The following is a 114,164-nucleotide window of genomic DNA, read 5'->3' as shown; positions in this document are numbered from 1 at the left end:
TCATCTCGCGCAGGCGCTGATTCCGATCGCGGGCACGGGCGTGTTCCTCGGCCTGTCGGCGACGACGCTGTCGTTGCTCAAGGCCGAGCATGTGCCGCTCGACTGGGCATCCGACGTGCGTATCGCGATTCTCGTGATTGCGAACACGTGGAGCGCATGGCTCGCGTGGCTCGTCACACGGCGCTACACGGCGCGGGTTTTCCAGCGCGCGCTGTCGATGGTATGGTTCATGGCAGCACTGGCCGTCGTCGATAGCGCGTGGTGGCTGATGTTCTGGTACTGGCCGGCACACTGATCGGCGGCGCGCCGCGTATCTACTACGCGAGGCGCCTGTGAGAACCAAACCCGTATTGACCGACGAAGACGTCCGGAAGATCGCCGCCGCAGCCGAAGCGCATGCGGCGGCGAATCACTGGACCGTCACTATCGCCATCCTCGACGATGGCGGTCATCTCCTGCATCTGCATCGAATGGACGGCGCTGCGCCCAGCACGGTCGACATGGCGACCGCGAAAGGGCGCACGGCGGCGCTCGGGCGCCGAGAGACCAAAGTCTACGAAGACATCATCAAGCAAGGTCGTATCGCGTTTCTGAGCGCGCCGCTCGCTGCGATGGTGGAGGGCGGTGTGCCCATCGTCGTGGAAGGTGAGACGGTCGGCGCGATCGGCGTGTCGGGTGTGAAGTCGGAGCAGGATTCGGCGGTCGCACGCGCGGGCATCGCCGCGCTCGAATTGCGCTGAGCCTGCGACGCACGGACGTGCGCCGCAAAAGACAAAAGCCGCGCAGATGATCGCATCTGCACGGCTTCGTTTCCATCGTTCGTCGAACGTCGCGCGACTCGTTGTGCGCACGTCGTGGTGAGAACCAAAAAAAGCGGCGTGGCTTGCTTCGACGGCTGGCTTGGTGTTTGCACGAAGGGGTCTAGATCTCGCGTGCAAGCCGTCGTGGCTGGCTAGTGCCCAACACCTCTCTGGGAGGTGGTCCCCACAATACCCGGTACTACTGCAATCGTTACTTCGTCAGAATCAGTTTGCCCAAGCGGGTTGCGCGCAATTGATACGTCTCGCCGTTGTGCATGATGCTGACATGGCTGCGGCCCTGAAGCAGCGCATCGCTGCGCAGCACGCGTTCGGACGATTCGGCCGTTTGCACAGCGTTGCCGCTGCTGCCTGGCTGGCGTTCCGCAGGCGCCGTCGTCACGGATCGGGCCGGACGGCTGGTCGTGAGTGCCGCTGCTGCAGGGCGGCGCAGGCTGAGCGTGGAAGAGCGCGTCATGTTTGTCATGCTTGCCGTTAGTGTTCGTCGCTGGGTGTTCGTCGATTCGTTAGATTGATTCTAAATGATAACCATTCCTATTTACAAGGTTTGGAAATCAATCGGATCGGCGTTTCGATAGGCAAGGGGAATTGCGCCGCCGGAGGGCTCGGGCGGCGCGCAGAACTTAATGCAACTGGTCAGGCGTATTGCGCGCGCTGACGTACTGGCGGATCAGGCGAACCGTATCGATATCCGACTCGCGATACGCCGATTTCACGATCTCTTCCGTCTGATGTGCGTCGGGGTCGCCGTTGTCGTCAGCGGAGGGCAGGCTCGTTTTGTACTCGAAGCGCAGAAACAGCTGCAGTTCGTCGGGTTGCTCGATGGTCATCGTCAGCGAGCCGCCGACGTAGTCGGCCGTCGCGCGAATGTCGTAGCGCACGCTTTCCTTCGGCGTGAGCGTGACGTGATCGCGCACCGTCGCGTGACCGTAGTGCAACTCGCGATCCAGCGTGCTTTCCGTACGCGACAGGATCGAGCAGCTGTCCAGACCCATCACGAACAACTGCGGCTGCTCCGCGCGAAGCACGAGGCCTTCCCACAACTGTTCGCGCGTCATCGTTTCGACGAGCGGGTTGAGCGGATCGTTGATCTGAATGAGATGTTCGAAGTTCAAGACGGCAGCTTCCTCTTAAAGCTCAGGGTTCATGCAGACTCAAGCAACAGCCAGGCCCGTGCGGATCGAGATCGGATTGCTCAGGATCTTGTGCACGGGACATGCATTGGCAATTTGCAGGAGTCGTTCCTGCTGTTCGTCCGACAGATTGCCCGTGAGCACGATCTGACGGTCGATTGCCGTGCCGTCGCCTTCTTTCTGCATCGACAGCGTCACGCGCACTTCGTCGAGCGGCCACCCTTTGCGCTGCGCGTACATCTTCAGCGTAATCGACGTGCATGCGCCGAGGCTCGACAGCAGCAGCGAATTCGGCGTCGGGCCACGGTCGCCGCCACCGAGTGATTCGGGTTCGTCGGCGAGCCATGTATGTGCGCCGTCGTCGAACAGCACCTGATAATCCGTCGAGCCGATGTGTGCGGTGACCTTCGTGTCTGCCATGCGCGCTCCTGTGCGGGACGTTGAATTGGAACGGATAATGCCGCGCGGCGCAGGACGCGGCGCGCGGCTCGAATTGCTATTGTGAACGAATTTGCCGCGATTCGCGGCTGAGTGGCCGTCGAGCGAAGGCCCGCGAAACGCGCCGCAGCGCTAGTGCGCGATCTGCCCCATGCGACCGGCCTGATAGTCGATCACCGCCTGACGGATCTCGTCTTCCGTATTCATCACGAACGGGCCATAGCGCACGACGGGCTCGTTCAGCGGCACGCCGCCGAACAGCAGCACGTCGAGCGGCTCGTCGCCGGCGGCGATCGTCACCGTGTCGCCGTCGTTGTCGAACACGATCATCTGCTGCGCCCCGATTTCGAGCCGCTCATCGCTATAAAAGCCTTTGCCCGCCAATCCATAAGCGAACACGCGATAGTCGCGCGGCACAGGATGCACGATCCGCGCGCCCGGCTGCAGCGTGAAATGCTGGTACAGGATCGGCGTGCGCGTTTCGATCGCGGCCTTCACGCCGAGCGCTTCGCCCGCGATCACCTTGACGCGCACCTTGCCGTCGTCGGATGCCGCAACGGGAATGCCCGCCGACGGCATCTCCTGGTAACGCGGCGCGATCATCTTGTCGCGCTTCGGCAGGTTCACCCACAGCTGCAGACCGTGCACGCGGCCGCCCGTCGCGACGAACGACGGATCGGGCATTTCGCTGTGCACGACGCCCGCGCCCGCCGTCATCCACTGCACGTCGCCTGCGCGCAGCGTGCCGGAGTGGCCTGCCGAGTCCTTGTGGCCGAACTGGCCTTCGAGCACATACGTGACCGTTTCGAAACCGCGATGGGGATGATCGGGCGCGCCTTTCGCCTCGCCGGGCGCGTAGTCGATCGGGCCCATTTCGTCGAGCAGCAGAAATGGGTCGAAGTCCATCAGCATGCGGGTCGGAAACGGGCGGTGGACGACGAAACCGCCGCCCTCAATCGTGCGTACGGAAGGATACGTGCGTTCGATCGTGCGGGTCGCGCTCATCAAAATCACCTCGAAAAATGGGGAATAGCGTTATTTCTGAAACATAGGGCTATTATATGGACCGTTTTTGGCCGTAACAGGCCGTCTATCGCAATGGATTGTTCTGCTAGTGAAACGATGACATGAAGATCGATTCGCATAACCTGAACGACCTGATGTATTTTTCGCAGGTCGTCGAACACGGCGGGTTTTCCGCCGCCGAACGCGTGCTCGGGATTTCGAAGTCGCGCCTGTCGCGCCGGCTGACGGAGCTGGAGGCGTCGCTGGGTGTGCGCCTGCTACAGCGCTCGACGCGCAAGCTCGCACTGACGGAAGCGGGGCAACTGTTCTACCAGCACTGTCAGGCGATGCTGTCCGAAGCGCAGGCGGCCGTCAACGTGGTCCAGCAGCTGCGCGCGTCGCCGCGCGGCACGGTGCGCGTGAGCGTGCCCGTGACGATTTCGCAGACCATCATGTCGCAGATCCTGCCGGAATTCATGCATCGTTATCCGGAAGTGCGCGTGGTGATGCGCGTGACGAATCGTGTCGTCGATCTGTTCGAAGATTCGATCGACGTCGCGTTGCGCGTGCGCTCCGAACCGCCCGAAAACGCGAACATCGTCGTGCGGCCGCTGTGGCGCACGCAGCAGATGCTGGTCGGCGCGCCGAGCCTCCTGAGCCAGAATGCGCCGCCGCTGGAGCCGGACGATCTGAAGCGCTTCGAAACGCTCGATACCCCCACGGGCGACGGCCGCCACGTGTACAACCTGATCGCACCCGACGGCACGCGTCACGCGCACGAGCACGAACCGCGCCTCGTGACGGCCGACCTGATGATGGTCACGGAAGCCGCGCTTGCGGGCGTCGGCATCGCCGCGCTGCCGGAGATGATGTACGGCGCCGCGCTGCGCAGCGGGCGCCTGTCGCCCGTCATGCCGGGCTGGACGCTGCCGTCGCCGCAGCTCTATGCAGTGTTCCTGTCGCGGCAGGGCATGGTGCCCGCGGTGCGGACCTTCGTCGACTATCTCGTCGAGATGCTCGATCCCGACACGGGCAAGCATATCCAGCAGGAATGTCCGGAGCGCGAAGCAAAGTTGCGGCTGAAAGCGGCGGTGGCGTGATGCATCGCGTATGAGCGGCGCGGGCAGAAAGGGCTGGTGATATCGTTTTTGACATTTAAGCGCTGCCGGCGATGGATACTTTCAATGGCCGCAGGCTTGAATGCAAAAGCTCACGGGCTTATATTGAAATCCCTTCGCTAAGGAGCGTCCTATGCGAAAAATCACGGCCGCTTTGATAGTGAGCCTGATAGGGCTGAGCGCGTTGTCCGTGTCGACCACGGCATTCGCATGCGGTGATCAGATCCAGAGCAGAAGCGACGGAAAATGATCCCGCCGCCCGAAGGCGCCGAGTGCGCATGAAAAAAGGCCTTCATCCGATGATGAAGGCCTTTTACTTTGAGCCCTGAAAAACAGGGCTTTTCTTCGAATGAAGGCGGCGGCGCGCTCAGTGTGCCTTCGGCGCCGTGACGAATCCGATCTTGGTCAGACCGCCCGCCTGCGCAGCCGACATCACCTCGGCGACCTTCTCGTACGCGACCTTGCGATCCGCGCTCAGATGCAGTTCCGGCTGCGGATTCTGCTGGGCCGCCGCGGCGATTTTCGCCTGCAACGCTTCGTCGGAAATCTTCTGCTCGTCCCACATCACGTTGCCGTCGGCGTCGATCGATACCGTCACCTGCGCGGGTTTCGTGTCTTCCTTCTGGCTGCTCGCATGCGGCAGGTCGATCTTCACCGCATGGCGGATCACGGGGATCGTCACCATGAACACGATCAGGAGAACCAACATGACGTCGACGAGCGGCGTCATGTTGATTTCGTTCATGAGGCCGTCGTCTTCGTCGCCGGCGAAAGGGCTCATTGCCATCGCTATGCCTCGCTATTTAGTTGGCGCGGGTCGCGAGCCGAAGACCGTCTCCGCGTTTCGACGACGACAGGCGGGCGCCCGTGACGAAGAACGCATGGAGACCGTGGGCAAAGCGGTTCAGCTTGCTGACGACGCCCTTGTTGGCGCGCGTCAGCGCGTTGTAGCCAAGCACGGCGGGAATCGCGACGAACAGGCCGAAGGCCGTCATGATCAGCGCTTCGCCGACGGGACCGGCAACCTGATCGATCGACGACTGGCCCGTCGCGCCGATGGTCAGCAGAGCGTGATAGATGCCCCACACCGTGCCGAACAGACCGACGAACGGCGCCGTGCTGCCGATCGACGCGAGAATCGCGAGGCCAGCCTGCATGCGCGCGACGCTTTCGTCCATCGTGTCCTTCAGGCAGCGCGTGACCCAGTCCGACACGTCCATGCGGTCGTGCAGATGCGGCTGCGTCTGATGGTGGTGATCGGCGGCTTCCTGGCCGGACAGCGCGAGCGCGAGGAACGGGTTTTCAGTGGGCGACGACGTGTCGCTGCCGAGCTTCTTCACGCCGTCGGCGAAGTCGTCCGAATGCCAGAAGGCCTTTTCGGCGTTCCTGGTCAGACGGTTCAGGCGCATCACGTTCCAGCTCTTGACGACGATCACGCTCCACGACAGCACCGACATGATCAGCAGCGCCAGCGCGATACCGCGTGTGACGAAATCCCCTTGAGCCCAGACGTGGGCAATACCGTAGTTCTGCATGGCAATTCCTTTTCTTCTTTGAAATCTTTTTCAGCGGATCAGTTGTTCAGGCTGAAGTCGAACGGCTGGACGGCCGGCACACGTGTTGCCTCGCCGTCCACCACATACGGCTTGCACGAACTGGAGCGAATCGCGTCGAGTGCCGCCTGGTCGAGGCGATCGTAGCCGCTGCTCTTTTTCAGTTCGACGTTTTCGATGCGGCCGGATGCCGACAGGATGAACTGGACGACCGCGCGTCCCGTTTCGCCGCGCCGGCGCGACATCGCCGGATAGGCCGGCTCGACGATGCTGCAGCTCAGATGCGATGCGTCCTTCGGCGCGGTGATCGACATCACCGGCTTCGCAGCCGGCGCGGCGGGCGCTGCGGGCGCCGCCGGTGCCGGTGGCGCGGGCGGCGTCGGCGCGGTTTCGGGCGTGCTGATCTCGTGCTGCGACGGCGCCTGAGCGACGGGCAGCGGCGCCGGCGCGGGCTTGGGCGTCGGGTGCGGCTGCACCTTCGGTTTGACCTTCTGCACGGGAACAGGCTTCGGCGGCGGCGGGGCCGATTCGATCGCGACGGGTGCGGCGGCCGGCGCAGGCGGCGGCAGCAGCTCAGCGGTGATCGTGCGCTGCGTCTCGACGGGCAGCGGCGGCATCTCCCGCACCGTGAACGCGATGGCCAGCGCGACGACATGCAGCCCGACGACGATTCCCGTCACCGTGGCGATACGCGGATTGATTCGGGCGGAAGCTTCCGGCGCGAAACCGGATGGAAGAGAGGGCGTGGCCTGCATGGTCAGCGTGGCGGCGCGCCGTCGATGCAGCACGTCATGCGAAACAGCGTCATGTTCGGAATATCAGCAACGAAATACAAACGGTGGTCAGAAAACCGATCAGCAATTCCATCTCGAACTCCTCGAAGAATGGCGTCGCTGGCTGGTGTCGACTGGCTTGCTGACGGCGGAAACAAAAAACTGGGGCGCGCGATACACACGCGCTTTCTGGAGCGCTACGTTGAAACGCGGAGAAGTCCGGGAATCCGGCTTCAGGCTGCCTTGCGTTCGTAGAACGTCAGCGGCACGGCTTGCGTGTGATGCTCGACGCCGCAACGGCTTGCACAGACGCCGCTTTGTGCCATCACGTCCCGAACGGACTCCTCGCACTTGCCGCAGCACATTGCGACGCCCAGTTCGAACTGGAGTTCGTCGAACGTGTCGATGCCTTCGGCAATCGATGCACGGATCTTTCGGTCGGAAACTGACTTGCACACGCAGACGATCATGACAGCTCGCGATAGCTAACGTTAATGCGAATTATTATCATTTTGTTTAGTCGGTTTGGCAAGCGTCACAGGCAAATTTTTGTAACAAAACCAGCCTGTTAGAAGGGTTTCAACCGATGTGAGGACGAGTGCCGTCGCGTCACGGCTTGGTTTTAGCGGCGTTTACGCCTCGTCCGCGCGTGATTCATGCGGATTATGTGCATCAAAACGCCGCATCAAAGCGTTGTCGCGAATGGCCTTGCGGGAGGGCTGACCTCAGGCGGCGTGGGAATCTCGCTCGATCGTGCGGCGCGACGGGATGTGTACGCGCTCGACAGGCGCGTCGATATCGAGCAGCGTCGCGGCGAGCTGTTTCAGATGCGCGCCGTCGCTGGTGGAGCAGAAACGCGGCTGCGGCACGGCATCGCGTTCCGGCGAGCGCAGCCCCTGCTGCTCAAGTACGCGTTCCAGTTGCCGGGCGATCGCGACGCTCGTGTCGATCAGTGTCAGCCGGTCGCCGGCGATGTCGCGGATCGCCGCGTCGAGAAACGGGTAGTGCGTGCAGCCAAGCACAAGCGTATCGGCGCCCGCGTCGAGCATCGGCTGGACGTAGCTGGCGAGCAGCGCGCGCAGTTCGGCCGATTCGATGTCGCAGCGCTCGACGGCTTCCACGAGGCCGTGTCCGGGCTGGCACAGAAAGCGGCAGTCGCTCGCATAACGTTCGAGCAGGCCCTGAAAGCGCGCGCTGCGCAGCGTGACGCGGGTCGCGAGGACGCCCGCCACGCGCGATTTCGACTGCTGTGCCGCGGGCTTCACGCCCGGTTCGACGCCGATCAGTTGAATGGGCAGTTTTTCGCGCACCAGCGCGATCGACTGCGCGGTCGCCGTATTGCACGCCACCACGAGCGCCTTTGCGCCTTGTGCGACGAGCCATTCGCCGATCGCGAGCGTGCGGTCGGCGATGAAATCGTCGTCGCGTTCGCCGTAGGGCGCATAGAGCGAATCCGCGACGTAGACGACGGCTTCGTTCGGCAGGTGCGCGCGAACCGCGCGCAGCACCGACAATCCGCCCAGACCCGAGTCGAAAATGCCGACGGGCGCGCGCGGATCGAGCGAGGCGAGCGGCGGCAACGAATTGGACGAAGTAGGGGCGGGGGACGAAGCGATCATGGTTTCAACGGAAGCCATATAAGAAAATCCGCGCAGCGCCGCAAGGAACGTTGCGCGGATCGGACCGCAGAAGTGTAGCAGGACTCGGGACGCTTCCTGCTGGCGCTTTGTCTTATTCTTCCGGTGAACCCATCGCCGATTGCTGGTAGTTCTGGATGCCGACCTTGTCGATCAGGTCGATCTGCGTTTCGAGCCAGTCGATATGTTCTTCGGTGTCGTCGAGAATCGTCGTGAAGATTTCGCGCGAGATGAAATCGCGCACCGACTCGCAATACGCAATCGCCTCTTTACACGTGTTTTGCGAAATCTGTTCGAGTTTCAGATCGCATTCGAGAATCTCTTTGGTTTCTTCGCCTATCAGCAGCTTGTGAAGATCTTGCAGATTCGGCAGGCCATCGAGCATGAACACGCGCTCGATCAGCATGTCGGCGTGCTTCATTTCGCCGATCGATTCGTCGTACTCATGCTCGCCGAGCTTCTCCAGACCCCAGTGCTTGTACATCCGCGCGTGCAGAAAATACTGGTTGATCGCGGTCAGTTCGTTCTTCAACTGGGCGTTCAGATATTCGATGACTTTTTTATCGCCTTGCATGATCTTTCCTCTTCAAGAGCCGGGTTTTCCAACAACAATAAACGTCTGAAAACGAATTGCCAAGGACGAATATGGTTGTTGAGAATCATTCGCGCAATCAAATTTGTATTTCGCGTGAATAATAAAAAAGCCGGGACTATAACGTCCCGGCTTCGCTAAAACAAAGAAAATCGTCAAGCCGTCGCGACGGGAATCTTACCGATCTTCGCCTGCCATTCCTTCGGTCCCGTCTGATGAACCGAGGTGCCGGTCGAATCGACGGCGACCGTCACGGGCATGTCCTGCACGTCGAATTCGTAGATGGCTTCCATGCCGAGGTCTTCGAACGCGAGCACCTTGGCGCTGCGGATCGCCTTCGACACGAGGTACGCTGCGCCGCCCACGGCCATCAGATACGCCGCCTTGTGCTTCTTGATCGCCTCGATCGCGACGGGGCCGCGCTCGGCCTTGCCGATCATCGAGATCAGGCCCGTTTGCGCGAGCATCGTTTCCGTGAACTTGTCCATGCGCGTGGCCGTCGTCGGGCCTGCCGGGCCGACCGCTTCGTCGCGGACCGGGTCGACCGGGCCGACGTAGTAGATCACGCGGTTCGTGAAGTCGACGGGCAGCTTTTCACCCTTGGCGAGCATGTCGGCGATGCGCTTGTGCGCGGCGTCGCGGCCCGTCAACATCTTGCCCGACAGCAGCAGCGTCTGGCCCGGCGTCCACGATGCGACTTCTTCCGGCGTCAGCGTGTTCAGGTCGATGCGCTTGCTGGTTTCCGTATTCGGTTGCCACGTGACCTTCGGCCATGCGTCGAGCGGCGGCGGCGTGAGTTTCGCGACGCCCGAGCCGTCGAGCGTGAAGTGCGCGTGGCGCGTGGCCGCGCAGTTCGGGATGATCGCGATCGGCTTCGATGCCGCGTGCGTCGGTGCCGCCATGATCTTCACGTCGAGCACGGTCGCGAGACCGCCCAGGCCCTGCGCGCCGATGCCGAGCGCGTTGACCTTCTCGTGCAGTTCCACGCGCAGTTCTTCGATCCAGTCCTGCGGGCCGCGCGCGATGACGTCCTGAATGTCGATCGGGTCCATCAGCGATTCCTTCGCCATGACCATCGCCTTCTCAGCCGTGCCGCCGATGCCGATGCCGAGCATGCCGGGCGGGCACCAGCCCGCGCCCATCGTCGGCACCGTCTTCAGGATCCAGTCGACGATCGAATCCGACGGGTTCAGCATCGCGAACTTCGACTTGTTCTCCGAGCCGCCGCCCTTGGCCGCGACCTGCACGTCGACCTTGTCGCCCGGCACGATCTCGTAGTGGATCACGGCCGGCGTGTTGTCCTTCGTGTTCTTGCGGCCGCCTTCGGGCGGGCTCACGATCGACGCGCGCAGCACGTTGTCCGGGTTCAGGTAGCCGCGGCGCACGCCTTCGTTGATCATGTCCGTGACCGACATCGTCGCGCCGTCCCAGCGCACGTCCATGCCGACCTTCACGAACACCGTGACGATGCCCGTGTCCTGGCAGATCGGGCGCTTGCCTTCCGCGCACATGCGGCTGTTCGTCAGGATCTGCGCGATGGCGTCCTTCGCGGCCGGGCTCTCTTCGAGCTCGTACGCGCGGCCGAGCGCTTCGATGTAATCGAGCGGATGGTAGTAGCTGATGTATTGCAGCGAGTCCGCAATACTCTGGATCAGGTCTTCCTGTTTGATGACGGTCATGGCTAGCTCAGTGGGGCATTGTGGCGTTGTGATGCGACTGCTCGACGACGCAGCCGCTCATGCGCCTTCAGGGGAGTTGGAAATCGTTGTATTGGCACCGGGCGCGGTTGCGCCTCGTACTGCGGGCTCGTGAAAATGTTCCGGGTGCGTGTGCGTGGTCAGCCGGTCGACGAACGCCATCACCAGCGCGGAAACGAGGAACGCGACGTGGATGATCACCTGCCACATCACGGCGTGCTGCGTGTGCTGGTCCGGGTTGATGAAGGTCTTGAGCAGATGGATCGACGAAATGCTGATGAGCGCCATCGACAGCTTCACCTTCAGCACGCCCGCATTCACGTGATCGAGCCATTCGGGCTCGTCGGGATGGCCTTCCACGCCCAGGCGCGAGACAAACGTTTCATAGCCGCCGACGATCACCATGATCAGCAGGTTCGAGATCATCACCACGTCGATCAGGCCGAGCACGACGAGCATGATGTTGGTTTCGTCGAGCGTCATCGAGTGCGATACGAGGTGCCACACTTCCTTGAGGAACAGCACGACGTACACGGCTTGGGCGACGATCAGGCCCAGATACAGTGGGACCTGCAGCCAGCGGCTCATGAAGATCACGGAGGGCAGGAGACGCATGCGGCGTCGCTTGCCAGGCGAAGAGGGGCGCGGAGCGGTCATGGGTGTTCGGCGTAGTGTTGGCGCTTCGTGGTGATGCTGGGTGGTAAGGAAAAATCGAACGAAAAAAGCGGACACGGACGCGCTCGCATCGACGACGGCGGATTGCGCGGAAAGCGAACGGCCGACGATCGACGATCGGGCGGCGCGGACGAAACCGGCCGGCGGAGCGCGCTGGGCGCATTATTGTACAGCGTGATCCGTGACAGCCGTGCCGAGCCGCGCAGGGCGGCACAGACAGGCGCAGCCGGCAAGCTACGAAGCCACGGGCGGCACGCGACGCGCCTTGAGACTGGCGAGTGCGATGCCCGCGACCACGCACGCGAGCGCGACGCCATGCGCGAGCGTCGGGCGCTCGTCGAGGAACACGATCCCGTAGATGGCGGCCGCGACGGGCAGCACTGCGCTGAACACGCCCGCGAGACTGCCGGGCACATGGCGGATGCCCTTCATCCACAGCCAGAACGAGAAGATGCTCGCCGACAGTCCGTACCACAGCACGAGTGTCCAGATGCTGACGGGCACGCTCGCATAGTCGAAGGCGACCAGCGACGACACGCCGAGCGGCAGCATCAGCAGCAGGCCGAACAGATGCGTGTACGCGCAGATGTCGATGGGCGCGAGTGTCTGCGTGAGGCGGCGCGACAGAATGATGTAGAGCGATTCGCAGCAGACGGCGCCGAGCACCATCAGGTTGCCGGCGAACGAGCTTTCGCCGGAAGCACCGATGCCTTGATCTGCATGCGCAAGATTGATCACGACCACACCGACGATCGCGAGGGCGATAGACGCGAGCGCGCGTCCATCGGGTCGTTCCTTGAGGAAGAGCCACGAGAACAGCGCGACGACGGCGGGTATCGTGCTCGTGATCACGCCTGCCGCGACGGCGCTCGTGCGATGCACGCCGTTGAGCATCAGCAGCGTAAACCCGAATGTGCCGAAGAGAGCCTGCAGGAAGAGATTCATCCATTCGCCCTTTTTCACGCGGCGCAGCTTGCCGATACGCAGGAGCGGCCACAGCACGGCCATGGCGATCACGAAGCGCAACAGCGCGAAGAGCGGAACGGGGACGAACGCGACTCGACTTGCCGATACCGACGTTGCTGCCGACGAGCAGCATCGCGGCGATGAGAAACAGGGAGTAGCGGTTCAACTGGAATCCATACGGCTAGTTCAGTTAGCATTGTAAAAGGGCGCTAACGACGGTGCAAAGCAGGACGACTGCACGCACACAAGTCGGACAATCGGGCGCGAGCCTTGCGACATGCTTGCATCGCATGGCACCGCGATTCGTGGGAACCTGGTGTTTTCGCCTATAAAGCAGTCGGCTGGCACGTAAGTACGCGGTAAGTTGCAACGCTTATCGTGGGAAGTGATCGAAGCTGATGAGTGCTCATGCCGTTGCATCGAGCACGAGGGTGGGAGACACGCCGCAGGCAAACACACGCGGTGCCACTAACACGACACGGAGCGACGCGCTGCGCCTCTTGAGGCTTGCATCGCGAGCGCACCGGCAAGGATTGACGTTTCATCTTCACCAAGGGGTAGTCGATGTCTGCGATTGAATCGGTTCTTCAGGAACGCCGCGTGTTTCAGCCTTCAGCCGAAGTGACGGCGCAGGCGACAGTGTCCGGCATGGACGCATACAAGGCGCTCGTCGCCGAGGCGGAGCGCGATTACGAAGGCTTCTGGGGCAGGCTGGCGCGCGAGACGCTCAGCTGGAAAAAGCCTTTCACGAAGGTGCTCGACGAATCGAATGCGCCTTTCTACAAGTGGTACGACGATGGCGAACTGAATGCGTCGTACAACAGCATCGATCGCCATGTCGAAGCCGGTAACGGCGAGCGCGTCGCGATCATCTTCGAAGCCGACGACGGCACCGTCACCAACGTCACGTACAACGACCTGCTGCAACGCGTGTCGCGCTTCGCGAATGCGCTGAAAGCACGCGGCATCAAGAAGGGCGATCGCGTCGTCATCTATATGCCGATGTCGGTCGAAGGCATCGTCGCGATGCAGGCGTGCGCGCGCATCGGCGCGACGCACTCGGTCGTGTTCGGCGGTTTCTCGTCGAAGTCGCTGAACGAACGTCTGGTCGACGTGGGCGCGGTTGCGCTGATCACGTCGGACGAACAGATGCGCGGCGGCAAGGCGCTGCCGCTGAAGAGCATCGCCGATGAAGCGCTCGCGATGGGCGGCTGCGACGCCGTGAAGAACGTGATCGTCTATCGGCGCACGGGCGGCAAGATCGGCTGGGACGACACGCGCGATCTGTGGATGCACGAGATCGCCGCAAAAGAATCGGACCAATGCCCGCCCGAATGGGTCGGCGCCGAGCATCCGCTCTTCATCCTCTACACGTCGGGTTCGACGGGCAAGCCGAAGGGCGTGCAGCACAGCACGGGCGGCTATCTGCTGTGGGCCGCGCAGACGATGAAGTGGACCTTCGACTGGAAGCCGACGGATGTCTTCTGGTGCACGGCCGACATCGGCTGGGTCACGGGTCACAGCTACATCACCTATGGCCCGCTCGCACTCGGCGGCACGCAGGTCGTGTTCGAAGGTGTGCCCACGTATCCGAACGCGGGCCGCTTCTGGGACATGATCCAGAAGCACAAGGTCACTGTGTTCTACACGGCGCCGACGGCGATCCGTTCGCTGATCAAGGCTGCGGAAGCCGACGCGAAGGTGCATCCGAAGAGCTATGACTTGTCCACCTTGCGCATCATCGGCACGGTCGGCGAGCCGATCAATCCGGAAGCGTGGGTGTGGTACTACGAAAACGTCGGCGGCTCGCGCTGCCCGATCGTCGATACGTGGTGGCAGACGGAAACGGGCGGTCACATGATCACGCCGTTGCCGGGCGCGACGCCGCTCGTGCCGGGCTCGTGCACGCTGCCGCTGCCGGGCATCATGGCCGCCATCGTCGATGAAACCGGCCAGGACGTGCCGAACGGGCAGGGCGGCATTCTCGTCGTCAAGCGTCCGTGGCCGTCGATGATCCGTACGATCTGGGGCGACCCCGAGCGTTACAAGAAGAGCTACTTCCCCGAAGAACTGGGCGGCACGCTGTATCTCGCAGGCGACGGCTCGGTGCGCGACAAGGAAACCGGCTACTTCACGATCATGGGCCGTATCGACGACGTGTTGAATGTATCGGGTCACCGTCTCGGCACGATGGAGATCGAGTCGGCGCTGGTCGCGAATCCGCTGGTCGCGGAAGCCGCGGTGGTCGGCCGTCCCGATGACACGACAGGCGAAGCCGTGTGTGCGTTCGTCGTGCTCAAGCGTGCACGTCCCGAAGGCGAAGAGGCCGCGAAGATCGCAGCGGATCTGCGCAACTGGGTCGGCAAGGAAATCGGTCCGATCGCGAAGCCGAAGGACATCCGTTTCGGCGACAACCTGCCGAAGACACGCTCGGGCAAGATCATGCGCCGTCTGCTGCGCTCACTCGCGAAGGGCGAGGAGATCACGCAGGACGTGTCGACGCTCGAGAATCCGGCCATCCTCGATCAACTGGGCGAGTCGCGCTGAGTCTGCGCGTTGCTCGAAGGGTGGAAGAAGCTGGAACGGCGCATTCCGTGTGGATGCGCCGTTTTTTATTGAGCGTCGCGCCGCTTTGCAGCGCGTTTGAGCCGCAAGCAGTTCGTTGCGCGGACAACCCCGATTGCCGATGCCACACGTTTTTGATAAATAGGCGCATGGCCGCGCCACACCACACCTCGCGACACACGATCAATCCCGTACCCGAACCGCCGCCCGTGACGGAGGCGATGGCGCGCGCGCACGCGCGCTACTGGCGCTTCAACGTCGCGTTGATCGCTGCATTGATGCTGATCGGCTTTTTCGTGTCATTCGTCGTGCCGCTGATCGCGCGCAGCCTCGTGCAGGTGCGCTTCGCGGGCTTCAGCCTGCCTTTCTTCATGGGCGCGCAGGGCGCGATCGTCGTGTACCTCGTGTTGATCGTCGTGTATATCGTGCTGATGCAGCGCGCCGACGCGACGCTTCAACGCGTGCTCGAAGCGAGCGCGCAGGACGACTTCGCCGGGCGCGCAGCCGACCGATGAAACTCGCGCACCGGCTGATCCGTTCGTATTCGCTTTATACGCTGGGCTTTTTCGCGTTCATCTACCTGCTCTCGCGCATCGAGGCGGTGAGCGGGCCGGGCATGTGGATCGGCTACGTGTTCCTGTTCGTGCCGATCGCCGTGTATGCGGTGATCGGGTTGCTGTCGCGCACCTCCGATCTCGTCGAATACTACGTGGCGGGGCGGCGCGTGCCGTCCGTGTTCAACGGCATGGCGACGGCGGCGGACTGGCTGTCGGCGGCGTCGTTCATCGGGCTCGCGGGCAGCCTGTATGCGACGGGCTACGACGGTCTCGCCTACACAATGGGCTGGACGGGCGGCTACTGCCTCGTCGCGTTCCTGCTCGCACCCTACGTGCGCAAGCTCGCGCGCTATACGATTCCCGACTTTCTCGGCACGCGCTTTTCGAGCAACGCGGTGCGCGGACTGGCCGCGCTGTCGGCGATTCTGTGTTCGTTCGTCTATCTGGTCGCGCAGATCCAGGGCGTCGGTCTGATCGCGACGCGCTTCATCGGCGTCGACTTTGCGATCGGCATCTTCTGCGGACTCGCGGGCATTCTGGTGTGCTCGTTTCTTGGCGGCATGCGCGCGGTGACGTGGACGCAGGTCGCGCAGTACATCATTCTCATCGTGGCGTTTCTGATTCCTGTGTCGATGATCGCGCACAAGGACGGCCTCGGCTGGGTGCCGCAACTGAGCTATGGACGGCTGATGGAGCGCATCGAGCCGCTCGAGCGCAGCGTGCGCGACGCGCCGTCGGAGCAGGCGGTGCGGGACGACTACCGGATGCGCGCCGCGTTGATGCAGACGCAGATCGACAGCCTGCCGCAATCGTTCATCGACGAGAAGAGCCGTCTGACCGCGCAACTCGACGATCTGCGTCGGCATAACGGGCCGCTGCGCGAGATCGCCGATCTCGAACGGCGCATCGCGCGCTTTCCGCGCGACCCGGCGATGGCGCAGATCGTCTGGGCGCAGCAGCGCGACGAGATGATGCAGCGAGCGGCGGCGCCCGTGCCGATGCACGAGCCGTTTCCTGCCGCGAATGAAGACGAGCGCAAGCTGCATCAGCGCAACTTTCTTTCGTTGCTGCTGTGTCTGTCGCTCGGGACGGCGAGCCTGCCGCATATCCTCACGCGCTACAACACGACGACGTCGGTGGCGTCCGCGCGGCGCTCGGTCGGCTGGACACTGTTTTTCGTCGCGCTGTTCTATCTGACGGTCCCCGTGCTGGCGGTGCTGATCAAGTACGAGGTCCTGTCGAATCTGGTCGGGCATCGCTTTTCGGATCTGCCGCAATGGGTGATGCAATGGCGGCGCGTCGAGCCGTACCTGATCGGTATCGCCGACGTGAACGGCGACGGCATCGTGCGCTGGAGCGAGATACAGATGCAGCCGGACATGGTCGTACTGGCTGCGCCGGAGATCGCGGGGCTGCCGTATGTGATGTCGGGGCTGATCGCGGCGGGTGCGCTGGCGGCGGCGCTATCGACGGCCGATGGTCTGCTGCTGACCATCGCCAACGCGCTCTCGCACGATGTGTACTACCACATGGTCGACCCGGAGGCGTCGAGTCAGAAGCGGGTGACGATCTCGAAGATTCTGCTGCTCGGGGTCGCGCTGCTGGCGTCGTACGTGGCTTCGCTGAACGCGGGGAATATCCTGTTTCTGGTGGGCGCGGCGTTTTCGCTGGCGGCGTCGAGTCTGTTTCCCGTGCTCGTGCTCGGCGTGTTCTGGAAGCGCACGACCCGCCTCGGCGCGGTGGCGGGGATGGTGGCGGGGCTGCTCGTGTGCATCTGGTACATCGTGTCGACGTATCCGTTCTTCACGCAGTTGACTGGCTTCGTCGGGCCGCGCTGGTTCGGCATCGAGCCGATCAGTTCAGGCGTGTTCGGCGTGCCGGCGGGGTTTCTGGTGGCGGTGCTGGTGAGTCTGGTGGACCGGAAGCCGGATGCTTATACGCGGGCGCTGGTGGACTATATCCGGCATCCGTGAGGGTTGGCGGAACGGTGGGCCAGAAGCAGATAACCCCGCGAAATCGATGATTTGGCGGGGTTATCTGGTGAGCATTCCTTGGCGGAGAGAGGGTCCGCCAAAAACGAAGTTTCGATAGCAGACGCGCGAGAGAAAGCACTCGCCATGCGCAAGCTGATTGACGGCGGCGACGACCCTATCGACACGCGCAATCGCGAACAGCAGGCTGCCAGCATTGCCGCCGCCGCGCTCACGTTCGAGAAGGCAGCACGCAAGGTTCACGAAGAACTGAAACCCGGTTGGCGGAACGAGAAGCACGCTGCGCAATGGATTTCGACGCTGGAGACCTACGTGTTTCCCAAGCTCGGCGGCAAACCGCTCGATGTCATTACGCCCGCCGATTGCGCGGACGTGTTGCGCCCGATCTGGCTAGCGAAGGCCGATGCCGCGAGCCGTACCCCCGCCAGCGTATGCACGCTGTCATGCAATGGGCCTGGGCGCATGGCCATATCACGGCGAACCCAGTGAGCGTGGTCGATCACCTGTTGCCGAAGCAGAACGCCAAGAAAGAGCATCAACCAGCCATGCACTGGCGTGAGATTCCGGCCTTCGCGAGGGCGCAGCTTCGCGATATCGAACCCGGCGACAGCACGCGGGCGGCCATGCTCTTTGCGATTCTCACAGCGGCTCGTAGTGGCGAAGTGCGCGGCGCTACGTGGAGCGAATTCGACCTCGACGCCGGTATCTGGACCGTGCCCGGCGAACGCATGAAGGCGAAGGAAACGCACCGCGTACCACTCTCATCAGAAGCGCTCGCGCTCGTCAGGCGGCTGAAGGAACAGAAGCAGAACGAAACATTGGTGTTCCCGTCGCCACGCGGCAAGGTGCTGTCCGATATGACGCTTACCGCGTTACTGCGCCGCGTGAAGGCCGTCAGTGATCCGCTGGGGCGCGTCGCGACGCTGCACGGCTTCAGATCGAGCTTTCGGGATTGGGCCAGCGAAAGCGGCTACGCCCGCGATCTGGCCGAGCGGGCGCTTGCGCATACCGTCGCGAACAAGGTTGAAGCGGCCTATCGCCGTACCGATCTTCTCGAACAGCGCAGCCACGATAATGGAGGCGTGGGGCGGCACATGTTACGCAATCACAATAAGCGCGCATCAATGAAAAAACCCGCCGAATGAAGCGTGGCTTTCATTGTCGCGGTTGCTGCATCATTCCGGCACGTTATCAGGCTCGCAAAGACGCATAGACTTCATGGCGACGGCACGGGCCAACTCATGCCCTCGTTTTCCCACTCGAACTACGACGTTTCGCTATGCAAAGTGCGGTTGCTATAGCGAGTAAGACACCAACCAAAACGCCGCGAGCGGAGAACTTCAACGCTCGGCCGCCACATTCATCTCCACATGGGACGCTGGAGGGTGGAAGCGCGATATACAGAGCGATCAAGCCGCCGCAGACCGCACCGAAGACTAGCAACGCGAGTACGCCCACAACCGATTTCATGGAATATTCCAGAATAAAATCTGTTTAGCTTCCGCGAGATTTGAAAATAGATTCTCGGGGCCAATGCCGACAAGTGAAAGCGGGTTCCACACTCTCGATATGCCAACGCCAAATCGTAGTGTTGTTTCGGTGCTTGGCGTTAGACGCTCACCATTCCACAAATCAATGTGGTCTCCGCTTGGGTCTTTTTCTTTGAGCGAACGCCGCCAGTAGCTACCAAAGAACAAAATTCCAGTTTGCCCGTTGACCTTATCTTGCCAATCTTTCCCGGTAACAACCTGCGGCTTTGGGCATCCAGCGAACGGCTGTAAGTGAAGCCAGTTTGCGACCTCTTTAGCACGAAGCATATGGCTTGGCGGGTGGTCGTGGAACCAGCATTTTTCGCCTTTGAAAGACTTGTTGGTAATTCCGACGGCTGCCAGGCAGGTTCCCATTCGAATTGCACATTCATCCTCAAATGCAGGCTTCCCGGTTGATGGATCAATGCAGGGTTCCGAATGTGGGTACGCGGACCACAACTCAGAGAACGAAACTGCTTTCAAGTGAATTTCTTTTATTGAACCTGGCGTATTGTTCGTCTGTACAACGGTTTTCTTATTGGGCATTGATCCATCCTTCATGGCTTAGGGCGTCGTCGCCCCAATGGATTGTGTAAGTGTCGGCGTTGTCGGTGTAAATGCGGGGTAGCACGCCCGACAAGTCCAGGCGTCCTGACTCAATGCGGCCATTAACTGTTTCTATGTAATAGGGGTAGCCTTTGGATGCGCCGCGACCTATTGCCTTTACTTGTTCGTCGTGGGCGGCAGGTGAAACGTTGCCCGCACTCGTCGTCTTGGCTCCGGTAGCGGCCCTCGCGCTGCCGCCGTCTTCAATCATCCAGTTACGCCCATAACGAGCGATAACCTGGGGCCGTTCGGGACACTTGCACAGAACGTAGTCGCCGCCGACTGCCTGGCGTCGCCCGTCCTCCAGATCAATCATGCGTTGATTGTTATCAACACGAGCACCGCCAATGATGATTCCCGTGCTTTTGCACTTCTCGCAGTAAGCCTTGTCCCCGATGTACGCCATGCTTCTTTGTCGACCGTCGTCGCCATCAATGAAACACGATGTACTCGGCGCATAGACCCGGCTGTTCGGGCCGCTTGTAAGTGGGTCGCCGTCAACGATTGCGTAGTAGATAGCCATTCACACCTCTACTGCTTTTCTGCTTGTCGATTCCCGCAGGTGAAACCTCGCGCGAGCGCGCCTCCTGCGCCCAAGGGTTTGCACGATCCAGCCGGATACACAAACCAAAACCGATCGTCCATAGAGTCGGGGTAGCGCAATATCAGATAAGTCCGAAAATGCTGAGTTGGAAATGCAAAAAAGCCGCCTTTGTGGGGCGTCCTTGCTGCCGTCTTTCCGGCTGTTGTTTTCGCTGCCTGTGCGCCTGTTCCGCCTATCCGGTCAAGGCGGCGCGCGCCTCTGCGAGCACATCCTCGAACAGTCCGAAAATCGCCACTTGTCCGCACAGTTCGAGACCGGCGAACTGTTCCGCGACTTCCTCGAGACTCAATAGGGCTGCCAGCGCGTACAGGCGGTCAATGCGAATAATCGCCGAAACACGCGAGCGGGGAATCAGGATGGGGATGGTCTGGTCTGGTCGGCCATGCTGTCACCTCGGACAAGGTAGGTGCGCGCCGGGGTGGCGCGACATGGCTCTTATTCAAGCGTGCGGCACGCAGAAATGCACCGCAGTTGCGGCGTGCGGTACCGCAATTGCGGTGGCACGCCTGGGGAACGTTTCAGGTGGTGTCAATGCTGCGATTCGCCGCCGCGAACCTCTCTTGCAGCGTACGTTGCGAAATGCCGGGTCTGGACGGGAATGCTTCCAGCAAAGCGGCTATCACAGCCGCCTGACTTTCATATCGCGCTCCCGCTAGGTCTTGCACTTGCGAAGGAGTTAACAGGCGCACCAAACCAGCAATAATGTTGAGATAAGTCGTTTCCGAGCGCTCACCAGGCGGTGCGCTTTTGATCTGCATGCCCATCCGTTCCACGATGCTCTTCAGCGAATCGCGCTCAGCTTCGGTACGGGCCTTCGCTTCTTCGAGTTCGCGGATGCGTGCGTTGGCGCGCACAAGATTCTGGTCCTTCGCGTCATGCGCGGCCTTGAGCGGCTGATAGGTTTCCTGCGTGATGCCCGGATGAATGCCGCGCTCAACTTCGTCGAAAAGGAACGCGGGCCGCTCCCCCGGCGTGATGGAATTCGCCCATTCCTTCAGGTCCAACCCGTACACATGGCGGCGCTCGTAGGCCACATGGTCATGAGACTCCACGCGGCGCCCGTCTTCACGGCAGGACGCTAGCTCGCCCGAATCAATCGCGTTATGAATCGCGCGGATGCGCGGCTCCAGACACTTCAGGTAAGGATGCCGCAATGGTGCACGTGCAAGCGCGTTGCCCTGGCCGACAGGGACTGCGCGCCGCAACTCGTCGGCGACTTCATCAGATGGCACACCGCACCATAACGCTGCCGCAGTCGAAACCGGATATACGGCGTAGCAGGCTTGTACCGTCGCGCAGCTATCGTTTTCTCAAGGTTTCATTTGGCGCTCGCCACGCAAAAACCCTTGTGACAGTCCGCACCGATGAAGCCGGCAGCGTGAATGAGTTAGAGCAGGGCGAAGGTGCGGCAGGACTACCGGGGTTGCCTCGCCTGTAGTCAATGCACATGATTCTAGCGACTTGCGGCCGTCCTGAGTATTCCGCCGAAAGCCGGGATGTGCCGCTGGCGTCGAAGAGGTGCGCGAACAGGGCGGCCTGCTGACAACATCCCGACCCTGAATCGGGCGCGCATTTTTTGCTCGCTGATGGGCTAATTGATGGGCCGAGAAAAGCAAAAACCCCGCAAGTCTTTGAGCTTGCGAGGTTTTTGGCGTTGCAATTCTTTGGCGGAGAGAGGGGGATTCGAACCCCCGATAGGCTATTAACCTATACACGCTTTCCAGGCGTGCGACTTAAACCGCTCATCCATCTCTCCGGCGGGAGGCGCATTATAGCAGGACTTTGGCGGCCGTGCTACCTTGCTTTCGCGTCGGGTGACTTTCCGGCGATGGCGTGTTTGCCGGATGTCTACGTAACCGGCCGACTTCGGCACTCCACGAGCGGGCAGCGAACCAAGGCCGATAAGGCGACACACTACGGAGATATCGCGTCGATACGTCATCCTGACTAAACGTCGACGCGATGACTCACGAGCGCTCGCGTTTCCGAAGCCAACCCGAACGCAAGTTACGGCCAACGAACGTGCCGACCGCAATCGACAAGGGCGTCACACCCCACAGCACGACCGGCCAGAATTCTTTGCCACCCAGCGCACTCATGTCGAGGCACCACCACGCGACGAGTTCCACGCCGACTACCCAGATGAAAATCGTCGTCAATAATCCCTTTGCCATGCGGCTCTTCATGAGTCGGTGCATGGCGTCGGAATGAGATCGAAAGTACTGTCAGCGATCGACGCTTGAACAGTATTGAAACAAATGAAACGCCCGAAGGCGTGATCGCATTGTCGATATCCGCGACGAACGTCGTAATCCGTCCTGCGATCGTTGTTGAGTTCCTGCATGAAAACACGTGCTCCTGGTTGCTGCTGGACTGCAATGACTCGGCCGCTGGCGTCACGACGACGACAGCCAGCGCGATTCTATGGAGAGCACGGATCCATGATGTCAAAAAGCGTCAGCGGCTCACGGCCTGCGGGATCGCGCGCAATCGCGAGACGAGAAAGCATTTAAATCGCCATTACCAAAAACGATTTAACAAATTCCAATCGCATAAAGAAAGGGATTTAAACGATGCCAATATCAGCCTGATTGGTTAATTCACCGATCTTTTGTAGAATCCGCGAATTCAACCGGCGAGCACACCATGAAACGCTATCTGATCCTGAACGGTGACACGACGACGGCGAACGGCACGGTGCAAGCCGTCTCCTCCACGATTCAACTCGAAGGACGCGACGTCGCGCATGAAGGCGACGACGTGACGTGCCCCGCGTGCCATACGACGGGCAAGATCCAGTGCGATGGGCCGCGCGAAGTGATGACGGCACCTGACGGCCGGCATGCGGCGTTGAGCGACGATCTGTGCATCTGCGGATGCAAGCCTCATCCGAAGCTGGTCGCTTCGCAGCAGGTATTTTCAGTAGGCGAATGAGCATGCGGCGTCGCGCCGCCTTTACTCCATCAGCTTCGCGACAATCGGTTCGACCACTTCGCGTTGCCGCTCGGCCTTGAGCCGGTAAAGCGCATCCGTGGGATGCACGCCATCGATCAACAGCGAACGCCAGTCGCGCATCGCGCCGATCGGCGCGTACTGCCGGACCAGTGCCAGCCCGTAGCGTTTCGCCAGTTCATCGACGACCGCCACGTATTGCGGCACGACCGTCTCGTTCAACGCGTAATCGACGGGATTGGGCTCTTCGAGCACGACGATGCGTCCCGCGTCGCGCGACTCCTTGATGAAGCGCGTGAGGCGCTCGCGAAACGCGGCGGGCGGCTCCTTGACGTGATTGTCGGCGTCGTTGAGCGCGAAGTTGACGATCACGATATGCGCGGGCGACGTCGTCACCCATTGCGAGTACGGTTGTCCATAACCGTTGACACCCCGCTCGCGATCGACGAGCGTCGCGCCCGGCACGCCGTTGTTCTGCACGATCACACGCGTGCCGAAGCGCGCCTGCAACGCGGCCTGAAGCAACGCGGGAGGATTATTCGGCGATTGCCAGGACTTCGTGAAGCCGCCCGACGTCTGATAGCCCCACATCGTGGAGTCGCCTTGCGCGTCGATGATGATCGTCCTGTGCAAGCCTGCCATCGCATGTCCCAAAAGATGGGGCGCGGCGTGTGCCGCGCCCGCAATTGCAACCATGCCGAGCAGCACCGCGAACAGCTTGCGTAGCGGGTGCTTGCCGTCGGCGGCGCGGCGCGCAATGTGCGGGAGGTGGAAAGTCATGGATGCCCCGTGTCCACTCAGTTGACGGAACACGCCGCGCACCATCCGCGGCGTTATCTGGCACGACAGATACACGACAGATACCACGTCATAAAACGCAACACGAACTTGATGCACAATCAATGCTGCGTTCGGCACATACGATCTCCACGAGGAGCAGAGATGAGAGTTTCGGATCTGGAAGGCGCAGTACTCGATTACTGGGTTGCACGAGCGGACAATCTGCCGAAGCCGCGCGTCGACGACGGCTTCTGCTGGATCGAAGAGCCCGCCTGCGACGGCGATCCGGCCCGCGCGCTCGAAGCAGCCTTCGCGCCGTCGACGGACTGGGCCCAATGCGGCCCGATCATCGAGCGGGCGAGAATCCATCTCGTGCCGGCCGCGGCGGGCGACCAGGCGTCATGGACGGGCTCCGTTCCGGCCGGCGCCGGCACCATCGAACAGGTCGGCGCCACCGCGCTGATTGCCGCCATGCGTGCGTTCGTCGCGAGTCACTTCGGCGACACCGTCGCCGACGAAGCAGAAGCGCGCTGAACGCAGTCGTTCAAAGCCACCGTTCTACATCACGTCAAAAGCACTCGAAAACCACTTCGACTGTCTGATTGCCTGCGCTACGCACGCCGTTCGTATGAATCTCGACGGTGTGCATCTGCTTTTCCTGCTCGCGGCAATACGCGTTGGCGTGCTTGAGCCCCGCGTTGCGGATGCTATTCCACGATGCGAGGCTCGTGCGTCCGCGACTCGTGACCGAGAGGTAGCCGTTCTGCTTCCTGTCCACACCCGATACCGCAGTGCACGCGGCGAGCACGCCGATTCCGGCAAGCAGAATGCACTTCTTCATATTCCTCCCATAGTTGGGGCATTGTCGCGGGCGCGGGTCACAACAGGCAACTGAAAAAAACGGAAGCAGTATTCAGGTTGACGCGTCCGCTACGCCGCGTACGCCATGACATTACATTACCCTTTCCCATGCGCGCAAAACTTACGGTCACTCGTCGAGCGCCTGCGCCGGCGGAGTAGCATGACAGCGAGCGCATACAACAAGGAGACACGGATGCTTCCCGCTGCCGATACCTACGAAAACCTCGTCGCCGCGTTTGAATGGCGTGTTCCGCCGCACTACAACATCGGTATCGATGCCTGCGACAAGTGGGCCGACGGCAGCGGCCGGCTCGCGCTGATCTGCGAGACGCGTGCAGGGGAGACGGCGCGCTACACCTTCGATGAACTGAAGTCGCTGTCGGACCGATTCGCGCATGCGTTGCGCAAGCGCGGTGTGAAGAAGGGCGATCGCGTCGGTATCTTCCTCGCGCAATCGGTGGAGACCGCAGTTGCGCATCTCGCCGTGTACAAATGCGGCGCGATCGCCGTGCCGCTCTTCGCGCTGTTCGGCCCCGACGCGCTCGAATACCGTCTATCCGACAGCGGCGTCGTCGCGCTCGTTACCGACATGGGCGGTGCGCAGAAGATCGCCTCGGTGCGCACGCGCTTGCCCGAATTGCGCACGATCTTCTGTGTCGACGTCGATCGCGCGGATCACACTTTGCAGGTCGACTCGTTCTGGGCCGCGCTCGACGATGCGCCGGCCGGCTTCGACGCGGAACCGACCTCCGCCGACGATCCCGCCGTCATCATCTACACGTCGGGCACGACAGGCAAGCCGAAGGGCGCGCTGCACGCGCATCGCGTGCTGCTCGGCCATCTGCCCGGCGTGGAGATGCCGCAAGCGTTCTTTCCTGACGACGCGCATCTGATGTGGACGCCCGCCGACTGGGCGTGGATCGGCGGGCTGTTCGACGTGCTGCTGCCGGCCTGGCATCATGGCGTCGCCGTGCTGGCGCGGCGCTTCGAGAAGTTCGACGGCGAGGCCGCGTTCGATCTGATGCAGCGTCACGCCGTCACGCATGCGTTCCTGCCGCCGACGGCGCTGAAGATGATGCGTGCCGTCGAGCATCCTGAGCGCTGGACGCTGTCGCTGCGCGCGGTCGCGAGCGGCGGCGAATCGCTCGGCGCGGAACTGATCGAATGGGGGCGGCGCGCGCTTGGCGTGACTATCAACGAGTTCTATGGGCAGACGGAATGCAACGTCGTCGTGTCGTCGTGCGCGACACTGTTCGAGCCGTGCTTCGGTTCGATCGGCAAGGTCGTGCCGGGCCATCGCGTGGCGATCGTCGACGACACGGGGCATACGGTGCCGCGCGGCGAGCCCGGCAACATCGCGATCCACGCGCCCGACCCGGTGATGTTCCTCGGCTACTGGCGCAACGAGGCCGCCACGCGCGACAAGTTTCGCGGTGACTGGCTGCTGACGGGCGACATGGGGCTGATGGATGCGGACGGCTTCATCCGCTTCGTCGGCCGCGACGACGACGTGATCACGAGCGCCGGCTACCGGATCGGCCCGGCGCCCATCGAAGATTGCCTGCTGCGGCATCCCGCCGTGCGCATGGCGGCCGTGGTCGGCGCACCCGACGCGCAGCGCACCGAGATCGTCACCGCATTCGTCGTGCTCAATCCCGGCTACGACGCGAGCGATTCACTCGTGCAGACGCTGCAACAGCACGTGAAGACGCATCTCGCCGCGCACGAATACCCGCGCGCGATTCACTTCGTCGATGCGTTGCCGATGACGGCGACGGGCAAGGTCATCCGCCGCGAACTACGCGACCGCGTGACGCCTGCGGCGCGCTGAGCGGTTGATCGTCAGGCCCATTCGCGCGGCGCGTCGTCTTCTGCCGCAAGCGTGAGACCCGCGACGGGCAGCGGCAACGCCGTCTTGTAGCGCACCTGCTTGAGCGCGAAGCTCGAACGGATATTCGACACGCCGGGAATCTTCGTGAGCCACTGCACGATGAAGCGTTCGAGCCCCTGCATGTCGGGCACGACGACGCGCAGCAGATAGTCGGCGTCGCCCGTCATCAGATAGCACTCCATCACCTCGGGGCGCTCGCCGACTTCCTGCTCGAAGCGGCGCAGCGCCTCTTCGACCTGCTTTTCGAGGCTCACCTGAATGAACACGTTGATGCGCAGCCCGAGCGCTTCGGCGTCGAGCAGTGTGACCTGCTGGCGGAACAGACCGAGCTTTTCGAGCGCGCGCACGCGGTTGAAGCAGGGCGTCGGCGACAGATTGACGGCGCGCGCCAGTTCCGCGTTGGTGATGCGCGCGTTTTGCTGCAGTTGCTGGAGTATCGCGATGTCGATGCGATCGAGGCGCCGCGCCGCGGCGGCGGATCTGGCTTCGGAAGTCATAGTGTAAACATTCCATGTAAGGCCAATTTATCGGAATAAATACACTATCCGAAAGCGCCAAGGCAAGCAAAAGAGACGCACATTTTGCGGGTGCGTGGGTAAGCTGGTTAGACGTTTCCGAGTCGCTTTTCACCCACGCTTTTCAGCCGGAGTTGCGTCATGACGGACTTATCGAGCGGTGCCCGCCCAGTTCTTGCCCTGACACAGGCTCGCATCGACAGCGATCCGCAGGAGACGGCCGAATGGCTCGCCGCGCTGGATGGCGTCGTCCAGCATGTCGGCGTGGAACGCGCGCAATACCTGTTCGACCGGCTGGCTGCGCATGCGCTGGGCAGCGGTGTCGCGACGGCGCGCGCGAACGTCACGCCATATGCGAACACGATTTCCGTCGATCAGCAGCCGCCTTATCCCGGCGATCTCGACACGGAAGAAAAGCTTGCCGCCGCGTTGCGCTGGAACGCGCTCGCGATGGTGGTGCGGGCGAACCGCGCGTACGGCGAACTGGGCGGCCACATCGCGAGCTATGCATCGGCGGCCGATCTGTTCGAAGTCGGCTTCAATCATTTCTTCCGCGCCGCGAGCAGCACGCAAGACGGCAACGATGAGCACGGCGGCGATCTCGTCTACTTCCAGCCGCATTCGTCGCCGGGCGTGTATGCGCGCGCGTTCCTCGAAGGCTTTCTCGACGAGACGCATCTCGAACACTATCGGCGCGAAATCGCGGGGCCGGGTTTGTGTTCGTATCCGCATCCGTGGCTGATGCCGGACTTCTGGCAGTTCCCGACCGGGTCGATGGGTATCGGTCCCATCAACGCGATCTACCAGGCGCGCTTCATGCGTTATCTGCAGAACCGCAGTTTGCTGAAGACGGAAGGGCGCAAGGTGTGGGGCTTCTTCGGCGACGGCGAGATGGACGAGCCGGAGTCGATCGGCGCGCTGTCGCTCGCGGCGCGCGAAGGGCTCGACAATCTCGTGTTCGTGATCAACTGCAATCTGCAACGGCTCGACGGTCCCGTGCGCAGCAACGGCCGCATCATCGACGAACTCGAAGCGCAGTTCACAGGCGCGGGCTGGAACGTGATCAAGGTGCTGTGGGGCTCGGACTGGGACGCGCTGTTCGCGCGCGACCGCACGGGCGCGTTATTGAGGGCGTTCGCCCATACCGTCGACGGCCAGTTCCAGACCTTCTCGGCCAACGACGGCGGCTACAACCGCGAGCGCTTCTTCGGCCAGAACCCGGAGCTGGCGGCGCTCGCCGCGCATCTGAGCAACGACGATATCGACCGCCTCCGGCGCGGCGGTCACGATGTGCGCAAGCTGCACGCCGCGTATGAACGCGCGTTGAAGCATCGCGGCCAGCCCACGGTGATCCTCGCGAAGACGATGAAGGGCTTCGGCATGGGCGCGATCGGCCAGGGACGCATGACCACGCATCAGCAGAAGAAGCTCGACGTCGAGCAGCTGAAGGCGTTTCGCGACCGCTTCCGTCTGCCGTTGTCGGATGACGATGTCGAGCAGCTCAGGTTCTACAAGCCAGCGGAAAACAGCCCGGAAATGCAGTACCTGCATGCACGCCGGGCTGCCTTGGGAGGCTATCTGCCCAGAAGGCGGAAAGCGGCATCGCAGACACCGACCGTGCCTGCGTTGACTTCCTGGGGGCAATTCGCGCTGGAATCGAACGGCAAGGAGATGTCGACCACGATGGCCATCGTGCGCATGCTCGGCAGCCTGTTGAAGGACGCGTCGCTCGGCCCGCGCGTCGTGCCCGTCGTCGCGGATGAAGCGCGCACGTTCGGCATGGCGAACCTGTTCCGCCAGGTCGGCATCTATTCGCCGCTCGGCCAGCTGTACGAGCCGGAAGATATGGGCTCGATGCTGTACTACCGCGAAGACAAGGGCGGCCAGATACTCGAAGAGGGCATCTCCGAAGCGGGCGCGGTGTCGTCGTGGATCGCGGCGGCGACGTCGTACAGCGTGCACGATCTGCCGATGCTGCCGTTCTACATCTACTACTCGATGTTCGGCTTCCAGCGCATCGGCGACCTGATCTGGGCGGCAGCGGATCAGCGCGCGAGAGGCTTTCTGATCGGTGCGACGGCGGGCAAGACGACGCTCGGCGGCGAAGGGCTCCAGCATCAGGACGGCACGAGCCATCTCGCGGCATCGACGGTGCCGAACTGCCGCGCATACGATCCCGCGTTCGCCTATGAAGTGGCGATGATCGTCGACGAAGGCATGCGCGAGATGATCGAACGTCAGCGCGACGTGTTCTATTACCTGACCGTCACGAACGAGAACTACGCCCAGCCGTCTTTGCCTGCGGCCGTGTCTGTCGACACCGTGCGTGAAGGCGTGCTGAAGGGCATGTATCCGCTCGATGAAGCATCGCTGGATGCGGCGCGGGTCCAACTGCTCGGCGCGGGCGCGATACTCGGCGAAGTGCAGGCAGCCACCCGCATGCTCAAGGATGACTGGCATATCGATGCGTCCGTCTGGAGCGTGACGAGCTTCACCGAACTGCATCGCGACGGCGTTGCGGCGGAGCGTGCAGAGCGTCTCTTCGACGATGCGCAAAACGCGCTGCCTTATGTGACGTCCGCGCTCGCTGCATCGCGCGGCCCGGTGATCGCCGCGACCGACTACGTGCGCGCCGTGCCCGAACTGATCCGTGCGTATGTGCCGCGCCGCTACGTGACGCTCGGCACCGACGGCTTCGGACGCAGCGACACGCGCGCGGCGCTGCGGGCGTTCTTCGAAGTGGATCGGGCGTCGATCGCGATCGCCGCATTGAAGGCGCTCGCCGACGAAGGTGCGATCGAACGCGACATCGTCAGGCAGGCGATCGACCGTTACGGCAAGCGCGACACGGACAGCAGCACGCCTTGGGAGAAGTGACGCGCTTTACGTTGGCGGAGTCTGCGGCACCAGTAGATTGGCGTCGCGCGCGAGCAGCCAGCGGCCGTCGGTTTCCTTGCGCAGAATCGTCATCGTGTTGCCGGCAAGCTGCATCGGCGGCGCGGAGCCGTCCTTCGGCGTGATGCTGATCGCGAGGTGCGAGCGCAAAAAGGCCCAGTCGCCGAGCACCTGAAGTTCAAGGATGTCGCTCTTGCCGTCGATCGCGATGTTCTTCTGGCCTTCGGACGCCGCCATGAACGCGGCTTTGCCGAACGGTTTCTGGCCCGGCACCATGAAAATCACATCGTCGGTCATCAGGCTCAGCACGGTGGCCGTGTCGCCTGCCTTGCTGGCGGCGAGCCAGGTGTCGATCAGCTGGCGGATCGCGCGTTCGTCGTCGGTCATGATGGTGTCCTCGCGGGTCGGGGGGCGATGAGTCGATGCGTCGATTCTAGACGCCTGACCTCGCGCATCATTCGGACCCGACGGTTCCGTTCATCGCGACGTGACGATCACACCGACGCTCGCGCTCACGACGAACAGCGTGCCCGCCAGTTGCAGCGCCGTCATCGGCTGATGCAGCACGACGAAGCCCGCGAGCGCGCCGATCGCCGGTTCGATGCTCATCAGAATGCCGAACGACGAAGCGGGCATGTGGCGCAGCGCAATCATTTCCAGTGCGTACGGCAAAAGCGGCACGAGCACGGCAAGGCCTGCCGTGGCGGCGAACTGCATCGGCGCGATATGCACGCCGTGCTCGGCGAGGCCGAAGGGCGTCGCGACGAGGGCTGCCGCGATCAGCGAGACCGACAGCCCTTCGAGCCCCTTGAAGAGCGCGCCCGTTTTTTTCATCAGCACGATATAGCTGCCCCATCCGCACGCCGCGCCCGCTGCAAGCAACATGCCGGTGGGGTCGCCGATCCAGCCCGCGCGGTCGCGCGCGAGCAGCAGCACACCCGCGACCGCGAGCAGCGGCCACAGCAGCGCGCGCAGACGGCGCACGCCGAGTGTCGCGACGGTCAGCGGGCCAAGAAAGTCGATCGCGACGGCGAGGCCGAGCGGAATGCGTTCGATCGCCGAGAAAAAGCACAACGTCATGCCAGCCATCGCGACACCGAGCACACCCGCGGCAAGCCAGTGCGCACGCGAGTAGCTGCGCAGCTTCGGACGCACGACGATGGCCAGAATGACGGCTGCCCACGCGAGCCGCAGCCACGTCGTGCTGAAGGCGCCGAATGCGTCCATCGTCGGCGCGGACAGCGCGGCGCCGAACTGCACGCAGGACATCGACATCAGGCCGAGCAGCGCGGCAACGCCGACGTGGCGCTTCGGCGCGGCAGGCGACGGCGGGGCGTCGAAGGTGAGGGAATCGGCGAGCGTCGAGTCTTTCATGGGTTTGGGAAGTACCGCACAACGGGACGATGAACGACCATCATATCGGCGAAATAGGGCTTAAGATAAGCTGATATTTCTTATGCCGATATAACGGACGCTGATGATGCGCGACTTCGACAGCAGTCTTCTACGAGCCTTCGTGACGGTCGCCGAAACGGGAGCCGTCAGCGCGGCGGCCGTGCGTCTGGCCCGCACGCAGGCGGCCGTCAGCATGCAACTGCGGCGTCTCGAGGACGACATCGGCCAGCGCCTGCTGGAACGCTCTCCGCGCGGCGTGCGGCTGACGGATGCCGGGCACCGGCTACTGCCCTATGCGCACGCGATCCTCGGTGCCGGGGAGGACGCGCGCCGCGCGCTCGAGACGGGCGAGGTGGCGGGCACGGTGCGGCTCGGCATGCTGGAGGATGTGGCCGTCGGCCGTCTGCCGCGCGCGTTGCGGCGCTTCTCGGCCGCGCATCCGCAGGTCGCGATGGAGATCGTCGTCGATGCGAGCGCAGCGTTATCGCAGCGTCTCGCGGACGGCGCGCTCGACGTGCTGGTCGGCGATCCCGCGATGGTCGACGCGACGCCGCTCGTCACGTGGACGCAGCCGCTCTTCTGGGTCGGCACGCGCGGCTATGTGGCCGATCCCGATGCGCCATTGCCGCTGGTCGCGTTCGGCGGCACATGTCTGTGGCAGCAGCAGGTGATGACGATCCTGCGGCGCGCGGGCATCGCGTGGCGTGTGGTTTGCACGAGCACGAGCCTGCCCGCTGTGCAGTCGGCCGTGGAGGCGGGGCTTGGCGTATCGGTGCTGCTCGACGGCAATATCCGCCATGACACGATGCGCGTGCTCGGCGCCGCCGACGGCTTGCCGGAGCCGCCCGCCGCAGACCTCGGCCTGTTCGTGCGCCATGCAGCGGGCGCGCAGGAAACAGCCGTCGATGCGCTGCAGTGCTTCCTCTGTGAAGAACTCGACCTTGGCTTGATCGACCGTTCGCCGAGAGCGGCGCGCCGATAAGCGGGCGCGTGTGTCGTGCGTGCGTCAACTGCACGCGGGATCGGACGGCCGCATGTCGATCAGCATGCGGACGCGTGATACCCTCGCTCCGACGGGATCGCGCTGAAGCATCCCACCATTCCACAATCGACATGATTGATGCACACTGCATGCGTCAACGCCTGATGTGCGGTGATGTTGCGCATCCAACAAACTTCAACCTTCATTCATGCACGGAGTATCTTTGCCCACGAGTCCCCCGTCGCGTCGGCGGCCCAAGCAGGCGCGCGCCGAATTCGCGCTCGACAGCATTCTGGAGGCGGCCGCCCGCACGCTCGAAGCGCATGGCAAAGCGGGGCTGACGACGCAGCGCGTCGCCGATACGGCGGGCTTCAGTATCGGTGCGATCTATCAGTACTTTCCAAACAAGGAAGGCCTGATCGAGGCGCTGGCACGGCGCGAGCTCGAACGTTTGACGGCGATGATGAAAGAGGCGCTCACGCAGCCCGCGCCGTTTGGCACGGGGCTCAACGCGCGCCGCATCATTCGCGTGGTGGCGGCCTTCGTCGGCGACCGGCCGCGCCTCTACGGCATCCTGCGCGCGGAATGGGCGGAAGCCGCGCCCGACACGCCCGTCGGGCAGGGCATGCGGCGCTACTTCGAGTTGATTTCAGGCACGCTGAATCGCGAGAACCCTGAACTGGGCAAGCGGGTCGGCAGCGACGAAGCGCGCTTCGTGCTGTTTCGCGCGATCTCCGGCGTGCTGCTCGCCACGGCGCAGGAGCGTCCCCATTACTTCGGCACCGACGCCTTCGAAGACGAAATGGTGCGCCTGATTCTCGGCTTCCTGAACTACGACCTGAGCCGGGACATGCCGCGTCTCGCGCGAGAGGGCGACAGTTTTACAAGCGCGTGAAAGTCGGTACCGTTTCCCCGATATGCAACGGCGGGCTTGCGGGCCGTTTTCCCCTGATGTCATATTGAGCGTCCGATGGCAGCGAGCGCTGGCCATCTTCAGCACATATCAATTCGACGCCGTCGCGACGACTGAAGCCGGTCCGCGCGCACGGTGCATTCGGGGAAAGGCATGAACCATCATCAGCTTGAGTCGGATATCGGGCATCTGGAGTACATGCTGGCGCGCATTTCAGGCACGGATCCGCTTCCGCTGTCGTACTGGCGCAAACGCGTCGACGACGTGACGGCCGCCGCGAGCCTTCCCGCGCAAAAGACCCGCGCAAGAAGGCTGGACGAAACGCTGAGCATGCTCGAATCGCGCGCGGGGGCGTGATCGCCGGCAGGCAACTACGACAGCAAACGGACGCGCGGCACAGCGTGCATCCGCTTGCTCGACGATGGTGTCATGCGCGGGTTCAGCGTCTGATCACGCCCATGAGCAGCGTGACGAGAAAGATCACGATAAAGATAAAGAACAGCACCTTCGCTATTTCAGCAGCGCCTGCGGCAATGCCGCCGAATCCGAAGACGGCCGCAATGATGGCGATGATGAAGAAGATGGCAGCGTATCGAAGCATGGAATCCTCCATCGAAGAATGGCTGAACGGACCGGTGCGATGACCGGACCACGGGTGCGGAAACCGCGTCGGCAGACTTAGGCGCCGCCGTCACCGCATGGAGCAACACCCATGCCTGTCGACATGGGCGCGATCCGACATCTGCGACATGAAGAGGATACTCGCCGCCGCTTGTCGTGACAGTTGCGGGACTGCTGCGGGACTGCTGCGACAGCGCCGGAGCGATGGCTTCAGAGCTATAGATGATCGTTCGTCATCAATCGGCGACGACCGATGATGCAGATTCATCACCAACGAATTCATAACCACTCGCGCACGAGCATCGCCAGCACGCTCGCGGCAATCGCGAGCAATACGACGCCTGTCACGCGTTCGATCGACGCGCTATGGCGCGTGAAGCGCGCGACGACTGACGGATGCCCGATGCCCATCGCCACCAGCAGATCCCAGCCGAACACGGCAGCGAACATCCATACGCCGTAGCAGATCTGCGCACCGAAGGGAGCGTCGCGTGCCGCGAGCAACGCGAACAGGCTTGCATAGAAGAGCGCATTCTTCGGATTGAGAATCGCGGAGGCGAAGCCCGTCGCGAAGCGTGCGAGCCAGGCGCTCGCCTGTGGCACAGAAGCTCGATCCTGAACATGCGGCGCGATCGACGTTGCCTTCGCATGCCGCAGCATCAATCCGCCCAGATAGACCAGATACACGCAGCCTGAAGCCTGCACGAGCGCGAACGTTGCGCCATGCCGATGCAGGGCGGCCACGCCGCCGAGCGCGAGTGCGATGAATACGCCGTTCGCGCAGGCAATGCCGAAACACACGGCACCCGTCTTGCGCCATCCACGCAACAGCGCGCTGCGTGCGATCAGAATGAAATCCGGTCCCGGGCTGAGCAGCGCAAGCAGATGCGCGCCCGCGACCATCGCGAACTGCTGAAGAGAAAGACCCATCTCGACTCCTTGTGTGTGCCGGGAGTCTGCTGGACAGGTGTGCGGAGATATTGAAGAAAAGTGCGCGACGTGAGGAAGGGGTGCCGCGCTTATGTGCCCGCGACGCGGCGGTAAGCGCCAGGTGTCATCGCGACGCGCTCCTTGAATGCGCGGTGGAAATGCGCCTGATCCGCGAAGCCGAGGTCGTGTGCGACGGCCGTGAGTGCGCATCCATCGCGTAACAGGCGCCGCGCCGCGTTGATGCGCAGATCCAGTTGATACGCGTGCGGCGCCATGCCTGTCGCGGCGCGAAACGCGCGAATGAACGCATAGCGGCTCATGCCCGCCATCTGCGCGAGCTGCTCGATGGGCAGGCGTTCGCCGTACGCGTCATGCAGCAGATCCGTGATCCGCCTCAGACGATCGGCTGTCATGCGTGGGACAGGCGGCACGTCGCGCGCCTCGCCGAGCCATGAGCGTTCGCTGACGAAAAGAATCAGCGCCGCTTCCTTTTCCGCGCTGTCCGTATTCGAGAACAGCAGCCGGTTGAGTGCGCAGTAACGCAGATACGCATCGCGGTCCCGATTGATCGACGGACGCGCGAGCACGTCGTCGGCATCCGCGCTGCCGCTCTCGCACAGCACCGCGCTCGCCCACGCGACATCGAGATGAAGCATCTGATAGCTCCACTCGCTGTCCCTATCCGGATTGCACGCGTGGACCCGCGCTGCGGGTATCAGCACGAGACTGCCCGGACCGAGGCGCGCGCGATCGTCGCCACAGACGTAGTTGCTGTGGCCACTGTCCACGGCGCCGATGGACAGCGTGTCGTGCGTGTGCGGCACGTAGCACGCACGCGAGCCGAAAGCGAGCCGGCTTTCGACAAACGGCAACTGCGGGTCGCGCCAGTAACGTTGATCGTCCATGGCTCCGATGATCGCATAAACGCGGTGCGACAGGAGTTGCACCGCATCGCAACCGCGAAATCGTTTGCGCGCCTTTCAAATGCTGGCAATTGGACTTTTAAATGGCTGTCGCGTGCATGAAATAGTTGGTAATACGACAACGCCGAGTAAAAAAATAATCGAAATCGAATATCCGTTCGCGATTATCTGGTTAAACGTTTGCGAGCCTTTCTCAGCGTAAATCGATATTTGCGAGGCACGCGGGCAGGCGTTTTCAGCCTCGTGATATTTTTGCGACACCTCTTCCCGTCGGGGCGGAACGCGTTAAAATGCGCGCCGATTCACAGAGATAGCGCTTCATATCCTCTGATCTTTCCAGTCTGCAGATTTTCATCCGTATGCAGTGCATTGCCCGATATTTGACATTTGGACATGCACTGCTGATCGAAGGGATCTAAATCCCAGGAAAACCGGTTTTTAAAGCCGGTCGGTAAAAAAGTAATAACCGAAGAAAAAATCGTATGCGAGCGGGGATTCAAACGATATTCGAAGCGCAATTGGCGCTCGACGGGGTGTTGCAAGGCTTCGGCCACGCAGTGCACAGCACGATGATGGCGCAACCGCGTGCCCTCGTGCGTGCGCTTGCGCACGCTCGCGTGGTTGCACTGGCCGCGGCGGCCGGCTTCGCGATGCATGGCGTCGCGGCGCAGGCTCAGTCGCCCACACGGTTGGCAACGCAGCCGTCCACTCAGTTGCACGCGCAAGCATCGGGCGACGCTCAGGCGCCGCGCGTCAATCTCGCGTTCTTCTATGGTTCGCGTGTGCCCGTCGGCGAATTGCAGGCCTTCGATGCCGTCGTGATCGACCCCGCCGGCGGCTTCGATCCTGCCGCGCATCCGCTGCGTCACACCGTCTGGCTCGCGCGCACGCTCGCCGATGCCGCACAAGCCACGCCCGACGCGTTCGTCGGCGCGCAAATCGAGCCGTTGTGGAAGCGCGGCTATCGCGGCTTCCTGCTCGACACGCCCACAGCGATTGCATCGATCGACGCGATCCGCGCCGCGCATCCCGACGCGCGCCTCGTGATCGGTGGCGACGCTGCGTTGCAGGCCGCGCTGCCGCGCGCGAGCGCACTGTACGCAGTCGTCGGCCCGGCGCTTGTGCGCGACGCGCGGAACGGCAGTGTCGCGGCGAGCGAGCGCGACGCACGTGTCGCCGCTGCGCGCAGCTTCACGCAAACGACGGGCGTACCTGTCGTGTCGATAGAAACCTGTCCCACCGACGACCGCGCCTGCGCGCGCACGACGGCCGCGCAGGTGCTCGCCGCGGGCGTCACGCCGTATGTGTCGAATGCGTCGATGAACGTGGTCGGCATCGGCGCCATTGAAGTGCTGCCGCGCAAGGTGCTGATCGTGCAGGACAGCGAGGTGGACCTGCCGCTCGACGAAACGCCCGGCGTGCGCGATCTGGCGACGCCGCTCAACTATCTGGGCTACGACGTCGAATATGCGAACGTCAACGAGCCGTTGCCCGACGGCATCACGCCCGACCGCTATGCAGGCGTCGTCGCGTGGCTGCAGGGCGACGAGACCGCGAACAGCGGCGCGTGGCGCACGTGGATCGATGCGCGCATGGCCGCGCATGTGCCCGTCGTGTTCATGGGCCAGTTCGGTTTCGACGCGGCGGAAGACGAAGGCCGCGCGCTCGACCTGCAAGCCGTCGCGGGCCCGTTCGCCGACAAGATCGAAGTCGTGTCGCGCGATCCGATGATCGGCTTCGAAGTCGATCCGAAGCTCGGCACGCGCGACCTGACGGGCGTGCAGGCGGGAAGCGCGAGCAAATCGCTGCTGCGCGTGAAGAGCGGCGAAGCGACGCTCGACCAGATCGCGATCACGCCGTGGGGCGGCTTCGCGATGAGCCCGTACACGGTCGTGTCGCTCAACGGCATCGGCCAGGAGCGCTGGGCGATCCAGCCGATCGAGTTCCTGCGTCAGGCGCTGCGTCTGCAGCCGATGCCGTCGCCGAGCGTCACCACGGAAAACGGCCGGCGTCTGTTCATGTCGCATGTGGACGGCGACGGCTTCGCGTCGCGCGCGGAATTCCCGGGCGCAGACTATTCGGGCGAAGCGCTCTATCAGCAGATCTTCACGCGCTACAAGGTGCCGATGACGCTGTCGGTGATCGAAGGCGAAGTGGGGCCGAAGGGCCTGTATCCGCAGATCTCGCCGCGTCTGGAAGAGATCGCGCGCAAGATGTTCGCGCTGCCGTATGTCGCGATCGGCACGCACACGTACTCGCATCCGTTCGAATGGGAGAACGTCGACGCGAAGACGGGCGAGCGCGTGGATCGCGGCGGCGGCGACACGGCGTTCTCGCTGAACATCCCGAACTACACGTTCAACATCGATCGCGAAGTGACGGGCTCGATCGATTACATCGATTCGCGCCTCGCGCCTCCGGGCAAGAAAGTGACGATCCTGCAATGGCCGGGCAACTGCGAGCCGCCCGCGATCGTCGTGCGCAAGACCTATCAGGCCGGTGTCGACAACGTGAACGGCGGCGACACCGTCATCACGAAGAGCGCGAACAGCTGGACCAATATTGCGCCCATCGGCGTAATGAAAGGGCCGGGCGCCTATCAGGTGTATGCGCCGAACCAGGACGAGAACGTCTACACGAACGACTGGCTCGGCCCGTTCTACGGCTTCACGCGCGTGCTCGAAACCTTCGACATGACGGACAAGCCGCTGCGCTTCAAGCCGATCGACATCTACTACCACATGTATAGCGGCACGAAGGTCGCGTCGCTGCGCGCGCTCGACCAGATCTTCGCGACGGTGCTCAAGCAGCCCGTGCTGCCCGTGCACATGACGGACTACGCGCACAAGGTGCTCGACTGGCGTTCGTTCGCCGTCGCGCGCTCGGTGGAGAGCGAAGCAGCCAACGCGAAGTCGAATGATTGGATCGTGCGCGGCAACGGCGAAGTGCGCGAGCTGCACTGGCCGTTGACCACGACGCCCGACCTGCATGCATCGCATGGCGTGACGGGCTACACGCCCGGTCCGGACGGCACCTATATCCACATCGCGGACGGCGCGGCTCGCGTGTCGTTCGACGAACCCGGAACGTTGTCGAAGGCGGGACCGCTGCCGTACATCGCCGAGGCGAACGGTTTCGTGCGCGACTTCAAGCGGGATGCAAACGGTCTGTCGTTCGAATTCGGCGGCTATTACGAGCCTTTCGTGAAGCTCGCGAATGCGCAGACATGCAGCGCGAGCGTCGCGGGCCGCCCGGTGCCGCTGAAACGCGACGGCGCGTACGCACGCTTCGACACGCCTCCCGTCAACGCACTCGAAGTCCATTACCAGCCCGTCGAGATCCGCTGTGAACGATAAAACGAACGACAAACGTCCCCGTATCGTTCCGCCGTGGCTCATCTACACGCTCGCGGGCGTGGTGGTCGCGACGATGTACGGCGTGTCGCCGCGCGGCGGATTGCGCAAGCGCGTCGCGTCCGTCGGTGCGCCGAGCGAGCTGAGCGTCGCGTATCTGGAAGCGTGGTCGAAAGTGCGGCCCGACAACGAAGAGTTTCTGTCGCTGCTCGGCGCGCAGTATCTGTATCTGGGCCGCACCGACGACGCCGAACGCATCGCCCGGCGCATGGAAGCGCTCGGCACAGACGACATGCTGCGCAGCGCGATGATGCTGCATCTGTCGGTGACGGAGCAGCGCACCTTTGCGATTCCCGAAGACGATCCACGGCGCGCGCCCGCGCTCGACGATCTGCGCGCGCGGCTGACGCAGGCTTCGAAGCTGCCGTGGGCGCCGAGGGATCTCGAGTGGCTCGCGCAGCGTTCTGCCGCCGTCGGCACGCCTGATCTCGCGGCGCATCTTTACGCGCGGTTGTCGGCGAACGATCCCGACGGCCGCAACAAGTGGGACACGCAGATTACGCGTTACGCGTTGCAGGTCGGCGACTACCGCGCGGCCGCCGACGCCTGGTTCCGTCAGGAAGCCACGGCGCAGACGCGCGACGAACAGCGCCGCTGTTTCGTCGCGGGCATCCGCACGCTGCAGTCGGGCAATCTGCTGAACGATGCGCTCACGGCCGCCGACGCGCATCTCGGCAAACTCGCCGACGATCCCGCGACGCTCGTCGTGATGCTCAATCTCGCGCGCGCGGCGAACCGCCCGGATGCCGTCGACCGTTACGCGAAGCTGCTGGCGAAGTACGCGCTGGCCGAACCGTCATCGCCGCTGGGCGAGCACGTGCGCCAAGTGGCGCAAGCGGCGTATGCCTATATGGATGGCCCCGTCGCGTATCGCCATCACGATGCGCTCGCCCGTCTGCGCGACGCGATGCGTGTGTCCGCCGAGCAGGAGCAGGGCAGTGTGCGCGTGATCCGGGTTGCAGCCGCAACGGCAGCACCACAAGCCGCAAGCAGTGCCTCAGGCGTGGACGACGCAACGCGAGCCGCGATCCGCTCGGACCCGAGCGTCGCTAATGTCGTGTTCCAGGCCTTCGTCGAATCGGGCGATCTGCCGAGCGCGCAGAAGGTTGCCGCGCAGCAGGTGCAGCGCGATCCGCGCGCCGTCGATTGGGTCAAGCGTCTTGCGCAGGTCGCGGAATGGAATCGCGACCCGTCGCTCGCGCTGAAGTCGTGGCTCGACTATGCGCAACTGTCGAACGATCCGGTCGGCTGGCAGAACGTGCTGCGCATCGCGCCGATGCTCGACGACGACGAAGCGTATCTGACGGCGCTCGTGCACGAGGCGCGCGCCACGCCGAACGATCTGAAGCTGATCGATAACGTGACGGCCACCTACGAACGTCTGGGCCGTCCCGACGACGGCCTCGCGTTCCTGCGCTCGATGCCGCGCGCGCAGAACGCCGACGCGCTCGACCAGCGCATCGGTCAACTGGCCGAACGCGCGGGCCATGACGACCAGGCGCTTGCGACGTATCGCGCGGTGCAGGCGCGTCATCCCGACGATGCGAACGCGGCGCTGCGCACGGCGAGCGTGCTGTACCGTCAGGGCGACTATCGCGCGTCGCTTGCCGCGCTGAAGACTGCGCGTGCTGGTGCGAAAGACACCGACGAAGACTTCTGGCGCAACTACGCGGAACTCGCGCGCCTGCTGCAACTGGACGACGACGCGAACGAAGCGTACCGGCATCTGATCGCGAGCGGCGCGGCGACGCCCGAAGACCTCGGCGACATGACGTACTTCTACGATCCGTATCCAATCGATGCGGGCCGCGTCGCCGAGTTGCGCTATCGCCGCGATCACACGGTGCGCGCATTGCAGGACGCGATCTTCTATTACACCGATGCGCAGGCGATGGACCGCATCGCGACGCTGCTCGCGAGCCTCACGCCTGACGAACGCAAGGCAGCGGAAGCGTCGCCCGCGCTGCTCGGCGTGCGCGCCGAATACTATCGCCTCATCAACGAGCCGCAGATGGCGCTGGCCGATCTGAAGCGTGCCGTCGATCTGCCAGGCGCGAGTTCCGATCTGCGCGCCGCGTATCTGTGGACGCTCGTCGACTACGGCAGTGACGGCGATCTGCGCGAAGCGTTGAAGCGCTGGCGCGGCAGTGCCGATCAGAGTTCGGCATTGTGGGAGCCGTATGCCGCCGCCGAAATGCGCCTGAACCGGCCCGTTGCCGCGCTTGAATACTTGCGTCGCCAGTCGGCGATGATGTCGCGCGATCCGCTGTGGCTGCTCACGTACGCCGACGCGCAGGAGCAGGCGGGCCACGACGGCCTCGCGTGGTCGATCCGCAAGAAGGTGTGGCTGCAGATGCAGCAGGACGAAGCGCGGCTCGTGAAGCTGCATGGCGCGCAGCGCGCGGCGATGCGCGGCCGCACCGCGCAGGATGCCGAAACGCTCGACGACCTGCGCGGCCGGCGTGTGACGCTGTCCGCCGAATACGCGACGGGCGATGCATCGGCGGCGCTGCTCGACAGTCTGATGTCGGCGAAGCCGGCGTCGACGGACAACGCGATTGCGCGCCGCACGATGATCGGCACGGCAAAGGGCCTGCCCGGCGGCGCGCCGATGGATGGCGCCGCATTGCCCGAGAATGCGCGCGTGCGCGGCGCCGTCGCGAAGGAAGTGGCGGTGGCGTGGGCGCTGTCGAAGGAAAGCAATCCGCTCGCGAAGCGCTGGCTCGCGCAGCAGTACGCGGAGCGCCTGTCGCGTCCCGCCGATGCGCGGCTCACGATCGCGCTTGCCGAAAACGATATACCCGAGATGGAGCGTCTGCTCGCGCAGGAGCGCTCGCGCCTGCCCGTCAACGACCGCATCGATGCGACGATCGCAGTCGACCGGCCCGACCGCGCGCAGCAACTGGCCTTCGATGCGCTCGACGGCGCGCCGGAAGACACCGACCTGCATACGCGCGTGACGGAAACCACGCTCGACTGGCCGCAGTACATCGGCGCCGACGTGACCAACCATATCGAGCATCCGCTCGATTATGTCGAGACGACGCTCGCGGCGAGCCGCAAGGTGGCCGAGCGTTATCTCGTCGGCGTAACGGCCGTGCAGCACTTCCAGCATTCGACCGACATCACGCAGCTGACCAACGTGCCGTCCGTCGACCGCTGGCTCAATATCTACGGCGAGCGCCGCACGCGCGACACGTCGTTCATGATCACGGGCGGCCGCCGCGTCGGTTCGGCTGCGTTCTACACGCTCGATCTCGCCGCCGACTGGGGGCGCAGCTCGCCGCTGACGCTCGGCGTGCGCGCCGGCCGCAACCAGGTCGCCGACGAAAACCAGACGCTGCTGGTCGGCGGCATGAAGGACAACGTGATCGGCGACTTCACGTATCGCGCGACGGAACGCATCACCTTCACGGGCAGCGTCGAGGCCGACCGCTTCTATAGCCAGGCGCGCCATTACCTCGGCAGCGGCGTGCTGTCGACGGGCGAAGTGAGTTACCGCATCCGCACGAACTATCCGGACTACACGCTGCGCGCGTTGATCACGCACGGCGGCTACGGAGCAAGCGGCAGCGCCGACGCGCTGATGACGAACCTGCTGCCGACCGCGTTGCAGCCCGCGTCGCCGCAAGACTTCATGCCCGACACGTACACGCAGTACGGCTTCTTCTTCAGCTTCGGCGACGAACTGCTCGAGCAGTACACGCATGCCTGGCGTCCGTTCCTCGACGTCGGCATCGTGCACGACTCGATCCAGGGCTGGGGGCCGGACGTGAGTCTCGGCATCGCGGGCACCGTGTTCGGCGGCGATCACGCAGCCGTGTTTCTGCAGCATCAGCGCGTGTCGAAGATCGGCACGCCCGTCACGATACTGGGTGCGCGCTATCGATGGTTCTACTGAAGCCGTGCCGGCTAACCGTATCGGCAATCTGAGCGAATAACGACATTTCTGAGGAGTGGTTCGATGAGCAACATCAACGGGTGGTCTCGTTTGATCAAGTGGGTGGCGGCCGCGGCCGCATCGGCGCTGGTGCTGGGCGCATGCGGAACGGTCCGCCAGGCGGGGTCGCCTTCGCTCGAATCGAAGGACGCCGTCGCCGTGGTGACGATGGCGAACTTCACTGAAACGCCGGCGGCAGGCAGCAGCGCGGCCGCGATCGCGGCGAATGCATTGCGCGCGAACGGCTTCGCCGATGTGCGCCTCGCGCCCGTCGATGCATCCGCGAATGCGATGTTCGACACCGCGCAGCGCGATATCGGAGAGAAGAAGCTCGCGTGGGCGCGCGAACAGCGCGTGAAGTACGTGCTGACGGGCGCCGTCGAAGAGTGGCGCTACAAGGTCGGCGTGGACGGCGAGCCCGTCGCGGGCGTGACCTTCGAACTGATCGACGTGGCGTCGGGTCAGGTCGTGTGGAGCGCGACGGGCTCGAAGAGCGGCTGGACGCGTTCGAGCCTCTCAAGCGTCGCATCGTCGCTGATCGGCAGCCTGCTGTCGCCGCTGCGCACGCGCGGCTGATGTACGAGCGAACAAGCATGAGCGTTGCCCATGAACGCGACGCTCATGCTGCACGCTGCAATACCCCAGCAATTCGACACGTGATGAGGAGTCGGCTGTGAATACCGTCACCGCGCAAAGCGCCGCCAGTGCGGCGAAGCCGCGTCAATCGAACCCGTTCGGCAATCTGAGCGCGTGGCGGCGCCTCGTCGCGCCCGCGGTGTCGCGGCCGTTTTCCATCGTGGAGACGATCGTGTTCATCGGCGTGGTCTTCGCGGTGTGCTACGGGCTCGATCGCGACGATCCGTTCCTGATGCATGCGGGCTTTCCGTGGCTGTGGTTCGCGCCGCTCGTCGTCGCGCTGCGCTACGGCACGCTGCTCGGCCTGCTCGGCTGCGCGATGCTGATCGGCGCGTATCAGGTCTTGACGCAGGTGCTGCACCAGGGCGGCGCGGCTGCGTGGCCGACGCTGTTCTTCACGGGCGGCGTGCTGCAGACCATCGTCGCAGGTCACTTCGGCGATACGTGGGGCAGCCGCGCGCAGCGTGCGAACGCGATCAACGACTACCTGAACGACCGGCTCGTCGCGATCACGAACAGCCACTATCTGATGCGCCTGTCGCATGAGCGGCTCGAAAAGGATCTGCTGACGAAGCCGACCACGCTGCGCGACTCGATCACCGAACTGCGCCGTATCTCCGTCGCGCATGGTCTCGACACGAAACCGCATCGTTCGGGCGACATGCCTGGCACGCGCGAGCTGCTCGAATTCGTCGCGCAGGCCTGCCAGATCGAAGTGGCGGCGCTGTATCCCGTGCATGACGACAAGGTGGGGCGCGACGCGCTCGCGCATGTCGGCGACACATTCGATTTCGATCCGCGCGACGACCTGGTTCAGCGCGCGCTCGAAACGCGTGCGGTCGCGCATCTGAAAAGCGAAGACCGTCCCGTGGCGAACACGCGTCTGCTCGTCTGCGCGCCGCTCATCTCCGCCGACGGCCGGATGCTGGCGATGCTCGCGATCCGTCGCATGCCGTTCCTGTCGCTTAACTTCGACAACCTGCAGTTGCTGCTCGTGCTGCTCGGCTACTACGCGGACGGTGTCGAGCATTCGCAGCAGGTGCGCGACATCCTCAAGGCCGTGCCCGATTGCCCGTACGAATTCGCGCTCGACGTGAGCCGTCTCACGCGCCTCGAACGCTCGGCGGGCATCACGTCGTCGCTGGTCGCGCTCGTGTTCCCGCACGACGATGCCGGCGATTCGTTCTTCGAGCACGTGATGCGCCGCCGCCGGTCGCTCGATCTGATGTGGCCGGTGAAAGCGGCGGGGCAGTCGGTGCTGCTGAATCTGATGCCCGCAACGGACGCAACGGGCGTCGACGGCTATCTCGCGCGGATCGAATCGAGCCTGCGCTCGCAGTTCAATCTCGATCTCGAAGGCGCGCGCATCGGCGTGCATACGCTGCATCTGGGCAGCGACGAGCCGGGTCCGGCGTTGAAGCGTCTTCTCATGCGTAGTGGTCTCGATGGATAAGACCCAGGCAAACCGTCCGGCGGGCGGCGTCATCGGTTGCGTGCTGTCGGTGTTCGCGGCGCTCGGCATCCTCATCGTCGCGTGCGTGCAGGGCGTCGGCATCGTGTATTTCGCGCAGGTGCCGACGGGATACGATCCGCTCTTGCCCGTGATCGTGCTCGATGTCGTCTGTGGCGCGTTGCAGGCGCTGCTGTTCCGCCAGTTGCTGCCGCTGCGGTATCGCGAGCCGCGCGCGTGGAGCCTGCTGCTGCTCGGCCTCGCGTGCACCTTCGTGCCGCTGTTCGGCGGGCTGGTCGTGCTCGCGAGCTGCATCTGGGCGGCGCTCAGTCCCGCGTCGCATCCCGACGACGAAATGGGCGACGTGCCCGCGCCCGAGTTCGTCACGTATCTGATGTCGCGTGTCTCGCATGGTGGCGGTGCGCGTCTGCAGGCGCGTCTGATCAACACGAAGGTCGCCGCGTCGGACCGGCTGTCGGCGCTCGTCGCGATCCAGAGCATGCCGACGCGCACCACGGGCACGCTGCTGCGCGATCTGCTTGCGGATCCGGTGGAAGACGTGCGCCTGATCGCGTACGGCACGCTGGACCAGGCGGAAAACGACGTGATGCAGCGCATCTTCCATACGGCGAAGACGCTGGAGTCGGCGCAGTCGGACGAGGATCGCCACGCGCTCAACCGGAAACTCGCCGAGCTCTATTTCGAACTGATCTATCAGAACCTCGTGCAGGGCGCCGTGTACCGGCACACGCTCGAGCAGGCGGACCGTTATGCGGGCGCCGCGCTGGAGATCGATGACAGCGATGCCGCGCTGTGGATGATCCGCGGCCGCCTCGCGCTCATCAACGGCCACGCCGACGAGGCCGCGCGCTACATGGACCGCGCGCAATCGCTCGGCTTCCCGCGCGAACGTCTCGTGCCGTGGCTCGCCGAAGTCGAATATCTGCGCGGCGATTACGCACGCGTCTCCGAACTGCTCGCGTCGCTCGGCAATGCCGCGACGCTGCCGATGCTCAAACCCGTTGCGCGTTACTGGTCAACATGAAACCGTCACTGATGCGCCGCGCTGCGGACGCCGATGTCTGCCTGCTGCTCGAAGGCACGTTCCCGTTCGTGCGCGGCGGCGTGTCGAGCTGGGTCAACGAAATGCTCCGCTCGTATCCGGACCTGCGCTTTGCGATTGCGTTCATCGGCAGCCGCGAAGAGGACTACAAGGGCGCGGCTTATGCGCTGCCCGACAACGTCGTGCATTTCGAAGCGCACTATCTGTATGAAGCGGGCGCCGCCGACGACCAGGCCGCGCGTGAAATCCCCGGCGATGCCGACGCGTTCGCGAAGTCGGCTGCACTGCACGAGGCCTGGCGCAACAAGGGCGGGGTGGAGCCGGGCGCGATGATGGCCGGGATGGTGCAACTGATCGGCGACAAGGCGCCGCTGAGCGAGGAGCAGTTCCTGACGAGCCGCGCGGCGTGGGATTTCATCGTCGATCAATATCACCGCTACTGCACGGACCCGTCGTTCACCGATTACTTCTGGACCGTGCGCATCATGCACCAGCCGCTGTGGCAGCTCGCGCGCGTCGCGGAGCAGTTGCCGCCGGCGAAGGTGTACCACACGGTGTCGACGGGCTATGCCGGCTTTCTCGGCGCGTTGCTGCACTACCGGACAGGCCGGCCTTTGCTCGTGTCGGAGCATGGCATCTATACGAAAGAGCGCAAGATCGACCTGCTGCAAAGCCAGTGGATTCGCGATAACCGCGGTGCGTTCGAACGCGACATTTCGAAGATCAGCTACTTCCGCGAACTGTGGGTGCGCTTTTTCGAAGCGCTCGGCAAGCTCGCGTATGACGCCGCCGACGATATCGTGGCGCTGTATGAAGCGAACCGTCAGCGGCAGATCGCGGACGGCGCGCAAGCGGAGCGCACGCGCAACATTCCGAACGGCGTCGATGTCGACGGACTCGCGCCGCTCATCGAACAGCGTGTGTCACGGCCGCGCAATGTGGTCGCGCTGATCGGCCGCGTCGTGCCCATCAAGGACATCAAGACTTTCATTCGCGCACTCTTCATTGCGTCGCGCGCGATGCCCGATATCGAAGGATGGATCGTCGGTCCCGAGGAAGAAGATCCCGCGTATGCGCAGGAATGCCGCGCGCTCGCCGAAAGCCTGGGTCTAGCGAAGAACGTCAAGTTCCTCGGTTTCCAGCGCATCCACGACATCCTTCCGAAGGTCGATGTGATCGCGCTGACGTCGATCAGCGAGGCCTTGCCGCTCGTCGTGCTGGAAGGCTTCGCGGCAGGCATTCCGTCGATCACGACGGACGTGGGTTCGTGCCGGCAACTGATCGAAGGCTACGGCGACGAGGACCGCGCGCTGGGTGCGGCGGGCAGCGTCGTGCCGATCGCGAACCCGGCTGCGTTCGCGCAGGCGGTGCTCGATCTGCTCGGCGACGAGCCGCGCTGGCTGGCCGCACAGAAGGCGGGTATCGAGCGTGTGCGGCGTTTCTATACGAAGGCGCAGATGACGGATCAATATCGCGTGCTGTATCAGCGTCTGATGGCGGCGGCGCCCCGCGTCAAGGCGGCCGGAAGCACGCAAGGCGGCTGTCCGATGCATGCGGGCAGGTCGGCAGCGCCACAGACGGAAGAGGTGCGCTGATGGCCGGCATTGGTTTCGAACTTCGCAAGATACTCAAGCACCAGACGCTGCTCGGCGTCGCGCGTGCCTATGCCTATGCAGGCCTGATCAGTTCGGGTCCGCTGATCCTGTCGATCTTCGGCATTCTGGTCATCGGCGTGATGAGCCTCGCGTTCGTGATACCCAAGTACGCGATCGTGCAGTTCCAGGTGTCGGTCACGTATCTGATCGCGTGCAGTCTGATACTGACGGGGCCGCTGCAATTGTCGTTTACGCGCTTCATCTCGGACCGACTGTTCGAGAAGCGGGACGACCTGGTGCTGTCGAACTACAACGGCGTCGTGCTGATTTCGACGGCGGCCTCCGGCGTGCTCGGCATGCTTGCGGTCGGCTTCGGTTTTCGCGGCGAGCCGCTCGTCTACCGGCTGCTGATGGTGGCGGGCTTCGTCGTCGTCAGCAATATCTGGATCGCGGTGATCTTTCTGTCGAGCGTGAAGCAGTACCGGCAGATTCTCTACGTGTTCGCGCTCGGCTACGGCTGCACCGTCGCCTTTGCGCTGATGCTCAACACGCATGGGCTGCCGGGCCTGCTCGGCGGCTTCGTCGCGGGGCACGTGGTGCTGCTCGCGGGTTTGTCGGGGCTCATCTATCGCAACTATCGCAGCCCGCGCTTCATCTCGTTCGAGGTGATCCAGAAGCGCTTCGCGTATCCGAGTCTCGCGATGGTGGGCCTCCTGTTCAACCTCGGCGTGTGGATCGACAAGTTCATGTTCTGGTATGCGCCGGGCACGGGCTCGAAGGTGATCGGGCCGCTCAATGCGTCGGTGATCTACGACATTCCCGTGTTCATCGCGTATGTGTGCGTGATGCCCGGCATGGCGACATTCCTCGTGCGCATCGAAGCGGATTTCGTCGAATACTACGACCGCTTTTACGACGCCGTGCGCAGCGGCGCGACGCTGCGCCATATCAACGACATGCGCGACATGATGGTCGGCAGCGTGCGTGCGGGCCTCTATGAGATCGTGAAGATTCAGGCGGCCGTGCTGCTGCTGATTCTCGCGTTCGGCCGTCTGGTGCTCGATGCGCTCGGCATTTCGTCGCTGTATATGCCGCTGATGATCGTCGATGTGATCTCCGCGAGTCTGCAAGTGCTGCTTCTAGGGCTGCTGAATGTGTTCTTCTATCTCGATGCACGGCGCACGGTGCTGCGGCTGTGTATTGCATTCGTGCTGTTGAACGGTATTCTGACGGGTATTACGCTGCTGATGCAGCCGGACTTCTACGGCTATGGCTTCGCGCTGACGCTGCTGATTCTCGTCGTCGCCGCGGTGCAGCTGCTCGATCGCAAGTTCGGCAAGCTCGAATACGAAACCTACATGCTGCGCAACTAGGCGCTACGTGTCCGATCATGACAGCCAGTTCTCTCGCCCGCCTGGGTGTTTCGTGGATCGTCGTCGCATGCGCGGCCGTGGCGATCCTGTTGCTGTCGGTGGCGTGGGTGCGGCCCGCGCTGGCTGCGTGCAAGCGGGTGTCGTCGACGGGCATCGGGGCCGTCGCGTTCTTCTACGGCGCGAACGTGCAGGCGGAGCGCTTCGAACCGTTCGATACCGTGGTGATCGAGCCCGACAGCGGTTTCGATCCGCGCACGCATACGGCGCATTGTCCGAACTGGTATGCGTATGTGAGCGTCGGCGAAGTGACGAAACAGCGCGCGTATTACGCAAAGATGCCGAAGACATGGTTCGCGGGCAGCAATGCGGCGTGGTCGTCGACGGTCGTCGATCAAACGGCGCCGGGCTGGCCCGCGTTCCTCGTCGACGAGATCGTCAAGCCGCTGTGGGAGCGCGGCTATCGCGGCTTTTTCCTCGATACGCTGGATTCATACCAGCTCGTCGCGAAGACGGACGTCGAGCGGGCGCAGCAGCAGGCGGGCATCGTCGCCGTGCTGCATGCGCTGAAGGCGCGTTATCCGCAGGCGCAACTGATACTGAATCGCGGCTTCGACATCCTGCCGCAGGTCCACGATCAGGTCGCGGCCGTCGCGTTCGAATCGCTGTTCGGCCGCTGGGACCAGACGAATCAGCGCTACGACGACGTACCCGAGAACGATCGCGAATGGCTGCTCGCTCAGGCGCGGCAGATTCATGAACGCTACCGTCTGCCCGTTATTTCGATCGATTATTGTCCGCCCGACGACGATGCGTGCCGTCGCGAGATCGTTCAGAAGATCGAGGCGCTCGGCCTCGTGCCGTATGTGACGGATGGCGGATTGCAGACGATCGGCGTGGGCGGCACGGTGCTCGCCGACACCGCGCCGCTGAAGAAGGTGAAGTTCAGGCGCTGAACATCAGCGCAGCTGCGTGACGGCCAGCAGCAACACCATGCTGCCGATCGCGCCATCCAGCACGCGCCATGCGGTGGCGCGCTTGAAGAGCGGTGCAAGCGCCCGCGCGCCATATCCCAACGCCACGAACCAGACCGCGCTCACGGCCATCGCGCCGACTGCGAATGCGGCGCGCGACCCTTGCGCTTCGCGCGCTCCCGCCGTTCCGATCAGCAGAAACGTATCCAGATAGACGTGCGGATTGAGCCACGTGAACGCGAGCGTCATCAGCACGATGGGCATTGCGCGCTGCGCGGGCGGCGCGGTGTCGCCGTTCGCATCGGTGTCGAGTACGGCATGGCCGGGGCGCAACGCGCGACGCAGCGCACTGATGCCGAACCACGCGAGATAGGCGAGCCCCACGTACAGCAGCGCGTGAATGAAGGTCGGATAGCGCTCGACGAGCACCGACGCGCCACCGACGCCCGCGCCGATCAGCAGGAAGTCCGACAGCGTGCACAGCAGCACGATCTTGCCGATATGCGAGCGCATGATGCCTTGACGGAGTACGAACGCGTTTTGCGCGCCGATCGTGACGATCAATGAGGCGCACAACGCGGCGCCGTGCGAAAAAGCCAGCCAGTTCATGATGGTTTGGAGAGAAGAATGAATCGGATGGCGAGAGTGTGCCGTGATGGTTAGAATAAGAGAAGCTAATTTCCGTAACGCCGATTAAGGAACGCTAATGCTCGACTATGCTTTGCTGGATGCGCTCGCGGCTGTCGTGCGTCACGGCTCGTTCGACCGCGCAGCCGCGGCGCTGAACGTGACGCCTTCCGCCGTGTCGCAACGGGTGAAGCTGCTTGAAGAACGCGTCGGCAGCGTGCTTGTCAAGCGCGGGCAGCCTTGTACTGCGACCCGTTCGGGCGCGTTGCTGTGCCGGCATACGGAACGGGTGCAATTGCTGGAGGCCGAACTCAACGGGCGCATGCCCGAACTGCCCGGCGCGCTGCTCGAACCGTGGCCGACCTTGCGCGTGGCCGTGAACGACGACAGCGTCGGCACGTGGTTCATCGATGCCGTCGCGGACTTCTGCGCGGAGCGAGGCATGCTGCTCGATCTCGTCATCGACGATCAGGACCATACCGCGCAGCGGATTCGCGATGGCAGCGTGCAGGGCGCAGTGACGACGCAATCGGAGCCGGTGCAGGGATGCCGCTCGACGCGTCTTGGACGGATGCGCTATCTCGCCGTCTGCACGCCCACATTCTACGAGCGCTATTTCAGCGAAGGCATCAGCCGCGACACGCTGCGCCGCGCGCCGTGTGTCGATTTCAATCCGAAAGATCAGCTGCAAACGCGCTTCGTGCGCAAGATTACGCGCGCCGAGGTCGATGCGCCGACGCACTGGATTCCGCATGTGTCGGGTTTTTTGCGCGCGTGTTCGACGGGGCTGGGATGGGGCATGTGCCCCGAGCGGATGATCGCCGCGCAGCTCGAAAGCGGCGAACTGATCGACATGGCGCCGGGCAAGCATCTCGATGTCGATCTGTACTGGCAGAGCTGGCGGCTGTCGATTGGCTGGCTCGATGACTTCGGCGCCGCGCTGCGCACGCGGTCGGCCGAGTTTCTCGACTGACCGCGTGCGTTGGTCTTCTTTACGTCATGCGTGTGTCAATGCAGCCGGATCACAGGGTGCACGCGGCGACGCAGCCAATGGCTCGCGGTATCGAGCGCCATGCGTGCGAAACCGCTGACCGTCATCACGTGCCGGCGATAGATCAGCCGGTACACGACGGTGGCGAGCCAGCCATCGACGAACACGGGGCGCTCGCGCAGGCCGCTCAGGCTGCCGATCGTGCCGACGTCGCCAAAGCCGACCAGCGTGCCCGCGTCGCGATACGTGAACTCGGGCAGCGCTTCCCCGCCGACACGGCACTTCAGCGCACGCGCCAGGAACATCGCCTGCTGATGCGCAACCTGTGCGCGCGGCGCGAGAAAACCATCCGCGTGCGAAGGGCAGGCAGCGCAATCGCCTAAGGCGAACACGTTTTCATCTGTGGTGGTTTGCAGCGTGCGGCTCACCAGCACCTGTGCGTTGCGGTTCACGTCGATGCCGTCGAGCACGCGCAACACGGGCGGCCCCGCGATGCCCGCCGTCCAGATCGCGATATCGCTCGGCAATGGCTGGCCGTCGTGCGTACACACGGCGTCGGCGCGCACTTCCGTCACACGCGTATTCGTGAGCACGTCGACGCCGAGACCGCCCAGGATCCGCTGCGCACGCGCGGAAACGCGCTGCGACAGCGCAGGCAACACGCGATCCGTGCCTTCGATCAGGCGAATGCAGAAATCACGCTCCGGGTCGAGTGCAAAGAGGCTGTAGCGATGCATCAAACGGATGCTGTCGCGCAATGCCGCCGCGAGTTCGACGCCCGTCGCGCCCGCACCGATGATATTGATCGACACCGGCTGCACCTGCTGCGCGCCGCTCACGCGCCGCAGGTGGTTCGCTCGCGTGCAGGCATCGAGCAGCTTGCGCCGGAACGATTCCGCATGCGTGACGGTTTCGAGCGGCAGCGCATGATCTGCCGCGCCCTTCACGCCGAAGTAGTTCGTCACGCTGCCGAGCGCGAGTACGAGCGTGTCGAACTCGACGTGGCGCGCGGGCAGCACTTCACGGCCGTCTTCGTCGCGTGTGGCGCTGATCGTGATGCGATGCTGCGCGCGATCGAGCGATTGCAGTGCCCCCTGTTCGAACGCGAAGCCATGACGGCGCGCCTGCACCGCGTATTGCAGCTGATGCGTGGCGGGATCGATCTGGCCAGAGGCGGCTTCGTGCAACAGCGGCTTCCAGAAGTGTGTAGGCGAGCGGTCCACCAGCACGATTTGCGCGTGCCCGCTCTTGCCGAGCGATTCGCCGAGACGCGTGGCGAGTCCCAGTCCACCCACGCCGCCGCCAACGACGACGATTCGGTGCGGCGCAGTGCGTGTGCTGCTTGCTGTTTGTCGATCGATCGTGGTCATGATGCGTACTCTCCTGAACGTTTTTCAATGCGATTCATGCGTGAACATCATCAGTGAGGTCGAGTATAGAATCGGGGGAAACCGCAGCACAATTTAATGTTTGTACCGAACATATAGGTTTTCACTTATGTTGAAAGCAGCGACATTTCGGCAATTGAAGGCGCTCCATACGGTGGCGAAGCTGGGCAGCGTATCGGGCGCGGCGGAGGAATTGCGTCTGACGCAGCCTGCTGTGTCACTGCAGATCCGTTTGCTCGAAGAAGCGGCTGGTGCGCCGCTTCTGCAACGTGTGGGCCGCGGCGTGCAACTGACGGCGGCGGGCGAAATCCTCGCACGTTATGCGCTCGAAATTCTCGATCTGTGGAATGGCGCCGCCGACGATCTCGCTGCCTTGCACGGCGAGCAGGGCGGCACGCTGCGCATCGGTGCGATCACGACGGCCGAGTATCTGATCCCGCCGTTTCTCGTGCGCTTTACGGAGGCGCGTCCGCAGGTGAAGGTGCAGTTCAAGGTGGGCAATCGCGCGGACATCATCCGTATGCTGGCGACGCATGAAATCGATCTCGCCGTGATGGGCAGTCCGCCGCGTGAGCTGCGCACGGTCGCGACGGTGTTCGCGAAGCATCCGATGGCATTCGTCGCGTCGCCTTCGCATGCGCTGATGAAAAAGAAGCGGCTCTCGTTCGGCGATCTGCAGTCGGCGAACCTGTTCGTGCGCGAGCGAGGCTCGGGCACCCGGTCGACCGTCGAGAACCTGTTCAAGCAGGCGGGCCACAAGATCCACATCGGCTCCGAGTTGTCGAGCAACGAGGCGATCAAGCAGCTGGTCGAAGCGGGGCTGGGCATATCGTTCCTGTCGCTGCATGCGTGCACGCTGGAGTTTCAGGCGGGACTGCTCGCGTTGCTGCCGCTACCGGACAACCCGATCGAGCGCGACTGGTACGTGATGCATGTGTCGGACAAGCGTCTGCCGCAGGTTGCGAGTTTGTTCCGCGACTTTCTGATCGAACAAGGCATGAAAGGCAGCGTGCCGATTCCGATGCCGTCCGTCGCGGCCGCGAAGAAGCGTCGCCATGTATGAAATCTGCCGATTTTTTTCGACGTTTGTCTCTTTCAGCCCCTCGCCGATGACTTTCCGAGGTCTGTCAATCCGCTCGCAAATCCTTACCGGGCGAGGATTGCGGCTTACATCGACTGATATCGAAGTAAAGGTTGCGCCGACGATATTTGTGGCTGAATTGTTTCTCTTTACAGTGGCGTCCAGACATTGGTTAAAAAAGCGGACGCCCGAAGCCTGTGGCGAGCCGCGTGATTTCCCTGGCCGTCAGAGGAGTCGGAGACATGAGCAGCCGTAACGAGAGCAACAACAGCAGTATCACGACCGTCGAGACCTTCGGTTTCGAGCGTATCCCCGACGCGTCCCGCTATGCGCGGCCCATCGATCTTTTCCGCCTGCTGTTCGGCGGCTGCAATACATTTTCGACTTCCGTGCTCGGCAGCTTTCCCGTGCTGCTCGGTCTGTCCTTCTGGGCAGGCGTTGCGTCGATCTTGATCGGCGTGCTGGTCGGCTCGTGCATTCTTGCGCCGATGAGTCTGTTCGGCATGCGCAACGGTACGAACGACCCCGTGTCGTCGGGTGCGCACTTCGGCATTCATGGTCGGATCGTCGGCTCGTTTCTCGCGCTGCTGACTTCCGTTGCGTTCTTCTCGCTTGCCGTGTGGAGTTCGGGCGATGCGCTCGTGGGCGGTGCGAACCATCTGCTCGGTCTTCCCGTGAACGGCTTCACGCTGAGCGTCGCTTACGGCATCTTTGCGGTGCTCGTGCTGACCGTGTGCATCTACGGCTTTCGCTTCATGCTGTGGGTCAACAAGATTGCGGTGTGGACAGCGAGCCTGCTGTTCATCGCGGGCATCTTCGCATTCGCGGGGCCGTTCGACAGTCATTACGCGGGCAAGGTGGCGCTGGGCACGATGGGTTTCTGGCCGGCCTTCGTCAGTGCGGTGCTGGTCGCATTGAGCAATCCCGTTTCGTTCGCGTCGACGATGGGCGACTGGGCGCGCTACATTCCGCAGAACACACCGAAGCACCGGACCATGCTCGCCGTGATGATCGCGCAGATCGCGACCTTCGTGCCGTTCTTCTTCGGCCTTGCGACGGCGACGATCATCGCGCAGAAGGCGCCCGATTACATCGCGTCGAACAACTACGTCGGCGGGCTGCTGGCGATCTCGCCGAACTGGTTCTTCCTGCCTGTGTGCCTGATTGCGATCATCGGCGGTATGTCGACGGGAACGACGGCGCTGTATGGCACGGGTCTCGACATGTCGAGCATGTTCCCGAAGCTGCTCAACCGCGTGCGTGCGACGCTGCTGATCGGCAGTGCGGCGATTGGCTTCATCTTTCTCGGGCGCTTCGTGTTCAATCTGGTCGAAAGCGTGTCGACGTTCTCGGTGCTGATCAACACGTGCAGCTGCCCGTGGATGGTGATCATGATCATCGGTTACGTGACGCGCCGTGGCTTCTATCTGTCCGACGACCTGCAGGTGTTCAATCGCTGCGGACGCGGCGGCCATTACTGGTTCACGCACGGCTGGAACTGGCGCGCGATGGGCGCATGGATTCCGAGCGCGCTGACGGGCCTGTGCTTCGTCAATCTGCCGGACCAGTTCGTCGGACCGCTCGGCCAGCTCGCGGGCGGCCTCGACATCAGCATGCCCGTCTCGCTGACGCTGGCTTGCACGCTGTACGTGATGCTGCTGCAATGCTTTCCGGAGCCGGATGGCGTGTATGGTCCGCAAGGCCGACGATGGCTGCGCGGCAGCCACAAGGCTACGCATGTGCAGATCCGGCAGGTGGAGCCGCGTCATGCACAAGGCAACAGAATGTCGGCGCCGCGCGAAGAAATATTCGACACGCAGGACGCAGCGTAATACAACAGAGCATGCCCTTGAGGCATCGTGATCAAAGCATTGAATTGAGCAGGTGAGAAGATGAGCGAGTCGGTCAAACGCGCATTCGAAGGTGTCAAGCTGTTCCCGTTCTGGCTGGACAATCCGGCGGCGCCCGCCGTCGAACGCGAACTGATCGGACCGACCACGGCCGGTCTGGTGATCGTCGGCGGCGGCTTTACGGGTTTGTGGGCTGCGATCCAGGCGAAGGAGAACGATCCCGATCTTGACGTCGTGCTGATCGAAGCGGGCAAGATCGCGTATGGCGCATCGGGCCGTCCGGGCGGGATCATTTCGACGTCGGTGATGCACGGTTTGCCGAACGCGACGCGGGTGTTCCCGAAAGATCTCGATGTGCTCGAGCGGCTTGGCCAGGAGAACCTCGACGGCTTCAAGGAATCGCTCGTGCGTTATGGCATCGAAGCGGATGTCGAGTGGAACGGCGAGATGACGGTGGCCGTCGAAGAGAAGCATGTGCCGCATTTGCAGACCGATTTCGAACTGCATGTATCGCACGGTCACGACGTGGTGTTGCTCGATAGCCAGAAAGCGCGTGAGCAGTTGAATTCGCCGTTGTTCGCGGGCGCGATGTGGTCGCGCAATCGCAGCGGCACGATTCATCCTGCGAAGCTTGCGTGGGGCCTCAAGGCGGCCGCTTTGAAGCTTGGCGTGCGGTTGCATGAGCATTCGCCGCTGACGCGTCTCGAAGATCACGGCAACAAGATGATCGTGTACACGCAGGCGGGGCGGATCGAAACCCCGCGCGTGCTGCTTGGCACGGGCACGGCGAATGTCGGCGTGTCGGACATCAACCGGCGTGTGATGCAGGTGCGCGATCACATCATCGCGACGAGTCCGCTGACGGATGAGCAGATGGCACGTATTGGCTGGAAGAATCGCCAGGGCGTGTATGACACGCGGACGCAGCTCAATTATTTTCGCTTGACGAAGGACAATCGGATCATCTTTGGCGGACGTGTCAGCTATCACTTTGGCGGGGATAACAATCCTGCGCAGGATCGTGATGAGCGTACTTACTACAAGCTTGCCGAGGCGTTTTATCGGACGTTCCCGCAACTGGACGATGTGAAGTTCACGCATGCGTGGGGTGGGCCGATCGACTATTGCTCGCGGGGCGCTGTGTTTGCGCGTAAGTATCACGGCGGGAAGACCGTTTTTGTTGCGGGGTATACCGGGTTTGGCGTTGCCGGGAGTCGGTTCGGCGCGCGGATGGGGCTCGAGATGCTATGGAATCGCGATACGTTGATCACTTCGCTCGATATCTCGCGGAAGGGGCCTTCTTATATTCCGCCTGAGCCTGTGCGGTGGATCGCCGCCAAGATCACTTTTAATGCGTTTGATGGGGCGGATGATCGGGGTGGGTGGAGGAGGTGGTGGATTAATTCCATCAAGGCGCTTGGGTTTCCTATGTAGGTTCTTGCCTGCGACGCAGTCGCCGTTCTTGCCTTCTCGGCGGGGGCTGCGCCTTTTGGGTTTGGCTCTGCGCTTTCGCTTGCATTCGCGATTTCACGTCGGTGTTCAGGCGTTGCCCCTGTGTTGCCTTCTCGGCGGGGGCTGCGCTTTTTGCGTTTGGCTCTGCGCTTTCGCTGGCATCCGCGATTTCACGTTGGTGTTCATGCGTTGCCCCTGTGCGGGGCGGCACCTACTTTTCTTTGCAGCGGCAAAGAAAAGTAGGCAAAAGAAAGCCGCTCACACCGCTAGCTCTTGTGCTTGCCTGCGGGCCCCCAGCGGGTCTCGCACTCCGCACGGCAACACATTGGTTTGTGCTCGTTGCCAACGCGTTGAGCAGTCGCATCACCCGCTTCGTTCGCGCGTAGAGCAGCCAGCGGCAGCGAATGGTTTGCGCCGCCCAGGTGGCAAACGGTGTGTAGGCCGTCGCGATGGAAGTGCATCACTCCGGACTGAAAAGCGGGATCGGTGTCGTAAGAGCGACAACGCGTACGGTGCGACAACCTACACACAGTTTGCCACCTGGGCGGCGGTGGACGTCTGGTAGTGCGGTACGTGATGCGGGAGTGTGAAGTGGGTGAGGCGTCAGTTAGCACGATGGCAATGGGCGGAAGATAGTGCGATGCCGTGTGGAGTGCGGGACCCGTAGGGGGCCCGCAGGCAAAAACAAGGATTGGCGGGGTTAGCGGCTTTCTTTTGCCTACTTTTCTTTGCCGCTGCAAAGAAAAGTAGGTGCCGCCCCGCACAGGGGCAACGCCTGAACACCGACATGAATTCGCGGATGCCAGCAATCGCGGACGCCAGCGAAAAGCAAACAGCAAACAGCAAACAGCAAAAACCGAAACAGAAACAGAAACAGAAACAGAAAACCGCGCAAAAAACCGCGCGGTTTTTAAGGAAGAGCAATGAACGAAGCTCAACCACAATACACAATGCTGTACTTCTTGGTAGCAACAGGCATATGCCAAGTACCGGAAAAGCCCTTGTGCAAGATGAAAGCATCCCCAGCGCGGTAGCGCTCGCTGCGACCATCGTCGCCAGTGATGACGACTTCACCTTCGATCAGAACGCAGACTTCATGAATCGGCAGATCGGAAAGCTTCAACGTGCCGGCATCGCACTGCCACACACCCGCAGTCAGTACATTGTCTGCATCGGAAAACGCAGTCAAAGCATGCGGCGCTTTAGCGCCATCGAGAATCACATCAGCAGGATCATGCAACGCAGGTTGCAAACCGGTAGCGCCAGGACCTTTAGCATCGATGCGGGTAAAAGTAGCATTGCTCATAAAACATACTCTCCAAAAAAATAGGAACATCAATGATGAACCGCGAGTCTGAGCCAAAGCCGCCCGGCAATGAATTTCGATTTGAAGACATGTAGTTTGAGTGCAGTCGATGTAACGCCAACGCATCGACTGTTGCCAGCCGACACCATTTGAGGAAACATCATGCAGCACGCCACGCAGTTCTATATCGACGGCAAATGGATCGACCCGATCGAGCCAAAAACGCTCGACGTAATCGATCCGTCGACAGCCCAGCCGTTCGCGCAAATTTCGCTCGGCAGCGCAGTCGATGTCGATCGCGCCGTCGCCGCTGCAAAGACCGCATTCGCCTCGTATTCGGAAACCACGGTGCAGCAGCGCATCGATCTGCTGCAATCGATCCTCGAGGTCTATCGCAAGCGCTACGACGACATGGTCGATGCCATCAGCCGCGAAATGGGTGCGCCGAAGCAGTTCGCACACGACGCTCAGGCGTGGACGGGTACGGCCCATCTGGAGACGATGATTCGCACGTTGCAGACGTTCGAGTTCGAGCAGATGAAGGGCAGCATTCTGATCCGCAAGGAGGCCGTGGGCGTGTGCGGTCTGATCACGCCGTGGAATTGGCCCGCTTTGCAGATCACGACCAAGGTCGCGCCCGCGCTCGCAGCGGGTTGCACGATGGTGCTCAAGCCGTCGGAACTCGCGCCGATGAGCGCGATGCTGTACGCCGAGATCCTTCACGAAGCAGGCGTGCCAGCAGGCGTGTTCAATCTCGTCAACGGCGAAGGGCAAGTGGTGGGCGATGCGATGTCGCGTCACAAGGACATCGACATGATGTCGTTCACGGGTTCGACGCGCGCGGGCGTGCAGGTCGCCAAGGCCGCCGCCGATACCGTGAAACGCGTGCATCAGGAACTGGGCGGCAAGTCGGCGAACCTGATCCTCGAAGACGCCGATCTGCGCGATGCCGTCACGCGCGGCGCACGCGCATGCTTCGACAACAGCGGTCAATCGTGCGATGCACCCACGCGCATGTTCGTGCCGCGCGCACGGATGGACGAAGCGCTCGGCTACGCGAAAGAAGTGGCCGCCGCACTCGTCGTCGGTCCCGCCGCTGCGCCGTCGAGCGATCTCGGTCCCGTCATCAGCCAGCAGCAGTTCGACAAGATCCAGTCGATGATCGAAGCCGGTGTGCGCGAAGGGGCCGTACTCGCAGCAGGCGGTCCGGGGCGTCCCGAAGGTCTCGGCGAAGGCTACTATGTGCGGCCGACCGTATTCGGCCACGTGACGCGCGACATGACCGTCGCGCGCGAAGAAATCTTCGGACCCGTGCTGTCGATCCTCGGCTACGACACGGAAGACGAAGCCGTCGCGATGGCCAACGACAGCATCTATGGTCTCGCGGGCTACGTGCAGTCGGCCTCGCTCGAACGCGCACGTGCCGTTGCGAGGCGCTTGCGTACGGGCACGATCTATCTGAACTACGCGGAGTACACGCCTGAAGCGCCGTTCGGCGGCTATCGTCAATCGGGCAACGGCCGCGAGTACGGCGAGTTCGGTCTCGAAGATTTTCTCGAGATCAAGGGTGTGGTCGGCTACGCGAAATAAGCCCTAAAACAAGGCCTAAAACAGCAGTTCGATCGAATGAAACAAACGGCGGCGGTCCGCGTCCTGCGACCGCGCGCCTTCATCGATCACTTCACGCAGACATTCGATAAAGCACGCGCCCGCAGGACTGACGGGCACGCCGCGCCGCGACGTGATGCTGACCGTCGTCTCGTCCACCACTTCGCGCAGCGGCAACGCGCGCAAATTCTCCTTCGCGATGTTCACCTCGACGAGCGGCCACGGAAAGATGCTGAGGAAGTCCGTCTGCTGAAGCAGGCCCAGCACGATCGCGAACGAATGCGCGAGATGGATCGTGTGCGGCACTCTCATGCCGCGCTTGCGGAACAGGTTGTCGGCCATCGACTCGCGGCTTGCCGGGTCCCAGTTCAACACCCATTGCGCATCCTGCAGTTCGTGCAGCGTGCGGCATTCGGCAAGCGGATGCCCGCGCCGCGCGACGACGGCCGAGTGCGTCGAGAAGAGCGGCACGTTATGAAACTCGGATTGCGGCGATGCGGGCGGCGGCCGGCCAATCGAAAAATCGAGGCTGCCGTCGCGCAGTCGCGGTTGCACGACGGCCAGTAATCCTTCGAAGAATTCCAACTGCACGTCGGGCATTTTCTGCTTGAAGCGATTGACCGTCTCGGGCAGAAACGTCAGTGCGAGCCACGGCGTCACGCCCACTGAGAGCTTGCCCGCCGCGGCGCCGCGCATCGCTTCGAGTTCGGCTTCGGCGCGCGCCAGTTGCCCCAGCACGAGCCGCGCATGCACGACGAGCGCGCGGCCATATTCGGTGAACGCGACGCCCGTCGTGCCGCGTATCACGAGCGGCGTGCGCAGGTCCGCTTCGAGTTCGCGCACGGACTTGGTCACGGCGGCGGGCGAGAGCCCCAGCTGGCGCGCGGCGGCACGGATGCTGCCCGTCTCCGCGATCGCGGCGAGCGTGCTGAGTTGGTGCAGTTTCATGTCGGGCAAATGAAGGGTGGCATCGCGGGTGGCAACTGCTGGTTGTCACCGTAACCGTTTCCCGTCTGCCCGTCAAAAAAACGGTTGGCTATGCTGGGCTCACAGACATCCAAGGAGACAGCAGCGTGAACACGATGGTCATCCCTGCCGGCATCGCCGATCTCGAAGACGAAATGATTGTGTTGCGCCGCCGCATACATGCGCATCCTGAACTTGCGTACGAAGAGCACGTGACAGGAGATCTGGTCGCGGAAAAGCTCGCCGAGTGGGGCTACACGGTGACGCGCGGGCTGGGCAAGACGGGTGTCGTCGGGCAACTGAAAGTGGGCAACGGCACGCGCAAGCTGGGTCTGCGCGCCGATATGGACGCGCTGCCGATTCACGAGCAGACGGGCCTGCCGTACGCGAGCCAGTTGCCCGGCAAGATGCACGCATGCGGACACGACGGCCACACGGCGATGCTGCTCGCGGCGGCGAAGCATCTCGCGCAGGAACGTTCGTTCGACGGCACATTGAACCTCATTTTCCAGCCGGCGGAAGAGGGCCTCGCGGGCGCGAAGAAAATGATCGAAGACGGCCTGTTCGAGCGCTTCCCGTGCGACGCCGTCTTCGCAATGCACAACATGCCCGGCTTCCCGACGGGCAAGTTCGGCTTTCTGCCGGGATCGTTCATGGCGTCGTCGGATACCGTGGTCATCAAGGTGATCGGGCGCGGCGGCCACGGCGCGGTGCCGCACAAGGCCGTTGATTCCGTCGTCGTCTGCGCGCAGATCGTGCTCGCATTGCAGACCATCGTGTCGCGCAACGTCGGGCCGCTCGACATGGCGATCATCACGGTCGGTGCGATTCATGCGGGCGAAGCGCCCAATGTGATTCCCGAGACGGCGGAAATGCGTCTTTCGGTGCGCGCGCTGAAGTCCGAGGTGCGCAACTATCTGGAGACGCGTATTCAGGAAGTGGTACATGCACAAGCGGCCGTGTATGGCGCGCGCGCCGAGATCGACTATCAGCGTCGTTACCCCGTACTCGTCAACGATACGCAGATGACGGCGTTGGCGACACAGGTCGCGCGCGACTGGGTCGGTGACGATGGACTGATCGAAAACATGCAGCCGTTGACGGGCAGCGAAGACTTCGCGTTCATGCTCGAACGATGCGCGGGTGCGTATCTGATCATCGGCAACGGAGACGGCGAGGGCGGCTGCATGGTGCACAACCCCGGCTACGATTTCAACGACGATTGCCTTGCGACCGGCGCCGCCTACTGGGTGCGTCTCACGCAGGCGTTTCTCGTCTGACGCGTTCGGGAGACGGACATGACGACCACAGCCGCATCGACATCCACACCGGACGACGGCGTATCGACGGGCGCCGCGCAGCCGCAGCGCGCGAGCCACGCGAAAGCGATTGCCGCGATCACACTCGGCAACGGCCTCGAGTTCTTCGACTTCACGATCTACAGTTTCTTCGCGACGATCATCGGCAAGCTGTACTTCCCTGTGGAAGGGCAGCTTGCGCAACTGATGCTTGCGGTCGGCACGTTTGGCGTCGGCTTCATCATGCGGCCTGTGGGCGGCGTGGTGCTCGGCGCGTATGCGGACCGCGCGGGGCGCAAGGCGGCGATGAGCCTCACACTGTGGCTGATGACGCTCGGCTCGGCGATCATCGCGTTCGCGCCGACGTATGCGTCGATCGGGCTCGCTGCGCCCGCGCTGGTGATACTCGCGCGGCTGATTCAGGGCTTTGCGCTGGGCGGCGAGATTGGTGCATCGACATCGCTGCTGATGGAGTACGGCAGTGACCGGACGCGTGGCTTCTACGGCAGCTGGCAGTTCGTGAGCCAGGGATTGAACACGGTGGTTGGCTCGCTGCTGGGCGTTGCGCTGGCCGCGATGCTGTCGACGCATGCGCTCGAAAGCTGGGGTTGGCGCGTGCCGTTCGTGATCGGCATGGCGATGGGTCCGATCGGTGTGTATATACGGCGACATCTGGACGAAACGCTGCCGCTGCCGGCGTCGTCGGGTGACGAGCCCGTGCTCGAAGCGGCCGCGGTTGCGAAGCCGGTGCGCGAGATTTTCGGCACGCACATGGGTTCGATTGCGAAGGGAGTGGTAACGACGATCGGCGGGACGGCGGCGAATTACATCGTGCTGTTTTATCTGTCGACGTATGCGATCAGGATTTTGCATATGCCGATGTCGCTGGCGTTGTGGGCGTCGTGGACGGCGGCGTTCGTCACGGTGATCTGTTCTCCGTTTGCGGGCTCGTTGTCGGACAGGTATGGGCGCAAGCGCGTGTTGTGGATCTCGCGGGTGCTTCTGATTTTTGCGGTGTATCCCGCGTTTATGATTATCAATGCCATGCCGACTGTGCCTGTATTGCTTGGCGTTGTCGCCGTGCTTGGCGTGCTCGTGGCGTTCACCGCTGTGCCTAATATCGTCATGCTGCCGGAGATGTTTCCTCGCGAGATTCGTGCTACCGGGATGTCGATTGTTTATTGCCTCGGGGTGTCGATCTTTGGTGGGTTCGCGCAGTTTTTTGCTACCTGGCTCATTCAGCTTTCTGGGAATTCGCTTGCGCCGGCCTGGTATCTGATTGGATGTGGTGGTGTTTCGTTGCTGGCGCTGCCTTTTGTACGCGAGACTGCTGGGCGGGCTATTGATTAGGGTTTTTGTTTGTCTGCGACGCAGTCGCCATTCTTGCCTTCTCGGCGCGGGCTTCGCCTTTTGAGTTTCGCTCTGCACGTTCGCTGGCGTCCGCGTTTTGCTTCTGGTTTGCTGGCGTTGCCCCTGTGCGGGGCGGCACCTACTTTTCTTTGCAGCGGCAAAGAAAAGTAGGCAAAAGAAAGCCGCTCACACCGCTAGCTCTTGTGCTTGCCTGCGGGCCCCCAACGGGTCCCGCACTTCAAACGGCAACGCACCTTTTTCCGCCTGTTGCCAGCGCCTTGAACAGGCGCATCACCCACTTCAATTACCCGCAGGCAGCCAGCGGCAGCGACTCGTCTGCGCCGCCCAGGTGGCAAACGGTGTGTAGGTTGTTGCACCGTACACGTTCGCGCTCCTACGACACCGATCCCGCTTTTCCGTCCGGAGTGGTGCACTTCCGGCGCGATGGCCTACACACCGTTTGCCACCTGGGCGGCGGTGGGCGTCTGGTAACGCAGTTCGTGACGCGGGAGCGTGAAGCGGGTGATGCGCGACTTAGCACGCTGGCAACGGGCATGAAGTAGCGCGACGCCGTGTGGAGGACGAGACCGGTTGGGGGCCCGCAGGCAATCACACGGGCTGGCGGTGTGAGCCCGCTTTCTTTGCTTACTTTCTTTGCGGCGGCAAAGAAAGTAAGTGCCGCCCCGCACAGGGGCAACGCCAGCAAACCAGAGACAAACCGCGGATGCCAGCGAAAGCGAAAATGCAGAACCCAATCCAAACGGCGAAGCCCGCGCCGAGAAGGCCAGAATGGCGACTGCGTCGCAGACAAACACAACCCAAACTCACTTAGCCCGCTTCAAAGCCTCGGGTGCAGGCTCCTCCTGCAACCTGCTCCCGGCATCTCGGGTTTCGGGCATAGCAGCCCATACGAGCAACACAGCGAGCGCCCCCGCACCGGCGAGTCCAAAAAAGCTAACCGCACTGCCGAAGCGATCGGCGATAAACCCCGCCACGGCGGTGGACAAAGTGGCACCAATCCCTGCAGCCAAACCAAAAAGCCCGATGGTCAGGTTATAGCGCCCCTTACCGCCGGCAACGTCAGCGGCGATTAACGGCAACATCACACCGAACACGGCAGCGCTGAGCCCATCGAGCATCTGCACGGGCACCAGCAGATAAGGGCTGCTCACACCCGCAAACAACAACGCGCGCACCGGCAGCGCAGAAAATCCGAGCAGCAGGATCGGCCGACGTCCCCAGCGCTCAGCCGTGCGCCCGACCCACGGCGACAGCATCGCGACAATCGCCTGAGGCACGATGATGCAAGCAGCAATCACGAGCTGCACGTTGTCCCCCATGCCCGCCGTCACTTCGCCCGCCGCGAGATTCAGCATCGCCGCGTTCGACAGGTGGAACAGCACCACGCACGCCGCGAAAATCAGCATGCGCTTGTCGCGCAGCAGTTCGAAGATCGATTCCTTCTCTTCGGCTTCGTCATGCTCCTTCTTCGAAGGCTCACGGGCAGGCGCGGGGGAATGCTCGGGCATCGTGATCATCGACAGCGCGATCAGCGCAGGCGCCGCCAGCGCCGCCGTCAGCCAGAACACCGCGCGCGCCGAGAAGTATTCGCCGAACAGGCCCATCAAACCCGCCGCGACGGCGCTGCCGATCGACGCCCAGCGCGCGTTGCGTCCCAACCGGTCGCCGAGATCCTGGCGTCCCACCAGCGCGAACGAAATGGCCGCCATCGCCGGCACGAGCATGCAGCTCGCGAAGCCGTGGAAAACCTCGGCGGCCATCACGGGCAGCACCGTCGGGCTCGCCGCGAGCAGCACGGCACTGAGAATGATCGCGATGATCGCCCAGGCGGCGGCTCCCTTCTTGTTGCGCAAAGCATCGACGGCGGCGCCGCCGGGCACCTGGCTCACCATCGCGCTGATCGTGCCGACGGAGAGGGCGAGTCCGATCTCGCCCTGCGTCCACTTGTGCGTCGCGAGGTAGGAAGCAATGAACGGCCCGAATCCCGTCTGCACGTTGGCGACGAAAAAGTTGAGCCAGTCGAGGGCGCGGAGACTGCGTGCGTTGACCATTGGACGGCTCGTCATCGTGAAGTGCGTGCGGTTGAAGCCGCCGCAGTGGACGACGAAGAGCCTGTTGCAGCGGCGGACGCGGCAACGGGTGCGGGAGGCGGTGCGGGCGAAACCGCGCGAACCGGCTTGTCCGGTTCGTAGGACGGCGACGCCTTGATCTGCGCGTCGTTCAGATCCATCAGCGGGCGCAGCGTCTTGTCCTTCGTGACGAAGCGCAGCGCCGACCAGTTCGCGGCGATCGTCCGGCGATCGGCGCTGATGATGCCGCTCACGTCGAGCACGACGGCCTGCGGCTGCGCGTTCGCATCGATCAGCACGTCGATCACGCGCCCCACCTTGCCGCCGTTAGGACGCTCGACATCCGCGTCCATCAGTTCCAGCTGTCCAGGAGGCACCGCGGGCGCGGCCGTGACGCCGCCGGCGAGCGGCGACGCAAGCGACGCCGACGGCTTGGGCCGGTTCGTCGCCGCGAGCTGGTTCGGCGGCGTCGTGATCGTGATGGGCGCGCCTTTCGCGCCCGGCGTGAAGCGGAACGCGGTCCACGGGAAACCGACCTTGCGATCGCCGATGCCGAGAAAGCCCTGCAGATTGACGATCATCTGACGCGGCGTGCCGCTCGCATCCGCCGTCATGTCGACGGCGCGGCCGAGCACCTTGCCGTCGGACTTCTGCACTTCGCTGTCGAGCAGGCCGTGCATCGTGCTGCGATCGAGCGTGCGCATCACGATGATGGGCGCAGGAGCAGGCGGAGGAGGCGGCGGTGCGGGCGCGGCGACGGGCGGCGGCGGCTCCGGCTTGTGCGGGCGCACGACGGGCGGACGCGGCTTCTTCGGTTCCTTCGGTTCAGGCGCCTCGGCGGGCTCCGGTTCGGAGGCGGGCTCGAGGGCGGGAACGACCAGCGGCGTCACGGTCGCTTCGGTAATGGGCGCAGGCGGCTGCTCGGTCGGTCCGAACAGGCTGCAGCCCGACATCATGGCGGCAAGGGCCGCAAAAACGGCCAATAGCAAAAGACGGAAGGCTGGACGTAGGAAACCGCCATTCATCAAGTGGGACTCCGTGGCCAGGGCGGCGGGCCGATGCAGATGCTGCTGTCGCAAGGAACGATCCAGTGATTCCTGCAGGCATCGAAAGCCTCGCCGGGAATGCGTTAAAGGCTAGGTTTGCCCGAGAGTTTAACCCGTGACGCTGTCAGGGCCTTGTTTTGTCTGCATTGACGGGCCGTGAGCGGCGTGCGTCCGCGCGGCAAAAGCGGGCGCGACAAAGTGCTTTCGAAGGTCTTGATGCATGCCGCAAAACCGTAGGTGTTAACACCCGGGTCGGCGCCCATCGTTCCCGTGCATCAAACGATATAAGCATTGCGACATGCGCGGCATGTTTTTATTGCGATGGGAGATATATTTCGATTCGCCTAACCTTCGCTTCAGCATAAAAAGAACGGCGCGAAAGTGTGTCGTGGACTGGTGAAAACGGAACGCGATGTCATTCGATCGTCCGACGACGGATTACCCGCCGTAACGAGGACGATGCGCACCCGCGCGCCACACGGAAAGCGCAACAACATATCGACTACTCAACGAGACGAACCTGATGACGGCGAGCCCTGCATGGGCAGCCGTTTCAGCACGCTGATAAAGGAGGCACTCATCATGATGGAACCCCAGGCCCAGAGCATCGCGGAAGCCGGGAGCGAGGCGTTCGACGACGCACGCGACGGGCAATCGGCCTTCATCGACCGCTTTTTCGGCATCACCGCGCGCGGCAGCACGGGACGCCAGGAAATCATCGCGGGCATCACGACCTTCCTCGCGATGGTCTATTCCGTGTTCGTCGTGCCGGGCATGTTCGGCAAGGCGGGCTTCGACACCAGCGCGGTGTTCGTCGCCGTGTGCCTGACGACGGCATTCGGCTCGCTGCTGATGGGCATCTGGGCGCGTCTGCCCATTGCGATCGGCTGCGCGATTTCGCTGACGGCCTTCACCGCGTTCGGCCTTGTGCTCGGCAAGGGCTTGCAGCCGAACGTCGCGCTCGGCGCGGTGTTCCTGATGGGACTCGTGTTCACCGCGATCTCGGTGACGGGCGTGCGTTCGTGGATCCTGCGCAATCTGCCTGCGGGCGTCGCGCATGGCACGGGCATCGGCATCGGGCTCTTTCTGCTGCTGATCGCGGCGAACGATGTGGGCCTCGTCGTGAAGAATCCAGGACCGGGGCTGCCCGTCTCGCTCGGCCATATCACGTCGCTGCCTGTACTGATGTCGGTGGGCGGACTGGCGGCGATCTTCGGTCTCGTCCGTCGCCGTGTGCCGGGTTCGATCCTGATCGTGATCGTCGCGATTTCCGCGCTCGCGTTGCTGCTCGATCCCGCTGTTGCGTTTCATGGCGTGTTTGCGCTGCCGTCGCTGAGCGCGCCGGGCCATGCGTCGCTGATCGGCGCGATGGACATCAAGGGCGCGCTGTCGCTCGCCGTGCTGCCGAGCGTGCTGGCCCTCGTGATGACGGCCGTGTTCGACGCGACGGGCACGATCCGCGCCGTCGCGGGACAAGCGGGGCAACTCGACGAAAACGGCCGCATCATCAACGGCGGCCGCGCGCTGACGGCCGATTCGCTCAGCTCGATCTTCTCGGGCTTCATGGGCGGTGCGCCGGCAGCGGCGTATATCGAATCGACCGTCGGCGTCGCAGCGGGCGCGAAGACGGGCCTGGCAGCCGCTGTCGTCGGTCTGCTGTTCCTCGTCGTGATGTTCTTCTCGCCGCTCGCCGCGCTCGTGCCTTCGTATGCGACGGCGCCCGCGCTGATGTACGTCGGCCTGCTGATGCTGTCGAGCGTGAGCAAGCTGCACATGGACGACATGGTCGACTCGATGTCCGGCCTCGTGTGCGCGGTGTTCATCGTGCTGACCGCGAACATCGTGACAGGCATCATGCTCGGCTTCTGCACGCTCGTGATCGGCCGTGTCGTGAGCGGCGAATGGCGCAAGCTGAATGTCGGGACAGTCGCCATCGCCGTCGTGCTGGCTGTGTTCTATCTTGGCGGCTGGGCGATCTGATCTTGCCGATGTCTGCGACATGCAACGAGAATCAAAAGTAGAAAGCAGTCGCAGACAACCCGCCGTACGCTCCATTTCTTGACAACGCGGCGTCGCGTCATACACTTAACCTCATGGTTAAGTTTCAGGATGCCGCGCTCGACCGCACCTTCGCCGCGCTCGCCGACCCGACGCGGCGTGCGCTTTTGGCGCGTCTGTCGGCTCGCCAGGATCTGTCCGTGTCCGAACTGGCCGAGCCGTTCCCGATGTCCTTGCCGGCTGTCATGAAGCATCTCGACGTGCTAGCGGATGCCGGCCTCATCGTGCGGGCCAAGACGGGCCGCACGGTCACATGCCGTCTGTCGGCCGCGCCAATGGCGGATGCGATGGCGTGGCTGCAGCACTATCAGCAGTTCTGGGCCGAAGCGCTCGATCAACTGGCCGCCTATGTGGAGGAAAGCTCGTGTCCGCCCGCCCCAGTCTCACGCTCCAGCGACACATCGAAGCGTCCCCGGAAAAAGTCTTCAGCGCGTGGACGGACCCGCAGCAAATCGTGAAGTGGCTGCATCCCGGCGGCTGCGACGTGCTGCTCTGGGAGATGGAGTTGAAGGTGGGCGGGCGCTTTCACATGATCATGCGCGCGCCCGACGGCGAAGAGCACGAAGTGAGCGGGGTGTTCCGCGAAGTCGCGCTCGACGAAAAACTCGTCTACACGTGGGCGTTCCGCTCGACGCCGGAACGTGAGTCTCTCGTCACGTTTTCGCTGAAAGCCGATGGCGATGGCACATGGCTGACGCTCACGCACGAACAGTTCTTCGACGAAGCGGCGTGCGACTCGCATCGCGCCGGATGGACGGACACGCTGGACGGACTCGAACGCTATTTCTCGTGAAGGCCGCGTTTGCCCGCAACGGGCGGACGGGCCACGCAACAGGAGGAGCTGATGGAAGAGCACACGATCGTTTCACGCGAAGCATGGCTGGCCGCGCAACGCGCGCATCTCGCGGAAGAAAAGGCCTTTACGCGCGCACGCGATGCGCTCGTGAAGAAACGCCTCGCGCTGCCGTGGATGAAGATCGACAAGAACTACACGTTCGACACAGGCGAAGGCAAAAAGACGCTCGACGATCTGTTCGCCGGACGCAGCCAGCTGATCGTCTATCACTTCATGCTCGGTCCCGACTGGGAGGAGGGCTGCCCAGGCTGTTCGTTCCTGTCCGATCACATCGACGGCGCGCTCGTGCATCTTGCGCACCGCGACGTGACGTATGTGGCCGTGTCGCGCGCGCCGCTCGAGAAGATCGACGCCTATCGCAAACGCATGGGCTGGCAATTCCCATGGGTTTCGTCGTTCGGCAGCGACTTCAACTACGACTTCAACGTGTCGTTCACGCCGGAGCAGCAAGCCACGGGCACGGTCGACTACAACTACGACAAGCAGGACTTCGCGATGGACGAGCTGCCCGGCATGAGCGTGTTCTACCGGAACGGCCAGGGCGAGATCTTCCGCACGTTCTCGGCGTACGCGCGCGGCGGCGAACCGCTGATCGGCACGTATACGCTGCTCGATTGCGTGCCCAAGGGCCGCGATGAAGACGAGAAAAAGATGATGGGCTGGCTGCGCCGTCACGACAGCTATGAGGATGGCGCGACGGGCACGACCCCGGCGGCGGGCAAGCAGGGCGCGGGTGCCTGCTGTCACGAAGCGGCGCAGAAGTGACGCTGCAATGAAGCGCGTCGTTCGGACCCGCGTTTACAGCGACATTTCGAACGCGGGCCGGAGAAACACTTCGATGCCCATCACGACGAGACCCATCGCGCCCGACGCGAGCGTCAGCGTGCCGTACTCGTCATAGCGCGAGTCATACAGGCACGCGACCACGAAGAGGATCGCGAGCAGGTTGGTCAGCCAGTCGAAATTGAGTGCAAGCAACATTGAATGATCCGGGCTCGAGCCGAGAGATCGAGTTCGTCATGAACGTCATGAACCTGATCGAACATCGCCGATTCTAGCGATGCGAGCTTACGGATAAGCAACAGTCGAGCTTACAACGTGCGCCGGCCAACCTACGCGCGCGATGTCGTGTGTTTTACGCGTCCTTCATCATGTCGTGCTCGATCCACTCGATCACCGACGTGCGCACCGGCTGCCAGCCGAGCAGCGTGCGTGCACGCGTGCCGCGCACGCGGCTGTTCGAGCCGAGTCCATACGACGCCATTTCATAGCCCCATTCGCCGATGGCCTGATCGAGCGGCCAGTCCTGCGCCGGGCCGAGATGCATCGCCTGCGCGATCGCATCCGTCATCTCGCGAAACGACGCCTCGCCGCTTTCGACGAAATAGAACGTGCCTGCAGGGCTCTTTTCGAGCGCGAGACGGTACAGCTCGACTACGTCGTCGATGAACACGTTCGACCAGATGTTGCCGCCGCTGCCCACGTGCCGCACGATGCCGCTCTTTTGCGCCTGGCGCACGAGGCGCGGCAGTTGCACGCTCGCGCTGCCTTTGACGGCGCCGTGCCCGTAGATCAGCGTATTGCACAGCACCGACGAACGGATGCCGCGCTTCGCGGCGTCGAGCACGAGATTGTCGATCGCGACGCGGGGCGCTTTATCGGCCGTCGGTTCGGGCAGTGCGTCTTCCGTGTAGATCTTCGCTTCGCCGCGCTCGCCGCCCGACGCATCGCCGACGATGCTCGAACCGCTGGTATGCAGGAACGGCTTGTTCGAGCCGGCAAGCGCGTCGATCAGCGCTTCGACGGCACCGCGGTGATCGCTGCTCGCCGCGTTGATGACTGCGTCGGCGGCCCGTGCCTGCGCGACGAGCAGATCGCGGTCGTCGAGCGTGCCGACGACGGGCTCGATGCCGAGGCGCGTCAGTTCGTCCACGTGTTCAGCGTTGCGGATCAGGCCCGTCACGCGATGACCCGCGCGCACGAGGCCCGCTGCAATCGATCCGCCGATAAAGCCGCTCGCGCCGGTGATGAAAATGTTCAAGACGTTCTCCTTCGCTAGAGAAAAATTCGATGACGTCAGTATGGCGGCGAGGGAGTCTTGCAAAAAGCGCGTCAGTCTCAAATCAATCTTGATCTGAAATCAAGAATCGACGCACGTTCCGGGCACGACGGATAGACGCGGCCGGCGGCGGTGCCGGATTTTGTCCGCTTGCCAATCCGGAAATTGGACGTGTATATACAAGTTATCGGCGGGCACTGACGCGGACTCGTCAGCGTCGAGCTTGTGAAGGCAGCTCGGCGCATACGCAGAAAACTGCGAGAACCATGCCAGCCAGCGGATTCCGTCTAATGGAAACCCCTTACGCCAATCTGCAAAATTTGAGTTGTATATACAAGCTGGCGCCGCTACACTTTCTCGAAATTGTATAGACAGGAACTCACATCATGATGCTTACACCCGGCTCCCTGACTCTGTCCCAACTGCGCCAGATCGCTCGCGAACAGGTCACTCTTGAACTCGATCCCGCGAGCTTCGCCGCCATCGATGCCTGCGCTCAAGCCGTCGCGGACATCGCCGCGAAGGGCGAGCCGGCGTACGGCATCAACACGGGCTTCGGCCGTCTCGCGAGCACACATATTCCGCATGACCAGCTCGAACTGCTGCAGCGCAATCTGGTGCTCTCGCATGCCGTCGGCGTGGGCGAGCCGATGTCGCCGCCCGTCGTGCGCCTGCTGATGGCGCTCAAGCTGTCGAGCCTCGGCCGCGGCCACTCGGGCATCCGTCGCGAAGTGATGGATGCGCTCATCAAGCTGTTCAACGCCGACGTGCTGCCCGTGATCCCGGTGAAGGGCTCGGTCGGCGCATCGGGCGACCTCGCGCCGCTCGCGCATATGTCGGCCGTGCTGCTCGGCGTCGGCGAAGTGTTCGCGAAGGGCGAGCGCGTCGCGGCGACGGAAGGTCTGCGCCTCGTCGGCCTCAAGCCGCTGACGCTGCAAGCGAAGGAAGGCCTCGCGCTGCTCAACGGCACGCAGGCATCGGCGGCGCTCGCGCTGTACAACATGTTCGCGATCGAAGACCTGTACCGCGTCGGCGTCGTCGCGGGCGCGCTGTCCGTCGACGCAGCCGCCGGTTCCGTGAAGCCGTTCGATGCACGCATCCATGCGCTGCGCGGTCATCAAGGCCAGATGGATGCAGCGCAGTCGTATCGCACGCTGCTCGACGGTTCGGCGATCAACCTGTCGCATCGCGATTGCGGCAAGGTGCAAGACCCGTACAGCCTGCGCTGCCAGCCGCAGGTGATGGGCGCGTGTCTCGACCAGATGCGTGCCGCCGCGCAAGTGCTGCTCGTCGAAGCGAACGCCGTGTCGGACAACCCGCTGATCTTCCCGGACACGGGCGAAGTGCTGTCGGGCGGCAACTTCCACGCCGAGCCGGTTGCGTTCGCCGCCGACAACCTCGCGCTCGCCGCTGCGGAAATCGGCGCGCTTGCCGAGCGCCGCATCGCGCTCCTGATCGACGCGACGCTGTCGGGCCTGCCGCCGTTCCTCGTCAAGGATGGCGGCGTGAACTCGGGCTTCATGATCGCCCACGTCACGGCGGCCGCGCTCGCATCGGAGAACAAGACGCTGGCTCACCCGGCCTCCGTCGATTCGCTGCCCACGTCGGCGAACCAGGAAGACCACGTGTCGATGGCGACGTTCGCCGCACGCAAGCTCGCCGACATCGCTGACAACACCGCGAACATCCTGTCGATCGAACTGCTGGCTGCCGCGCAAGGCGTCGATCTGCGCGCGCCGCACAAGACCAGCCCGGCGCTGCAGAAGGTGATGGACACGGTGCGCGCACACGTGGCGCACTACGAGCTCGACCATTACTTCGCGCCCGATATCGCCGCCATCACGAAGCTCGTGCAGGACGGCACGATCGCGAAGCACAGCCCGTTCTCGTTCATTTCCGAGCAACGCTAACTTCACCTGCTCAACGGCAGCGCGACAGAGATGCCCAGCATGAACGCACCGGCCTATCAGGGAATCAAGGACTTCATCCTCGCCCGCATTCACGCGGGCGAATGGAGCGAAGGCCATCAGGTTCCATCGGAAAACGAGCTTGCACGCGAATTCAACGTCGCGCGCATGACGGTCAACCGCGCATTGCGCGAGCTGACGGCCGAGCAGGTGCTGACGCGCGTTCAGGGCTCGGGCACCTTCGTCGCGCGGCCGAAGTATGAATCGACGCTGGTCGCGATCCGCAGCATTTCGGATGAAATCGTCGCGCGCGGTCATCGCTATCACGCGAACGTGCTGCACGTGGGCGCCGCGATCGTCGACGAAGAACTCGCTGCCGAAATGCAGCTGAGCGCGGGCAGTCCGATCTTTCATTCGCGCGTGCTGCACTTCGAGAACGACGAGCCCGTTCAGCTCGAAGAGCGCTGGGTGAATCCTGCCGTTGCGCCCGAATATGCGTTGCAGGACTTCACGAACACGACGCCTAACCAGTATCTCGTACGCGTCGCGCCGCTGCAGCGCGTCGAGTACCGCATCGAAGCATCCGCGCCGGACGCCGACAACCGCCGGCTTCTGACGATGGACGACGCCGAACCTTGCCTCGTGCTGCATCGGCGCACGTGGTCGCAAGGAGTGGTCGCTTCGGTGGCCAATCTCTGGCACCCCGGCAACCGTTACCGGTTCACCGGCCACTTCTGATTCCGTTTTCGTTTCCGTTCAATCTTCGACTCATCACCGAGTTATCTGCGATTCCGAGGGCATCATGAACAACCCGAAGCACATCGACCCGCGTCTCGACCCGTCCCGCACGATCCGCGCACCGCGCGGCAGCGAGAAAACCTGCAAGACCTGGATCGCGGAAGCCGCGTACCGGATGATCCAGAACAACCTGGATCCGGAAGTGGCCGAGCATCCGCATGCGCTCGTCGTGTATGGCGGCATCGGCCGTGCCGCGCGCAACTGGGATTGCTACGACCAGATCCTCGCGTCGCTGAAGAACCTCGAAGAGAACGAGACGCTGCTGATTCAATCGGGCAAGCCCGTCGGCGTGTTCCGCACGCATGCCGATGCGCCGCGCGTGCTGCTCGCGAACTCGAACCTCGTGCCGCACTGGGCGAACTGGGATCACTTCCACGAACTCGACCGCAAGGGCCTGATGATGTACGGCCAGATGACGGCGGGCAGCTGGATCTATATCGGCAGCCAGGGCATCGTGCAGGGCACGTATGAAACGTTCTTCTCGGTGGCGAACCAGCACTTCAATGGAGACCCGAAGGGCCGCTGGATCCTGACGGGCGGTCTCGGCGGCATGGGCGGCGCGCAGCCGCTCGCGGCGACGATGGCGGGCTTCTCGATGATCGCCGTCGAATGCGACGAGACGCGCATCGACTTCCGTCTGAAGACGCGCTACGTCGACAAGAAGGCGAAGACGCTCGACGAAGCGCTCGCGATGATCGACGAAGCGAAGAAGACGGGCAATCCTGTTTCCATCGGCCTGCTCGGCAATGCAGCCGACGTGTTCGCGGAACTGGTGACGCGCAACATCACGCCGGACTGCGTGACGGACCAGACGAGCGCGCATGACCCGATTCACGGTTATCTGCCACAAGGCTGGAAGATCGAAGACTGGCGCGAGCGTCAGAAGACGGACCCGCAAAGCATCGTGACGCCCGCGAAGCAGTCGATGGCCAAGCAGGTTCAGGCGATGCTCACGCTGCAGGAACGCGGCGCGGCGACGCTCGACTACGGCAACAACATCCGTCAGATGGCGCTGGAAATGGGCGTGCAGAACGCGTTCGATTTCCCCGGCTTCGTGCCCGCGTACATCCGCCCGCTGTTCTGCGAAGGCAAGGGCCCGTTCCGCTGGGTCGCGCTGTCGGGCGATCCGGAAGACATCTACAAGACGGACGCGAAGGTCAAGGAACTGATCCCCGACGATCCGCACCTGCACAACTGGCTCGACATGGCGCGTGAACGCATTGCGTTCCAGGGCCTGCCGGCGCGTATCTGCTGGGTCGGCGTGAAGGATCGCTATCGCCTCGGCCAGGCATTCAACGAGATGGTCAAGAAGGGCGAACTGAAGGCGCCGATCGTGATCGGCCGCGACCACCTGGACACGGGTTCGGTGGCAAGCCCGAACCGCGAGACGGAATCGATGAAGGACGGCTCGGATGCCGTCAGCGACTGGCCGCTGCTCAACGCACTGCTGAATACGGCAGGCGGCGCATCGTGGGTGTCGCTGCATCATGGCGGCGGCGTCGGCATGGGCTTCTCGCAGCACTCGGGCGTCGTGATCGTCGCCGACGGTACGGATGCCGCGCATGAGCGCCTCGGCCGCGTGCTCTTCAACGATCCCGCAACGGGCGTAATGCGTCACGCGGATGCCGGCTACGAACTCGCGCAACAGACGGCGCGCGAAGCCGGTCTCAAGCTGCCGATGCTGGGCCGCTGAGCATGACGACGAGCGTGACAACTACGACGGTCACGCGCGGCGCGGAACTCGTGGCGTCGCCGTGGAAGAACGGCGGCGGCGTCACGCGCGAAGTCGCCGCGTTTCCCGAGGGTGCGGCGCTCGATGCATTCGTGTGGCGCGTGAGCGTCGCCGACGTCGCGCAAGCCGGGCCGTTCTCGCGTTTCGCGGGCATCGACCGGACGCTCGTGCTGTTGTCGGGCGCGGGCATGCTGCTCGACGAAGCGGGCGGTGTGACGCATGCGCTGCGCGAGCCTCTGGCAATCGCGCGGTTCGAAGGCGAGACGGCCATCGATGCACGTCTCGTCGACGGCGCGGCGCGCGACTTCAATCTGATGGTGCGGCGTGGCGCGGCAACGGGCGACGTCGACGTGTGGCGCGATACGCATAGCACGCGACTCGATGCCGACGTCGTGCTGCTGTTCTGCGCGCAAGGCGAACTGCGCGTCACGACAGGCGAGGGCGTCTCTGCGACGACAACGGTGCTCGCGACGAACGACACCTTGCGCATCGACCACGCCCACGCGCTGTCATGCGAAGTCGAAGGCTCGGGCGCGTTGCTTGCCGTCAGCCTCCGCTACATGGAACCACCGCGAGCCTGAACGCTTGCATTCAACGCTTGTACACAACTCAGACAGCCCTGCCATGAAGCAAACCGTCTGGCACCAACTCAAGCTCTGTCCGCAGGGCGACCCCAACCAAACGATCGACGACGCTGCGATCGCCGTCGAGAACGGCCGCATCGCGTGGCTCGGTGCGGCGCGCGAACTGCCCGCGCAGTATGCCGCGTGGCCGCGCGAAGACTTGGGCGGCGCGTGGGTGACGCCGGGTCTCGTCGATTGCCACACGCATCTGGTGTACGGCGGCCAGCGCGCCGACGAATTCGCGCAGCGTCTCGCGGGTGTCAGCTACGAAGAGATCGCGAAGCAGGGCGGCGGCATTGTATCGACGGTACGCGCGACGCGTGCCGCCGACGAAGCGTCGCTGTTCGCGCAATCGGCTGCGCGCCTCGAAGCGATGCTCGCCGAAGGCGTCACTGCAATCGAAATCAAATCCGGCTACGGGCTCGATCTGCCAGGCGAGCGCAAGATGCTGCGCGTCGCACGGCAACTCGGCGAGCGCTACCCTGTGACGGTGTACACGACGTTTCTCGGCGCGCATGCGCTACCGCCGGAATTCGCGGGCCGCGCCGACGATTACATCGATGAAGTCTGCGAGCGCATGCTGCCCGCGCTCGCCGATGAAGGACTCGTCGATGCCGTCGATGTGTTCTGCGAGCGCATCGGCTTTTCGCTCGAACAGAGCGAGCGCGTGTTCAACGCGGCCGCGCGTCGCGGGCTGCCCGTCAAGATGCATGCGGAGCAGCTGTCGAACGCAGGCGGTACGGCGCTTGCCGCGCGCTATGGCGCGTTGTCGGCGGACCATCTGGAGTTTCTCGACGAAGCGGGCGTCGCCGCGATGAAGGAAGCGGGCACGGTCGCCGTGCTGCTGCCGGGCGCGTACTACTTCATCCGCGAAACGCAGTTGCCGCCCATCGAACTGCTGCGCCGCTACGGCGTGCCCATTGCGATTTCGACGGACAGCAATCCGGGCACATCGCCCGCGACTTCGCTGCCGCTGATGATGAACATGGCGACGACGCTGTTCCGCATGACGGTGCCCGAAGTGCTGCAAGGCGTGACGCGCCACGCGGCGCAGGCGCTCGGCAAGGCGGATGCGCATGGCACGCTCGCCGTGGGCCGCGCCGCCGACTTCGCGGTGTGGTCGGTGCAGTCGCTTGCGGAACTCGCGTACTGGATCGGACGGCCGCTGTGCGAACGCGTCGTGCGCGGCGGCGAAACCGTCCATCTGCGTCGCGCGCGATGAGCAGGACTCGAACGGAATCGAACATGACTGAAGCCACTCAATCGCTTTTTGCCGATCACGCGTACCTGCCCGAAGGCTGGCGGCGCAATGTGCTGCTGCAATGGGACGCGCAGGGCGCGCTCATCGCCGTCACGCCCGACACGCAGGCGCCCGCGGGCGTTGAAAAAGCGCGTGGTCCCGTTTTGCCCGGCATGCCGAATCTGCATTCGCACGCATTCCAGCGCGCGATGGCGGGCCTCACCGAATATCGCGCGAACGCCGTCGACAGCTTCTGGTCCTGGCGCGAGCTGATGTACCGCTTCGCGGCGCGCATCACGCCGGAAGCGCTCGCATCGATCGCGCAATGGCTGTACATCGAAATGCTGAAAGCGGGCTATACGTCCGTCTGCGAATTCCATTACGTGCATCACATGCAGGACGGCCAGCGCTATGCGAACGACGCCGAACTCGCGCAGCGCGTGGTCGATGCAGCGGGCGCGAGCGGCATCGGCATCACGATGCTGCCCGTGCTGTACCAATACGCGGGCTTCGGCTCGCAGCCGCCGCGCGACGATCAGCGCCGCTTCATCAACACGCCCGACAGTCTGCTCGCGCTGCTCGACACGCTGCGTCGCGCGCGCCCCGAACATGGCGCGTTGCGTTATGGCGTCGCGCCGCATTCGTTGCGCGCGGTATCGAACGATTCGCTGCGCGCGTTGCTGAATGGACTCGATGCGATGTCGCCCGGCGCGCCCGTGCACATCCATATCGCCGAACAGACGGCGGAAGTGGATGCGTGCATCGAAACGGAAGGCGCCCGGCCCGTGCAGTGGCTGCTCGATCGCTTCGATGTCGATGCGCGCTGGTGCCTCGTGCACGCGACGCATGTCGACGCCGATGAAACCGCCAGGCTCGCGAAGAGCGGCGCCATCGCCGGCCTGTGTCTGACGACGGAAGCGAATCTCGGCGACGGCATTTTTCCCGCGCACGACTATCTGGAGCAGAAGGGACGCATCGGCGTCGGCAGCGACAGCCATATCGGCGTCGACTGGCGTGCGGAACTGCGGCTGCTCGAATACGGTCAACGTCTGTCGAGGCGACAGCGCAACGTGCTCGCGTCGGCGGACATGCCGCGCGTGGCGGACCGTCTCTATGCGGCGTCGCTGGAAGGCGGCGCGCTCGCGACGGGCCGCGCCGTCGGCGCATTGAAGACGGGCGCGCGCGCCGATTTCATGGTGCTCGATGCGAACCATCCGAACATCGCGGAACAGGCGAGCGACGCGTGGCTGTCGGGCGCGGTGTTCTGCGAACATGGCGAAACGCCCGTGCGCGACGTGTATGCAGGCGGTGCGAAAGTCGTCGACAATCGCCGGCATCGCGACGAAGAACAGGCGTACGCGAACTATCGCGCGGCGCTCGCCGGGCTGCTGAAGTGAAGCGCAAGCCTTGCGCTGCCGCACTACGACTCAACTCTGAGAAGCACTGACGACATGACTGCCACCGACACCTTGCCCGTCTTCTCGCTGCATCGGGGAAGCTTGCCGTTCCTGATCTCGATCCCGCATCTGGGCACGCGCATTCCAGCCGATATCGCCGCACAGATGACGGACGCCGCTGCGCGCACCGACGATTGCGACTGGCATCTCGATCGCCTGTACGCGTTCGCGAAGCGCATGGGCGCGTCGATTCTCGCGCCCACTTACGCGCGTTACGTGATCGACCTGAACCGTCCGCCCGATGGCGCGAACCTCTATCCGGGGCAGGACACGACGGGCCTGTTGCCCGTCGACACCTTCGACAAGGAGCCGCTGTATCGCGACGGCCGCTTGCCCGACGACGCCGAAGTCGCACGGCGTCGCGACGCGTACTGGAAGCCGTATCACGAAGCGTTGCAGGGCGAACTCGCCAGGCTGACAGCACAGCACGGCAAGGTGCTGCTGTGGGAAGCGCATTCGATCCGCTCGCATGTGCCGCGCTTTTTCGATGGACGCTTGCCCGATTTCAACTTCGGCACGTCGAACGGCGCGAGTGCGGTAGCAGGGCTCGCGGAAGCATTGGCGAAAGTCGTCGAAGAACACGGCGGTTATACGGCCGTCGCGAATGGGCGCTTCAAGGGCGGCTACATCACGCGCCACTATGGCCAGCCTGAGAAGAACGTGCATGCGGTGCAGCTGGAGCTGTCGCAGATCACCTACATGCAGGAACAGATGCCCTATGCGTACGACGACGCGCTCGCCGCGAAAATCGAGCCGCTGCTCGCAAAGCTCGTGAAGACGGCGCTCGATCGCGTCGCGGCTGCCTGAGTACGTCCGGGCACTGCTGCACGAAGCAAAAGCGCGCGTCCCCGCGCGCATCGATCTCCCGGGCGTCCGTCCGGACGCGCCGCTCATTCCTCTTTATCGGCCATAACCGAAAATCCACATGCGCTTGCGACGCATGTGGAACGCTGCGCGCCAACCGGGGTCAATTCATCAGTGAAGTGCACACGCGCTGCGACGTGCGCGTGTGTTGTCTTTGTGCCGCATACGCCGTGCGAATCTGGTTGCGCGCCGCGTGGCGATGCGTCTATCTTTGTCGGACGCGGCGCACGGGCATGCGCCTTGCGGCGCGTGCGGCCGGATCGACACAGGCAAACAGGCGCCAGCAGCAAGAGACTGATGAAGGAAGACCCAGCAATGGAATATTCCGACGAATCCCTGCTTCCTATCTGGCGAGCCAATCTCGCCCTGTTGACACGCGAAGTCGGCGCGGCGACGCGTCTCGCGCGGATGATGACCTTCTCCGCGTCGTACCTCAAGCTGATGCTCGCAGGCCAGCGCGACTTCAGCGAAGAATTCGTGCGCGGCGTCGAAGCGGTGACGGGCCTGCCGGGCGGCTGGATGAATGCGCCGCACGAAGCGTCCGAGGTCCCGGACAACGCGCGCGACGCCATCGACAACGAAACGCCTCTCGCGCGTTTTCGCGGCACTGCGCATCCCGTCCGCAAGAAATCGGTGCTGCGGCCGCCGGAGCCGATCTTCGGCCAGCAGCCGCAGCGGCGTCCTGAAGACGAGGTCGTCGAAGCCGAATTGCACCGGCGTCAGGCCTATTTTCGCAAGGTGCGCGATCTCGCCGTGCAGGAAGTGCGGCGCTTCGAGCGTTCGCTGACACATCCGCCCGTCGAGTTTTCAGCGGTGCGCGCGAAAGTCGAGGACGTGCTGTCGGCCGCAGAAACTGACGACCCCGTCCTCGCCGATCTCGCCGGCCGTCTCGAACAGATCGACAAACATCGCAGCATGCTGTTGCGTCATACCGAACGGCTGCATGCGTTGCTCGTGCAACTGGGCGAAGAGGGGTGAACGCTGTTGCGATGATCAGTCGCGCAGTTCGCTGAGAATCTGCTCGGCCAGATAGTCGCAAGGCGGCCGGTTCGAGCGTGCGCTGCGCGCGAGGATGATCTCCAGTTCCGGCAGCTTTGGCAGGCCATGCTGACGTCCCAGCGTGACGAAGCGCTCGGGCACCGCGCAGCGCGCAAGGGGCGCGACTGCGAGGCCTGCCTCGACCATGCTCAACAGCCCCATCAGACTCGGACTTTCATACGACGTGCGATACGCGATCTTCGCGCGCTCCAGCGTTTGAATCGCGTTGGCACGCGCGACGCTGCCGTCGCCGAACAGTGCGATGGGCAGCGGGCGCTCCTTCCATACTTCGCGCCCCGCGGCGGCGGTGCCCGCCCACACCATCGGTTCGAGCCGGATGAATTCGCCCGCGAGACCCTTCACGCGCGTCACGCACGCGAGGTCGATCTTGTTGTCCTTCAGGAGCGGTGCGAGCGCGTTGCTCGGCAGGCTGACCACCTGGATCTCGACCTTCGGATAGGTCGCCGAGAAGTTGCGCAGCACCGTTGGCAGCAGTGAGGACGCATAGTCGTCCGGCACGCCGATCGCCACGCGGCCCGTCACTTCCGGATGCACGACCGACGCCCACGCTTCGTCGCGCAGCGCGAGCATGCGGCGCGCGTAGCTGAGCAGCACCTGGCCGTCCTGCGTGAGCGTCACGCTGCGCGGCCCACGCACGAACAGCGGCTTGCCGATGGCGGTTTCGAGCGAGCGGATCTGCATGCTCAGCGCCGATTGCGAACGATGCACGAGCGTCGCGCCGCGCACGAAACTGCCCGTATCGGCGATAGCGACGAACATGGCGAGCACATCGAGATCGAGAGCTTTCATCCGCTTGCATCCCCTTGAACAACTATCAGAATTATTGATCGAAATGTTCAATATAACGCGTTTGTCTGAACTCAGGGGCGGCGGCATACTGGTTTCACACACTGCATGTCAAACGGGGACATCATGACCACGCCGACCACTTACGACGAATTCAAACAGCTTGCGATGCGGCTCGACATGTCGCGCGGCAAGCCGTCGCCCGAACAACTGGATCTGTCGCGCGCGTTGCTCGACGAAGCGGGCACGGCCGGCTTCCTGTCGCGCGACGGTATCGACTGCCGGAACTACGGTCATCTGCTGGGCTTGCCCGAGGCACGCGAGCTCGGCGCGCAACTGCTCGACGTCGATGCGGCGCAGGTGGTCGCGGCAGGCAATTCGAGCCTCGAACTGATGCACGATGCGCTCGCATTCGCGATGCTTCACGGCGTGCCCGACCACGCTCCCTGGAGCAAACAGGGCGAGGTCGCGTTCCTGTGTCCCGTGCCGGGTTACGACCGGCACTTCGCGATCTGCGAGGCGCTCGGCATCCGCATGATTCCCGTGCCGACGAATCAGGACGGCCCCGACATGGACGTGGTCGAAGCGCATGTGAAGACCGATGCGTCCATCAAGGGCATCTGGTGCATGCCGCTCTACAGCAACCCGAGCGGCGCGATCTGGTCGACGGAAACGATCGAACGGCTGGCCTCGCTGCCCGCCGCCGCGAGCGATTTCCGGCTCTTCTGGGACGATGCGTATCGCTTCCACCATCTGACGGACACGGCGCACACGACACCCAACGTTGTCGAACTGTGCGAACGGGCAGGGCATGCGGATCGCGCGCTCGTGTTCGCGTCGCTGTCGAAGGTCACGGTGGCGGGCGGCGGCATCGCGTTTCTGGCGTCGTCGCCGCGCAATATCGGCTGGTGGCAGAAGCAGATGAGCGTGCGGACCATCGGCCCCGACAAGCTGAACCAGCTGCGTCATGTGCGTTATCTGCGCGACCGCGACGGGCTCGAGCGTTTGATGGCGAAGCATCGCGCGCTGCTGCGGCCGAAGTTCGACGCGGTGATCTCCACCTTCGAAAGCTTGCTCGGCGATCTGCCCGATGTCTCGTGGAACCGTCCTGAAGGCGGCTATTTCATCAGCCTGTATGTGCCGAAGGGCCATGCGAAACGCACGGTCGCGCTCGCGGCCGAGGCGGGGCTCGTGCTGACGCCGGCGGGCGCCGCGTATCCGTACGGACGCGATGAAGAAGACCGGCATCTGCGCATCGCGCCGACGTTCCCTTCGCTCGATGAAGTGACGCTCGCGGCGCGCGGCATCGCGCTTGCGGTGCGCCGCGCGCTCGAAGAAACGGCGCGTTGAGGATGCAGTAGCGTCGGCATCGGCGCGCAAGCGCCGTGTCGTTCGCGTGCCATCGTCGAGAAAATGGCGTGCGCAACAAACGGTAATACCGTAGCCCACAGCGGCGCTCGCCACCTGCGGCGGATTTGCGGTAAAAGAAAAGGATGACCGACCGCGCCCGCATCATTCCGCTGATCGTTGCCTGTCCGCTGTTCCTGCAAAACCTCGATACGTCGATCATGGCGACCGCGCTGCCTTCCATCGCGCGCTCGCTCGGCGTCGAGGCACTGCATCTGAATCTCGCGATCACCTCCTATCTGCTCAGTCTCGCCGTGTTCCTGCCGGCGAGCGGCTGGCTTGCCGATCGCTTCGGTGCGCGCCGCGTGTTCTGCTCGGCGATCGGTCTGTTTTCTTTGGCTTCGGCGTTATGCGGAATCGCGACTTCGCTGCCGCAGCTCGTCGTGTTTCGCGTGCTGCAGGGGATGGGCGGCGCGATGATGGTGCCCGTCGGCCGGTTGATCCTGCTGCGCAGCGTGCCGCCCGCGCGCATGGTGGCGGCGATGGTGTGGTTCACGGTGCCGGGCGCGGTGGGGCGGCTTGCGGGGCCGCTGCTCGGCGGAGTCGTGGTGACGTTCACGTCGTGGCGCTGGATCTTCCTGTTGAACGTGCCGTTCGGCGTGATCGGCGTGCTGTGCGCGCTTTCGTTCATCGAAGACACGCATGAAGCGCTCGACGAGCGCTTCGATCTGCCCGGCTTCATCCTGCTGTCGACAGGGCTCGTCGGTCTCGTCGGTGGGCTGGACACGGCAGGGCGCGGGCTCGTGCCGCAATGGGTGACCTTCGCGTTCACGGGCACGGGCGCGCTGTCGATGCTGCTGTACTGGCTGTATAGCCGCCGTCACGCCGATGCCATCATCGATCCCTTGCTGCTGCGCTACAAGGCATACCGGACGGCCGTGCTCGGCGGGATGCCGCTGCGCATCGGCATCGGCGCGTCGCCGTTCCTGATGCCGTTGATGCTGCAGCTCGGCTTCGGTCTGTCTCCGCTCACGTCGGGATCGCTGAGTGTCGCGACGGCGGTGGGCTCGCTCGCCGTGCGCGGCGTGATGAGCACGGCGATCCGGCGCATCGGCTTTCGCACGCTGCTGATCGTCGCGACCTGCGCGACGGGCTGCTTCTACGCGTGCTATGGGTTGTTCAGGCCCAGCACGCCTCATCTGCTGATCTTTTGCGTGCTGCTGGTGGGCGGCCTGTTCAATTCGCTCGCGATGGTCACGCTCAACACGCTCGGCTATTCCGACATGCCCAAGCCGAAGATGAGCCGCGCAACGGCGCTGTCCGGCATGGCGCAGCAGTTGTCGGTGAGTCTCGGCGTGGCGTTCGGCGCGTCGCTGCTCGCGCTGACGGCGCATCTGCACGGCGGCAGCGCCGCGCATCTCACCGCGCGCGATTTCTCGCCGGCGTTCTTCGTGGTCGGCGCGGCCGTGCTGTGCTCGCTGTTCTTCTTCGTGAAGCTGTCGAAGGACGAAGGCGCGGAGTTGCGGCAGCACTGATCCATCTGCACGGCGGCTCGCAAGGGCGCTAGCCGCGCCTGCGCCGCGCGACGAACTCGCCTTCCAGATTCCATGTGACGCCGTCCGGCGCGAGCGCGACGCCTGTCCAGCGGAACGCGTCGTCGGCGATCTCGGTGAAGTTCCAGCGGATCGGCGTACCGTTTGCGTGCGTGCCGATCTGCACGATATCGCGCCCGATTCTCCGTCCGACCAGTTCGTCGCGCTGTCCGTTCGCGGGGTTGATATAGGTGACGCGCCACGCTTCGATGGCGGCATCCCAGACGCGCAGCGTCGTGCCGTACATGTCGAAGCCGGGCTCGCGCGGCGCGCCGCGCTCCGCGAGACGCGGCATGATCCACACGTCCTGCACGGCGCGGCCTTCGAGCGCCCAGCCGAAGTGAATTTCGCCCGTCAGATGCCGCTCGCGGACGTCGACGCGATAGTGCAGCACGTCCATGTCCCAACTGCCGACGAGCCAGCCGTACAGGTCATGCGCTGCGTCGATGTCTGCCGCGCGCCCAGGCGCGCCGAGTGCTGCATGAAACCCGCGGGCGAGACCTTGATCCAATGCATTCATTGAACGTTGCTCCCTCTGCCGAAGTCGATTGAAAGGGGCGGCGACGCATCGCGCCGCGCCTGCCGCCGTTGTGATAAAACCAGCATACGGACCCCACGAGGTGACATCTTGGGAAAAATTGCCGTCGATCTCGAAGCCGCGCTGGCACGCCGCGACACGCTCGGCGTGCCCGGCGACACGCGGATGCGCACGCTGGCGGCGGGCGACGGCTGGTCGGTGACGGATGTGCTGTGCACCTTCGGCCCGCGCGACCGGCCGTTCGAGGAACGGCATGCAGGCGTGTGCATCGCAATGGTGGTGGCGGGGGCGTTCGGCTACCGGTCCGCAGCCGGGCGCGAACTGCTCACACCCGGCTCGCTGCTGCTCGGCAACGCGGGCGAATGCTTCGAATGTGGCCATCGGCATGCACCCGGCGACCGCTGCGTGTCGTTTCACTATCAGCCTGAGTATTTCGAGCGGTTAGCAGCGGACATGGGCCTGTCTCGTACCGACGCATCGTTTCGGCACGCCCGCATGCCGCCGCTGCGGGTGTTTTCCTCATTGATCGCGCGGGCTTGCAGCGGGGCGACGCATAGCGCGCCTGTTGCATGGGACGAACTCGCCGTCGACCTTGCCGATCTCACTCTGCGTTCGACGCAAGCCGATGCGAAACGCTGTGCAAGTGCGACGAGTGCGACGAGCGCGAGCGCCTGGTCGCGCGTCACGCAGGCCGTGCGCCTGATTGACGAAACGCCCGATGCGCCGCATCCCCTTGCGAGTCTCGCGCGACTGTGCGGCCTGTCCGATTTCTACTTTCTGCGCAGCTTCGAACGGGTCACGGGCGTGACGCCGCATCAATATGTGCTGCGCGCGCGCCTGCGTCATGCGGCGTTGCGGCTCGTCGACGAGGACGCGAAGATCGTCGATATCGCGTTCGATAGCGGCTTCAACGACGTATCCAATTTCAATCACGCGTTTCGCGCCGAATTCGGCATGAGCCCGCGCGCATGGCGTACGCAGCGCGGCGCGCGGCGCTGCGAGGCGCGCAAGGCATGAGCCGCCACGTTCGCCGCCTGCGCGCAGCGGCTGTGCTGCCGCTGCTGGTTTGCGCCTGCGGCGCGGCGGCGGTGCACGCGCAGGAACGCGTCGCATCCGACGACGTGCCGCCGTCGACGATCGAGCGCGATGTGCATCTGTTCGTCGTGCAGAAGGACGGCTCGATCGAGGAGCACGACGACACGATCCTGCGCGCGAACACGACGAGCGGCGTCGACGATATCGCGCAGCGCTACGTGTGGTTCAACAAGGACATCGAGCAGGTGCAGCTGCTCGCGGCCGAGACGATCGATCGCGACGGCGTCGCGCATCCTGTCGGGCCCGATGGCATCCGCGACGTTCAGGAGCCGCGTTCGGCGGGCGCGCCGACCTTCCAGGACGGGGTGCTGCGCACGGTGATCTTTCCGGGTGTCGAGCCGGGTTCACGCGTGCATCTCGCGTTTCGCAAGACACGCTCGGTGCCGCTGCAAGGCGGCACGTTCGCGTATTTCGTCGAACCGACGCGCGGCCCTGTCGACATGCAGCAATTGATCTTCGATCTGCCCGCCGACGTGCCGCTCTACGCCGATGCGCGCGGCTATGTCGCGTTGCCGCCCGTCACGGAGAACGGCCGCACGCGCTACACGTTCGAGTACCGGCATGGACCGTATGCGCCCATCGAAGCGGGCGCCGTCGGCTACGCGACCTGGGGTGACCGGCTGATGGTGTCGACGACGCGCTATTTCGCGTCGTTTGCGGAGCGCTACCGGACGGCGGCGCAGGACCCGACGTGGCACGATCCGGCGGTTGCGCAACTCGCGCAGGCGCTCACGGCGCACACCGGCGATCCGCGTGAGAAGGCTCAGCTCCTGTACGACTGGGTGCGTTTGAACATCCGCTATGTTGCGCTTTTTCTCGGCGAGACGGCGGCCGTGCCGCACAAGGTCAGCGATATCCTGCGCAACCGTTATGGCGATTGCAAGGATCATGTCGCGCTGTATGGTGCGATGCTCGCGGCAGTCGGTATCGACAGTCAGGCGGTGCTGCTCAATCTCGGGCCTGTCTATGCGCTGCCCGATGTGCCGGGGTACGGCGCGAGCGCGATCAATCACGCGATCACGTGGATTCCTTCGCTGAAGTTATACGCGGATACGACGGCGGGCGGTGTCGGCTTCGGTTATTTGCCGCCGGGCGCGATGGACCGGCCCGTGCTGCTGGTCGACGACGGCGAGCTCGCGCGCACGCCCGCGACGCAGGAACGCGGCCGCAATGCGCGGCTGGCGATCGACATCGACCGGACGGGGACGGCTGCTTTCACGTATCGGGTCGAGGATGTGGGCGTGCCGGCGGAACTCGAGCGCAACGTGTTTCGTCGCGCGACGCGGCAGCGTTGGCAGCAGATTGCTGCCGACCGTTTGCGGCAGACGGGGTTGCACGGCATTGCGCGGATGCAGCCGGGAGAGTTGACGGCGACTTCAGGGCCGTTTGCCGTTGCGATGCAGGGGACGCTGGAGCACTTTACGTGGCCTGACGGCACGACGGCATTGCCTGCGTTGACCAGCCTTTCGGGGGGCATTGCGACGCAGGTGCAGGCCTGGCTCGCCGAGCCGGAGAGGACGCAGCCGTGGGTCTGCATTGGTGGGGATTTTGATGAGACCGCTTTGATTACGCTTCCCGATACGGTGCGGGTCACCGACTTGCCTGTCGACAGTGAGGTACGGGATCGGTTTTTCGACTATCAGTCTCACTATGTTTTTGATCCTGCTACGCGGGTCGTGCAGATTACCCGGCGGCTTCGCGCGGTGTTTGGGCGGCAGGTGTGCAGCCCCGATGAGTTCGCTCAGGCGCGAAGTTCTCTAGTGAGGATTGAACGCGATGCGTTGGCGCAAATTGTGGTTCGCGGTGTTGTGCGGTAGGTTTTTTGTTGTCTGCGACGCAGTCGCTGTTCTGGTTTTTTTTGCTGGCGAGCGCCTTTGTTCGCTGGCATTCGCGATTTCATGTCGGTGTTCAGGCGTTGCCCCTGTGCGGGGCGGCACTTACTTTCTTTGCCGCCGCAAAGAAAGTAAGCAAAGAAAGCGGGCTAACCCCGCCAGTGCTAGTTGTTGCCTGCGGGCCCCCGACGGCTCCCGCACTCCAGGCGGCAGCACATAGCTTTGCGCCCGTTGCCAGCGCCTCGAACAGGCGCATCACCCACTCCAGCCACCCGTAGCGCAGCCCACGGCAGCGACCCGTCCGCGCCGCCCAGGTGGCAAACTATGTGTAGGTTGTTGCACCGTACGCGTTCGCGCTCCTACGACACCGATCCCGCTTTTCAGTCCGGAGTGGTGCACGTCCATCGCGACGGCCTACACACAGTTTGCCACCTGGGCGGCAGTCGATTTCTGGTAACGCAGGTTGTGACGCGGGGGCGTGAAGTGGGTGAGGCGAATCCAGGTGCGCTGGCAACGAGCGAGGATTAGCTCGATGCCGCATGAGGCGTAAGAACTGTTGGGGGCCCGCAGGCAACAACTAGGATTGGCGGTGTTAGCCCGCTTTCTTTGCTTACTTTCTTTGCGGCGGCAAAGAAAGTAAGTGCCGCCCCGCACAGGGGCAACGCCTGAACACCGACATGAAATCGCGGATGCCATCGGCAACAGAACCGGATGCCATCGGCAACAGAACCGGATGCCATCGGCAACAGAACCGGATGCCATCGGCAACAGAACCGGATGCCATCGGCAACAGAACCGGATGCCATCGGCAACAGAACCGGATGCCATCGGCAACAAAACCGGATGCCATCGGCAACAAAACCGAACGCCATCGGCAACACCAAAAGCCGTGCGCAGCACAAAAAAGACCTTAAATCTCCCCCTGCATCCGCAGCAATTCCTCCCGCAATCGCAGCAGCGGCTCCTTGACATCATCTTCGGCCCACGTATCGAGGTCATCGATAGCCCGCTGACACCCATCGAGCACGACATCAACATCAACAGGCACCCCATTGGCGATCGCAAACTGAATCGTCTCAGCAAACTGCTGACACTCTTCCTCGCCATACGAAATATCGAGGTTATCGCCAATCACGACGGCGATATTGCTACGCGCCTTGTCATCAGGCGTCACCATCTCGATGATGCCCCGCGCCACAGCGGGCGAATAATACAGCGCGATATCGAGCCATTGCGCAGCGTCGAAGTCCGCTTCGCCGAACTGCGCTTCGAAGAATTCGATCGCTTCCTGCTCATGCGCCTCGTCTGCGTCGACGCTGATGCATAACTCTTCAAACTGCTCTTCACGTTCGCTGCGGATTGTGCCGTCCATCAGTGCCTCTTTTGCCAGTGTTGCCAGTGCCAATAAAAATGCCGCGCAAGGTTCGCGCGGCAGGCATTATAGGACGTCGGGCTGACAGGCGACGCCGTGCGCTCTACGCCGACTCCACCACCCACGCATCGAACCAGTCGCGCGGCCGCGCAATGTCGTCCTGTGCCGCGACGATCTCGAGTTCATACCGCCCCGCGTCCCACGTCGCGCGCACCACGGCATTGACAGCAGCAAGCGTATGCTCGAACGCGCTGCGCACGGAGTCGCCGAGCAGCGTGCGGGCGACGAACACAGCACTCGTCATGTCGCCGACACCCACCGGCTGACGCGCGAACGGATACAGCGGACGCTGCCCCATCCACGCTTCGCGCGACGTCACGACCAGCATGTTGAAGCGGTCCGCGAGACTGTTGCGATCGAGCAGATGCTTGACGAGCACCATCTTCGGACCGCGTTTCATCAGTTCGCGGCACGCGGCGACGGCTTCCTCGACCGTCTCGATCTCGCGTCCGACCATCCGCTGCAACTCGCTGTGATTCGGGCACATCACGTCGGACACTTCAGGCATCGTCCTGACGAGAAACTCCTGAATGCCCGGCTCGACGCGGCAGCCCGTCGCCGTGCCCATCACCGGGTCGCAGATATAAAGCGCGTGCGGATTCGCCGCCTTCACGGCGCGCACGATTTCGATCACGGCCTGCGCCTGCTCGGGCGTGCCGAGATAGCCCGAGAGCACGGCATCGCAACGCGGCAGCATGCCGATCGCGCCGATGCCCTCGACGAGCGCCAGCATCTGCGACGCGTCGATCGCGCTGCCTTCCCAATGGCCGTATTGCGTATGGTTCGAAAACTGCACCGTGTTGAGCGGCCACACGTTGACGCCAAGGCGCCGCATCGGGAACTCCGAGGCGCCGTTGCCTGCGTGCCCGAATACGACGTGCGACTGGATGCTCAGAACGTTTTTCATGTTGAACCGATACGGCGCGAGGAGCGCGCCGGTAGAAAGAAGGCTGAACGGATGGGCGATCAGGTGCTCGTTGCCGATCGATGCTTCTGCCGTCGGCGTGGCCCTTCATGCACCGCTTTGGCGCGAGGCGCAGCGCGCGCCCGGCATACACGTCACAGCCGGTTCATCACAAGATACATGAGATTTCGCGCTGCGGAATCGATCGGGCCCCGTCGTGTTGCGCCGAACCATCAAAGCGCGCGCCGATGATGCGCAGGATCAAGGGCGCTTGCATGCTCACACCAGCTCGCGATAGAGCGCGAGATAGCGCTCGGCCGACGCGCCCCAGCCGAAGTCCTGGCGCATTGCGCGGCGCTGCGCCGCTTTCCAGTCGGTGCGCCGCGCGTACAGCGCGAAGGCGCGGCGGATCGCGGCCGTCAGCGCTTCGGGCTCGAAGCGCTCGAATATGAAGCCCGTCGCGAGATCGTCGGCGATGTTTTCGAGCGACGCATCGACGACCGTGTCGGCCAGGCCGCCGACGCGATGCACGAGCGGCAGCGCGCCGTACGCAAGCGCATAGAGCTGCGTCAGGCCGCACGGCTCGAAACGCGACGGCACCGCGATCACGTCGCTGCCCGCGATGATCTGATGCGCGAGCGTTTCGTCGAAGCCGAGTTCGACGGCGACGCTCTCGGGATGCGCCTGCGCGACGCGCTGCAAGCCGTTTTCGAGCGCAGGGTCGCCCGTGCCGAACACGACCAGTTGTCCGCCGCGCTTGATGATGTCGGGCAACGCGGCCAGCAGCAGATCGAGGCCTTTCTGTTCCGTCAGCCGGCTCACGACGCCGAACAGCAGCGCGTCGCCCTTCGGCGCGAGATGGAAGCGCTCCTGCAGCGCCGTCTTGCACGCACGCTTGCCGGCGAGGCGCGTGTCGGTGTAGCGCGCCGCGATCAGCGGGTCGACCGACGGCTGCCATACCGTGTAGTCGACGCCGTTCAGGATGCCCGACAGATCGTGCGAACGCTGGCTCAGCAGCCCATCGAGCCCGCCGCCCTGCGCAAGCGTCTGGATTTCGCGCGCATACGTTGGGCTCACCGTCGTGATGCGGTCGCTGTAGAAGAGTCCTGCCTTCAGGAACGACATCTGTCCGTAGAACTCGACGCCGCTCATGTGGAAGAAATCCGCAGGCAGGCCCAGCTGGCCGAACTGATGCGCGGGAAAGATGCCTTGGTAGGCCAGGTTATGGACCGTGAAAATGGCGCGCGCAGGCGGCTTGCCGTGCTCGCGCGCGGCCGCTTTCAGATAGGCGGGCGCGAGGCCCGCATGCCAGTCGTGTGCATGGACGATCTGGGGCGCCCAGGCCGGGTCGAGATGGAGCGCGAGTTGCGCCGCGACCCAGCCGAGCATCGCGAAGCGTTGCGCGTTGTCGCCGTATGGCACGTGCTCGGCGTCGAGATACGGATTGCCGTTGCGGTCATAGAGCGTTTCCGCGCGGATCACGTAGACGATCAGGCCGTTGGCGGGCAGCGTGCCGCGCTCCAGCGTCACGTTCGATGCGCCGAATCGCTCGCCGATTCGCGCCACGGGTTGCAGGTCCGACAGCCCGGCGACCACGGCGGGGAAGCCGGGCAGCAGCACGCGGACATCGGCGCCCAGTTCGATCAGCGCGGGCGGCAGCGCGCCCACGACATCGGCGAGACCGCCCGTTTTCAGAAGGGGATACAGCTCGCTTGCGACATGCAGCGCGCGGATCGTCATGGGCCTGAATCCTGTCGGTGAACGTTCGGTTGGGGGTTGCCGTGCGGCGTGTCGCCGGTGAGATCCATGCATAAAAGCGCACGGACCATGCAGGAGGCGCGCAACCCGTCTCGCGCGCCCGGCGTCTGCTGTGCCGGCTGCGAGTTGTCTGCGCTTTCCGGACGACGGCCGGCGCTAGCGCGCCGTCTGCCGCTTGAGCGCTTCCGCCGTCACCAGCACGACGCCGCTGTCCGTCCGGTAGAAGCGCTCGCCGTCGCGCACCGGGTCTTCGCCGATCACGGTGCCGTCCGGAATGTGGCAGCCGCGGTCGATCACGACCTTGCGCAACCGGCAACTCGCGCCGATCGACACCTGCGGCAACAAGACTGCCTCAGCGATGTTACAGAACGAATTCACGACCACATTCGACGACAGCACCGAGCGCGAAATCTGCGAGCCGGAAATCACACAGCCGCCGCACACGATCATGTTCGTGCCCGAGCCTTGCAGCCCGTTCAGGTCGCGCACGAACTTGGCGGGCGGCAACTGCTCCTGATGCGTCCAGATGGGCCAGTTGCGGTCGTAAAGGTCGAGTGCGGGGATCGTCGACGCAAGATCGAGATTCGCGGCCCAGTACGCGTCGATCGTGCCGACGTCACGCCAGTAAGGCTCGACGCTCGGGTCCGACGACACGCACGACATGCTGAACGGATGCGCGATCGCATGACCCGACGTGACCACACGCGGAATGATGTCCTTGCCGAAGTCGTGGTCCGTCGCGACGCTGGTGATGTTGTCTTCGAGCATCGAGTACAGGTAGTCGGCATTGAACACGTAGATGCCCATGCTCGCGAGTGCGATGTCAGGGCGGCCGGGCATCGCGGGCGGATCGGCGGGTTTTTCGACGAAGCCCGTCACGCGCCGGTCCTCGTCGACGTGCATCACGCCGAACGCGACGGCCTCCATGCGCGGCACCTCGATGCAGCCGACCGTGCAGTCGGCCTTCGACTCGACGTGGTCCATCACCATCCGCGTGTAATCCATCTTGTAGATGTGGTCGCCCGCCAGCACGACGACGTATTTCGGGCGGATCGAGCGGATGATGTCGAGGTTCTGGAACACCGCGTCGGCCGTGCCGCGATACCAGTGCGCGCCTTCGACGCGCTGCTGCGCCGGCCACAGATCGATGAACTCGTTGAACTCGCCGCGCAGGAAGCCCCAGCCGCGCTGCACGTGCCGCAGCAACGAGTGAGCCTTGTACTGCGTGACCACGGCGATGCGCCGGATGCCCGAATTCAGGCAGTTCGACAGTGCGAAATCGATGATCCGGTACTTGCCGCCGAAGTGCACGGCGGGCTTCACGCGCTTGTTCGTGAGGGGGCCGAGGCGCGTGCCGCGTCCGCCCGCGAGGACGATGGCGAGCGTGGTGTGTTGCAGATCGTTGAGGCTTGCCGGCGTATCCATGTGCGTCTCCGTGTTATGGGTGAGCCCTGGTGGAAGCTTTTTCTTTGCCCCGGCGTTCTGATTGTTGTGTGACGCTGTTCGTTGTTCTTGTTTGTGTGTGCGACGGCCTGCTTTCTTTCGGGCTGGAAATGTCGATGCACGTCGGATGCCAGCCAGCGATTAGTCTGGACCATGCGCATGCGGCGCGCAACATGCCGCGTTCGGCACGCCACATTCGGCGTGCCGCTGGCTTGGACACCTATGCGCGGCAGGTAAGAACGGCTGTCCCGCCGCGCGTCAGGCGATGCTTGCGGGCAAATTGTTCCTGACCGGCTGCGCGTCCGTCGCATGTGGCGAATTGAAACGGATGTTTGGCGGGCGAATCAAGGGGTTTGCGTCGAAGCCATTGCAGACGGCGCTGCAAAGCGGCGGTAACGCGGGCATCATGACGGGCCCGTCTGCATTCATCGACAGCCATCCCATCGTCTATGACTTTCCGTTCACCTTTCGTTGCCGCTTCCCTGATCGCATGCGTCGCCGCGCTGAGCCTCGGTGCCTGTGCGACCCAGCCTGCCACGGGCTCGTCCGCCACGTCGGCCGCTCCAGCCGATAACGGTCCGGCCTACGGTCCCGAACTGCAGGGTTTCGACTATCCGGCGCCCGTGCATCAGTTCGAATTCACCTCGCAAGGCGAGGCGCTCCATATGGCTTACATGGATATTGCGCCAGCGCATCCGAACGGCCGCACGGTCGTGTTGCTGCACGGCAAGAATTTTTGCGGCGCGACGTGGGAAGGCTCGATCGAGCGGCTGTCGGCGGCGGGGTATCGCGTGATCGCGCCGGATCAGATCGGATTTTGCAAGTCGAGCAAGCCGCAGCGCTACCAGTTCAGCTTCCAGCAACTGGCGCGCAATACGCATGCGCTGCTCGAATCGATCGGCGTGAAGAACGCGACCATCGTCGGCCATTCGACGGGCGGCATGCTCGCCATCCGCTACGCGCTGATGTACCCCAGCGAGACGCAGCAACTGGTGCTCGTCAATCCCATCGGACTCGAGGACTGGAAGGCGAAGGGCGTGCCGTCGCTGTCCGTCGACCAGTGGTACGGGCGCGAACTGAAGACGACGGCGGACGGCATCCGCCGCTACGAGCAGGCGACCTACTATTCGGGGCAGTGGCGCAGCGACTTCGAGCCGTGGGTGCAGATGCTCGCGGGGATGTATCGCGGGCCGGGCAAGAAGGAAGTCGCGTGGGACTCGGCGCTGCTGTACGACATGATCTATACGCAGCCGGTTGTTTATGAACTGGGGCAGGTGAGCGTGCCGACGCTGCTGTTGATCGGACAGAAGGACACGACCGCAATCGGCAAGGACGCGGCACCACCCGAGGTGCGCGCGAAGCTCGGCCATTACCCGGAGCTTGGCCGCGCGGCCGCGAAGGCGATTCCGCACGCGACGCTCGTCGAGTTTCCCGAACTTGGCCACGCGCCGCAGATGCAGGATCCTGCCGCGTTCCACAAGGCGCTGCTCGACGGACTGGCCGCCATTCCCGCGAATCGTTGATGGCAGGTGAGACAAGCGAAGGCTAACGTTGCCTTCGCTTGCAGCGTGCCCGTTAAACCAGTTCGTCCCGCACCTGCGCGCCGATTTCGAACGAACGCAGCCGCGCCGCGTGGTCGTAGATCTGCGCGGTCAGCATCAGTTCGCTGGCGCCCGTCTGCTCGATGATCGAGCGCAGGCCGTCGCGAACCGTGTCGCGATCGCCGATCACCGAGCATGCGAGCGAATGCCGCACGCTGCTCATTTCCATGTCCGATGCCGCGACCTGATCGACGGGCGGCTGCAACTGGCCCGGCGTGCCGCGCCGCAGGTTGATGAACTGCTGCTGCAGCGACGTGAAGAGGCGCTGCGCTTCGGCGTCGGTGTCGGCGGCGAACAGGTTCACGCCGACCATCGCGTACGGTTTGTCGAGTGTTTCCGATGGACGGAACTGCGTACGGTACACGTGCAGCGCCTGCATCATGTAGTCGGGCGCGAAGTGCGACGCGAACGCGAACGGCAGACCGAGCGCCGCCGCCAGCTGCGCGCTGAACAGGCTCGAACCGAGCAGCCACAGCGGCACCTTCAGACCTGCGCCCGGCACGGCGCGCACGCGCTGGCCAGGCACCGGCTCGCCGAAATAGCGCTGCAACTCGACGACGTCGTCGGGGAACGAATCGGCGCTGCCGTGCAGATCGCGGCGCAGCGCGCGGGCCGTGGTCTGGTCGGTGCCCGGCGCACGGCCGAGGCCGAGATCGATACGGCCCGGATACAGCGACGCGAGCGTGCCGAACTGCTCGGCGATCACGAGCGGCGCGTGATTCGGCAGCATCACGCCGCCCGAGCCGACGCGGATCGTTTTCGTGCCGCCCGCGACGTGCCCGATCACCACCGACGTCGCGGCGCTCGCGATGCCCGTCATGTTGTGATGCTCGGCGAGCCAGAAGCGCTTGTAGCCCCATTGCTCCGCGTGCTGCGCGAGATCGAGCGAGTTGCGGAACGCGTCGGCCGCAGTCGCGCCGGCCGTGATGGGAGAAAGATCGAGGACCGAAAAAGGAATCATGGCAAAAGATGTGCGGCCAACCATCGCCGTTTGCAAGGGCGACGCGCGGACCGTCTGGCGTGCGAAAAACCGGATTGTGCCAAAGGCCTCCCGTTCCTGCTGGCGGCCTGATCATGTCCCTGACGCCAGCAGGGTCGGTGGCGGCGAGATGCCGTTACCGCCTGGACGTCGATGCAGAAAAGCCCTGAAAACAGGGGCGAAATCCGTCGTGTCGTACATCGACCGCGTCCCGAGCGTGTGCCGTCGCACGGACGTTCGCGCGCGCGGGCGTTACTGTGCAAGCGTCGCCGCCCACGCTGCGGATCTGCGCGACGCAATCCGCCTGACGAGGCGGCGGCCTCCACGGACCTCGACGCCGGTCGGTCCGTCACGTCACGCGTAGGTCGGCTACGCAGTGCACACCCGGACGAACCGGGCCGACCGGGTCAGCCGGGCACACACGCGCAGCCCGTTGCGTGCGCGCGACTGATCCGGCGGCATCGGCGTCGACCTTCGCATGCGGGTGCACGCGTGTCCGGCGTGCGGCCCGATTCGTCAGCGCATTCGGTGTAAACGCGCTCTCGCGCAATTGGCGGGCTGACGCTAGATTGTCAGCACTTGCAGGATAGTCGAGGGGCCAGCGGCTGCCATCGTCGTGGCGGTCGTCCATAGTGGTGAAAATTGCGTCGGCCAGAGGCACGCGTGGCTTCTGGCCGAAACGCTAACCGTTGTGTCGGCATGCGCCCGCATGCCTGTCCGGTGCAGTAGCGTTCCCATGCATGGCTTGTCCTTCCGCTGCGACCATCATGCTTCGCAAGCGATCCCATCTTTCGTGTCCGCGACATTGCCCGCGAAACCTCGCGTAGCAATTCTTTAACTTTCCACACACATCTGCACGGCGTTCGAACGCGAACGGGCCGCCTCACGGGTTATGCTCTGTGATGTTCATACGTTTGTGTCCCGCATGTCATCGAAGATGATTACCCGCACCTCGTTGCGCAACATGATGCTTTCCGTGGCCGTGGTGGGCGCGATGTCCGCGCTCGCCGGCTGCGACGACCAGCAGAGCGAGCAAGCCGTGCAAAAGCTCAAGGAATTTTTCAACGCCGTCAAACCGGATGCGCTGCTGCTGAAGGGCCTGACGCCGGGCGTCACGACGGAAGCGCAAATCCGCGACCAGATGGGCAAGCCCGAAACGGAGCGCACGTTCACCGACGGCTCGAAGCGGTTCGAATACCCGCGCGGCCCGCAGGGCCTCAACACGTACATGGTCGACATCGGTCCCGACGGCATCTTGCAGTCGATCACGCAGGTGCTGACGGCCGCGAACTTCGCGAAGATCCGCCCCGGCATGACGGAAGACGAGGTACGGCGTCTGCTTGGTAAACCCGGTGAGGTGGCCGTCTATCCGCTCAAGCCCGAGACGGTGTGGAGCTGGAAGTGGCGCGAGGGCGGCGTCACGCAAGAGGGTTTCTTCAATGTGCATTTCGACGTCAATCACGTCGTCTACACGACCTCTCGCTCGGATGTGATTCGCGGGCATTGAGCGCGCGCGGCCGGACAGGCGAGGGCGCAAAGCCCGCAAAACGCCCGCAAAACAAAAGTCCGCCGCGCGGGTCCAATCAGAAAACGCCTGCAAACAAGGGAGAAAACAACAATGGCCATTCGTCGGCGCTACAAGCGCATTGGCCTCGTGCTCGGCGGAGGCGCCGCGCGCGGGTGGGCGCACATCGGCGCGATTCGCGCACTGCACGAGGCGGGCATCAAGCCGGATATCGTCGCGGGGACGTCGATCGGCGCGCTGGTCGGTGCCGTGTATGCGAACGGCGATCTCGACTGGCTCGAAGAGTGGGTGACGCGGCTCACGTGGCAATCGGTCGTGCGTCTGCTCGACCTGCGTTTATCGGGCGGCCTGCTCGGCGGCAAGAAAGTCATTCAGGTGTTTGCGAACCGCTTCAACGGCTGTGCGATCGGCGAATTGCAGATGCCGTTCGCGGCCGTCGCGACGGAGCTCGATTCCGGCCGAGAAACCTGGCTGCAGGACGGCGGCGTGGTGGATGCCGTGCGCGCGTCGATTGCGATTCCGGGTCTTTTCACGCCGGTGCTGCGCGAAGGCGTGTGGCTTGTCGACGGCGGGCTGTCCAACCCCGTGCCGGTGTCGGCCGCGCGCGGCATGCGGGCCGACTGCGTGATCGCCGTCGATCTGAACAACGACATTCTCAATGGCCGCGATTTCGGCGGCGCGGTGGTCGACCTGCCGCCGTTGCCGACGGAAGAACTCGTCGAAGCCGAAACATCCGGGCCGCTCACGCTCGATCCCGATGCGCCGCCGCCCGTGCTCGCGACGCCGGAGCCGCCCATGCTGCTGCGGCGCAACGGCAAGCCCTTTCCGGGGTGGCTGCAGCCTTCGTCGGAAGAGTATTCGCGCGATGTGCGCGTGCCGCCCGCGCCGAGCGCGCGCGTGCCGTCGATGCTCACGTCGATCGCGCAAAGCATCGACATCATGCAGGTGCGGATTACGCGCAGCCGCCTCGCGGGCGAGCCCGCCGACATCCTGATCCAGCCGCGCCTGGGCGGCATGGGCATCTTCGATTTTCACCGCGCGGAGCCTGCCATCGCGGAAGGGCGCGCGGCCGTCGAGGCGATGCTGCCCGCCATCCGCGCGTGCCTCGGCACCGACTGACTCACGCAATCGGGTACAGCCCGATCCGCGCTCAGATGTCGCCGCGCTTCGCCGCGATGATGCGGCACACGCGCTTGCCGGAACTCGCGCTCGTGGTGTCGTCGGCGAACAGGATCAGGCAATCGGTGAGGGCATCCGTGACCAGCGCCGGCTCGAACGCCGAATAGAGCCGGCCGTCCGGCTGGCGCGCGTCGGCGCTCTCCGTCACGCGCCACGACAGATACAGCATGCCGTTCGGCCGCAGGATACGCAGCAGGTTGTCGATTGCGTCCGTGATCGCGTCGACGGGAAGATGCATCAGCACGGTTTCGCAGACCACGTTGTCGAACTGCTCGTCGATCTCGGCCAGCGACGGCAGCGTCGCCGTGCGGAACGCAATCTGCGGATAAAGCCGGCGCGCTTCATCGAGCAATCCCGCCGACGCATCGAATCCCGTCACGCGATACCCATGCTCCGCCAGCCACGCGGCGTCGCGCCCATTGCCGCAGCCGATATCGGCCGTCTTGCCCGTCGGCAAGAGATGGGCTTTCCACAGCGCATACATGTCGTCGGGCGGCGGCTGATCGAGCCATTCGTGCGAATAACGGGCGGCGTCGCGCGTGTAGGCGTCGAGCGTTGCGGAGTCGGGGTGAAGTGGCATGCGGCGATCCTGTGCGCAGAAGCGTCGTGTGGCGGAGGGGAACAGCAAGTCTAACGCGTGCGCGATGCGACGGCTGTTGCGGGGCGTGGCCTGGCAGCATCGAGCCCGTGTGTCTTTCAGGGAAAGCCCCAATCGGCGCGGGTTTGCGCGCGTGCAGGCGGCTTCGCGCGTCTATCGAAAAAGCGACCCGAAACTTGCGAATTCGCGGCAGGCGCGGCGCGTGTGCCATGCGCTTACAAACGGATAGCGCCCGGCACTGCGGGCATTCAACGCACGCCGCGCCGCGCCGGTGTGGATGTTGCGGCGCACAATGCGCGGCTGCCCCTGTTTGAGCAAATCATTTTCGCTTGCGAGTATCCGCGCCATGCCGCTGCGGGTGCGGCATTCCGATCAACCTTCGCGTTTCGCTTCGACACAGGAGACACACGTGTTCCTCTATGGCTTTGGCCCGGTGCTCCTCGACGGTACGATCAAGACGGTCGAGCTGTCGGTTCTTTCGCTGGCGACTTCCGTCGTGCTCGGTCTGATCGGTGCGGCGGCGAAGCTGTCGTTCAACCGGCCGCTGCGCGCAATCGCAACGGGCTATACGACGCTGATCCGTTCCGTGCCCGATCTCGTGCTGATGCTGCTGCTGTTCTACAGCATCCAGATCGCGGTCAACAACCTGACCGACGCGCTCGATTTGCCGCAGTTCGACATCGACCCGTTCATCGCGGGCGTGCTGACGCTCGGCTTCATCTACGGCGCGTACTTCACCGAGACCTTTCGCGGCGCGTTTCTCGCCGTGCCGCGCGGCCAGCTGGAAGCGGGCGCGGCATACGGCATGAGCGGCGCGCGGGTGTTCACGCGCATCCTGTTTCCGCAGATGATGCGCTTCGCGCTGCCCGGCATCGGCAACAACTGGCAGGTGCTGGTGAAGGCGACGGCGCTGGTGTCGATCATCGGTCTCGCCGATGTCGTCAAGGCCGCGCAGGACGCGGGCAAGAGCACGTTCAACATGTTCTTCTTCATTCTCGTCGCCGCGCTGATTTATCTGGCCATCACGACCGTGTCGAATCTCGTGCTGATCTGGCTGGAGAAGCGCTATTCGATCGGCGTGCGGCACGCCGAACTCTAACTCGCGCAACGTGCAGGAGACGACGTTCATGATCGACATTCTCAACCAGTTCTGGCGCGCCTTTCTCTACTGGGACGGCCAGCGCATCTCGGGGCTCGCGGTGACGCTGTGGCTGCTGGTCGCTTCGATCGGCATCGGCTTCGTGGCCTCGATACCGCTCGCCGTGGCGCGCGTGTCGAAGAAGCGCTGGCTGTCGACGCCGGTGCGCCTCTACACCTACGTGTTTCGCGGCACGCCGCTCTACGTGCAGCTGCTGCTGATCTACACGGGCATGTACAGCCTTGAATTCGTGCGCTCGCATGCGCTGCTCGATGCGTTCTTCCGCAGCGGCTTTCACTGCGCGATTCTCGCGTTCGCATTGAACACCTGCGCGTACACGACGGAGATCTTCGCGGGCGCGATTCGCGCGACGTCGCATGGCGAAGTCGAAGCCGCGCGCGCTTACGGGATGAGCTGGTTCACGATGTATCGGCGGATTGTGATACCGTCCGCGCTGCGTCGCGCGCTGCCGTTGTACAGTAACGAAGTGATCCTGATGCTGCACGCGACCACTGTCGCCTTCACGGCCACCGTGCCCGACGTGCTGAAGGTCGCGCGTGACGCGAACTCGGCAACCTATCGCTCGTTCGAGGCATTCGGTCTCGCGGCGCTGATCTACCTTGCTGTATCGTTCGGGCTGGTTGCGTTGTTCCGGCGCGCCGAGCGCCACTGGCTCGCGTATCTGGCCGTGCGCCGTCATTGATTGCGCTGCGTGCCGCGGCGCAATGCAACATGGGGCGGCGGCACGACTTCACTTCAGCATCCGTTTCACCCGTCTTCACTCTGGGAGAGCATCTTGCTCCACACGACTCAAACGGAAGCCTGCAAGCTCGCCGTGCAGGACATCCACAAGCGCTATGGCGACAACGAAGTGCTGAAGGGCGTCTCGCTGAATGCCAACAAGGGCGACGTGATCAGCATCATCGGTGCGAGCGGGTCGGGTAAGAGTACCTTCCTGCGCTGCATCAACTTTCTCGAGCGGCCGAACGCCGGGCAGATCGTGGTCGACGGCGAAGCGGTGCGCACGAAAACCGATCGTCACGGCAATTTCGAGGTCGCGGATCACAAGCAGTTGCAGCGCATCCGCACGAAGCTCGCGATGGTGTTCCAGCACTTCAACCTGTGGGCGCACATGAACGTGCTGGAGAACGTGGTCGAGGCGCCGATCCATGTGCTTGGCGTGCCGCGCAAGGAAGCGGAAGACCGAGCGCGCGAGTATCTGGAGAAAGTGGGCCTTGCGCCGCGCCTGGAGAAGCAGTATCCGTCGCATCTGTCGGGCGGGCAGCAGCAGCGTGTGGCGATTGCGCGCGCGCTGGCGATGAACCCGGACGTGATGCTGTTCGACGAACCCACTTCCGCGCTCGACCCCGAGCTGGTCGGCGAAGTGCTGAAGGTGATGCAGAAGCTCGCTGAAGAAGGCCGCACGATGATCGTCGTGACGCATGAGATGGGCTTTGCGCGTAACGTGTCGAACCATGTGATGTTCCTGCATCAGGGGCGCACGGAAGAAGAGGGCGTGCCGTCGGAAGTGCTGGTGACGCCGAAGAGCGAGCGCCTGAAGCAGTTCCTGTCCGGCAGCCTCAAGTAATCGGGTATCCCGACCGTTCCTTCATCTATCGCAATGCCTCGCCCGTCGTCCAGTCCGGCCCGCACAACCCAGGTCGCGATCGTCGCGTTGCCGCCCGTGTCGATGTCGGGCGTGGGGCCGATCGTCGACGCGCTGAATCTCGCCAATGAAATCGACGGGCGGGCGTTGTACCGCTGGCAGGTCTGTTCGTGGGACGGTCGCCCGGTGCCGCTCGCGGGCGGTGCGCTGTGGCCCGCCGATGCCGCGTTCGGCGATGCGATTGCATGTGACTGGCTGATCATCGTCAGCGAGCGCTTTCAGCAGTTCGCGGACTACCGGTTGTTTCTGGCGAGCCTGTCGCGTGTCGGGCAGCGCACGCCGCTCGTGACGGGCATTCATCATGGCGTGTGGTGGCTCGCGATGGCGGGGCAGCTATCCGGCTATCGCGTGAGTGTGAACTGGGAGACCTATCAGCAGTTCACCGAGCAATTCGAGCGCTGCATCGTGACGCAGCAGATCTTCGAGATCGATCGCGACCGGGCGACCTGTGCGGGCGGTCAGGCGACCGTCGATTTCATGCTGGCGATGATAGGCCGCGAGCACGGCCCTGAACTTGCGGAGCGTATCGCGGATACGATGGGTGTCGGCACGCTGCGATCCGGCGAAGAACGGCAGCGCATACCGTTTGTGACCGCGCCTGGCGAGCGGCATCCACGGTTGAATGATGCGTTGCTGTTGATGGAGGCGAATATCGAGGATCCGCTGACGTCGGATGAGATCGCCGGATTGGTCGGCGTTTCGCGCCGGCAGCTTGAGCGGCTGTTTCGGCAGTATCTTGGCTCGATGCCTTCCAAGTACTATCTCGGGTTGCGGCTTGCGAAGGCTCGCACGCAGTTGCAGCGGACCAGCAAGTCGGTTGTGCAGATCAGTCTTGCATGTGGGTTCTCATCTGCTGCGCATTTTTCCAATGCTTATCGGGAGAGGTTCGGCGTGACGCCGCGTGAGGAGCGTAGGAACTGGATCGAGAAGCAGCACGGAAGTGGCGTTGCACGGGGTGGGGTTGATGAGCCTCGGCCCGCGGCTCTGATCGAGCGGCCTGAGGTTTGAGGCTGTTTGTCTGCGACGTAGTCGCCATTCTGGTTTTTCGGTTTTTTCTTCGCTGGCATCCGCGATTTCACGTCGGTGGTCATGCGTTGCCCCTGTGCGGGGCGGCACCTACTTTTCTTTGCAGCGGCAAAGAAAAGTAGGCAAAAGAAAGCCGCTCACACCGCCAGCTTTTGTACTTGCCTGCGGGCCCCCAACCGGTCCCGCACTCCACACGGCAACACTTTGTTTTGCGCCCGTTGCCAGCGCCTTGACCAGGCGCATCACCCACTCCACTCACCCGCAGAGCAGCCAGCGCCAGCGACTCGTTTGCGCCGCCCAGGTGGCAAACTGTGTGTAGCTTGTCGCGCCGTATGCGTTGGCGATCCTACGACACCGATCCGCTGTTCAGTCCGGAGTGGTGCATCTACGTCGAGACGGCCTACACACCGTTTGCCACCTGGGCGGCCATGGACTTCTGGTAGCGCAATTCGTGACGCGGGAGTATGAAGCGGGTGATGCGTGCGGTTAGCACGCTGGCAACGGCGCAAACAAGCGCGTTGCCGCTTGGAGCGTAAGAACTGTTGGGGGCCCGCAGGCAGGAACAAGGGCTGGCGGTGTGAGCCCGCTTTCTTTGCTTACTTTCTTTGCGGCGGCAAAGAAAGTAAGTGCCGCCCCGCACAGGGGCAACGCCAGCAAACCAGAGACACAACGCGGATGCCAGCGAAGGCAAAAGCAAAAGCAAAAGCAAAAGCAAAAGCGAAAGGGCAGAACCGAAACCAAACGGCGAAGCCCGCGCCGAGAAGGCCAGAATGGCGACTGCGTCGCAGACATAAAAAAAGAACCCGTCGCTTCCACGCAAGAACATCCCCCCACCGTCGCCTAAACTACGGATCATTACTCTGAACGAGCCTCGAGGATCCACCATGAACGACCAGAATGTGACCCGCCAGACTTTCGACGAAGTCATGGTCCCTGTCTTCTCGCCGGCGTCCTTCGTGCCGGACCGCGGGCAAGGCTCCCGCGTATGGGACACGCAAGGCAAGGACTACGTCGACTTCGCGGGCGGTATCGCCGTCACGGCCCTCGGTCACGCGCATCCCGAACTGATGCAGGTTCTGCACGATCAGGGCGCAAAACTCTGGCATATCGGTAACGGTTACACGAATGAACCGGTGCTGCGTCTCGCAAAGCGTCTCGAAGAACTCACCTTCGCCGACCGCGCGTTCTTCGCGAACTCGGGCGCCGAAGCCAACGAAGCCGCGCTGAAGCTCGCGCGCCGCGTCGCGTTCGACCGCCACGGCGCCGACAAGGATGAAATCATATCGTTCACGCAGTCGTTTCACGGCCGCACGTTCTTCACGGTGAGCGTCGGCGGCCAGCCGAAGTACTCCGAAGGCTTCGGCCCCGTGCCCGCAGGCATCAAGCACCTGCCGTACAACGACATCGCGGCCGCGCGCGCCGCCATCGGCCCGAAGACCTGCGCCGTGATCGTCGAGCCGGTGCAGGGCGAAGGCGGCGTGATCCCCGCCGATCCCGCGTTCCTGAAGGCGCTGCGCGAAGCCTGCGACCAGCACGGCGCACTGCTGATTTTCGACGAAGTGCAAACGGGCGTCGGCCGCACGGGCTTCTTCTACGCGTATCAGGACACGGGCGTGACGCCCGACATCCTCACAACGGCCAAGGCGCTCGGCAACGGCTTCCCGATCGGCGCGATGCTGACGACCAACGAACTCGCCGCGCACTTCAAGGTCGGCGTGCACGGCACCACCTATGGCGGCAATCCGCTGGCGACGGCCATCGCGCTGAAGGTAGTCGATCTCGTCAGCGACCCGAAGGTGCTCGAAGGCGTGCGCACGCGCAGCGAACAGCTGAAAGCAAAGCTCGCGAAGATCAACGAACGCTTCGGCATCTTCAAGGACGTGCGCGGCAAAGGCCTCCTGATCGGCGCCGAACTCACGGATGCCTACAAGGGCCGCGCGAAGGACTTCGTGACGGCGGCCGGCAAGCATGGCGTGATCATGCTGATGGCGGGCCCGGACGTGCTGCGCTTCGCGCCGTCGCTGATCATTCCCGCCGACGACATGAACGACGGCCTCGCGCGCTTCGAGAAGGCGGTCGAGGAAGTCGTCGGCGCGGTGGCACTCGCCAAGTAACACGTCCCTCTCCACACACGAGACCACGATGCTCTTCGTCCGCCCAGGCCGTCTGGCCGATCTCGACGCGTTGCAACAGATGGCGCGCAACGCGCAGCCCGTGCTGCACTCGCTGCCGCACGACCGGCGCGCGCTGGAGGCGCGCGTCGCGTTGTCGGAAGACTCGTTTCGCGCGGAAGTCGATTTTCCGGGCGAGGAGTTCTATCTCTTCGTGCTGGAAGACAGCGAGACGGGCAAGCTGCACGGCACGGCGAGCATCGTCGCGGCAGCCGGCTACTCCGAACCGTTCTACGTGTTCCGCAACGATGCGCTGATTCACGCATCGCGCGAACTGCACGTGAACCGCAAGATTCACGCGCTGACGATGTCGCATGAACTGACGGGCAAAAGCCGTCTCGCGGGCTTCTACATCGACCCCGAGATGCGTGGCGATGCCGCCGCGCATCTGATGTCGCGCGCGCGCATGATGTACGTCGCCGCGAACCGCCAGCGCTTCACCGCCGAAGTGTTCTCCCTGCTGCTCGGCGTGACGGACGACGCGGGCGTGTCGCCGTTCTGGGAAGCCGTGGGCCGCAAGTTCTTCGGCCGCAATTTCGCCGATATCGAAGTGCAGTCGGGCGGCCGTAGCAGCACCTTCATCGCCGAAGTGATGCCGAGCTATCCGATCTACGTGCCGCTTCTGCCGGAAGCCGCGCAGCGCGTGCTCGGCGAGCCGGACGAAAAGGCGCTGCTCGCGTACGACATCCATATGGAAGAGGGCTTCGAGACGGACCGCTACGTCGATATTTTCGATGCGGGCCCCGTGCTCACCGCGCAAGTCGATCGCAGCGCGTGCGTGAAGCGCAACGAATCGCGCGCGGTGCATGAAGCGTCGGCGCAACGCGGCGCGACGTATCTGATCGCGAGCAACAAGCCGGGCGAGTTCCGCTGCGTGCTGGCCGATCTGCCCGCTCAGACGGAAGAGGGCGCGCCGCTGCCGGCCGCCGCGCGCCATGCACTCGACGTGCGCGACGGGGACACGGTGCGCTGCGTGCCGCTGCATCAGCAGGATCAGAAACAGACTACGGGAGAAGCACAATGATCGTCGTTCGCGTCGTGCAGACGGGCGATGTGGACGCGCTCGTCGCGCTCGCTCAGGAGACGGGTCCCGGTCTCACGACCTTCAAGCCGGACCGCGATGCGCTCGCGGCGCGCATTGCGCGCGCGCGTCGCACGATCGAGGGCAAGGCCGCGCCGCACGAGAAGGGCTACTTCTTCGTGATGGAAGATTCGCAGACGAAGGACATCGCGGGCGTGTGCGGGATCGAAACGGCTGTCGGACTCGAGCAGCCTTTCTACAACTATCGCGTGAGCACGGTGGTGCATGCGTCGCAGGATCTCGGCATCTGGACGCGCATGCGCGCGCTCAACATCTCGCACGATCTGACGGGCTACGCGGAAGTCTGCTCGCTGTTCCTGAGCCCGCGTTATCGCGCGCATGGCGTAGGCGGCCTGTTGTCGCGTTCGCGCTTCATGTTCATCGCGCAGTTCCGCGAGCGCTTTCCGCAACGCATCTGCGCGGAACTGCGCGGCCATTTCGACGCGGACGGCACGTCGCCGTTCTGGCGCGCGGTCGGCTCGCACTTCTATCAGATCGACTTCAACGCCGCCGATTACCTCAGCTCGCATGGCCGCAAGTCGTTCCTCGCGGAACTGATGCCGCGCTTTCCCGTGTATGTCGAGCTGCTGCCCGACGAAGCGCAGCATGCGATCGCGCTCACGCACAGCGACACGCTGCCTGCCCGCAAGATGCTCGAAGCGGAAGGGCTGCGTTACGAGAATCACGTCGATATCTTCGACGCGGGTCCCGTGCTCGAATGCCATATCGCCGACTTGCGCACGGTACGCGAGAGCGCCGTCGCGCCGGTCGAAATCGCCGCCGTCGAAGCGCAGGAGAATGGGCCGCGTTCGCTGGTGTCGAATACGTCGCTCGACGACTTCCGCACGGGTGTCGCGGCAGGCGTGGTCGAGAACGGCGTGTTCCGTCTGACGGCGGACGAGGCGGCGGCATTGAACGTGAAGGCAGGCGAGCTGGTGCGCGTGCTGCCGTTGAAACAGAAATAAGGACGAACACATGAGCGAGCTTTTCATCGACGGCGAATGGATCGCCGGCACAGGACACGCATTCGCATCGCGCAACCCCGGCACGGGCGCGACGGTGTGGGAAGGCAATAGCGCATCGGCGGAAGACGTCGATCGCGCCGTGACGAGCGCGCGCCGTGCGTTCGCGATGTGGTCGGCCGTGAGTCTCGACGAACGCGTCGCCGTCGTGCGCCGTTTCGCTGCGTTGATCAACGAGCGCAAGGAATCGATCGCCGAGGCGATCGGCCGCGAGACGGGCAAGCCGTTGTGGGAAGCGCGCACGGAAGTCGCGTCGATGGCGGCGAAGGTCGACATCTCCGTTCAGTCGTACAACGAACGCACGGGCGAGCGGCGCACCGCGATGGCGGACGGCACGGCTGTGCTGCGTCATCGTCCGCATGGCGTGGTCGCCGTGTTCGGTCCGTACAACTTTCCGGGGCATTTGCCGAACGGGCACATCGTGCCCGCGCTGATCGCAGGCAACACGGTCGTGTTCAAGCCGTCGGAACTGGCGCCGGGCGTCGCGCGTGCGACCGTCCAGGTGTGGCGCGATGCAGGCTTGCCTGCGGGCGTGCTGAATCTCGTGCAAGGCGAAAAGGACACGGGCGTGGCGCTCGCGAATCACCGTCAGATCGACGGGCTGTTCTTCACGGGCAGCTCCGACACGGGCACGCTGCTGCACAAGCAGTTCGGCGGCCGTCCCGAGATCGTGCTCGCGCTGGAGATGGGCGGCAACAATCCGCTCGTGATCGCGCCCGTCGCGGACCTCGACGCGGCCGTGCATCACACGATTCAATCCGCGTTCCTGTCGGCGGGGCAGCGCTGCACCTGCGCGCGCCGCATCTTCGTACCGAAGGATGCATTCGGCGACCAGTTCCTCGCGCGCTTCGTCGAAGTGAGTTCGCAGATTGCCGTCGGCGAGTACAACGCCAATCCGCAGCCGTACATGGGCGCAGTGATTTCGGCGCGTGCGGCGGCGCGTCTCGTCGACGCGCAGGAGCGCCTGATCGCGGACGGCGCGAAGCCGCTGCTGAAGATGGCGCAGCGCGATCCGAAGCTCGGCTTCGTGACGCCCGCGATTCTCGACGTCACGAACGTGCAGAACCTGCCTGACGAGGAGCACTTCGGACCGCTCGCGCAGATCGTCCGTTATGGCTCGTTCGACGAAGCGATCTCGGGCGCGAACGATACCGAGTTCGGTCTGTCCGCGGGCCTGCTCGCCGACGACGAGATGCTGTGGACGCATTTCCAGCGCACGATCCGCGCCGGCATCGTGAACTGGAACCGGCCGACCAATGGCGCGTCGTCGGCGGCGCCGTTCGGCGGCACGGGCCGCTCGGGCAACAACCGGCCGAGCGCGTACTACGCAGCCGATTACTGCGCGTACCCGATGGCCTCCGTCGAAAGCGCGCAACTGCAGATGCCCGCGAGCGTGTCGCCGGGTCTTCATTTCTAAGGATCGACGATGCAAGCCACTGAAGCTAATTTCGACGGACTCGTCGGACCGACCCACAACTACGCGGGGCTGTCGTTCGGTAACGTCGCGTCGCAGAACAACGACAAGTCCATCGCGAACCCGAAGATGGCTGCGAAGCAGGGTCTGCGCAAGATGAAGCAGCTCGCGGACCTCGGTTTCAAACAGGGCGTGCTGCCGCCGCAGGAGCGTCCGTCGATGCGCCTGTTGCGCGAACTCGGCTTTGCCGGTGACGAAGCGGGCGTGATCGAGCGCGTGGCGAAGAATGCGCCCGAACTGCTTGCGGCGGCGAGTTCCGCGTCGGCGATGTGGACGGCGAATGCGGCGACGGTGAGCCCGTCGGCGGATACGCAGGACGGCCGCGTGCACTTCACGCCCGCGAACCTGACGAGCAAGCTGCATCGCGCGATCGAGCACGAGTCGACGCGACGCACGCTGCGCGCGATGTTCGCGGACCCGTCGCGCTTCGTCGTGCATGAGGCGCTGCCCGGCACGCCTGCGCTCGGCGACGAAGGCGCGGCGAATCACACGCGCTTTTGCGCGGAATATGGCGCGAAGGGCGTCGAGTTCTTCGTATATGGCCGCAGCGAATATCGTCGCGGGCCGGAGCCGAAGCGTTTCCCGGCGCGTCAGACATTCGAGGCGAGCCGCGCCGTCGCGCATCGTCATGGCCTTGCCGACGACGCGACCGTGTACGCGCAGCAGACGCCGGAAGTGATCGACGCGGGCGTGTTTCATAACGACGTGATCGCCGTCGGCAATGCGCGCACGCTGTTCTGCCATCAGCTTGCGTTCGTCGATCAGAAGGCCGTGTATGACGAACTGCGCGCGAAGCTGGCGAAGCTCAATGGCGAGTTCAGCGTGATCGAAGTGCCCGACGCGCAGGTGAGCGTTGCCGATGCCGTGTCGTCGTATCTGTTCAACAGCCAGTTGCTCCTGACTGGGGATAACAGGCAGGTGCTGGTCGTGCCGCAGGAGTGTCGTGAGAATCCGCGTGTGGCGGCTTACCTCGATGAACTCGCTGCAAGCAAGGCGCCTATCGACGACGTGCTGGTCTTCGATCTGCGCGAGAGCATGAAGAACGGCGGCGGCCCTGCATGCCTGCGTCTGCGTGTCGTGCTGAACGAGGCGGAGCGTGCCGCGGTGGCGCCGGGCGTGTGGATCGACGACACGCTCTTCACGCGGCTGGACGGGTGGATCGAGACGCACTATCGCGATCGCCTGGCGCCTGCCGATCTCGCCGACCCGAAGTTGCTGAACGAGTCGCGCACGGCGCTCGATGAACTGACGCAGATTCTTGGCCTGGGTTCGCTGTATGACTTCCAGCGTTAAGCCGTCGATGCTGGACGATTTTCTTGCGTTCACGCTGGCCGGTCATCGGCCTGCCGACGATGCGCGCGAGGGCGTGTGCGCGAACGGCGTGCGATGGACGTGGATCGACGATGGCGTGTTGCAGTTCGAGCCCGCCGCATCGGCACAGGGCGACGTACGCAGTGTGCTGGCATCGGCGGGTATTCATGGCGACGAGACTGCGCCGATCGAACTGCTGTCGTTTCTCGTGCGCGATATCGGCAGTGGGCGCGCCGCGCTGGTTTGCCGATTGCTCGTGATACTCGGCAATGTGCACGCGATGCGCGAGTCGTGTCGCTATATCGATGATGATCTGAACCGGCTATTCAGTGGGCGCCATGTCCAGGTGCCGGACAGTCACGAGGCGCCGCGTGCGGAGGCGCTCGAACGTATCGCGTTGCGGTTCTTTGCTGGCGCATCGGATGCGCCGGGTGCGCGTTGGCATGTCGACATGCATACGGCGATACGCGCTTCCGTGTTCGAGCAGTTTGCGTTGCTGCCGCATACGGGTGCGCCGTTGTCGCGCGCGATGTTCGAGTGGTTGCGGGATGCGCGGATCGCGGCGGTGTTGTTGCACACGACGAAGGGCAACACGTATTCGCATTTCACTGCGTCCGAGTGTGGTGCAGAAGCGTGCACGCTGGAACTTGGGAAGGTGCGGGCGTTTGGTCAGAACGACCTGGCTCGTTTTGCTTTTGCCGATTCTGCGTTACGGCAGATGCTCGCCGATGAGCCGGGTGATGGTTCTCTGGCTCTGCCGCGAGTGTTTACCGTGATCGATCAGATCACCAAGCAGAGTGATTCGTTCGAGCTCCTGTTTGCTAATGACGTTGCCAATTTCACCGCGTTTGAGCGCGATACGGTTCTCGCGCGGGATGGTGAGTATCGGTATGTCGTGCGACATGACGAAGAGCGCATCGTGTTTCCTAATGCCGGTGTTAAGCCCGGCTTGCGGGCTGGGTTGCTGGTGGTTGAGACTACTGGTGAGGTTCATGCCGGGTTGAAGTAGGTTCTTGTCTGCGACGCAGTCGCCATTCTGGTTTTTTTGCTGGCTGGCGGTCTTTCTTTCGCTGGCGTCCGCGATTTCATGTCGGTGTTCATGCGTTGCCCCTGTGCGGGGCGGCACTTACTTTCTTTGCCGCCGCAAAGAAAGTAAGCAAAGAAAGCGGGCTCACACCGCCAGCCCGTGTTCTTGCCTGCGGGCCCCCAACAGTTCTTACGCTTCAGGCGGCAACGCACTTGTTTTCGCGCGTTGCCAACTCGCTAAGGCACGCATCACCCACTCCACACTCCCGCGTCACAAACTGCGTTACCAGACGTCGACCGCCGCCCAGGTGGCAAACTGTGTGTAGGCCGTCGCAATGGAAGTGCACCACTCCGGACTAAAAAGCGGGATCGGTGTCGTAGGATCGCGAACACGTACGGTGCGACAAGCTACACACAGTTTGCCACCTGGGCGGCGCAGACGAGTCGCTGGCGCTGGCTGCTCTGCGGGTGAGTGGAGTGGGTGATGCGCCTGTTCGAGGCGCTGGCAACGGGCGCAAAACGATGTGTTGCCGTGTGGAGTGCGGGACCCGTTGGGGGCCCGCAGGCAAGAACAAGGGCTAGCGGGGTGAGCCCGCTTTCTTTGCTTACTTTCTTTGCGGCGGCAAAGAAAGTAAGTGCCGCCCCGCACAGGGGCAACGCCTGAACACCGACATGAAATCGCGGACGCCAGCGAATCGCGGACGCCAGCGAATCCCAGACGCCAGCGAATCACGGACGCCAGCGCAGAAGCAAAAAACCAAACCGGCAACGCCCGCGCCACGAAGGCTTGCACGCCACCGACAAGAATTTGCAACTTCCCCACCGCGGTGAAAACCGAAAAACCAGAAACCGCACACCGCTCCGCGAGAGAAACAACAACCCGCGCCACGTAGCGCAAACCGAAGACCCTGTAAAATCCCCGCCTCGCGGAACGCCTGGTGCGCCGCACCAATCCTGGCGAGGTCGTTTGAATCGCCAATCCAGCGCTGCAATGATCATCCGCACGCCCAAGGCGGGGCATACCGCCGCCTGCACTTCCTGAGGAAAGCAACAAATGAAATTGAGTTGGCATAAAACGGCTGCGCTCGCCGCATTCATCGCCGTGACGGCAACGGCACAAGCATCGGCCGCCGAAATCAAGGAAATCCGCTTCGGCGTCGAAGCGTCCTACGCTCCGTTCGAATCGAAGTCGCCCGCCGGCGACCTGCAAGGCTTCGATATCGATATCGGCAACGCCGTCTGCGCCAAGCTCAAGACGAAGTGCGTGTGGGTCGAGAATTCGTTCGACGGCCTTATCCCCGCGCTCCAGGCCCGCAAGTTCAGCGCGATCAACTCGGATATGTCGATCACCGACCAGCGTCGCGCCGTCATCGACTTCACCGATCCCATCTACGTGATCCCCAACCAGATGATCGCGAAGAAAGGCAGCGGCCTGCAGCCGACGCCCGCTTCGCTCAAGGGTAAACACGTCGGCGTGCTGCAAGGCACGATCCAGGAAACCTACGCGAAGGCGAAGTGGGCGCCCGCCGGCGTCGACGTGATTCCCTATCAGACGCAGGATCAGGTCTACGCGGACCT

The 114,164-nt window shown here is 63.6% G+C and carries 104 protein-coding genes, 1 tRNA gene and 1 pseudogene (2 of these 106 cut by a window edge); 63 read left to right on the top strand and 43 right to left on the bottom strand.

The window, feature by feature from the left end:
• Both G3N95_RS17320 and G3N95_RS17315 read left to right on the top strand, forming a co-directional pair.
• Window positions 1-295, top strand: partial view of a 4Fe-4S binding protein gene (locus G3N95_RS17320; protein WP_205971308.1) — the 3' portion only. It extends 1,115 nt beyond the left edge of the window; 295 of the gene's 1,410 nt are visible here — the last part of the coding sequence; its start codon lies beyond the left edge, outside the window; it ends in the stop codon at window positions 293-295.
• A 37-nt stretch (window positions 296-332) separates the two neighbouring features.
• Window positions 333-740, top strand: a complete 408-nt coding sequence (locus tag G3N95_RS17315) for a heme-binding protein (protein ID WP_205971307.1) — start codon at window positions 333-335, stop codon at window positions 738-740.
• A 271-nt stretch (window positions 741-1,011) separates the two neighbouring features.
• Here G3N95_RS17315 and G3N95_RS17310 read toward each other — a convergent pair whose 3' ends face one another.
• The 4 genes from G3N95_RS17310 to G3N95_RS17295 form a co-directional block, all read right to left on the bottom strand.
• On the bottom strand, window positions 1,012-1,284 hold the full coding sequence (locus G3N95_RS17310; protein WP_205971306.1) for a hemin uptake protein HemP: 273 nt from the start codon (window positions 1,282-1,284) through the stop codon (window positions 1,012-1,014).
• A 157-nt stretch (window positions 1,285-1,441) separates the two neighbouring features.
• Window positions 1,442-1,933: an SRPBCC family protein gene (locus G3N95_RS17305; RefSeq protein WP_205971305.1), complete on the bottom strand. Its 492-nt coding sequence runs from the start codon at window positions 1,931-1,933 to the stop codon at window positions 1,442-1,444.
• A 39-nt stretch (window positions 1,934-1,972) separates the two neighbouring features.
• Entirely contained in the window at window positions 1,973-2,371 is a 399-nt protein-coding gene (locus G3N95_RS17300) for an OsmC family protein (RefSeq protein WP_205971304.1), read from the bottom strand.
• A 150-nt stretch (window positions 2,372-2,521) separates the two neighbouring features.
• Entirely contained in the window at window positions 2,522-3,394 is an 873-nt protein-coding gene (locus G3N95_RS17295) for a pirin family protein (protein WP_205971303.1), read from the bottom strand.
• Between the two features lie 122 nt (window positions 3,395-3,516).
• On the opposite strand from G3N95_RS17295, the gene G3N95_RS17290 reads away from it, so the two are divergent.
• On the top strand, window positions 3,517-4,494 hold the full coding sequence (locus tag G3N95_RS17290; RefSeq protein WP_205971302.1) for a LysR family transcriptional regulator: 978 nt from the start codon (window positions 3,517-3,519) through the stop codon (window positions 4,492-4,494).
• Between the two features lie 385 nt (window positions 4,495-4,879).
• On the opposite strand, the gene G3N95_RS17285 is transcribed toward G3N95_RS17290, so the two are convergent.
• From G3N95_RS17285 to G3N95_RS17245, 9 genes and pseudogenes are all read right to left on the bottom strand, one after another.
• Window positions 4,880-5,299, bottom strand: coding sequence for a biopolymer transporter ExbD (locus tag G3N95_RS17285; protein ID WP_205971301.1), 420 nt, complete (start codon window positions 5,297-5,299; stop codon window positions 4,880-4,882).
• Window positions 5,300-5,315: 16 nt separating this feature from the next.
• A complete protein-coding gene (locus G3N95_RS17280; protein ID WP_205971300.1) occupies window positions 5,316-6,047 on the bottom strand; it encodes a MotA/TolQ/ExbB proton channel family protein in 732 nt (243 codons plus the stop codon).
• Window positions 6,048-6,085: 38 nt separating this feature from the next.
• Entirely contained in the window at window positions 6,086-6,820 is a 735-nt protein-coding gene (locus G3N95_RS17275) for an energy transducer TonB (RefSeq protein WP_205971299.1), read from the bottom strand.
• A gap of 251 nt (window positions 6,821-7,071) precedes the next feature.
• Window positions 7,072-7,308, bottom strand: coding sequence for a (2Fe-2S)-binding protein (locus G3N95_RS17270; RefSeq protein ID WP_205971298.1), 237 nt, complete (start codon window positions 7,306-7,308; stop codon window positions 7,072-7,074).
• A gap of 255 nt (window positions 7,309-7,563) precedes the next feature.
• Window positions 7,564-8,457, bottom strand: a complete 894-nt coding sequence (murI, locus tag G3N95_RS17265) for a glutamate racemase (RefSeq protein WP_205971329.1) — start codon at window positions 8,455-8,457, stop codon at window positions 7,564-7,566.
• Between the two features lie 112 nt (window positions 8,458-8,569).
• Complete coding sequence (bfr, locus tag G3N95_RS17260) at window positions 8,570-9,049, bottom strand: bacterioferritin (RefSeq protein WP_205971297.1); 480 nt, start codon at window positions 9,047-9,049, stop codon at window positions 8,570-8,572.
• A gap of 173 nt (window positions 9,050-9,222) precedes the next feature.
• A complete protein-coding gene (locus G3N95_RS17255; RefSeq protein WP_205971296.1) occupies window positions 9,223-10,746 on the bottom strand; it encodes a fumarate hydratase in 1,524 nt (507 codons plus the stop codon).
• A 57-nt stretch (window positions 10,747-10,803) separates the two neighbouring features.
• Window positions 10,804-11,421 carry a TIGR00645 family protein gene (locus G3N95_RS17250; protein ID WP_205971295.1) on the bottom strand — a complete coding sequence of 206 codons (618 nt, stop codon included), beginning with the start codon at window positions 11,419-11,421 and terminating at the stop codon, window positions 10,804-10,806.
• Between the two features lie 252 nt (window positions 11,422-11,673).
• A pseudogene (locus G3N95_RS17245) lies at window positions 11,674-12,571 on the bottom strand (DMT family transporter).
• Between the two features lie 398 nt (window positions 12,572-12,969).
• Between G3N95_RS17245 and acs the strand changes: the two are divergent.
• The 5 genes from acs (at window position 12,970) to G3N95_RS40580 (ending at window position 18,663) form a co-directional block, all read left to right on the top strand.
• Complete coding sequence (gene acs / locus G3N95_RS17240) at window positions 12,970-14,952, top strand: acetate--CoA ligase (RefSeq protein WP_205971294.1); 1,983 nt, start codon at window positions 12,970-12,972, stop codon at window positions 14,950-14,952.
• Window positions 14,953-15,119: 167 nt separating this feature from the next.
• The gene (locus G3N95_RS17235; protein WP_205971293.1) at window positions 15,120-15,485 is read left to right on the top strand and encodes a sodium/substrate symporter small subunit; all 366 of its coding nucleotides are present in this window, start codon (window positions 15,120-15,122) and stop codon (window positions 15,483-15,485) included.
• Entirely contained in the window at window positions 15,482-17,500 is a 2,019-nt protein-coding gene (locus G3N95_RS17230; protein ID WP_205971292.1) for a sodium:solute symporter family protein, read from the top strand. Before G3N95_RS17235 ends, G3N95_RS17230 begins: the two co-directional genes overlap by 4 nt.
• A 144-nt stretch (window positions 17,501-17,644) precedes the next feature.
• Window positions 17,645-18,007 carry a hypothetical protein gene (locus tag G3N95_RS40585; protein WP_241018623.1) on the top strand — a complete coding sequence of 121 codons (363 nt, stop codon included), beginning with the start codon at window positions 17,645-17,647 and terminating at the stop codon, window positions 18,005-18,007.
• Entirely contained in the window at window positions 18,004-18,663 is a 660-nt protein-coding gene (locus G3N95_RS40580) for a site-specific integrase (protein WP_346778381.1), read from the top strand. The genes G3N95_RS40585 and G3N95_RS40580 overlap by 4 nt, the downstream gene beginning before the upstream one ends.
• Window positions 18,664-18,984: 321 nt before the next feature.
• On the opposite strand, the gene G3N95_RS17220 is transcribed toward G3N95_RS40580, so the two are convergent.
• Both G3N95_RS17220 and G3N95_RS17215 read right to left on the bottom strand, forming a co-directional pair.
• Window positions 18,985-19,593, bottom strand: coding sequence for a T6SS effector amidase Tae4 family protein (locus G3N95_RS17220; protein ID WP_205971291.1), 609 nt, complete (start codon window positions 19,591-19,593; stop codon window positions 18,985-18,987).
• Window positions 19,583-20,176, bottom strand: a complete 594-nt coding sequence (locus tag G3N95_RS17215; protein ID WP_205971290.1) for a PAAR domain-containing protein — start codon at window positions 20,174-20,176, stop codon at window positions 19,583-19,585. Before G3N95_RS17215 ends, G3N95_RS17220 begins: the two co-directional genes overlap by 11 nt.
• Before the next feature lie 172 nt (window positions 20,177-20,348).
• Between G3N95_RS17215 and G3N95_RS17210 the strand changes: the two genes are divergently transcribed.
• On the top strand, window positions 20,349-20,549 hold the full coding sequence (locus G3N95_RS17210; protein ID WP_205971289.1) for a hypothetical protein: 201 nt from the start codon (window positions 20,349-20,351) through the stop codon (window positions 20,547-20,549).
• A 226-nt stretch (window positions 20,550-20,775) separates the two neighbouring features.
• Here G3N95_RS17210 and G3N95_RS17205 read toward each other — a convergent pair whose 3' ends face one another.
• The 3 genes from G3N95_RS17205 to G3N95_RS17195 all read right to left on the bottom strand — a co-directional run bounded on the left by G3N95_RS17205 (window position 20,776) and on the right by G3N95_RS17195 (window position 22,443).
• The gene (locus G3N95_RS17205) at window positions 20,776-21,489 is read right to left on the bottom strand and encodes a hypothetical protein (RefSeq protein ID WP_205971288.1); all 714 of its coding nucleotides are present in this window, start codon (window positions 21,487-21,489) and stop codon (window positions 20,776-20,778) included.
• A gap of 433 nt (window positions 21,490-21,922) precedes the next feature.
• Window positions 21,923-22,013, bottom strand: a tRNA-Ser gene (locus tag G3N95_RS17200).
• Between the two features lie 211 nt (window positions 22,014-22,224).
• Window positions 22,225-22,443 (bottom strand): hypothetical protein, encoded by a 219-nt coding sequence (locus G3N95_RS17195; RefSeq protein WP_205971287.1) that lies wholly within the window; start codon window positions 22,441-22,443, stop codon window positions 22,225-22,227.
• 53 nt (window positions 22,444-22,496) lie between these two features.
• Here G3N95_RS17195 and G3N95_RS17190 point away from each other — a divergent pair, with 53 nt between their 5' ends.
• Window positions 22,497-22,856 (top strand): hypothetical protein, encoded by a 360-nt coding sequence (locus G3N95_RS17190; protein ID WP_205971286.1) that lies wholly within the window; start codon window positions 22,497-22,499, stop codon window positions 22,854-22,856.
• Window positions 22,857-22,903: 47 nt separating this feature from the next.
• Entirely contained in the window at window positions 22,904-23,191 is a 288-nt protein-coding gene (locus G3N95_RS17185; protein ID WP_205971285.1) for a PAAR domain-containing protein, read from the top strand.
• Window positions 23,192-23,212: 21 nt separating this feature from the next.
• Here G3N95_RS17185 and G3N95_RS17180 read toward each other — a convergent pair whose 3' ends face one another.
• Window positions 23,213-23,989, bottom strand: a complete 777-nt coding sequence (locus tag G3N95_RS17180; RefSeq protein ID WP_205971284.1) for an SGNH/GDSL hydrolase family protein — start codon at window positions 23,987-23,989, stop codon at window positions 23,213-23,215.
• 162 nt (window positions 23,990-24,151) lie between these two features.
• Between G3N95_RS17180 and G3N95_RS17175 the strand changes: the two genes are divergently transcribed.
• Entirely contained in the window at window positions 24,152-24,523 is a 372-nt protein-coding gene (locus G3N95_RS17175) for a DUF2591 domain-containing protein (protein WP_205971283.1), read from the top strand.
• A gap of 34 nt (window positions 24,524-24,557) precedes the next feature.
• Here G3N95_RS17175 and G3N95_RS17170 read toward each other — a convergent pair whose 3' ends face one another.
• Window positions 24,558-24,830: a hypothetical protein gene (locus tag G3N95_RS17170; RefSeq protein WP_205971282.1), complete on the bottom strand. Its 273-nt coding sequence runs from the start codon at window positions 24,828-24,830 to the stop codon at window positions 24,558-24,560.
• 213 nt (window positions 24,831-25,043) lie between these two features.
• Here G3N95_RS17170 and G3N95_RS17165 point away from each other — a divergent pair, with 213 nt between their 5' ends.
• A complete protein-coding gene (locus G3N95_RS17165; RefSeq protein WP_205971328.1) occupies window positions 25,044-26,681 on the top strand; it encodes an acyl-CoA synthetase in 1,638 nt (545 codons plus the stop codon).
• Between the two features lie 11 nt (window positions 26,682-26,692).
• Here G3N95_RS17165 and G3N95_RS17160 read toward each other — a convergent pair whose 3' ends face one another.
• The gene (locus tag G3N95_RS17160; RefSeq protein WP_205971281.1) at window positions 26,693-27,238 is read right to left on the bottom strand and encodes an Lrp/AsnC family transcriptional regulator; all 546 of its coding nucleotides are present in this window, start codon (window positions 27,236-27,238) and stop codon (window positions 26,693-26,695) included.
• A gap of 159 nt (window positions 27,239-27,397) precedes the next feature.
• Between G3N95_RS17160 and mdeB the strand changes: the two genes are divergently transcribed.
• Window positions 27,398-30,133, top strand: a complete 2,736-nt coding sequence (gene mdeB, locus G3N95_RS17155; protein ID WP_205971280.1) for an alpha-ketoglutarate dehydrogenase — start codon at window positions 27,398-27,400, stop codon at window positions 30,131-30,133.
• Between the two features lie 6 nt (window positions 30,134-30,139).
• On the opposite strand, the gene G3N95_RS17150 is transcribed toward mdeB, so the two are convergent.
• Together G3N95_RS17150 and G3N95_RS17145 are read right to left on the bottom strand one after the other, a co-directional pair.
• On the bottom strand, window positions 30,140-30,538 hold the full coding sequence (locus G3N95_RS17150) for an SgcJ/EcaC family oxidoreductase (protein ID WP_205971279.1): 399 nt from the start codon (window positions 30,536-30,538) through the stop codon (window positions 30,140-30,142).
• Between the two features lie 90 nt (window positions 30,539-30,628).
• Window positions 30,629-31,525 (bottom strand): EamA family transporter, encoded by an 897-nt coding sequence (locus G3N95_RS17145; RefSeq protein WP_205971278.1) that lies wholly within the window; start codon window positions 31,523-31,525, stop codon window positions 30,629-30,631.
• Between the two features lie 103 nt (window positions 31,526-31,628).
• On the opposite strand from G3N95_RS17145, the gene G3N95_RS17140 reads away from it, so the two are divergent.
• The 3 genes from G3N95_RS17140 to G3N95_RS17130 all read left to right on the top strand — a co-directional run bounded on the left by G3N95_RS17140 (window position 31,629) and on the right by G3N95_RS17130 (window position 33,798).
• Window positions 31,629-32,528 (top strand): LysR substrate-binding domain-containing protein, encoded by a 900-nt coding sequence (locus G3N95_RS17140; RefSeq protein WP_205971277.1) that lies wholly within the window; start codon window positions 31,629-31,631, stop codon window positions 32,526-32,528.
• A gap of 223 nt (window positions 32,529-32,751) precedes the next feature.
• Window positions 32,752-33,423: a TetR/AcrR family transcriptional regulator gene (locus G3N95_RS17135; protein ID WP_205971276.1), complete on the top strand. Its 672-nt coding sequence runs from the start codon at window positions 32,752-32,754 to the stop codon at window positions 33,421-33,423.
• A 171-nt stretch (window positions 33,424-33,594) separates the two neighbouring features.
• The gene (locus tag G3N95_RS17130) at window positions 33,595-33,798 is read left to right on the top strand and encodes a hypothetical protein (protein ID WP_205971275.1); all 204 of its coding nucleotides are present in this window, start codon (window positions 33,595-33,597) and stop codon (window positions 33,796-33,798) included.
• A gap of 82 nt (window positions 33,799-33,880) precedes the next feature.
• On the opposite strand, the gene G3N95_RS17125 is transcribed toward G3N95_RS17130, so the two are convergent.
• The 3 genes from G3N95_RS17125 to G3N95_RS17115 form a co-directional block, all read right to left on the bottom strand.
• The gene (locus G3N95_RS17125) at window positions 33,881-34,042 is read right to left on the bottom strand and encodes a DUF1328 family protein (protein WP_109481802.1); all 162 of its coding nucleotides are present in this window, start codon (window positions 34,040-34,042) and stop codon (window positions 33,881-33,883) included.
• A 299-nt stretch (window positions 34,043-34,341) separates the two neighbouring features.
• Window positions 34,342-34,992 carry a LysE family translocator gene (locus G3N95_RS17120; protein WP_205971274.1) on the bottom strand — a complete coding sequence of 217 codons (651 nt, stop codon included), beginning with the start codon at window positions 34,990-34,992 and terminating at the stop codon, window positions 34,342-34,344.
• Between the two features lie 89 nt (window positions 34,993-35,081).
• Window positions 35,082-35,897 carry an AraC family transcriptional regulator gene (locus tag G3N95_RS17115; RefSeq protein ID WP_205971273.1) on the bottom strand — a complete coding sequence of 272 codons (816 nt, stop codon included), beginning with the start codon at window positions 35,895-35,897 and terminating at the stop codon, window positions 35,082-35,084.
• A gap of 500 nt (window positions 35,898-36,397) precedes the next feature.
• Between G3N95_RS17115 and G3N95_RS17110 the strand changes: the two genes are divergently transcribed.
• From G3N95_RS17110 to G3N95_RS17075, 8 genes are all read left to right on the top strand, one after another.
• A complete protein-coding gene (locus G3N95_RS17110; protein ID WP_205971272.1) occupies window positions 36,398-39,271 on the top strand; it encodes a sugar ABC transporter in 2,874 nt (957 codons plus the stop codon).
• Window positions 39,261-43,229, top strand: a complete 3,969-nt coding sequence (locus G3N95_RS17105; RefSeq protein WP_205971271.1) for a tetratricopeptide repeat protein — start codon at window positions 39,261-39,263, stop codon at window positions 43,227-43,229. The genes G3N95_RS17110 and G3N95_RS17105 overlap by 11 nt, the downstream gene beginning before the upstream one ends.
• Before the next feature lie 63 nt (window positions 43,230-43,292).
• Window positions 43,293-43,844 (top strand): penicillin-binding protein activator LpoB, encoded by a 552-nt coding sequence (locus tag G3N95_RS17100; protein ID WP_205971270.1) that lies wholly within the window; start codon window positions 43,293-43,295, stop codon window positions 43,842-43,844.
• Window positions 43,845-43,941: 97 nt separating this feature from the next.
• Window positions 43,942-45,357, top strand: coding sequence for a PelD GGDEF domain-containing protein (locus G3N95_RS17095; protein ID WP_205971269.1), 1,416 nt, complete (start codon window positions 43,942-43,944; stop codon window positions 45,355-45,357).
• Window positions 45,350-46,399, top strand: coding sequence for a hypothetical protein (locus G3N95_RS17090; RefSeq protein ID WP_205971268.1), 1,050 nt, complete (start codon window positions 45,350-45,352; stop codon window positions 46,397-46,399). The genes G3N95_RS17095 and G3N95_RS17090 overlap by 8 nt, the downstream gene beginning before the upstream one ends.
• Window positions 46,396-48,012 carry a GT4 family glycosyltransferase PelF gene (gene pelF / locus G3N95_RS17085; RefSeq protein WP_205971267.1) on the top strand — a complete coding sequence of 539 codons (1,617 nt, stop codon included), beginning with the start codon at window positions 46,396-46,398 and terminating at the stop codon, window positions 48,010-48,012. The genes G3N95_RS17090 and pelF overlap by 4 nt, the downstream gene beginning before the upstream one ends.
• Window positions 48,012-49,385, top strand: coding sequence for an exopolysaccharide Pel transporter PelG (gene pelG, locus G3N95_RS17080; RefSeq protein WP_205971266.1), 1,374 nt, complete (start codon window positions 48,012-48,014; stop codon window positions 49,383-49,385). Before pelF ends, pelG begins: the two co-directional genes overlap by 1 nt.
• Before the next feature lie 17 nt (window positions 49,386-49,402).
• Entirely contained in the window at window positions 49,403-50,338 is a 936-nt protein-coding gene (locus tag G3N95_RS17075; RefSeq protein WP_205971265.1) for an endo alpha-1,4 polygalactosaminidase, read from the top strand.
• Window positions 50,339-50,341: 3 nt separating this feature from the next.
• Here G3N95_RS17075 and G3N95_RS17070 read toward each other — a convergent pair whose 3' ends face one another.
• Window positions 50,342-50,965 (bottom strand): LysE/ArgO family amino acid transporter, encoded by a 624-nt coding sequence (locus G3N95_RS17070; RefSeq protein ID WP_205971264.1) that lies wholly within the window; start codon window positions 50,963-50,965, stop codon window positions 50,342-50,344.
• A gap of 97 nt (window positions 50,966-51,062) precedes the next feature.
• On the opposite strand from G3N95_RS17070, the gene G3N95_RS17065 reads away from it, so the two are divergent.
• On the top strand, window positions 51,063-51,956 hold the full coding sequence (locus tag G3N95_RS17065) for a LysR family transcriptional regulator ArgP (RefSeq protein WP_205971263.1): 894 nt from the start codon (window positions 51,063-51,065) through the stop codon (window positions 51,954-51,956).
• Between the two features lie 35 nt (window positions 51,957-51,991).
• On the opposite strand, the gene G3N95_RS17060 is transcribed toward G3N95_RS17065, so the two are convergent.
• Complete coding sequence (locus G3N95_RS17060; RefSeq protein WP_205971262.1) at window positions 51,992-53,344, bottom strand: NAD(P)/FAD-dependent oxidoreductase; 1,353 nt, start codon at window positions 53,342-53,344, stop codon at window positions 51,992-51,994.
• A gap of 127 nt (window positions 53,345-53,471) precedes the next feature.
• On the opposite strand from G3N95_RS17060, the gene G3N95_RS17055 reads away from it, so the two are divergent.
• The 4 genes from G3N95_RS17055 to G3N95_RS17040 all read left to right on the top strand — a co-directional run bounded on the left by G3N95_RS17055 (window position 53,472) and on the right by G3N95_RS17040 (window position 58,672).
• Window positions 53,472-54,425 (top strand): LysR family transcriptional regulator, encoded by a 954-nt coding sequence (locus G3N95_RS17055; RefSeq protein WP_205971261.1) that lies wholly within the window; start codon window positions 53,472-53,474, stop codon window positions 54,423-54,425.
• A gap of 260 nt (window positions 54,426-54,685) precedes the next feature.
• The gene (locus G3N95_RS17050; RefSeq protein ID WP_205971260.1) at window positions 54,686-56,275 is read left to right on the top strand and encodes a cytosine permease; all 1,590 of its coding nucleotides are present in this window, start codon (window positions 54,686-54,688) and stop codon (window positions 56,273-56,275) included.
• A 60-nt stretch (window positions 56,276-56,335) separates the two neighbouring features.
• On the top strand, window positions 56,336-57,727 hold the full coding sequence (locus tag G3N95_RS17045; RefSeq protein WP_205971259.1) for an FAD-dependent oxidoreductase: 1,392 nt from the start codon (window positions 56,336-56,338) through the stop codon (window positions 57,725-57,727).
• Between the two features lie 768 nt (window positions 57,728-58,495).
• Complete coding sequence (locus tag G3N95_RS17040) at window positions 58,496-58,672, top strand: hypothetical protein (RefSeq protein ID WP_205971258.1); 177 nt, start codon at window positions 58,496-58,498, stop codon at window positions 58,670-58,672.
• Between the two features lie 7 nt (window positions 58,673-58,679).
• Here G3N95_RS17040 and G3N95_RS17035 read toward each other — a convergent pair whose 3' ends face one another.
• Window positions 58,680-59,051: a cupin domain-containing protein gene (locus G3N95_RS17035; protein ID WP_205971257.1), complete on the bottom strand. Its 372-nt coding sequence runs from the start codon at window positions 59,049-59,051 to the stop codon at window positions 58,680-58,682.
• 162 nt (window positions 59,052-59,213) lie between these two features.
• Between G3N95_RS17035 and G3N95_RS17030 the strand changes: the two genes are divergently transcribed.
• Window positions 59,214-60,641: an aldehyde dehydrogenase family protein gene (locus tag G3N95_RS17030; RefSeq protein ID WP_205971256.1), complete on the top strand. Its 1,428-nt coding sequence runs from the start codon at window positions 59,214-59,216 to the stop codon at window positions 60,639-60,641.
• Between the two features lie 15 nt (window positions 60,642-60,656).
• Here G3N95_RS17030 and G3N95_RS17025 read toward each other — a convergent pair whose 3' ends face one another.
• A complete protein-coding gene (locus G3N95_RS17025; protein ID WP_205971255.1) occupies window positions 60,657-61,607 on the bottom strand; it encodes a LysR substrate-binding domain-containing protein in 951 nt (316 codons plus the stop codon).
• A 125-nt stretch (window positions 61,608-61,732) separates the two neighbouring features.
• Here G3N95_RS17025 and G3N95_RS17020 point away from each other — a divergent pair, with 125 nt between their 5' ends.
• Both G3N95_RS17020 and G3N95_RS17015 read left to right on the top strand, forming a co-directional pair.
• A complete protein-coding gene (locus G3N95_RS17020) occupies window positions 61,733-62,905 on the top strand; it encodes a M20 aminoacylase family protein (protein ID WP_205971254.1) in 1,173 nt (390 codons plus the stop codon).
• 18 nt (window positions 62,906-62,923) lie between these two features.
• Complete coding sequence (locus G3N95_RS17015) at window positions 62,924-64,273, top strand: MFS transporter (RefSeq protein ID WP_205971253.1); 1,350 nt, start codon at window positions 62,924-62,926, stop codon at window positions 64,271-64,273.
• Between the two features lie 824 nt (window positions 64,274-65,097).
• On the opposite strand, the gene G3N95_RS17010 is transcribed toward G3N95_RS17015, so the two are convergent.
• Window positions 65,098-66,360 (bottom strand): MFS transporter, encoded by a 1,263-nt coding sequence (locus tag G3N95_RS17010; RefSeq protein ID WP_205971252.1) that lies wholly within the window; start codon window positions 66,358-66,360, stop codon window positions 65,098-65,100.
• Window positions 66,357-67,388: a PRC-barrel domain-containing protein gene (locus tag G3N95_RS17005; protein WP_205971251.1), complete on the bottom strand. Its 1,032-nt coding sequence runs from the start codon at window positions 67,386-67,388 to the stop codon at window positions 66,357-66,359. Before G3N95_RS17005 ends, G3N95_RS17010 begins: the two co-directional genes overlap by 4 nt.
• Window positions 67,389-67,991: 603 nt before the next feature.
• Between G3N95_RS17005 and G3N95_RS17000 the strand changes: the two genes are divergently transcribed.
• From G3N95_RS17000 to G3N95_RS16985, 4 genes are all read left to right on the top strand, one after another.
• Entirely contained in the window at window positions 67,992-69,389 is a 1,398-nt protein-coding gene (locus tag G3N95_RS17000) for an NCS2 family permease (protein ID WP_205971250.1), read from the top strand.
• A gap of 113 nt (window positions 69,390-69,502) precedes the next feature.
• Complete coding sequence (locus G3N95_RS41020; protein WP_205971249.1) at window positions 69,503-69,925, top strand: metalloregulator ArsR/SmtB family transcription factor; 423 nt, start codon at window positions 69,503-69,505, stop codon at window positions 69,923-69,925.
• A complete protein-coding gene (locus tag G3N95_RS16990; protein WP_205971248.1) occupies window positions 69,832-70,260 on the top strand; it encodes an SRPBCC domain-containing protein in 429 nt (142 codons plus the stop codon). Before G3N95_RS41020 ends, G3N95_RS16990 begins: the two co-directional genes overlap by 94 nt.
• Window positions 70,261-70,311: 51 nt before the next feature.
• Window positions 70,312-71,088 (top strand): DUF899 domain-containing protein, encoded by a 777-nt coding sequence (locus tag G3N95_RS16985; RefSeq protein ID WP_205971247.1) that lies wholly within the window; start codon window positions 70,312-70,314, stop codon window positions 71,086-71,088.
• A gap of 33 nt (window positions 71,089-71,121) precedes the next feature.
• On the opposite strand, the gene G3N95_RS16980 is transcribed toward G3N95_RS16985, so the two are convergent.
• Both G3N95_RS16980 and G3N95_RS16975 read right to left on the bottom strand, forming a co-directional pair.
• Window positions 71,122-71,304 carry a hypothetical protein gene (locus G3N95_RS16980; RefSeq protein ID WP_205971246.1) on the bottom strand — a complete coding sequence of 61 codons (183 nt, stop codon included), beginning with the start codon at window positions 71,302-71,304 and terminating at the stop codon, window positions 71,122-71,124.
• A 154-nt stretch (window positions 71,305-71,458) separates the two neighbouring features.
• Entirely contained in the window at window positions 71,459-72,364 is a 906-nt protein-coding gene (locus G3N95_RS16975; protein ID WP_205971245.1) for an NAD-dependent epimerase/dehydratase family protein, read from the bottom strand.
• 404 nt (window positions 72,365-72,768) lie between these two features.
• Between G3N95_RS16975 and hutH the strand changes: the two genes are divergently transcribed.
• The 8 genes from hutH to G3N95_RS16935 all read left to right on the top strand — a co-directional run bounded on the left by hutH (window position 72,769) and on the right by G3N95_RS16935 (window position 81,981).
• Window positions 72,769-74,292, top strand: coding sequence for a histidine ammonia-lyase (gene hutH / locus G3N95_RS16970; RefSeq protein ID WP_205971244.1), 1,524 nt, complete (start codon window positions 72,769-72,771; stop codon window positions 74,290-74,292).
• Between the two features lie 39 nt (window positions 74,293-74,331).
• On the top strand, window positions 74,332-75,027 hold the full coding sequence (gene hutC / locus G3N95_RS16965; protein ID WP_205971243.1) for a histidine utilization repressor: 696 nt from the start codon (window positions 74,332-74,334) through the stop codon (window positions 75,025-75,027).
• Window positions 75,028-75,091: 64 nt separating this feature from the next.
• A complete protein-coding gene (gene hutU, locus G3N95_RS16960) occupies window positions 75,092-76,780 on the top strand; it encodes a urocanate hydratase (RefSeq protein WP_205971242.1) in 1,689 nt (562 codons plus the stop codon).
• Window positions 76,781-76,782: 2 nt separating this feature from the next.
• Complete coding sequence (locus G3N95_RS16955; RefSeq protein WP_205971241.1) at window positions 76,783-77,400, top strand: HutD family protein; 618 nt, start codon at window positions 76,783-76,785, stop codon at window positions 77,398-77,400.
• 43 nt (window positions 77,401-77,443) lie between these two features.
• Window positions 77,444-78,664 (top strand): imidazolonepropionase, encoded by a 1,221-nt coding sequence (gene hutI / locus G3N95_RS16950; RefSeq protein WP_205971240.1) that lies wholly within the window; start codon window positions 77,444-77,446, stop codon window positions 78,662-78,664.
• A 23-nt stretch (window positions 78,665-78,687) separates the two neighbouring features.
• Complete coding sequence (locus G3N95_RS16945; RefSeq protein ID WP_205971239.1) at window positions 78,688-80,079, top strand: formimidoylglutamate deiminase; 1,392 nt, start codon at window positions 78,688-78,690, stop codon at window positions 80,077-80,079.
• A gap of 54 nt (window positions 80,080-80,133) precedes the next feature.
• Entirely contained in the window at window positions 80,134-80,946 is an 813-nt protein-coding gene (gene hutG / locus G3N95_RS16940) for an N-formylglutamate deformylase (protein ID WP_205971238.1), read from the top strand.
• 372 nt (window positions 80,947-81,318) lie between these two features.
• Window positions 81,319-81,981, top strand: coding sequence for a hypothetical protein (locus G3N95_RS16935; protein ID WP_205971237.1), 663 nt, complete (start codon window positions 81,319-81,321; stop codon window positions 81,979-81,981).
• A gap of 15 nt (window positions 81,982-81,996) precedes the next feature.
• On the opposite strand, the gene G3N95_RS16930 is transcribed toward G3N95_RS16935, so the two are convergent.
• Window positions 81,997-82,851 (bottom strand): LysR substrate-binding domain-containing protein, encoded by an 855-nt coding sequence (locus G3N95_RS16930; RefSeq protein ID WP_205971236.1) that lies wholly within the window; start codon window positions 82,849-82,851, stop codon window positions 81,997-81,999.
• A 123-nt stretch (window positions 82,852-82,974) separates the two neighbouring features.
• On the opposite strand from G3N95_RS16930, the gene G3N95_RS16925 reads away from it, so the two are divergent.
• Window positions 82,975-84,198, top strand: coding sequence for an aminotransferase class I/II-fold pyridoxal phosphate-dependent enzyme (locus tag G3N95_RS16925; RefSeq protein ID WP_205971235.1), 1,224 nt, complete (start codon window positions 82,975-82,977; stop codon window positions 84,196-84,198).
• Window positions 84,199-84,341: 143 nt separating this feature from the next.
• Complete coding sequence (locus G3N95_RS16920) at window positions 84,342-85,730, top strand: DHA2 family efflux MFS transporter permease subunit (RefSeq protein WP_205971234.1); 1,389 nt, start codon at window positions 84,342-84,344, stop codon at window positions 85,728-85,730.
• Between the two features lie 28 nt (window positions 85,731-85,758).
• On the opposite strand, the gene G3N95_RS16915 is transcribed toward G3N95_RS16920, so the two are convergent.
• Window positions 85,759-86,307, bottom strand: a complete 549-nt coding sequence (locus G3N95_RS16915; RefSeq protein ID WP_205971233.1) for a hypothetical protein — start codon at window positions 86,305-86,307, stop codon at window positions 85,759-85,761.
• Between the two features lie 108 nt (window positions 86,308-86,415).
• Between G3N95_RS16915 and G3N95_RS16910 the strand changes: the two genes are divergently transcribed.
• Entirely contained in the window at window positions 86,416-87,342 is a 927-nt protein-coding gene (locus G3N95_RS16910) for an AraC family transcriptional regulator (protein WP_205971232.1), read from the top strand.
• Window positions 87,339-89,237: a DUF3857 domain-containing protein gene (locus G3N95_RS16905; protein ID WP_205971231.1), complete on the top strand. Its 1,899-nt coding sequence runs from the start codon at window positions 87,339-87,341 to the stop codon at window positions 89,235-89,237. Before G3N95_RS16910 ends, G3N95_RS16905 begins: the two co-directional genes overlap by 4 nt.
• 925 nt (window positions 89,238-90,162) lie before the next feature.
• On the opposite strand, the gene G3N95_RS16900 is transcribed toward G3N95_RS16905, so the two are convergent.
• The 4 genes from G3N95_RS16900 to glgC form a co-directional block, all read right to left on the bottom strand.
• The gene (locus G3N95_RS16900; protein ID WP_205971230.1) at window positions 90,163-90,624 is read right to left on the bottom strand and encodes a hypothetical protein; all 462 of its coding nucleotides are present in this window, start codon (window positions 90,622-90,624) and stop codon (window positions 90,163-90,165) included.
• A gap of 103 nt (window positions 90,625-90,727) precedes the next feature.
• Window positions 90,728-91,591: a pyridoxal kinase PdxY gene (gene pdxY, locus G3N95_RS16895; protein ID WP_205971229.1), complete on the bottom strand. Its 864-nt coding sequence runs from the start codon at window positions 91,589-91,591 to the stop codon at window positions 90,728-90,730.
• 276 nt (window positions 91,592-91,867) lie between these two features.
• Window positions 91,868-93,328 carry a glycogen synthase GlgA gene (gene glgA / locus G3N95_RS16890; protein WP_205971228.1) on the bottom strand — a complete coding sequence of 487 codons (1,461 nt, stop codon included), beginning with the start codon at window positions 93,326-93,328 and terminating at the stop codon, window positions 91,868-91,870.
• A 174-nt stretch (window positions 93,329-93,502) separates the two neighbouring features.
• Window positions 93,503-94,771: a glucose-1-phosphate adenylyltransferase gene (gene glgC / locus G3N95_RS16885; RefSeq protein ID WP_205971227.1), complete on the bottom strand. Its 1,269-nt coding sequence runs from the start codon at window positions 94,769-94,771 to the stop codon at window positions 93,503-93,505.
• Between the two features lie 467 nt (window positions 94,772-95,238).
• Here glgC and G3N95_RS16880 point away from each other — a divergent pair, with 467 nt between their 5' ends.
• Window positions 95,239-96,312, top strand: coding sequence for an alpha/beta hydrolase (locus G3N95_RS16880; protein ID WP_241018621.1), 1,074 nt, complete (start codon window positions 95,239-95,241; stop codon window positions 96,310-96,312).
• 52 nt (window positions 96,313-96,364) lie between these two features.
• Here the strand turns inward: G3N95_RS16880 and G3N95_RS16875 are convergent, their stop codons facing one another.
• Window positions 96,365-97,351: an LLM class flavin-dependent oxidoreductase gene (locus G3N95_RS16875; protein ID WP_205971226.1), complete on the bottom strand. Its 987-nt coding sequence runs from the start codon at window positions 97,349-97,351 to the stop codon at window positions 96,365-96,367.
• A gap of 982 nt (window positions 97,352-98,333) precedes the next feature.
• Between G3N95_RS16875 and bamE the strand changes: the two genes are divergently transcribed.
• Window positions 98,334-98,876: an outer membrane protein assembly factor BamE gene (gene bamE / locus G3N95_RS16870; protein ID WP_205971326.1), complete on the top strand. Its 543-nt coding sequence runs from the start codon at window positions 98,334-98,336 to the stop codon at window positions 98,874-98,876.
• A gap of 111 nt (window positions 98,877-98,987) precedes the next feature.
• Window positions 98,988-100,013 carry a patatin-like phospholipase family protein gene (locus tag G3N95_RS16865; RefSeq protein WP_205971225.1) on the top strand — a complete coding sequence of 342 codons (1,026 nt, stop codon included), beginning with the start codon at window positions 98,988-98,990 and terminating at the stop codon, window positions 100,011-100,013.
• A 31-nt stretch (window positions 100,014-100,044) separates the two neighbouring features.
• Here the strand turns inward: G3N95_RS16865 and G3N95_RS16860 are convergent, their stop codons facing one another.
• A complete protein-coding gene (locus tag G3N95_RS16860) occupies window positions 100,045-100,653 on the bottom strand; it encodes a class I SAM-dependent methyltransferase (RefSeq protein WP_205971224.1) in 609 nt (202 codons plus the stop codon).
• Window positions 100,654-101,080: 427 nt separating this feature from the next.
• On the opposite strand from G3N95_RS16860, the gene hisQ reads away from it, so the two are divergent.
• From hisQ to G3N95_RS16840, 4 genes are all read left to right on the top strand, one after another.
• Complete coding sequence (gene hisQ, locus G3N95_RS16855; RefSeq protein WP_205971223.1) at window positions 101,081-101,770, top strand: histidine ABC transporter permease HisQ; 690 nt, start codon at window positions 101,081-101,083, stop codon at window positions 101,768-101,770.
• 28 nt (window positions 101,771-101,798) lie between these two features.
• Complete coding sequence (locus G3N95_RS16850) at window positions 101,799-102,512, top strand: ABC transporter permease (protein WP_205971222.1); 714 nt, start codon at window positions 101,799-101,801, stop codon at window positions 102,510-102,512.
• 93 nt (window positions 102,513-102,605) lie between these two features.
• Window positions 102,606-103,397, top strand: coding sequence for an ABC transporter ATP-binding protein (locus G3N95_RS16845; RefSeq protein WP_012401181.1), 792 nt, complete (start codon window positions 102,606-102,608; stop codon window positions 103,395-103,397).
• 33 nt (window positions 103,398-103,430) lie between these two features.
• Entirely contained in the window at window positions 103,431-104,483 is a 1,053-nt protein-coding gene (locus G3N95_RS16840; protein ID WP_205971221.1) for a GlxA family transcriptional regulator, read from the top strand.
• Window positions 104,484-104,901: 418 nt separating this feature from the next.
• On the opposite strand, the gene G3N95_RS16835 is transcribed toward G3N95_RS16840, so the two are convergent.
• Window positions 104,902-105,327: a hypothetical protein gene (locus tag G3N95_RS16835; RefSeq protein WP_205971220.1), complete on the bottom strand. Its 426-nt coding sequence runs from the start codon at window positions 105,325-105,327 to the stop codon at window positions 104,902-104,904.
• Window positions 105,328-105,385: 58 nt separating this feature from the next.
• On the opposite strand from G3N95_RS16835, the gene G3N95_RS16830 reads away from it, so the two are divergent.
• The 7 genes from G3N95_RS16830 to G3N95_RS16800 form a co-directional block, all read left to right on the top strand.
• Window positions 105,386-106,615 (top strand): aspartate aminotransferase family protein, encoded by a 1,230-nt coding sequence (locus G3N95_RS16830; protein ID WP_205971219.1) that lies wholly within the window; start codon window positions 105,386-105,388, stop codon window positions 106,613-106,615.
• A 28-nt stretch (window positions 106,616-106,643) separates the two neighbouring features.
• Complete coding sequence (gene aruF, locus G3N95_RS16825; RefSeq protein ID WP_205971218.1) at window positions 106,644-107,696, top strand: arginine/ornithine succinyltransferase subunit alpha; 1,053 nt, start codon at window positions 106,644-106,646, stop codon at window positions 107,694-107,696.
• Window positions 107,693-108,718: an arginine N-succinyltransferase gene (gene astA / locus G3N95_RS16820; RefSeq protein ID WP_205971217.1), complete on the top strand. Its 1,026-nt coding sequence runs from the start codon at window positions 107,693-107,695 to the stop codon at window positions 108,716-108,718. Before aruF ends, astA begins: the two co-directional genes overlap by 4 nt.
• Window positions 108,719-108,728: 10 nt before the next feature.
• On the top strand, window positions 108,729-110,192 hold the full coding sequence (gene astD, locus G3N95_RS16815; protein ID WP_205971216.1) for a succinylglutamate-semialdehyde dehydrogenase: 1,464 nt from the start codon (window positions 108,729-108,731) through the stop codon (window positions 110,190-110,192).
• Window positions 110,193-110,201: 9 nt separating this feature from the next.
• A complete protein-coding gene (gene astB / locus G3N95_RS16810; protein WP_205971215.1) occupies window positions 110,202-111,542 on the top strand; it encodes an N-succinylarginine dihydrolase in 1,341 nt (446 codons plus the stop codon).
• Window positions 111,526-112,569, top strand: coding sequence for a succinylglutamate desuccinylase (gene astE, locus G3N95_RS16805; protein WP_205971214.1), 1,044 nt, complete (start codon window positions 111,526-111,528; stop codon window positions 112,567-112,569). The genes astB and astE overlap by 17 nt, the downstream gene beginning before the upstream one ends.
• A 1,071-nt stretch (window positions 112,570-113,640) precedes the next feature.
• On the top strand, window positions 113,641-114,164 hold the 5' portion of the coding sequence (locus G3N95_RS16800; RefSeq protein ID WP_205971213.1) for an ABC transporter substrate-binding protein. The gene runs 268 nt beyond the window's last position; the window shows 524 of its 792 coding nt (coding positions 1-524); its start codon is at window positions 113,641-113,643; the stop codon falls past the right edge of the window.

Source organism: Paraburkholderia sp. Tr-20389 (assembly GCF_017104565.1).
Classification (GTDB): domain Bacteria; phylum Pseudomonadota; class Gammaproteobacteria; order Burkholderiales; family Burkholderiaceae; genus Paraburkholderia.
This window is presented reverse-complemented; position numbering and strand designations above follow the sequence as displayed.

Bases quoted from the DNA above. Each gene is read 5' to 3' on its own strand.
- G3N95_RS17015 (WP_205971253.1), top strand. From the start codon at position 62,924: ATGACGACCACAGCCGCATCGACATCCACACCGGACGACGGCGTATCG.
- G3N95_RS16860 (WP_205971224.1), bottom strand. From the start codon at position 100,653: ATGCCACTTCACCCCGACTCCGCAACGCTCGACGCCTACACGCGCGAC.
- G3N95_RS16935 (WP_205971237.1), top strand. From the start codon at position 81,319: ATGGAATATTCCGACGAATCCCTGCTTCCTATCTGGCGAGCCAATCTC.
- G3N95_RS17000 (WP_205971250.1), top strand. From the start codon at position 67,992: ATGATGGAACCCCAGGCCCAGAGCATCGCGGAAGCCGGGAGCGAGGCG.
- hutH (WP_205971244.1), top strand. From the start codon at position 72,769: ATGATGCTTACACCCGGCTCCCTGACTCTGTCCCAACTGCGCCAGATC.
- bfr (WP_205971297.1), bottom strand. From the start codon at position 9,049: ATGCAAGGCGATAAAAAAGTCATCGAATATCTGAACGCCCAGTTGAAG.
- G3N95_RS17050 (WP_205971260.1), top strand. From the start codon at position 54,686: ATGAGCAGCCGTAACGAGAGCAACAACAGCAGTATCACGACCGTCGAG.
- G3N95_RS17130 (WP_205971275.1), top strand. From the start codon at position 33,595: ATGAACCATCATCAGCTTGAGTCGGATATCGGGCATCTGGAGTACATG.
- pdxY (WP_205971229.1), bottom strand. From the start codon at position 91,591: ATGAAAAACGTTCTGAGCATCCAGTCGCACGTCGTATTCGGGCACGCA.
- G3N95_RS40585 (WP_241018623.1), top strand. From the start codon at position 17,645: ATGCGCAAGCTGATTGACGGCGGCGACGACCCTATCGACACGCGCAAT.
- mdeB (WP_205971280.1), top strand. From the start codon at position 27,398: ATGACGGACTTATCGAGCGGTGCCCGCCCAGTTCTTGCCCTGACACAG.
- hutG (WP_205971238.1), top strand. From the start codon at position 80,134: ATGACTGCCACCGACACCTTGCCCGTCTTCTCGCTGCATCGGGGAAGC.
- hutI (WP_205971240.1), top strand. From the start codon at position 77,444: ATGAAGCAAACCGTCTGGCACCAACTCAAGCTCTGTCCGCAGGGCGAC.
- G3N95_RS17030 (WP_205971256.1), top strand. From the start codon at position 59,214: ATGCAGCACGCCACGCAGTTCTATATCGACGGCAAATGGATCGACCCG.
- G3N95_RS17255 (WP_205971296.1), bottom strand. From the start codon at position 10,746: ATGACCGTCATCAAACAGGAAGACCTGATCCAGAGTATTGCGGACTCG.
- G3N95_RS16875 (WP_205971226.1), bottom strand. From the start codon at position 97,351: ATGATTCCTTTTTCGGTCCTCGATCTTTCTCCCATCACGGCCGGCGCG.
- G3N95_RS17230 (WP_205971292.1), top strand. From the start codon at position 15,482: ATGAAACTCGCGCACCGGCTGATCCGTTCGTATTCGCTTTATACGCTG.
- pelF (WP_205971267.1), top strand. From the start codon at position 46,396: ATGAAACCGTCACTGATGCGCCGCGCTGCGGACGCCGATGTCTGCCTG.
- G3N95_RS17275 (WP_205971299.1), bottom strand. From the start codon at position 6,820: ATGCAGGCCACGCCCTCTCTTCCATCCGGTTTCGCGCCGGAAGCTTCC.
- astA (WP_205971217.1), top strand. From the start codon at position 107,693: ATGATCGTCGTTCGCGTCGTGCAGACGGGCGATGTGGACGCGCTCGTC.
- G3N95_RS16955 (WP_205971241.1), top strand. From the start codon at position 76,783: ATGACGACGAGCGTGACAACTACGACGGTCACGCGCGGCGCGGAACTC.
- G3N95_RS16880 (WP_241018621.1), top strand. From the start codon at position 95,239: ATGACTTTCCGTTCACCTTTCGTTGCCGCTTCCCTGATCGCATGCGTC.
- G3N95_RS17145 (WP_205971278.1), bottom strand. From the start codon at position 31,525: ATGAAAGACTCGACGCTCGCCGATTCCCTCACCTTCGACGCCCCGCCG.
- G3N95_RS16900 (WP_205971230.1), bottom strand. From the start codon at position 90,624: ATGGACGGCACAATCCGCAGCGAACGTGAAGAGCAGTTTGAAGAGTTA.
- G3N95_RS17100 (WP_205971270.1), top strand. From the start codon at position 43,293: ATGAGCAACATCAACGGGTGGTCTCGTTTGATCAAGTGGGTGGCGGCC.
- G3N95_RS17285 (WP_205971301.1), bottom strand. From the start codon at position 5,299: ATGGCAATGAGCCCTTTCGCCGGCGACGAAGACGACGGCCTCATGAAC.
- G3N95_RS16930 (WP_205971236.1), bottom strand. From the start codon at position 82,851: ATGAAAGCTCTCGATCTCGATGTGCTCGCCATGTTCGTCGCTATCGCC.
- G3N95_RS16835 (WP_205971220.1), bottom strand. From the start codon at position 105,327: ATGTTCTTGCGTGGAAGCGACGGGTTCTTTTTTTATGTCTGCGACGCA.
- glgA (WP_205971228.1), bottom strand. From the start codon at position 93,328: ATGACGATCCGCGCGCTGCATGTCGCAAGCGAGCTGTATCCCCTTCTG.
- bamE (WP_205971326.1), top strand. From the start codon at position 98,334: ATGATGCTTTCCGTGGCCGTGGTGGGCGCGATGTCCGCGCTCGCCGGC.
- pelG (WP_205971266.1), top strand. From the start codon at position 48,012: ATGGCCGGCATTGGTTTCGAACTTCGCAAGATACTCAAGCACCAGACG.
- acs (WP_205971294.1), top strand. From the start codon at position 12,970: ATGTCTGCGATTGAATCGGTTCTTCAGGAACGCCGCGTGTTTCAGCCT.
- G3N95_RS17120 (WP_205971274.1), bottom strand. From the start codon at position 34,992: ATGGGTCTTTCTCTTCAGCAGTTCGCGATGGTCGCGGGCGCGCATCTG.
- G3N95_RS16980 (WP_205971246.1), bottom strand. From the start codon at position 71,304: ATGTTGCTTGCACTCAATTTCGACTGGCTGACCAACCTGCTCGCGATC.
- G3N95_RS16840 (WP_205971221.1), top strand. From the start codon at position 103,431: ATGCCTCGCCCGTCGTCCAGTCCGGCCCGCACAACCCAGGTCGCGATC.
- G3N95_RS17270 (WP_205971298.1), bottom strand. From the start codon at position 7,308: ATGATCGTCTGCGTGTGCAAGTCAGTTTCCGACCGAAAGATCCGTGCA.
- hutU (WP_205971242.1), top strand. From the start codon at position 75,092: ATGAACAACCCGAAGCACATCGACCCGCGTCTCGACCCGTCCCGCACG.
- G3N95_RS17210 (WP_205971289.1), top strand. From the start codon at position 20,349: ATGCAAAAAAGCCGCCTTTGTGGGGCGTCCTTGCTGCCGTCTTTCCGG.
- G3N95_RS17185 (WP_205971285.1), top strand. From the start codon at position 22,904: ATGAAACGCTATCTGATCCTGAACGGTGACACGACGACGGCGAACGGC.
- G3N95_RS17280 (WP_205971300.1), bottom strand. From the start codon at position 6,047: ATGCAGAACTACGGTATTGCCCACGTCTGGGCTCAAGGGGATTTCGTC.
- G3N95_RS16865 (WP_205971225.1), top strand. From the start codon at position 98,988: ATGGCCATTCGTCGGCGCTACAAGCGCATTGGCCTCGTGCTCGGCGGA.
- G3N95_RS17175 (WP_205971283.1), top strand. From the start codon at position 24,152: ATGAGAGTTTCGGATCTGGAAGGCGCAGTACTCGATTACTGGGTTGCA.
- G3N95_RS17055 (WP_205971261.1), top strand. From the start codon at position 53,472: ATGTTGAAAGCAGCGACATTTCGGCAATTGAAGGCGCTCCATACGGTG.
- G3N95_RS16925 (WP_205971235.1), top strand. From the start codon at position 82,975: ATGACCACGCCGACCACTTACGACGAATTCAAACAGCTTGCGATGCGG.
- G3N95_RS17220 (WP_205971291.1), bottom strand. From the start codon at position 19,593: ATGCCCAATAAGAAAACCGTTGTACAGACGAACAATACGCCAGGTTCA.
- G3N95_RS17140 (WP_205971277.1), top strand. From the start codon at position 31,629: ATGATGCGCGACTTCGACAGCAGTCTTCTACGAGCCTTCGTGACGGTC.
- G3N95_RS17005 (WP_205971251.1), bottom strand. From the start codon at position 67,388: ATGAATGGCGGTTTCCTACGTCCAGCCTTCCGTCTTTTGCTATTGGCC.
- aruF (WP_205971218.1), top strand. From the start codon at position 106,644: ATGCTCTTCGTCCGCCCAGGCCGTCTGGCCGATCTCGACGCGTTGCAA.
- G3N95_RS41020 (WP_205971249.1), top strand. From the start codon at position 69,503: ATGGTTAAGTTTCAGGATGCCGCGCTCGACCGCACCTTCGCCGCGCTC.
- G3N95_RS17180 (WP_205971284.1), bottom strand. From the start codon at position 23,989: ATGACTTTCCACCTCCCGCACATTGCGCGCCGCGCCGCCGACGGCAAG.
- G3N95_RS17075 (WP_205971265.1), top strand. From the start codon at position 49,403: ATGACAGCCAGTTCTCTCGCCCGCCTGGGTGTTTCGTGGATCGTCGTC.
- G3N95_RS16920 (WP_205971234.1), top strand. From the start codon at position 84,342: ATGACCGACCGCGCCCGCATCATTCCGCTGATCGTTGCCTGTCCGCTG.
- G3N95_RS17165 (WP_205971328.1), top strand. From the start codon at position 25,044: ATGCTTCCCGCTGCCGATACCTACGAAAACCTCGTCGCCGCGTTTGAA.
- G3N95_RS17310 (WP_205971306.1), bottom strand. From the start codon at position 1,284: ATGACAAACATGACGCGCTCTTCCACGCTCAGCCTGCGCCGCCCTGCA.
- G3N95_RS17125 (WP_109481802.1), bottom strand. From the start codon at position 34,042: ATGCTTCGATACGCTGCCATCTTCTTCATCATCGCCATCATTGCGGCC.
- G3N95_RS17110 (WP_205971272.1), top strand. From the start codon at position 36,398: ATGCGAGCGGGGATTCAAACGATATTCGAAGCGCAATTGGCGCTCGAC.
- astB (WP_205971215.1), top strand. From the start codon at position 110,202: ATGCAAGCCACTGAAGCTAATTTCGACGGACTCGTCGGACCGACCCAC.
- G3N95_RS17235 (WP_205971293.1), top strand. From the start codon at position 15,120: ATGGCCGCGCCACACCACACCTCGCGACACACGATCAATCCCGTACCC.
- G3N95_RS17115 (WP_205971273.1), bottom strand. From the start codon at position 35,897: ATGGACGATCAACGTTACTGGCGCGACCCGCAGTTGCCGTTTGTCGAA.
- G3N95_RS17215 (WP_205971290.1), bottom strand. From the start codon at position 20,176: ATGGCTATCTACTACGCAATCGTTGACGGCGACCCACTTACAAGCGGC.
- G3N95_RS16985 (WP_205971247.1), top strand. From the start codon at position 70,312: ATGGAAGAGCACACGATCGTTTCACGCGAAGCATGGCTGGCCGCGCAA.
- G3N95_RS17070 (WP_205971264.1), bottom strand. From the start codon at position 50,965: ATGAACTGGCTGGCTTTTTCGCACGGCGCCGCGTTGTGCGCCTCATTG.
- G3N95_RS16905 (WP_205971231.1), top strand. From the start codon at position 87,339: ATGAGCCGCCACGTTCGCCGCCTGCGCGCAGCGGCTGTGCTGCCGCTG.
- G3N95_RS16830 (WP_205971219.1), top strand. From the start codon at position 105,386: ATGAACGACCAGAATGTGACCCGCCAGACTTTCGACGAAGTCATGGTC.
- G3N95_RS17045 (WP_205971259.1), top strand. From the start codon at position 56,336: ATGAGCGAGTCGGTCAAACGCGCATTCGAAGGTGTCAAGCTGTTCCCG.
- G3N95_RS17300 (WP_205971304.1), bottom strand. From the start codon at position 2,371: ATGGCAGACACGAAGGTCACCGCACACATCGGCTCGACGGATTATCAG.
- G3N95_RS17035 (WP_205971257.1), bottom strand. From the start codon at position 59,051: ATGAGCAATGCTACTTTTACCCGCATCGATGCTAAAGGTCCTGGCGCT.
- G3N95_RS17010 (WP_205971252.1), bottom strand. From the start codon at position 66,360: ATGACGAGCCGTCCAATGGTCAACGCACGCAGTCTCCGCGCCCTCGAC.
- G3N95_RS17170 (WP_205971282.1), bottom strand. From the start codon at position 24,830: ATGAAGAAGTGCATTCTGCTTGCCGGAATCGGCGTGCTCGCCGCGTGC.
- G3N95_RS16945 (WP_205971239.1), top strand. From the start codon at position 78,688: ATGACTGAAGCCACTCAATCGCTTTTTGCCGATCACGCGTACCTGCCC.
- G3N95_RS16915 (WP_205971233.1), bottom strand. From the start codon at position 86,307: ATGAATGCATTGGATCAAGGTCTCGCCCGCGGGTTTCATGCAGCACTC.
- G3N95_RS17250 (WP_205971295.1), bottom strand. From the start codon at position 11,421: ATGACCGCTCCGCGCCCCTCTTCGCCTGGCAAGCGACGCCGCATGCGT.
- astE (WP_205971214.1), top strand. From the start codon at position 111,526: ATGACTTCCAGCGTTAAGCCGTCGATGCTGGACGATTTTCTTGCGTTC.
- G3N95_RS17290 (WP_205971302.1), top strand. From the start codon at position 3,517: ATGAAGATCGATTCGCATAACCTGAACGACCTGATGTATTTTTCGCAG.
- G3N95_RS16850 (WP_205971222.1), top strand. From the start codon at position 101,799: ATGATCGACATTCTCAACCAGTTCTGGCGCGCCTTTCTCTACTGGGAC.
- glgC (WP_205971227.1), bottom strand. From the start codon at position 94,771: ATGGATACGCCGGCAAGCCTCAACGATCTGCAACACACCACGCTCGCC.
- G3N95_RS17090 (WP_205971268.1), top strand. From the start codon at position 45,350: ATGGATAAGACCCAGGCAAACCGTCCGGCGGGCGGCGTCATCGGTTGC.
- hutC (WP_205971243.1), top strand. From the start codon at position 74,332: ATGAACGCACCGGCCTATCAGGGAATCAAGGACTTCATCCTCGCCCGC.
- G3N95_RS17150 (WP_205971279.1), bottom strand. From the start codon at position 30,538: ATGACCGACGACGAACGCGCGATCCGCCAGCTGATCGACACCTGGCTC.
- G3N95_RS17060 (WP_205971262.1), bottom strand. From the start codon at position 53,344: ATGACCACGATCGATCGACAAACAGCAAGCAGCACACGCACTGCGCCG.
- G3N95_RS17195 (WP_205971287.1), bottom strand. From the start codon at position 22,443: ATGAAGAGCCGCATGGCAAAGGGATTATTGACGACGATTTTCATCTGG.
- G3N95_RS17065 (WP_205971263.1), top strand. From the start codon at position 51,063: ATGCTCGACTATGCTTTGCTGGATGCGCTCGCGGCTGTCGTGCGTCAC.
- murI (WP_205971329.1), bottom strand. From the start codon at position 8,457: ATGATCGCTTCGTCCCCCGCCCCTACTTCGTCCAATTCGTTGCCGCCG.
- G3N95_RS17025 (WP_205971255.1), bottom strand. From the start codon at position 61,607: ATGAAACTGCACCAACTCAGCACGCTCGCCGCGATCGCGGAGACGGGC.
- G3N95_RS17160 (WP_205971281.1), bottom strand. From the start codon at position 27,238: ATGACTTCCGAAGCCAGATCCGCCGCCGCGGCGCGGCGCCTCGATCGC.
- astD (WP_205971216.1), top strand. From the start codon at position 108,729: ATGAGCGAGCTTTTCATCGACGGCGAATGGATCGCCGGCACAGGACAC.
- G3N95_RS17295 (WP_205971303.1), bottom strand. From the start codon at position 3,394: ATGAGCGCGACCCGCACGATCGAACGCACGTATCCTTCCGTACGCACG.